The sequence below is a fragment of the Pseudomonas sp. CFBP 13710 genome (assembly GCF_014842235.1).
Lineage (GTDB): Bacteria > Pseudomonadota > Gammaproteobacteria > Pseudomonadales > Pseudomonadaceae > Aquipseudomonas > Aquipseudomonas baltica.
This window is the reverse complement of the sequence record NZ_JACYVJ010000010.1, coordinates 1-115,343: the sequence shown is the minus strand read 5'-3', so window position 1 is coordinate 115,343 and position 115,343 is coordinate 1. Positions and strand designations below refer to the sequence as shown.

The 115,343-nt window shown below is 63.5% G+C and carries 81 protein-coding genes and 2 pseudogenes (1 of these 83 running past the window's edge); 42 read left to right on the top strand and 41 right to left on the bottom strand.

Translation table 11 applies throughout. The features are described from left to right. The 3 genes from IFT44_RS18175 to IFT44_RS18165 form a co-directional block, all read left to right on the top strand. Positions 1 to 2,680, top strand: partial view of an aminotransferase gene (locus tag IFT44_RS18175; protein WP_192176352.1) — the 3' portion only. Its footprint begins 230 nt before the window's first position; 2,680 of the gene's 2,910 nt are visible here — the last part of the coding sequence; the start codon falls outside the window, past its left edge; its stop codon occupies positions 2,678 to 2,680. A gap of 88 nt (positions 2,681 to 2,768) precedes the next feature. Next, entirely contained in the window at positions 2,769 to 3,875 is a 1,107-nt protein-coding gene (gene aguA, locus IFT44_RS18170) for an agmatine deiminase (RefSeq protein WP_192103185.1), read from the top strand. A gap of 270 nt (positions 3,876 to 4,145) precedes the next feature. Continuing rightward, positions 4,146 to 5,435 carry an OprD family porin gene (locus IFT44_RS18165; RefSeq protein ID WP_192055013.1) on the top strand — a complete coding sequence of 430 codons (1,290 nt, stop codon included), beginning with the start codon at positions 4,146 to 4,148 and terminating at the stop codon, positions 5,433 to 5,435. Between the two features lie 73 nt (positions 5,436 to 5,508). On the opposite strand, the gene IFT44_RS18160 is transcribed toward IFT44_RS18165, so the two are convergent. Together IFT44_RS18160 and IFT44_RS18155 are read right to left on the bottom strand one after the other, a co-directional pair. Then, positions 5,509 to 6,768, bottom strand: coding sequence for a cation:proton antiporter (locus tag IFT44_RS18160; protein ID WP_122479824.1), 1,260 nt, complete (start codon positions 6,766 to 6,768; stop codon positions 5,509 to 5,511). Positions 6,769 to 6,870: 102 nt separating this feature from the next. Then, positions 6,871 to 8,040 carry an MFS transporter gene (locus IFT44_RS18155; RefSeq protein ID WP_192176351.1) on the bottom strand — a complete coding sequence of 390 codons (1,170 nt, stop codon included), beginning with the start codon at positions 8,038 to 8,040 and terminating at the stop codon, positions 6,871 to 6,873. A 270-nt stretch (positions 8,041 to 8,310) separates the two neighbouring features. Here IFT44_RS18155 and IFT44_RS18150 point away from each other — a divergent pair, with 270 nt between their 5' ends. Next, positions 8,311 to 8,697 (top strand): MAPEG family protein, encoded by a 387-nt coding sequence (locus IFT44_RS18150; protein ID WP_192176350.1) that lies wholly within the window; start codon positions 8,311 to 8,313, stop codon positions 8,695 to 8,697. 55 nt (positions 8,698 to 8,752) lie between these two features. On the opposite strand, the gene IFT44_RS18145 is transcribed toward IFT44_RS18150, so the two are convergent. The 3 genes from IFT44_RS18145 to IFT44_RS18135 form a co-directional block, all read right to left on the bottom strand. Continuing rightward, the gene (locus tag IFT44_RS18145; protein WP_185794743.1) at positions 8,753 to 9,160 is read right to left on the bottom strand and encodes a DUF1090 domain-containing protein; all 408 of its coding nucleotides are present in this window, start codon (positions 9,158 to 9,160) and stop codon (positions 8,753 to 8,755) included. Between the two features lie 256 nt (positions 9,161 to 9,416). Further along, positions 9,417 to 10,610: a methionine adenosyltransferase gene (gene metK, locus IFT44_RS18140; protein ID WP_122479820.1), complete on the bottom strand. Its 1,194-nt coding sequence runs from the start codon at positions 10,608 to 10,610 to the stop codon at positions 9,417 to 9,419. A gap of 12 nt (positions 10,611 to 10,622) precedes the next feature. Next, the gene (locus IFT44_RS18135) at positions 10,623 to 11,624 is read right to left on the bottom strand and encodes a metalloregulator ArsR/SmtB family transcription factor (RefSeq protein WP_122479819.1); all 1,002 of its coding nucleotides are present in this window, start codon (positions 11,622 to 11,624) and stop codon (positions 10,623 to 10,625) included. A gap of 192 nt (positions 11,625 to 11,816) precedes the next feature. Between IFT44_RS18135 and tkt the strand changes: the two genes are divergently transcribed. The 10 genes from tkt to IFT44_RS18085 all read left to right on the top strand — a co-directional run bounded on the left by tkt (position 11,817) and on the right by IFT44_RS18085 (position 21,602). After that, positions 11,817 to 13,814 (top strand): transketolase, encoded by a 1,998-nt coding sequence (gene tkt, locus IFT44_RS18130; RefSeq protein ID WP_122479818.1) that lies wholly within the window; start codon positions 11,817 to 11,819, stop codon positions 13,812 to 13,814. 247 nt (positions 13,815 to 14,061) lie between these two features. Further along, positions 14,062 to 15,117, top strand: a complete 1,056-nt coding sequence (epd, locus tag IFT44_RS18125) for an erythrose-4-phosphate dehydrogenase (protein WP_122479817.1) — start codon at positions 14,062 to 14,064, stop codon at positions 15,115 to 15,117. A 14-nt stretch (positions 15,118 to 15,131) separates the two neighbouring features. After that, positions 15,132 to 16,295, top strand: coding sequence for a phosphoglycerate kinase (locus IFT44_RS18120; protein WP_122479816.1), 1,164 nt, complete (start codon positions 15,132 to 15,134; stop codon positions 16,293 to 16,295). A 27-nt stretch (positions 16,296 to 16,322) separates the two neighbouring features. Continuing rightward, positions 16,323 to 16,544 (top strand): hypothetical protein, encoded by a 222-nt coding sequence (locus tag IFT44_RS18115; RefSeq protein ID WP_122479815.1) that lies wholly within the window; start codon positions 16,323 to 16,325, stop codon positions 16,542 to 16,544. Positions 16,545 to 16,647: 103 nt separating this feature from the next. Further along, positions 16,648 to 16,860, top strand: coding sequence for a hypothetical protein (locus IFT44_RS18110; RefSeq protein ID WP_122479814.1), 213 nt, complete (start codon positions 16,648 to 16,650; stop codon positions 16,858 to 16,860). 22 nt (positions 16,861 to 16,882) lie between these two features. After that, positions 16,883 to 17,209 carry an MliC family protein gene (locus IFT44_RS18105; protein ID WP_192176349.1) on the top strand — a complete coding sequence of 109 codons (327 nt, stop codon included), beginning with the start codon at positions 16,883 to 16,885 and terminating at the stop codon, positions 17,207 to 17,209. Between the two features lie 107 nt (positions 17,210 to 17,316). Then, the gene (gene fba / locus IFT44_RS18100) at positions 17,317 to 18,381 is read left to right on the top strand and encodes a class II fructose-bisphosphate aldolase (RefSeq protein ID WP_043192347.1); all 1,065 of its coding nucleotides are present in this window, start codon (positions 17,317 to 17,319) and stop codon (positions 18,379 to 18,381) included. A 226-nt stretch (positions 18,382 to 18,607) separates the two neighbouring features. Further along, on the top strand, positions 18,608 to 20,737 hold the full coding sequence (locus IFT44_RS18095) for a putative bifunctional diguanylate cyclase/phosphodiesterase (RefSeq protein ID WP_192176348.1): 2,130 nt from the start codon (positions 18,608 to 18,610) through the stop codon (positions 20,735 to 20,737). Between the two features lie 56 nt (positions 20,738 to 20,793). Further along, a complete protein-coding gene (locus IFT44_RS18090) occupies positions 20,794 to 21,294 on the top strand; it encodes a M48 metallopeptidase family protein (protein ID WP_185794749.1) in 501 nt (166 codons plus the stop codon). 11 nt (positions 21,295 to 21,305) lie between these two features. Then, complete coding sequence (locus IFT44_RS18085; RefSeq protein ID WP_049861413.1) at positions 21,306 to 21,602, top strand: winged helix-turn-helix domain-containing protein; 297 nt, start codon at positions 21,306 to 21,308, stop codon at positions 21,600 to 21,602. On the opposite strand, the gene IFT44_RS18080 is transcribed toward IFT44_RS18085, so the two are convergent. The 13 genes from IFT44_RS18080 to IFT44_RS18020 all read right to left on the bottom strand — a co-directional run bounded on the left by IFT44_RS18080 (position 21,593) and on the right by IFT44_RS18020 (position 39,218). Further along, positions 21,593 to 22,060, bottom strand: a complete 468-nt coding sequence (locus IFT44_RS18080; protein ID WP_192176347.1) for a GNAT family N-acetyltransferase — start codon at positions 22,058 to 22,060, stop codon at positions 21,593 to 21,595. The genes IFT44_RS18085 and IFT44_RS18080 overlap by 10 nt on opposite strands. 31 nt (positions 22,061 to 22,091) lie before the next feature. Beyond that, positions 22,092 to 24,284: a YccS family putative transporter gene (gene yccS / locus IFT44_RS18075; protein WP_192176346.1), complete on the bottom strand. Its 2,193-nt coding sequence runs from the start codon at positions 24,282 to 24,284 to the stop codon at positions 22,092 to 22,094. Between the two features lie 198 nt (positions 24,285 to 24,482). Continuing rightward, complete coding sequence (locus IFT44_RS18070; protein WP_192103195.1) at positions 24,483 to 25,661, bottom strand: aminoacetone oxidase family FAD-binding enzyme; 1,179 nt, start codon at positions 25,659 to 25,661, stop codon at positions 24,483 to 24,485. A gap of 189 nt (positions 25,662 to 25,850) precedes the next feature. After that, positions 25,851 to 27,188, bottom strand: coding sequence for an ATP-dependent RNA helicase DbpA (gene dbpA / locus IFT44_RS18065; RefSeq protein WP_240998843.1), 1,338 nt, complete (start codon positions 27,186 to 27,188; stop codon positions 25,851 to 25,853). Positions 27,189 to 27,303: 115 nt separating this feature from the next. Then, positions 27,304 to 28,731 (bottom strand): multidrug transporter subunit MdtD, encoded by a 1,428-nt coding sequence (gene mdtD, locus IFT44_RS18060; protein WP_122479806.1) that lies wholly within the window; start codon positions 28,729 to 28,731, stop codon positions 27,304 to 27,306. A 225-nt stretch (positions 28,732 to 28,956) separates the two neighbouring features. Then, the gene (locus IFT44_RS18055; protein ID WP_192176345.1) at positions 28,957 to 30,285 is read right to left on the bottom strand and encodes a TldD/PmbA family protein; all 1,329 of its coding nucleotides are present in this window, start codon (positions 30,283 to 30,285) and stop codon (positions 28,957 to 28,959) included. Further along, positions 30,282 to 31,724: a TldD/PmbA family protein gene (locus tag IFT44_RS18050; protein ID WP_192176344.1), complete on the bottom strand. Its 1,443-nt coding sequence runs from the start codon at positions 31,722 to 31,724 to the stop codon at positions 30,282 to 30,284. The genes IFT44_RS18055 and IFT44_RS18050 overlap by 4 nt, the downstream gene beginning before the upstream one ends. Positions 31,725 to 31,898: 174 nt before the next feature. Continuing rightward, complete coding sequence (gene betA, locus IFT44_RS18045) at positions 31,899 to 33,605, bottom strand: choline dehydrogenase (protein WP_192176343.1); 1,707 nt, start codon at positions 33,603 to 33,605, stop codon at positions 31,899 to 31,901. A gap of 92 nt (positions 33,606 to 33,697) precedes the next feature. After that, positions 33,698 to 35,170: a betaine-aldehyde dehydrogenase gene (betB, locus tag IFT44_RS18040; RefSeq protein WP_185794756.1), complete on the bottom strand. Its 1,473-nt coding sequence runs from the start codon at positions 35,168 to 35,170 to the stop codon at positions 33,698 to 33,700. Positions 35,171 to 35,218: 48 nt separating this feature from the next. Continuing rightward, a complete protein-coding gene (gene betI, locus IFT44_RS18035) occupies positions 35,219 to 35,812 on the bottom strand; it encodes a transcriptional regulator BetI (protein WP_122479801.1) in 594 nt (197 codons plus the stop codon). Positions 35,813 to 36,171: 359 nt separating this feature from the next. Further along, on the bottom strand, positions 36,172 to 37,353 hold the full coding sequence (gene choV / locus IFT44_RS18030) for a choline ABC transporter ATP-binding protein (protein WP_192059496.1): 1,182 nt from the start codon (positions 37,351 to 37,353) through the stop codon (positions 36,172 to 36,174). Beyond that, on the bottom strand, positions 37,350 to 38,195 hold the full coding sequence (gene choW, locus IFT44_RS18025) for a choline ABC transporter permease subunit (RefSeq protein WP_043192362.1): 846 nt from the start codon (positions 38,193 to 38,195) through the stop codon (positions 37,350 to 37,352). Before choW ends, choV begins: the two co-directional genes overlap by 4 nt. Before the next feature lie 75 nt (positions 38,196 to 38,270). Continuing rightward, positions 38,271 to 39,218 carry a choline ABC transporter substrate-binding protein gene (locus tag IFT44_RS18020; protein ID WP_122479799.1) on the bottom strand — a complete coding sequence of 316 codons (948 nt, stop codon included), beginning with the start codon at positions 39,216 to 39,218 and terminating at the stop codon, positions 38,271 to 38,273. 650 nt (positions 39,219 to 39,868) lie between these two features. On the opposite strand from IFT44_RS18020, the gene gbdR reads away from it, so the two are divergent. Continuing rightward, complete coding sequence (gbdR, locus tag IFT44_RS18015) at positions 39,869 to 40,963, top strand: choline metabolism transcriptional regulator GbdR (RefSeq protein WP_122479798.1); 1,095 nt, start codon at positions 39,869 to 39,871, stop codon at positions 40,961 to 40,963. A gap of 105 nt (positions 40,964 to 41,068) precedes the next feature. On the opposite strand, the gene IFT44_RS18010 is transcribed toward gbdR, so the two are convergent. After that, positions 41,069 to 41,326, bottom strand: coding sequence for a hypothetical protein (locus tag IFT44_RS18010; RefSeq protein WP_185794758.1), 258 nt, complete (start codon positions 41,324 to 41,326; stop codon positions 41,069 to 41,071). Between the two features lie 212 nt (positions 41,327 to 41,538). On the opposite strand from IFT44_RS18010, the gene IFT44_RS18005 reads away from it, so the two are divergent. After that, a complete protein-coding gene (locus IFT44_RS18005) occupies positions 41,539 to 42,771 on the top strand; it encodes an AAA family ATPase (RefSeq protein ID WP_192059499.1) in 1,233 nt (410 codons plus the stop codon). Further along, positions 42,768 to 43,394: a hypothetical protein gene (locus IFT44_RS18000; RefSeq protein WP_192176342.1), complete on the top strand. Its 627-nt coding sequence runs from the start codon at positions 42,768 to 42,770 to the stop codon at positions 43,392 to 43,394. Before IFT44_RS18005 ends, IFT44_RS18000 begins: the two co-directional genes overlap by 4 nt. Before the next feature lie 245 nt (positions 43,395 to 43,639). Here the strand turns inward: IFT44_RS18000 and IFT44_RS17995 are convergent, their stop codons facing one another. The 4 genes from IFT44_RS17995 to choX all read right to left on the bottom strand — a co-directional run bounded on the left by IFT44_RS17995 (position 43,640) and on the right by choX (position 47,321). Continuing rightward, on the bottom strand, positions 43,640 to 44,092 hold the full coding sequence (locus tag IFT44_RS17995; protein ID WP_185794761.1) for a thioesterase family protein: 453 nt from the start codon (positions 44,090 to 44,092) through the stop codon (positions 43,640 to 43,642). Further along, positions 44,089 to 45,054, bottom strand: a complete 966-nt coding sequence (locus IFT44_RS17990; protein WP_122479794.1) for an L-carnitine dehydrogenase — start codon at positions 45,052 to 45,054, stop codon at positions 44,089 to 44,091. Before IFT44_RS17990 ends, IFT44_RS17995 begins: the two co-directional genes overlap by 4 nt. A 172-nt stretch (positions 45,055 to 45,226) precedes the next feature. Continuing rightward, a complete protein-coding gene (locus IFT44_RS17985) occupies positions 45,227 to 46,111 on the bottom strand; it encodes a 3-keto-5-aminohexanoate cleavage protein (RefSeq protein WP_122479793.1) in 885 nt (294 codons plus the stop codon). Between the two features lie 289 nt (positions 46,112 to 46,400). Then, positions 46,401 to 47,321, bottom strand: a complete 921-nt coding sequence (gene choX, locus IFT44_RS17980; RefSeq protein WP_185794763.1) for a choline ABC transporter substrate-binding protein — start codon at positions 47,319 to 47,321, stop codon at positions 46,401 to 46,403. A gap of 245 nt (positions 47,322 to 47,566) precedes the next feature. Here choX and IFT44_RS17975 point away from each other — a divergent pair, with 245 nt between their 5' ends. After that, positions 47,567 to 48,514 (top strand): GlxA family transcriptional regulator, encoded by a 948-nt coding sequence (locus IFT44_RS17975; protein ID WP_192176341.1) that lies wholly within the window; start codon positions 47,567 to 47,569, stop codon positions 48,512 to 48,514. A gap of 379 nt (positions 48,515 to 48,893) precedes the next feature. Continuing rightward, positions 48,894 to 49,151 carry a hypothetical protein gene (locus IFT44_RS17970; RefSeq protein WP_122479790.1) on the top strand — a complete coding sequence of 86 codons (258 nt, stop codon included), beginning with the start codon at positions 48,894 to 48,896 and terminating at the stop codon, positions 49,149 to 49,151. A 19-nt stretch (positions 49,152 to 49,170) separates the two neighbouring features. On the opposite strand, the gene IFT44_RS17965 is transcribed toward IFT44_RS17970, so the two are convergent. After that, positions 49,171 to 49,587: a DUF3010 family protein gene (locus IFT44_RS17965; RefSeq protein ID WP_192176340.1), complete on the bottom strand. Its 417-nt coding sequence runs from the start codon at positions 49,585 to 49,587 to the stop codon at positions 49,171 to 49,173. A gap of 2 nt (positions 49,588 to 49,589) precedes the next feature. Next, positions 49,590 to 49,991 (bottom strand): lysozyme inhibitor LprI family protein, encoded by a 402-nt coding sequence (locus IFT44_RS17960; protein ID WP_122479788.1) that lies wholly within the window; start codon positions 49,989 to 49,991, stop codon positions 49,590 to 49,592. A 286-nt stretch (positions 49,992 to 50,277) separates the two neighbouring features. Here IFT44_RS17960 and IFT44_RS17955 point away from each other — a divergent pair, with 286 nt between their 5' ends. The 6 genes from IFT44_RS17955 (at position 50,278) to etfB (ending at position 58,171) form a co-directional block, all read left to right on the top strand. Then, positions 50,278 to 51,255 (top strand): dipeptidase, encoded by a 978-nt coding sequence (locus tag IFT44_RS17955; protein WP_122479787.1) that lies wholly within the window; start codon positions 50,278 to 50,280, stop codon positions 51,253 to 51,255. A gap of 212 nt (positions 51,256 to 51,467) precedes the next feature. Further along, positions 51,468 to 51,998, top strand: coding sequence for a DUF5943 domain-containing protein (locus IFT44_RS17950; RefSeq protein ID WP_122479786.1), 531 nt, complete (start codon positions 51,468 to 51,470; stop codon positions 51,996 to 51,998). An 18-nt stretch (positions 51,999 to 52,016) separates the two neighbouring features. Continuing rightward, positions 52,017 to 54,077 carry a dimethylglycine demethylation protein DgcA gene (dgcA, locus tag IFT44_RS17945; protein ID WP_185794768.1) on the top strand — a complete coding sequence of 687 codons (2,061 nt, stop codon included), beginning with the start codon at positions 52,017 to 52,019 and terminating at the stop codon, positions 54,075 to 54,077. A gap of 119 nt (positions 54,078 to 54,196) precedes the next feature. Beyond that, positions 54,197 to 56,149 (top strand): dimethylglycine demethylation protein DgcB, encoded by a 1,953-nt coding sequence (gene dgcB, locus IFT44_RS17940; protein ID WP_192176339.1) that lies wholly within the window; start codon positions 54,197 to 54,199, stop codon positions 56,147 to 56,149. After that, positions 56,149 to 57,369 (top strand): electron transfer flavoprotein subunit alpha, encoded by a 1,221-nt coding sequence (etfA, locus tag IFT44_RS17935; protein WP_192176338.1) that lies wholly within the window; start codon positions 56,149 to 56,151, stop codon positions 57,367 to 57,369. The genes dgcB and etfA overlap by 1 nt, the downstream gene beginning before the upstream one ends. A gap of 28 nt (positions 57,370 to 57,397) precedes the next feature. Beyond that, positions 57,398 to 58,171 (top strand): electron transfer flavoprotein subunit beta, encoded by a 774-nt coding sequence (etfB, locus tag IFT44_RS17930; RefSeq protein WP_192054985.1) that lies wholly within the window; start codon positions 57,398 to 57,400, stop codon positions 58,169 to 58,171. A gap of 11 nt (positions 58,172 to 58,182) precedes the next feature. Here etfB and IFT44_RS17925 read toward each other — a convergent pair whose 3' ends face one another. From IFT44_RS17925 to gbcA, 3 genes are all read right to left on the bottom strand, one after another. Continuing rightward, positions 58,183 to 61,203 carry an RHS repeat domain-containing protein gene (locus IFT44_RS17925; protein WP_192176337.1) on the bottom strand — a complete coding sequence of 1,007 codons (3,021 nt, stop codon included), beginning with the start codon at positions 61,201 to 61,203 and terminating at the stop codon, positions 58,183 to 58,185. A gap of 138 nt (positions 61,204 to 61,341) precedes the next feature. Then, entirely contained in the window at positions 61,342 to 63,342 is a 2,001-nt protein-coding gene (locus IFT44_RS17920) for an acyltransferase family protein (RefSeq protein ID WP_192103210.1), read from the bottom strand. A gap of 95 nt (positions 63,343 to 63,437) precedes the next feature. Next, entirely contained in the window at positions 63,438 to 64,733 is a 1,296-nt protein-coding gene (gene gbcA / locus IFT44_RS17915; protein ID WP_122480123.1) for a glycine-betaine demethylase subunit GbcA, read from the bottom strand. A 286-nt stretch (positions 64,734 to 65,019) separates the two neighbouring features. Here gbcA and gbcB point away from each other — a divergent pair, with 286 nt between their 5' ends. After that, entirely contained in the window at positions 65,020 to 66,120 is a 1,101-nt protein-coding gene (gene gbcB / locus IFT44_RS17910) for a glycine-betaine demethylase subunit GbcB (protein WP_122480122.1), read from the top strand. A 393-nt stretch (positions 66,121 to 66,513) separates the two neighbouring features. Here gbcB and IFT44_RS21430 read toward each other — a convergent pair whose 3' ends face one another. Beyond that, positions 66,514 to 67,377: a methyl-accepting chemotaxis protein gene (locus IFT44_RS21430; RefSeq protein ID WP_446730963.1), complete on the bottom strand. Its 864-nt coding sequence runs from the start codon at positions 67,375 to 67,377 to the stop codon at positions 66,514 to 66,516. Continuing rightward, positions 67,369 to 68,124: pseudogene (locus IFT44_RS21425) on the bottom strand (MCP four helix bundle domain-containing protein); the annotation flags it as partial. The gene IFT44_RS21430 and the pseudogene IFT44_RS21425, both read right to left, overlap by 9 nt. 272 nt (positions 68,125 to 68,396) lie before the next feature. On the opposite strand from IFT44_RS21425, the gene IFT44_RS17900 reads away from it, so the two are divergent. The 3 genes from IFT44_RS17900 to hemE all read left to right on the top strand — a co-directional run bounded on the left by IFT44_RS17900 (position 68,397) and on the right by hemE (position 70,088). Further along, a complete protein-coding gene (locus IFT44_RS17900) occupies positions 68,397 to 68,621 on the top strand; it encodes a hypothetical protein (RefSeq protein WP_192103211.1) in 225 nt (74 codons plus the stop codon). Next, a complete protein-coding gene (locus IFT44_RS17895; RefSeq protein WP_122479777.1) occupies positions 68,618 to 68,911 on the top strand; it encodes a cell division protein ZapA in 294 nt (97 codons plus the stop codon). Before IFT44_RS17900 ends, IFT44_RS17895 begins: the two co-directional genes overlap by 4 nt. A gap of 112 nt (positions 68,912 to 69,023) precedes the next feature. Continuing rightward, complete coding sequence (hemE, locus tag IFT44_RS17890) at positions 69,024 to 70,088, top strand: uroporphyrinogen decarboxylase (RefSeq protein ID WP_185794776.1); 1,065 nt, start codon at positions 69,024 to 69,026, stop codon at positions 70,086 to 70,088. A 98-nt stretch (positions 70,089 to 70,186) separates the two neighbouring features. Here the strand turns inward: hemE and IFT44_RS17885 are convergent, their stop codons facing one another. Further along, a complete protein-coding gene (locus IFT44_RS17885) occupies positions 70,187 to 71,452 on the bottom strand; it encodes an MFS transporter (RefSeq protein WP_192176336.1) in 1,266 nt (421 codons plus the stop codon). Between the two features lie 186 nt (positions 71,453 to 71,638). On the opposite strand from IFT44_RS17885, the gene IFT44_RS17880 reads away from it, so the two are divergent. Beyond that, positions 71,639 to 72,409, top strand: a complete 771-nt coding sequence (locus IFT44_RS17880; protein ID WP_192103212.1) for a ParA family protein — start codon at positions 71,639 to 71,641, stop codon at positions 72,407 to 72,409. A 258-nt stretch (positions 72,410 to 72,667) separates the two neighbouring features. Here the strand turns inward: IFT44_RS17880 and trxC are convergent, their stop codons facing one another. The 5 genes from trxC to IFT44_RS17855 form a co-directional block, all read right to left on the bottom strand. Beyond that, positions 72,668 to 73,111: a thioredoxin TrxC gene (gene trxC, locus IFT44_RS17875; protein WP_192176335.1), complete on the bottom strand. Its 444-nt coding sequence runs from the start codon at positions 73,109 to 73,111 to the stop codon at positions 72,668 to 72,670. A gap of 163 nt (positions 73,112 to 73,274) precedes the next feature. Further along, positions 73,275 to 74,720 (bottom strand): protein adenylyltransferase SelO, encoded by a 1,446-nt coding sequence (gene selO, locus IFT44_RS17870; RefSeq protein ID WP_192176334.1) that lies wholly within the window; start codon positions 74,718 to 74,720, stop codon positions 73,275 to 73,277. A 26-nt stretch (positions 74,721 to 74,746) separates the two neighbouring features. After that, on the bottom strand, positions 74,747 to 78,127 hold the full coding sequence (gene mscK, locus IFT44_RS17865; RefSeq protein ID WP_192176333.1) for a mechanosensitive channel MscK: 3,381 nt from the start codon (positions 78,125 to 78,127) through the stop codon (positions 74,747 to 74,749). A 254-nt stretch (positions 78,128 to 78,381) separates the two neighbouring features. Further along, positions 78,382 to 80,055 (bottom strand): M60 family metallopeptidase, encoded by a 1,674-nt coding sequence (locus tag IFT44_RS17860; protein WP_192176332.1) that lies wholly within the window; start codon positions 80,053 to 80,055, stop codon positions 78,382 to 78,384. Between the two features lie 276 nt (positions 80,056 to 80,331). Then, positions 80,332 to 82,074: a potassium/proton antiporter gene (locus IFT44_RS17855; protein WP_192176359.1), complete on the bottom strand. Its 1,743-nt coding sequence runs from the start codon at positions 82,072 to 82,074 to the stop codon at positions 80,332 to 80,334. A gap of 515 nt (positions 82,075 to 82,589) precedes the next feature. Between IFT44_RS17855 and IFT44_RS17850 the strand changes: the two genes are divergently transcribed. Then, positions 82,590 to 87,314: a membrane-targeted effector domain-containing toxin gene (locus IFT44_RS17850; protein ID WP_192176331.1), complete on the top strand. Its 4,725-nt coding sequence runs from the start codon at positions 82,590 to 82,592 to the stop codon at positions 87,312 to 87,314. 83 nt (positions 87,315 to 87,397) lie between these two features. Here the strand turns inward: IFT44_RS17850 and putA are convergent, their stop codons facing one another. Then, positions 87,398 to 91,351 carry a trifunctional transcriptional regulator/proline dehydrogenase/L-glutamate gamma-semialdehyde dehydrogenase gene (gene putA / locus IFT44_RS17845; protein ID WP_192103222.1) on the bottom strand — a complete coding sequence of 1,318 codons (3,954 nt, stop codon included), beginning with the start codon at positions 91,349 to 91,351 and terminating at the stop codon, positions 87,398 to 87,400. 393 nt (positions 91,352 to 91,744) lie between these two features. On the opposite strand from putA, the gene putP reads away from it, so the two are divergent. Beyond that, on the top strand, positions 91,745 to 93,232 hold the full coding sequence (putP, locus tag IFT44_RS17840) for a sodium/proline symporter PutP (protein ID WP_192176330.1): 1,488 nt from the start codon (positions 91,745 to 91,747) through the stop codon (positions 93,230 to 93,232). A 75-nt stretch (positions 93,233 to 93,307) separates the two neighbouring features. After that, positions 93,308 to 94,147: a 23S rRNA (adenine(2030)-N(6))-methyltransferase RlmJ gene (locus tag IFT44_RS17835; RefSeq protein WP_122479765.1), complete on the top strand. Its 840-nt coding sequence runs from the start codon at positions 93,308 to 93,310 to the stop codon at positions 94,145 to 94,147. A 101-nt stretch (positions 94,148 to 94,248) separates the two neighbouring features. Here IFT44_RS17835 and IFT44_RS17830 read toward each other — a convergent pair whose 3' ends face one another. The 3 genes from IFT44_RS17830 to aceE all read right to left on the bottom strand — a co-directional run bounded on the left by IFT44_RS17830 (position 94,249) and on the right by aceE (position 101,855). Further along, positions 94,249 to 96,939 (bottom strand): sensor domain-containing phosphodiesterase, encoded by a 2,691-nt coding sequence (locus tag IFT44_RS17830; RefSeq protein ID WP_192059527.1) that lies wholly within the window; start codon positions 96,937 to 96,939, stop codon positions 94,249 to 94,251. A gap of 297 nt (positions 96,940 to 97,236) precedes the next feature. Further along, the gene (aceF, locus tag IFT44_RS17825; RefSeq protein ID WP_185794785.1) at positions 97,237 to 99,198 is read right to left on the bottom strand and encodes a dihydrolipoyllysine-residue acetyltransferase; all 1,962 of its coding nucleotides are present in this window, start codon (positions 99,196 to 99,198) and stop codon (positions 97,237 to 97,239) included. An 11-nt stretch (positions 99,199 to 99,209) separates the two neighbouring features. Beyond that, entirely contained in the window at positions 99,210 to 101,855 is a 2,646-nt protein-coding gene (gene aceE, locus IFT44_RS17820; protein WP_122479762.1) for a pyruvate dehydrogenase (acetyl-transferring), homodimeric type, read from the bottom strand. 382 nt (positions 101,856 to 102,237) lie between these two features. On the opposite strand from aceE, the gene glnE reads away from it, so the two are divergent. The 9 genes from glnE to IFT44_RS17775 all read left to right on the top strand — a co-directional run bounded on the left by glnE (position 102,238) and on the right by IFT44_RS17775 (position 113,415). Further along, positions 102,238 to 105,246 carry a bifunctional [glutamate--ammonia ligase]-adenylyl-L-tyrosine phosphorylase/[glutamate--ammonia-ligase] adenylyltransferase gene (gene glnE, locus IFT44_RS17815; RefSeq protein ID WP_192176329.1) on the top strand — a complete coding sequence of 1,003 codons (3,009 nt, stop codon included), beginning with the start codon at positions 102,238 to 102,240 and terminating at the stop codon, positions 105,244 to 105,246. Positions 105,247 to 105,458: 212 nt separating this feature from the next. Next, positions 105,459 to 106,508 (top strand): lipopolysaccharide heptosyltransferase II, encoded by a 1,050-nt coding sequence (gene waaF / locus IFT44_RS17810; protein WP_122479760.1) that lies wholly within the window; start codon positions 105,459 to 105,461, stop codon positions 106,506 to 106,508. A gap of 1 nt (position 106,509) precedes the next feature. Then, positions 106,510 to 107,574: a lipopolysaccharide heptosyltransferase I gene (gene waaC, locus IFT44_RS17805; RefSeq protein ID WP_192176328.1), complete on the top strand. Its 1,065-nt coding sequence runs from the start codon at positions 106,510 to 106,512 to the stop codon at positions 107,572 to 107,574. Further along, on the top strand, positions 107,574 to 108,695 hold the full coding sequence (locus IFT44_RS17800) for a glycosyltransferase family 4 protein (protein ID WP_122479758.1): 1,122 nt from the start codon (positions 107,574 to 107,576) through the stop codon (positions 108,693 to 108,695). Before waaC ends, IFT44_RS17800 begins: the two co-directional genes overlap by 1 nt. Then, on the top strand, positions 108,692 to 109,498 hold the full coding sequence (gene rfaP, locus IFT44_RS17795; RefSeq protein ID WP_192103230.1) for a lipopolysaccharide core heptose(I) kinase RfaP: 807 nt from the start codon (positions 108,692 to 108,694) through the stop codon (positions 109,496 to 109,498). The genes IFT44_RS17800 and rfaP overlap by 4 nt, the downstream gene beginning before the upstream one ends. Beyond that, entirely contained in the window at positions 109,498 to 110,232 is a 735-nt protein-coding gene (locus IFT44_RS17790) for a lipopolysaccharide kinase InaA family protein (protein ID WP_192059539.1), read from the top strand. The genes rfaP and IFT44_RS17790 overlap by 1 nt, the downstream gene beginning before the upstream one ends. Beyond that, positions 110,229 to 110,981: a lipopolysaccharide kinase InaA family protein gene (locus tag IFT44_RS17785; protein WP_192176327.1), complete on the top strand. Its 753-nt coding sequence runs from the start codon at positions 110,229 to 110,231 to the stop codon at positions 110,979 to 110,981. Before IFT44_RS17790 ends, IFT44_RS17785 begins: the two co-directional genes overlap by 4 nt. After that, positions 110,981 to 112,420 (top strand): lipopolysaccharide kinase InaA family protein, encoded by a 1,440-nt coding sequence (locus IFT44_RS17780; RefSeq protein WP_192103232.1) that lies wholly within the window; start codon positions 110,981 to 110,983, stop codon positions 112,418 to 112,420. Before IFT44_RS17785 ends, IFT44_RS17780 begins: the two co-directional genes overlap by 1 nt. Positions 112,421 to 112,563: 143 nt before the next feature. After that, positions 112,564 to 113,415: a PAAR domain-containing protein gene (locus tag IFT44_RS17775; RefSeq protein WP_192176326.1), complete on the top strand. Its 852-nt coding sequence runs from the start codon at positions 112,564 to 112,566 to the stop codon at positions 113,413 to 113,415. 409 nt (positions 113,416 to 113,824) lie between these two features. On the opposite strand, the pseudogene IFT44_RS17770 reads toward IFT44_RS17775, so the two are convergent. Further along, a pseudogene (locus tag IFT44_RS17770) lies at positions 113,825 to 115,343 on the bottom strand (Ig-like domain-containing protein); the annotation flags it as partial.

Here is a 115,343-nt window from a genome sequence, read left to right as displayed (position 1 = left end):
CCATCTGGCTGGCCACGGCCTTGCAGTACCACAGGCACTGGCTGCCCTCGACGGTCGCGACACCCTCGGCGTACACCTGGGCCAGCAGCGCCTGCAGATGCGCGTGTTGAGCTATCTGGACGGTCAGCCGTTGACACGCCTCAAGCATCTGGGGCCGGCTGCGATCGCGCGCATCGGTCAGTTGTGCGGCGAAGTAGGCCGCGCCTTGCTCGACTTTCAACACCCTGGCCTTGCGCGCACGCTGCAATGGGACCCGCGACATGCGCATAAGTTGCTTGATCATCTGTTGCCGGCGCTCGACGATCCCAGGCAGCGCGGCCGTGTGGTCGAAATGGCGTTCCAGGCGCAGCGTCGACTGGGTGCGGTCAGTGCCGATCTGCCGCTGCAGGCGGTGCATCTGGACATCACCGATGACAACAGTGTCTGGCAGCGCGATGCCGACCTGCGCTGGCAGCTCACGGGCCTGATCGACTTCGGTGATCTGGTGCACACCTGGCGGGTGGCGGACCTGGCGGCGACCTGCGCTGCGCTGCTGCATCATGGCCATGGCGATCCGTTCGCGGTGTTGCCGGCAGTGGCAGCCTATCATCGGGTCAATCCGCTCGATGCAGCGGAGTTGCGTGCGTTGTGGCCATTGGTGGTGCTGCGGGCCGCGGTGCTGGTGTCGAGCAGCGCCCGGCAGTTGAGCGTGGCACCGGACAACGACTACATCCGGGCGAATGTCGAACATGAGTGGGAAATCTTCGACATAGCTACCGCAGAACCATTCGAATTGATGGAAGCGGCAATTTTCAGCAGTGTGGGCCAGAGCATACCTGAATCAGGCGGAGATGGCATATTGCCTTTGTTTGCCCACGTGACGCATTCGACAGTTTGTCGAGTGGACTTGGGCGTACTCAGCGAGCATTTCGCGGACGGCAATTGGGAGCAAGCTAATATCGACGAACGGCTGCTGAGCGATGCCGCAGCGGGCAGCGGCTGGGCCTGTACGGGGTATGGTGAGTATCGCCTCTCGCGTACCCGCATCGATACCTGCGCGGCCTCGGCGACCTGCGCGCTGCATGTGCAGGTTCAGGCGCCGCCGGGCACCAACCTGCAGGCGCCCTGGGCTGGCACGCTGAAGCGGTTGGCAGATGCCAGCGTGGTGCTCGAAGGTCCTTCCGTGAGCCTGCACCTGTGGGGGCTCGACTGCCCAAGCCCGGCGGGGACCGTGCTGGCTGCGGGCGCACCGTTGGGCAAGGTCGACGGTTCGCTGCTGGTGCAGTTGTGCCGCAGCCCTGATGTGAGCCCGCCACTGTTCTGCACGCCGGCGCGGGCGGCGGCCTGGCAGTCCCTGTGCCCGTCGCCGGCATGGGTGCTCGGCATGGATTGCGACGCGCCGCTACCGCCCGACGCAGGTCTGCTGCTGCAGCGGCGCGACGCCAGTTTCGCTCGCTCGCAGAAGCATTATTACCAGGCGCCGCCGCAGATCGAGCGCGGCTGGCGCAACCATCTGATCGACATGCACGGCCAGTCGTACCTGGACATGCTCAACAACGTCGCGGTGCTCGGCCATGGACACCCGCGCATGGCCCAGGTGGCGGCGCGGCAATGGTCACTGCTCAATACCAACTCACGCTTTCACTATGCAGCGATCGCCGAGTTTTCCGAGCGCCTGCTGGCACTCGCGCCGCCAGGTTTCGATCGGGTGTTTCTGGTCAACAGCGGCACCGAGGCCAACGATCTGGCGATCCGCCTGGCCTGGGCAGCCAGCGGCGGGCGCGACATGCTCAGCATGCTCGAGGCCTACCATGGCTGGTCGGTGGCCACCGATGCCATTTCCACCTCCATCGCCGACAACCCGCAGGCGTTGAGCACGCGACCGGACTGGGTCCATCCGGTCATGGCGGCCAACAGCTACCGTGGCACTTTCCGTGGTCCCGACTGCACCGCAGGCTACGTCCGCAGTGTCGACGACACCTTGCATCAGCTGGATGAGCAGGGCCGCCAACTGGCCGGTTTCATCTGCGAGCCGGTGTACGGCAACGCCGGTGGCATAGCCTTGCCCGAGGGCTATCTGCAGCAGGTCTATGAGCGCGTTCGCGCGCGGGGCGGGCTGTGCATCGCCGACGAAGTGCAAGTTGGCTATGGGCGCCTGGGCGAGTATTTCTGGGGGTTCGAACAGCAAAGCGTGGTGCCGGACATCATCACCATGGCCAAGGGCATGGGCAATGGTCACCCGCTGGGCGCGGTGATTACCCGCCGCGAGGTAGCCGAGGCACTGGAAGCCGAGGGGTATTTCTTCTCATCGTCCGGTGGCAGCCCGGTCAGTTGCCGCATTGGCCTGGCGGTGCTCGATGTGATGGCCGAAGAGGGGCTGTGGGAGAACGCGAGGGTGGTCGGCGGGCATTTCAAGGCACGCTTGCAAGGGTTGCTCGACCAGCATCCGCTGGTGGGCGCCGTGCACGGGTCCGGGTTCTATCTGGGCCTGGAACTGGTGCGCGATCGCCATAGCCTGGCGCCGGCGACGCAGGAGACGGCGTTGCTGTGCGAGCGGCTGCGCGAGCTGGGCATCTTCATGCAGCCCACCGGTGACCACCTGAACATCCTCAAGATCAAGCCGCCGATGGTGACCACCCGACAGAGCGTGGATTTCTTCGTCGATTGCGTGGCGCAGGTGCTTGACGAAATCCAGGGCTGAAAGACAGGCCTGGGCGCGTTTCACGATCCGCTCGACAACCTGTAGAGTGCGCCCATACCTTTTTCATGGACCACCGGAGCCCTGACCCATGACCACGCTCGACAGTACCCCTCGCGCCGACGGTTTCCACATGCCGGCCGAATGGGCGCCCCATACCCAGACCTGGATGCTGTGGCCCGAGCGCCCGGACAACTGGCGCCTGGGCGGCAAGCCGGTGCAGGCGGCGCATGTCGCCCTGGCCAAGGCCATCGCGCGTTTCGAGCCGGTCACGGTCGGGGTGTCTGCCGGGCAGTACGACAACGCGCGCGCGCGCCTGGACGTGCCGAACATTCGCGTGGTCGAAATGAGCAGCGACGATGCCTGGATGCGTGATACCGGGCCGACCTTCGTGATCGACGAAAGCGGCCAGGTGCGCGGTGTGGACTGGGCGTTCAATGCGTGGGGCGGCTTTGAAGGTGGCCTCTATGCGCCCTGGAACCGCGACGAGCAGGTGGCAAGCAAGGTGCTGGGCATGGAGCGCTGCCAGGGTTACTACACGCAAGGTTTCGTGCTCGAAGGCGGCTCGATTCACGTGGACGGCGAAGGCACGCTGATCACCACCGAGGAATGCCTGCTCAACCGCAATCGCAACCCGCACCTGAACCGCGAGCAGATCGAGCGAATCCTGTCCGATCATCTGGCAGTGGACAAGGTCATCTGGCTGCCCGACGGCCTGTTCAACGACGAGACCGACGGACACGTCGACAACTTCTGCTGCTACGTGCGTCCCGGTGAAGTGCTGCTGGCCTGGACCGACGACGCCAGTGACCCGAACTATGCCCGTTGCCAGGCTGCCCTGCAGGTGCTGGAAAGCAGTGTCGATGCCAAGGGCCGGGCGCTGGTGGTGCACAAGATGCCGATCCCAGGGCCCCTGTATGCCACCCAGCAGGAGTGCGATGGCGTCGATCTGGTTGCCGGCAGCCAGGAGCGTCACCCGTCCGTGCGCCTGGCCGGATCCTACGTTAACTTCCTGATCGTCAACGGCGGCATCATCGCGCCCAGCTTCGACGACCCGCTCGACAGCCAGGCGCAGGCCCTGTTGCAGCAGCTGTTTCCGGAGCACGAAGTGGTGATGGTGCCGGGCCGTGAATTGCTGCTCGGTGGCGGCAACATCCATTGCCTGACCCAGCAGCAGCCGGCGCCCGTGCGCGGCTGAGGCGGGCTGACCAGCCTTTGAAGCCCGACCTGATGTCGGGCTTTTTTGTGGGCGTTATGCCGCAAAGCGACCTGCTTATAGCGATAAAGTTTCACGAAATTTTGACTTTCGCGTCCTCCCATCGCTAGGATCCGACCCCGCGCACTGGCCCGCATAGACCCTGCCCCGCCCCTCCGAATGCCTGTTGCAGAGCGTTGCGCTGGCAATGCGGACGGCGGGAAACGAGCGGGTGGCCGTGTCGCGTCCTCACTGGTGATTAGGGAAAACAAGATGTTGAACAAGAAACTGGCTGTCCTCGCGCTGGGCGTGATGGCGGCGACCCAGGCCATGGCCAGCGAACAGGCCGATAGCAAGGGCTTCGTCGAAGACAGCCACCTCGACGTACTGCTGCGCAATGCCTACATCAGTCGTGACTACAAGCATGGCGGGCAGGACAAGGCCGAGTGGGGCCAGGGTGTGATCGCCAAGTTCAATTCCGGTTTCACCCAGGGCACGGTCGGCGTCGGCGTCGATGCATTCGGCCTGTATGCGCTGCGCCTGGACGGCGGCACCGGTCGCGCCGGTGCCGGCGGCATCGACTTTTTCAAGCGTGGCGGTACTTCGGACGATCCGAGCAGTGCGCCCCACGATCTGGCCCGCGCCGGCGCAGCGGTGAAAGTGCGCATCTCCAATACCGTGATCAAGTACGGCGACCAGATGCCGGCGCTGCCGGTGCTCAATTTCGACGATTCGCGCCTGTTGCCGGAAAGCTTCACCGGCACCCTGATCACCTCCAAGGAAATCGATGGCCTGGTGCTCAACGCCGGCCGCTTCACCCAGGAAGCGCGCAAGAGCGCCGAAGCCCGCGACAGCGGTGGCCTGAAGAAAATCGACGTGTACGGCGGCAGCTATCAGTTCAGCGACAGCCTGACCGGCGCCTTGTATGCCTCGGATGTCGAAGACCGGCTGAAGAAGCAGTACGTCAACCTCAACTACGTGCTGGCCCTGCCGAGCGAACAGTCGCTGACGTTTGATTTCAACGGCTACCGCTCGCACCTGGACAAGGACTACGCCAGCACGCTGGGCACTGGCCAGGACAACAAGATCTGGAGCCTGGCCGCGACCTGGGCCTTCGGTCCGCACTCGCTGACCCTGGCACACCAGCGCAGCACGGGCGATACCGGCTACAACTACGGTTTCTATCAGAACGCCGGTGGCGTGGGCGACGGTGGCTCGACCATTTTCCTGGCCAACTCGTACTGGTCGGACTTCAACGCCGAAGACGAAGTCTCCTGGCAGTTGGGCTACGGCATCGACTTCCGCACGTTCGGCGTGCCCGGCCTGACCTACAAGGTGGCCTACGTGCGTGGCGACAACATCCGCACCCCGACGGGCGATGGCCAGGAACGCGAGATCTTCAACCAGGTCCAGTACGTGGTGCAGAACGGCCCGGCCAAGGACCTGACCCTGCGTCTGCGCGGCTCGTGGTTGCGCACCTCGGACAACGTCCGTGCTTCGGGCTATAACGACGACGGCAACGAAGTACGCGCTTTCGTCGAGTACCCGATCAACATCTTCTGATGGCGACCTGGTTGTGATGGTGTAAATGAAAAACCCCGCGAGAGCGGGGTTTTTCGTATGCGAACGATGCCGATCAATGCTCGCGCACGGCCTGCGTATCCGGCTCGCGGGTGACGGCCTTGACCAGTTTGCCGATGCTCAGGCCCTGCAGCAGGATCGAGGACAGCACGACGATGTAGGTGATGCTCAACAGCAGGTCGCGTTCCGGTCCGATCGGCAGGGCCAGGGCCAGGGCGACCGAGACGCCGCCGCGCAGGCCACCCCAGGTAAGCACGCGAATGGTGCCACGCGGGACGCTGCGAAAGCGTCGCAGCAGCAGAATCGCCGGGGCCACCGTGAGCAACCGCGAGAGCAGGATCGCCACGGCCAGCAGGGAGGCTGCGAACAGGTGCAGCCAGGAGAACGGCAGCAGCAACAGTTCCAGGCCGATCAGGGCGAACAGCAGGGCGTTGAGGATGTCGTCGAGCAACTCCCAGAAGCCGTCCATATAGCGCCGGGTCATGTCGTTCATTGCCAGGTTGCGCCCCAGGTTGCCGATGATCAGCCCGGCCACCACCATTGCGATCGGCGCCGACACATGCAGCTCGTAGGCCATGGCCGAGCCACCGATCACCAGCGCCAGGGTCAGCATGACCTCGACCTGGTACTGCTCGATGCTCTTGATCATGCGGTAGACGATGTAGCCGATCAGGCCGCCGAACAGCGCGCCCCCCACGGCTTCATGCAGGAACAGCATGGCCGTTGCGCCCGCCGTCGGTGTTTCGCCCAGTTGAGCGATACCCAGCAGCACGGTGAACACCACCACCGCCGTGCCATCGTTGAACAGCGATTCGCCGACAATGGTGGTTTTCAACGGCTTGGAGGCGTTGGCCGTGCGCAGCACGCCCAGCACCGCGATCGGATCGGTAGGTGAAATCAGGGCGCCGAACAGCAAGCAGTACAGGAAGCTGACGTGCCAGCCGAACAGGCCGAATATCCAGAAGGCCAGGGCGCCGATGACGAAGGTGGCGATCAGCACGCCGAAAGTGGCCAGCAGACCGATCGGCCAGCGGTAGTTGCGCAAGTCGGCGAGGTTCACGTGCAGGGCGCCGGCGAACAGCAGGAAGGACAGCATCCAGTTCATCAGCAGATCGCCGAAGTCGATCTGGTTCATCAATGCTTCGACGCGTTCTTCCAGGCCCGGGTAGCCGATGAAACTCAAGCCTTGCAGGATCAGCGAGAACAGCAGAGCGGTCACCATCACACCGATGGTAGGGGGCAGGCCGATGAAGCGGAAATTCACATAGGTCAGCAGTGTGGTGAGGCAGATGAATGTGGCAACTAGCTCGAGCATCCGGGCTCCTTTGGTCAAATGATGAAGATTTATCGATAGATGAGGTCTATCAAACGCTGCAGTGTTGTTGGATGTTGCCGTGCGCCCGAACGGCACACCCGTTCATCCCGCCGCGTTGAGTGCCGCCGTCGGCCTGCGCTGCCAATAGATGAACACCACGGCGAGCATCAGGGTGCCGATGCCGGTTATGGCGCCGGTCCATGGCAAATCCACCAGTGGTGCACCACTGGCGACAACCAGGCCGCCGACCCAGGCGCCGGCGGCGTTGCCCAGGTTGAAGGCGCTCTGGTTGAGGGTCGAGCCCAGGTTCGGCGCCTCGTGTGCCTGGTCGATGATCAGCAATTGAAGGATCGGGCACAGCGCGAAGGCGAACACGCCCCACGCCAGCAATGTCAGCGCGGCCGGGATCAATGAGCCGCTGGTCTGGGTGAACAGGGCCAGGATCAACACCACCGCAATGGCCATGCCCACCAGCGAGGGCAGCAGGCGCGAGTCGGCCAGACGGCCACCGAGCATGCTGCCGATGGTCAGGCCGACGCCGAACAGCAGCAGCATCACGGTGATGCCGTGGGCGCTGACGCCGGTAACGTCCTGCAGGATCGGTGCAATGTAGGTGAACACACTGAACAGGCTGCAGGAGGCCATCGCGCTCATGGCCAGGGGCAGCAACACGTTGGGCTTGCGCAGCACGCGGAACTCGCGGGCCAGGTTGCCGCGTTCCATGGGAATGGCCTTGGGCAGCCAGACGATCTGCGCCAGCAAGGCAATGATGCCGATCACCGAGACGGCCCAGAACGTGGAGCGCCAGCCGGCGAACTGGCCCAACGCCGTGCCCAGCGGTACCCCCAGCACGTTGGCCAGGGTCAGTCCGGTGAACATCAGGGCGATGGCCTGGGCGCGCTTGTTCGGCGCCACCAGGCCTGCGGCCACTACCGAGCCGATTCCGAAGAAAGCTCCATGGCACAGGGCCGTGATGATTCGGGCGCCCATCAGCGTGGCGTAATTGGGCGCCAGCGCGCACAGCACGTTGCCGAGGATGAACATCAAGGTCATGCCCAGCAAGGTAGCCTTGCGCGGCAGGTTGGCGGTGAGCACCGCCAGCACCGGCGCGCCGAAGACCACGCCCAGGGCGTAGCCGGTGATCAGCAAGCCCGCATCCGGGATGCTGACGGACAGGTCCTGCGCCACATCGGTGAGCAGGCCCATGATGACGAATTCGGTGGTGCCGATGCCGAATGCGGCGACGGCCAATGCAAACAATGCAAGTGGCATGCGGATGTTCTCGAGTAGGAGGGTGAGTTGCCCGACAAAGGCATGCGCCAGCCTCCGCATGAACTGCAGAGAACACGATTTATTGGAATAGGAGCGCAAAAGGATGCAGCAATACAGCGGCGCGTATTATAGGGAGTGCCGCAAAGGCGGCCAAATTGATAATTGCAATGGAACTCTGCGCGGGCGAACCTTTCGCGGCGTGTGTCCTCTTAATGTCTATCGAGCGTGCATGGGCACATCGGTATGGAAGACTCGAACAAGGAACTCTGTATGACCGTCGCCTTCTGGTGTGTCTTGATCGCTTTGGTATTGCCCTACGCATGCGCCTATATCGCCAAGTTCACGGGCGGCCACTTCGGCTTGCGCCACAACCATGATCCGCGAGCCTACCTCGACGCGCTGGAGGGCTTGCCCAAGCGGGCCCACGCCGCGCAGTTGAACAGTTTCGAAATTCTTCCCGGCTTCATCGCCGCAGTGGTCATTTCCGATATCGTCGGCAATGCGCAACAGGTGACGCTCGACGTGCTGGCAGTGGTGTTCATCACTACACGCCTGCTGTACATCATCTGTTACCTGGCCGACTGGGCTGCCTTGCGGTCGTTGGTATGGTTCACCGGGTTCGCGATCATCGTCAGTTACTTCTTCGTCTCGATGTAGCGGCACTTTGCGTACAGGCGGCGGATCATCGAGATGACTCGCCGCGCAATGCTCGTTACTTGTCCAGCTCATCCATTGCTTCTTGCAATTCCTTGCGCGACTCGGCGAGTTTGTCCTTGCGCTTGTTGATCTTCTCCGAATCGCCCTTCTTCATGGCTTTGTCCAGGTCGCTTTGACGCTTGCTGACTTCGCGCTTGGCATCGAGCACTTTGCCTTCACGTTCCTTGCGCAGCGAATTGTCGGTGCAGTTGGTCTGGATCTCGCGCAGTGCGGTGTTCAGGCCATCGACCTGATTCTGGTTGCCGTTGGCCTTGGCAACGGCGATCTGTGCCTGCACGTTCTGCTGCTTGGCGGCGCAACCGGTGGCCACTGCCGCCACGGCGGGGGCAGGAGGGGCAGCCATCGCCGGGGCGACGAGCACACCGGTGACCAGCAAAGCGCACAGGGAGGAAAGCTTGTTCATGGTGACTCCGTGAATATGATTCTGAATAGTTGACGATGAATTGAAGTAAATTTCTGTAGGACGCGTCCTATTCGTGGCACCACGTATCGAGTTGCTGCAGTGGCCCACGACATGATCCTTCCATTGAAGGACCTTTTGCCGGCCAGGTCAAAGCCGTCTCGCCTCGAAGCAGGCCTGCGCCGTTTGCGACGACACAAAAAAGCCCCGGCCAGTCACCCGGCCGGGGCTTTTCGTGTACTGCTGTCAGGCGCCTGGCTTACTTGAGGCCGGCGGCGTCGCGCAGGGCCGCGGCACGGTCGGTGCGCTCCCAGGTGAACGCGGTGAAGGTGTCGTCGCCTACGGTCATTTCCACCGGCGCCCGGCCGAAGTGGCCGTAGGCCGCGGTGGCCTGGTACATCGGGTGCAGCAGGTCGAGCATGGTGGTGATGGCATACGGACGCAGGTCGAAGTGCGCACGCACCAGCTTGACGATCTGGTCGTCGCTGATCTTGCCGGTGCCGAAGGTGTTGATCGAGATCGACGTGGGCTGGGCCACGCCGATGGCGTAGGACACCTGAATCTCGCAGCGCTCGGCCAGGCCGGCGGCGACGATATTCTTGGCCACGTAGCGACCGGCGTAGGCCGCAGAGCGGTCGACCTTGGACGGATCCTTGCCGGAGAACGCACCGCCACCGTGGCGGGCCATGCCGCCGTAGCTGTCGACGATGATCTTGCGTCCGGTCAGGCCACAGTCACCCACCGGGCCACCGATGATGAAGTTGCCGGTCGGGTTGATGTGAAACTGGGTGTCCTTGTGCAGCAGTTCGGCCGGCAACACGTGCTTGACGATCAACTCCATCACGCCTTCGCGCAGGTCCTTGTAGGACACGTCCGGGTTGTGCTGGGTCGACAGCACCACTGCATCGATGCCCACGACCTTGCCGCCTTCGTACTGGCAGGTGACCTGCGACTTGGCATCGGGGCGCAGCCACGGCAGCAGGCCGGACTTGCGCGCTTCGGCCTGGCGCTCGACCAGGCGATGCGAGAAGCAGATCGGCGCGGGCATCAACACGTCGGTTTCGTTGCTGGCGTAGCCGAACATCAGGCCCTGGTCGCCTGCGCCCTGATCTTCCGGCCTGCTGCGGTCCACGCCCTGGGCGATGTCCACCGACTGCTTGCCGATGATGTTCATGACCGCACAGGTGGCGCCGTCGAAGCCGACATCGGAGCTGTTGTAGCCGATGTCGACGATGACCTTGCGCACGATGTCTTCCAGGTCGACCCAGGCCGACGTGCTGACTTCGCCGGCGATGATCGCCACGCCGGTCTTGACCAGGGTTTCGCAAGCCACGCGGGCGAACTTGTCCTGGGTGATGATGGCGTCCAGCACCGCGTCGGAAATCTGGTCGGCGATCTTGTCCGGGTGTCCTTCAGAGACGGACTCGGAGGTGAAAAGGGAGTATTCGCTCATCTCGACGGTTTCCTAAATTGACCGATGGTGAGTGTCGCCAGCCGGCCGCGAGAAATGTCGGACCTGAATCTGGAAACCATTACGTAAGCCCACGTAGAGGCTCTCTCCGGGTACAAGCCCCGCAGCGGTGGCCCAACGGGCCAGATCTTCCTGTTCGAAACCCAACCAGAGATCACCGCAGGCCTCCTTGGCCCAACTCTGGTTGTGGCTGCACAATTCTGTGACCAAAAGACTGCCACCCGGTTGCACGCGCTGGGCCAGATGACCGAGGGCCTGCTGCGGGTCGCTGAAGTGGTGCAGGACCATGTTCAGCACCACGCAGTCGGCGCGCAGGCTGGTGGGTGCCAAGGCATCGACCAGCTCCAGGCGCACGTTGCCCAACCGCTCGCGCAGGCAGACCTGACGCGCCAGTTCGAGCATGGCCGGGCTGTTGTCCTGCGCCGTGACCTGAGCAAAGCGCCGCGCCAGCTCGGGCAAGAAGCCGCCGTCGCCAGGGCCCACTTCCAAGGCGCTGGCCTGGCTGGTGAAGCTGAGTTTGTCGAGCAGGGCCAGCAGGCTTTCGCGGTACTGCGGCAAGCCGGCGATGAGGTCCTGCTGGGCGCGGAATTTTTCTTCCATGCGCGAGAAGAAATCTTCGCTGGCCGCCGCGCGCTGGCGCTGCACCACGGCCATGCGCACCTGGGCCTCGGCCGGCAGGCTTAACGCGTCGACCTCTTCGAGCAAGGCGCTGTGCAGGCGCCCGCCCAGCGCGCGAGCGTTGGGCAGGGCGCGGCGGTAGAAAATCGCGTTGCCCTCGCGGCGGGTAGCCACCAGGTCGGCCTGGGCGAGCACTTTGAGGTGATGGCTCATGCCCGACTGACCCACTGCGAAGATCTGCGCCAGCTCCAGCACGCCGAACGAATCGCTGGCCAGCGCGCGCAGCACGTTGAGGCGCAGTGGATCGCCGCCGGCCTTGCACAGGGCCGCCAGATCGTCACTTGCCTGATGGTCGAAAGCAGGGGCGCGCAGGTTCATAGGTTCGGCAGTCTAGTGAGCGATGCGCAGCCTCGCAAGACCAATATCAAAAAGTTTTGATATTGGTTCGGAAGTGGTGCGGCCGGGCATTTGCCCGCTGGGGCAAATGTCCGATTGCCCAACCCCCTGCCGGTGGGGGAAAATGTCGTTCTTTGTTGTATCCCTGCCTACACAGACCCCAGGAGACATGCGATGCCTAGCCGTCGTGAGCGCGCCAATGCCATTCGTGCACTGAGCATGGATGCCGTGCAAAAAGCCAACAGCGGCCACCCGGGTGCCCCCATGGGCATGGCGGATATCGCCGAAGTCCTGTGGCGTGACTTCCTCAAGCACAACCCGGCCAACCCGGCGTTCGCCAACCGCGACCGTTTCGTCATGTCCAACGGCCACGGCTCGATGCTGGTCTATTCGCTGCTGCACCTCACCGGCTACGACCTGGGCATCGAGGACCTGAAGAATTTCCGCCAGCTGCACAGCCGCACTCCGGGCCACCCCGAGTACGGCTACACCCCAGGCGTTGAAACCACCACCGGCCCACTGGGCCAGGGCCTGGCCAACGCCGTCGGTTTCGCCATTGCAGAAAAAGTGCTGGCGGCGCAGTTCAACCGCGACAGCCACAAGATCGTCGATCACAACACCTATGTGTTCCTCGGCGACGGCTGCATGATGGAAGGCATCTCCCACGAAGTGAGCGCGCTGGCCGGCACCCTGGGCCTGGGCAAGCTGATCGCTTTCTACGATGACAACGGCATCTCCATCGACGGCGAAGTCGAGGGCTGGTTCACCGACGACACGCCGAAACGCTTCGAAGCCTACGGCTGGCAAGTGATTCGCAACGTCGACGGCCACGATGCGGATGAAATCAAGACCGCCATCGAGACCGCGCGCAAGAGCGAGCAGCCGACCCTGATCTGCTGCAAGACGACCATCGGCTTTGGCTCGCCGAACAAGCAGGGCAAGGAAGACTGCCACGGCGCGCCACTGGGTGCCGAAGAGATCGCTTTGACCCGCGCCGCGCTGAAGTGGAACCACGGCCCGTTCGAAATCCCGGCCGACATCTACAAGGAGTGGGACGCCAAGGAAGCCGGCGTTGCCGTGGAAGCCGAGTGGAACCAGCGCTTCGCTGCCTATTCCGCCGCCTACCCCGAACTGGCCAATGAATTCGTGCGGCGCATGAGCGGTGAGCTGCCAGCCGATTTCTCCGAAAAGGCCAGTGCCTACATCGCCGAAGTGGCCGCCAAGGGCGAGACCATCGCCAGCCGCAAGGCCAGCCAGAACGCCTTGAACGCCTTTGGCCCATTGCTGCCGGAAATTCTCGGTGGCTCGGCCGACCTGGCAGGTTCCAACCTGACCCTGTGGAAAGGCTGCAAGGGTGTCGAAGCAGATGACGCCGCCGGCAACTACATCTATTATGGCGTACGCGAATTCGGCATGAGCGCGATCATGAACGGCATCGCCCTGCATGGCGGCTTCGTGCCGTACGGCGCGACCTTCCTGATCTTCATGGAATACGCACGCAACGCGGTACGCATGTCGGCGCTGATGAAGAAGCGCGTGATCTACGTATTCACCCACGACTCCATCGGTCTGGGCGAAGATGGCCCGACCCACCAGCCGATCGAACAGCTGGCCAGCCTGCGCTGCACCCCGAACCTCGACACCTGGCGTCCTGCCGATGCGGTCGAGTCGGCGGTAGCATGGAAATTCGCCCTGGAGCGCAACGATGGTCCATCGGCGCTGATCTTCTCGCGTCAGAACCTCGATCACCAGACCCGTGACCAGGCCCAACTGGCCGATATCACCCGTGGCGGCTATGTGCTCAAGGATTGTGCTGGCGAGCCTGAGTTGATCCTGATTGCCACCGGTTCCGAAGTCGGTCTGGCGGTGAAGGCATTCGACAAACTGACCGAGCAGGGCCGCAACGTGCGCGTCGTGTCGATGCCGTGCACCAGCGTGTTCGACGCGCAGGACGCAGGCTACAAGCAGTCGGTGTTGCCGCTGCAGGTCAGCGCGCGCATCGCCATCGAGGCGGCGCATGCCGACTACTGGTACAAGTACGTGGGCCTGGAAGGCCGCGTGATCGGCATGACCAGCTTTGGCGAGTCGGCACCGGCGCCGGCCTTGTTCGAAGAGTTCGGTTTCACCCTGGAGAATATCCTGGCCACCGCCGAAGAATTGCTCGAAGACTGATCCACACCCGCGTAGGAGCGGTCATCGGCCGCGAAGGGCGTGCTGCGGTGTGTCAGGTGTACCGCGGCGAGGCTTTCGCGGCCACGGACCGCTCCTACGGGGATTGCGGACCTCCTGTAGGAGCGGTCATGGGCCGCGAAGGGCGTGCTGCGGTGTGTCAGGTGTACCGCGGCGAGGCTTTCGCGGCCACGGGCCGCTCCTACGGGTGGTCCTCGGATGCTCATAATAATTCCAGGCGTACTTGCTCATGTCTTCTCCACGCCCCTACAGAGTCGCTCTCAACGGTTACGGCCGCATCGGTCGCTGCGTGCTGCGTGCGTTGTGCGAGCGCGGTGCGCAGGCCGAGTTCGAGGTGGTGGCGATCAACGACCTGGCCGACATGGCCAGCATCGAGTACCTCACGCGCTTCGATTCGACCCACGGCCGCTTTCCCGGTGAAGTCACGGTGGATGCCGACCACCTGTTGATCAACGGGCAACGCATACGCGTCACCCGCAGTGCCACGCCCGAAGCGATCGACTGGGCCGCGCTCGACATCGACCTGGTGCTCGAATGCTCCGGGGCCTACAACACCCGCGGCGACGGCCAGCGTTTCCTGGCCGCCGGCGCACCGGCCGTGCTGTTTTCCCAGCCCATGGCCAGCGAAGCCGACGTCGATGCCACCATCGTGTTCGGTATCAATCAGGATTGCCTCAGCGGACGCGAACGGCTGGTTTCCAACGCGTCCTGCACCACCAATTGCGGCGTGCCACTGTTGCGCCTGCTGGATCAGGCCATCGGCCTGGAATACGTGTCCATCACCACCATTCACTCGGCCATGAACGACCAGCCGGTGATCGACGCCTACCACCACGAAGACCTGCGCCGTACGCGCTCGGCATTCCAGTCGGTCATTCCGGTTTCCACCGGCCTTGCCCGTGGCATCGAACGGCTGCTGCCGGAACTTGCCGGTCGAATCCAGGCCAAAGCAGTGCGCGTGCCGACCGTCAACGTGTCATGCCTGGACATTACCCTGCAGATGGCGCGCGACACCTGTGCCGTGGAGGTCAACCGGATTCTCTACGAAGCAGCGTGCAGTGGCCCGTTGCAGGGGCTGCTGGCCTACACTGAGTTGCCGCACGCCAGTTGTGATTTCAACCACGACCCTCATTCGGCCATCGTCGATGCCAGCCAGACCCGCGTTTCCGGCCCGCGCCTGGTGAACCTGCTGGCCTGGTTCGACAACGAATGGGGTTTTGCCAATCGAATGCTCGACGTTGCGGGGCATTACCTGCGCGTCATGAACAATTCCAAACGAGCTTGAAAGGACTGAACGCAATGACCGTGTTGAAGATGACCGACCTCGACCTGCAAGGTAAGCGCGTACTGATTCGCGAAGACCTCAACGTACCCGTCAAGGATGGCAAGGTAACCAGCGACGCGCGCATCCTCGCCTCGTTGCCCACCATCAAGCTGGCCCTGGAGAAGGGCGCGGCGGTGATGGTCTGCTCGCACCTGGGCCGGCCCACCGAAGGCGAATTCTCTGCCGAGAACAGCCTCAAGCCGGTGGCCGAGTACCTGAGCAAGGCCTTGGGCCGCGACGTGCCGCTGGTCGCCGACTACCTGGACGGCGTCCAGGTCGAGGCGGGTGATGTGGTGCTGTTCGAGAACGTGCGCTTCAACAAGGGCGAAAAAAAGAACGCCGACGAGCTGGCTCAACGCTACGCGGCGCTGTGCGACGTGTTCGTGATGGACGCATTCGGCACTGCGCACCGCGCCGAAGGCTCCACCCACGGCGTGGCCAAGTTCGCCAAGGTGGCCGCTGCGGGCCCGCTGCTGTCCGCGGAGCTTGAAGCGCTGGGCAAGGCGCTGGGCGCCCCGGCCAAGCCGATGGCCGCCATCGTTGCCGGCTCCAAGGTCTCGACCAAGCTGGACGTGCTCAATAGCCTCAGCGGCATCTGCGACCAGCTGATCGTGGGCGGTGGCATTGCCAACACCTTCCTGGCCGCAGCCGGGCACAAGGTTGGCAAGTCGCTGTACGAGCCTGACCTGCTCGACACGGCGCGCGCCATCGCGGCCAAAGTCAGCGTGCCGTTGCCGGTCGACGTGGTGGTGGCCAAGGAGTTCGCCGAAAGCGCCGAAGCCACGGTCAAGCTCATTGCCGACGTAGCCGATGACGACATGATCCTCGACATCGGTCCACAGACCGCCGAGCACTTCGCCGAGCTGCTCAAGTCGTCCAAGACCATTCTGTGGAACGGCCCGGTAGGGGTGTTCGAGTTCGATCAGTTCAGCAACGGCACCCAGGTATTGGCCAAGGCGATCGCGCAGAGCCCGGCCTTTTCCATTGCCGGTGGCGGCGATACCCTGGCGGCCATCGACAAGTACGGCGTCGCTGGCGACATCTCCTACATCTCGACTGGCGGCGGTGCGTTCCTCGAGTTCGTCGAGGGCAAGGTGCTGCCGGCCGTGGAAATGCTGGAACAGCGGGCCAAGGCCTGACGTCCTTTGAGGCTCGAGGAGAAACGGATGCTCAAGGCACCCACCCTGGCGTTGCTGATCGGCCTGCTGGCCGGCTGTTCCGGTGCGCCGGCAACATCGGTCGACGACGGTCCGGCGGCGATCCGTGGCGGCTGTTCGCAGTCGCAGTGGCAGGCCGAAAGCATCCCGGTGGTCGGCAAGCGCATGGGGCCTGAGGCTCTGGAGCGCTACGAGCCGGAACAGCAGGCGCAGGCACCGGGTTGTCCGTGAGGGCAACCAATGGCGCTTGCCAGGGGTCTTCTGTGGTGAGTCTCACGATTATCACTGCCTTTGGCACCAAGATTATCTGTGCCTCCGGCACAAGGAGTTCACCATGAAGATCGGTTCCGCGACATTCGGTTTGGCCACCCTGCTGGCAGCGGCGCTGTCCAGCGGTTGCATGAGTTCAGGCGCCGGCAGCGCCTGTGAAGTGTTCAGCCCGGTGTCTGTGGTGACGCCCACGACTCAGGACGATCAACGGGTGCAGACCAACGCCACTGGTGCGCCGGCCGGTGCCCGGAACACGGCACAGGATTGCGGCGCGTGAGCCAGTGCCCAGAGGTATATGAATGAAAGGCGGTTTGGCGATAATGGCAATGGCGCTGCTTTCTGGCTGCGCCTACCTGGATAAGCCGATGCCGGTGTCCCCCGACTGGACACGTTGGCAGTGCGACAGCCAGGTCGAGGTGCAATGGCGGTACAGTGTCGCCGACAAGAGCGCGATGCAGGTGCGCCTGGCCGGCAGCAACAAGCAGTACGCCTTGACGCCCCAGGCCGGGGCCGAGGGCGAGCTGTTCAGCGATGGTGTGCTGGCGTTTCACAAGAAAGGTGACGAAGGCCTGGTGTACTGGGTCGCCACCGACGATTTGATTGGCCGGGGCTGCAAGGCTCCGTGACGGCTGGGCCCATTGCGCCAGCCCGATGATAGGCATTACTTCAAGAGCGGCCGCCGATGCGGTGAGCTGCAACGATCAACGACCCTGAACCGGGAGACACAACTACAATGGCACTTATCAGCATGCGCCAGATGCTGGACCACGCCGCCGAATTCGGCTACGGCGTTCCAGCTTTCAACGTCAACAACCTCGAGCAGATGCGCGCCATCATGGAAGCGGCCGACAAGACCGACTCCCCGGTCATCGTCCAGGCTTCGGCCGGCGCCCGCAAATACGCCGGTGCCCCGTTCCTGCGTCACTTGATCCTGGCGGCGATCGAAGAGTTCCCGCATATCCCGGTGTGCATGCACCAGGACCACGGCACCAGCCCCGACATCTGCCAGCGTTCGATCCAGCTGGGCTTCAGCTCGGTGATGATGGACGGCTCGTTGGGCGTCGACGGCAAGACCCCCACCGACTACGACTACAACGTGCGCGTGACTTCGCAGACCGTGTCCTTCGCCCACGCCTGCGGTGTGTCGGTAGAGGGCGAGCTGGGCTGCCTGGGTTCGCTGGAAACCGGTCAGGCCGGTGAAGAAGACGGCGTGGGCGCCGAAGGCATCCTGGATCACAGCCAGATGCTCACCGACCCGGAAGAGGCGGCCGATTTCGTCGCCAAGACCCAGGTCGACGCCCTGGCCATCGCCATCGGCACCAGCCACGGCGCCTACAAGTTCACCAAGCCGCCTACCGGCGACATCCTGGCGATCGACCGCATCAAGGCGATCCATGCGCGCATTCCCAACACTCACCTGGTGATGCACGGCTCCTCGTCGGTGCCGCAGGAATGGCTGGCGATCATCAACGAGTACGGCGGCGCCATCAAGGAAACCTACGGCGTGCCGGTCGAGGAAATCGTCGAAGGTATCAAGTACGGCGTGCGCAAGGTCAACATCGACACTGACCTGCGCCTGGCCTCCACCGGTGCGATCCGCCGTTTCATGGCGCAGAACCCGGCCGAGTTCGACCCGCGCAAATATTTCGCCGAAACCGTGAAAGCCATGCGTGACGTCTGCATCGCCCGCTACGAAGCATTCGGCACCGCCGGCAACGCCTCGAAGATCAAGCCGATCTCCCTGGAAGGCATGTTCCAGCGCTATGCCAGCGGCGAGTTGAACGCCAAGGTCAACTAAGCCTTACCGCTGTCGAAAAACCCGCCTGTTGGCGGGTTTTTTCGTTCTGGCGCGGTGTTCTGGGCAGGGTACTGCCTTTTGAGCAGGGCGCGCCGTCCATCGGCGAGTGCTCATTCGTGACGCAAACCGTGGGAAATTGTCCTACAGCTTTGTGCCGAGCCCGTCTAAAGTAACGCAAGAAGTTTCCGGGCGAATCCGGATTCAGCACGTCTGAACGAGTATTAGCATGGAATGCGCCCCTGATCCGTCCGTTGACGGTGGTTCCACGTTGTTGGTGGTCGACGATTATCCGGAAAACCTGCTGAGCATGAGAGCCCTGCTCGAGCGCCAGGACTGGCAGGTGGTGACCGCAGCTTCCGGTGTCGAAGCGCTGGGCAAACTGCTCGAGCATGAGGTCGATCTGGTGCTGCTCGACGTGCAGATGCCGGGCATGGACGGTTTCGAAGTGGCTCGTCTGATGCGCGGCAGCCAGCGCACGCGCTTTACCCCGATCATCTTCCTGACTGCCAACGAGCAGTCGCAGGCTTCCGTGCTCAAGGGCTACGCCACAGGGGCGGTGGACTATCTGTTCAAACCGTTCGACCCGCAGATCCTGCGGCCCAAGGTCCAGGCGCTGCTCGAACAGCAGCGCAACCGGCGTGACCTGCAGCGTTTGAGCCGTGACCTGGAAGCGGCCCGCGCCTTCAATGCCTCGGTGCTGGAAAATGCCGGTGAGGGCATTCTGGTGGTCAACGAGCACGGTCTGATCACCTTCGCCAATCCGGCCATCTCGCGCCTGCTGGGCGCCACGGTCGAGCAACTGCAGCGCGGCGTGCTGGCGGATTACCTGCACAAGCCGCAGATTCCCGAATGGTCCGAGTCCGACTTCTACCGCGCCTACAGCACGCGCAATACCTACCGGGTGCATGATGCGCTGCTGCGCACGGCCAACGGCCAGCAGTTGCCGGTGGCTCTGTCGTGCGCGCCGTTGCCCGGCGAGCAGCGCGCCATGGTGGTGACGATCCTCGACATGTCGGTGGTGCGCAGCCTGCACCAGCAGTTGGAATACCAGGCGGTGACCGACCCGCTGACCGGGCTGCTCAACCGCCGCGGTTTCTATCAGGCCGTGGAGAGCGCGCTGGTGCGCAACGAGCGTGCGGAAAAGGCTCAGGCGCTGCTGTATCTGGATCTGGACGGCTTCAAGCGTATCAACGACAGCCATGGTCACGACGCTGGGGACAGGGCCCTGCGCTGGGTGGCCGAACAGCTCAAAGCGGTGCTGCGGCCCTTCGACGTGGTGGCGCGCATGGGTGGCGACGAATTCACTGCGCTGCTGGACAACCTCGACTACCCCGAGCAGGCCGCCAAGGTGGCCGAAAAGCTCATGGAACGCATCGCCATCGAGCAGACCGTGGATGGAGTGGACATCAGCCTGGGCGTCAGCATCGGCATTGCCACCTACCCCGAATGTGGCACCAATCTGGACAGCCTGCTGCGCGCTGCCGATATCGCCATGTATGCCGCCAAGCAGGCCGGTCGCCAGCAATACCGCTATTACGATCAGGATTTGAACGGTCGCGCGCGCTCGCGTCTGCTGCTGGAAACCAGTGTCGGTGAAGCCATCGAGAACCGTGATTTCAGTTTGGTCTACCAGCCGCAGGTGTCCCTGCTCGATGGGCGTCTGCGCGGTTTCGAGGCGCTGTTGCGCTGGTGTCATCCCAGCGTCGGCGACGTACAGCCGGGGCTGTTCATTCCCTTGCTCGAACAGGCGCGACTGATCAGTCGCCTGGCGAGCTGGATCTACACCGAAGGCGCTGCCCAGCGCCGCGCCTGGTCCAGCCGTTTTCCCGCCGAACTGGTGCTCAGCATCAGCCTGAGCAATGCCCAGTTCGCCATGCCCAACCTGGTGGCCGAACTGCAACGCGCGATTGCCTTGCATGGGTTGCGCCCGCGTCAGCTCGAGGTGGAGGTAGTGGAGTGCTCGCTGATGCACAACCTGCCCCAGGCCACCGCGCAGTTGCAGCAGTTGCGCAACCTGGGGGTGCGCATCGCCCTGGATGATTTCGGTACCGGCCCGTGCTCGCTGAAACTGCTGCGCGACTTGCCCATCGACACGCTCAAGCTGGACCGTCACTTGATCGCTCGACTGCCCGACTCCAAGCCCGATGGCGTGTTCGCGCGCAGTGTGATCCAGGCCTGCAACGCGTTCGACATCACGGTGATCGCCGAGGGGGTGGAAACCGCCGAGCAATGTCAGTGGCTGCGCGCCGCCGGTTGCGAGTGGATCCAGGGCTTCGTGATCGCCCGGCCATTGACGGCGCAGGCCGCCAGCGACTTTCCGCTGGTCAGCGCGGGCGTGCAGCCGGCAGCGGTGTGACGCCAGCGCCGCGCAGGCGTTACACTGGACACCTTTCTCAAGTCGAAACAGGCACCATGACCGCGCTGAAGTACCTGCAAGCCTACCCACCCGCACTGCAGGAGCAGGTCCGGCAACTGATCGCGCGCGGACAGCTGGCGGACTACCTGAGCCAGCGCTATCCGGATCGCCACGCCGTGCAGAGCGACAAGGCGCTGTACAACTATGCCATGGCCCTGAAGCAGGAGTACCTGCGCAACGCGCCGGCCATCGACAAGGTCCTGTTCGACAACCGCCTGGACCTGACGCATCGCGCACTGGGCCTGCACACCGCGGTTTCGCGGGTTCAGGGCGGCAAGCTCAAGGCCAAGAAGGAAATCCGCATCGCTTCGCTGTTCAAGGACGCGGCGCCGCAGTTTCTGCAGATGATCGTGGTGCATGAGCTGGCGCATTTCCGCGAGAGCGACCACAACAAGGCGTTCTACCAGCTGTGCGAACACATGCTGCCCGGTTATCAACAGTTGGAATTCGACCTGCGTGTCTACCTGACCTACCGTGATCTGCCCCCGCCGCCGTGAAGGATATCCCCATGCAAGTCAGCAAGACCCGCAGCAGTTTCTATCGCCGGCTCTACGTGGCCTGGCTGATCGACAGTGGCCAGGCGGCCACCGTGCCGGCCCTCATCGAGGCCACCGGGATGCCCCGGCGCACGGCCCAGGACACCATTGCGGCGCTGGCCGACCTGGACATCGCCTGCGAATTCGAGCAGCAGGATGGCGAGCGCAACCACATCGGCCGCTACGTGATCAGGCAGTGGGGCGCGATCGACCGTGAATGGATCGGCCAGAACCTGGGGCAGATCCGTCAGGTACTCGGTTACCCCTGAGCCTCGACACGTCGGTACATGGCGATGTGCGCAATGTTGTCCTCCAGGTATTCCTGGCCGTGGGCAATGAAGCCGTAGCGGCCGTAATAGCCTTGCAGATGAGCCTGGGCCGATAGCTTTATCGGCATTTGCGGCCAGCGCCGCGCGGCGTGCTCCAGAGCGTTGGCCAGCAGCGCGTGGCCCAGGCCGGTACCGCGCGCAGATGGGGCAGTGATCACTCGGCCGATCACCACGTCACCGCCCTGTGTGGAAGGGTCGAGCAGGCGCAGGTAGGCCACCAGGCGGCCCTCGCTCCAAGCCAGCAGGTGACAGGTGTCGGCGTGCAGGTCCTGCCCATCGACGTCCTGATAGGGGCATTGCTGCTCGACCACGAAGACTTCGCTGCGCAGGCGCAGGATTTCGTACAGCTGCTGCACATCCAGCTCGCTGTGGTGCATGCACATCCATTCGATGGCCATGGTTACCTCGTTCAAGGTTTCGGTTGCGCCTCTAGCTGGCGGCAGCTGAGGTCGGGCCTTTGATCAAGTGCGCGGCCAGGGTGCGCAGTGGCCCCAGCTGCCGACAGATCAGCGCCAGCTGGGTCTGCATCAGACGCTGGCCTTCGTCGACCTCCTCGGGCATCTGTTCCAGTTCGTCGGCCAGCACTTCCTCGCTGTCGCTCTGCACCTGCACCGGCACACGTGTGGCGAGGCCCGTGGCGATTTCGTCGATGCTGCGCGCCAGGCTTTCGCCGGCCCCGCCGATCAATTGTTCGCGCGCCTCGGCCGGCAGCTCGGTGCCACGGTGGGCACCCAGCCCGGACAGGTAGCTGAGCAGGGTGTGCGACAGCACCAGGAAGCGGAAGCCGACGTCGGCTTCCTTGCGGAAGTGGCCGGGCTCCATGAGCATGTTGGCCAGGGTGGTGGAGAGCGCAGCGTCGGCATTGTGGGCGTTGCGTCGTGCCAGGCGATAGGCGAGGTCGTCGCTCTTGCCGTTGGCGTATTGCTGCATGATCTGGCGCAGGTAGATGCTGTTGCAGGTCAAGGTGTTGGCCAGCACCTTGTTCAGCTTGCGACCTTGCCAGTCGGGCAGGAACAGGAACACCGCCAGGCCGGCGATCAGGCTGCCGAGCAGGGTGTCGAACAGCCGCGGCAGGAACAGCCCATAGCCGTCGCCCGTCTGGTTGAAGCAGAACAGCACCATCAAGGTGATGGCGGCGGTTGCCAGGGTGTAGCGCGTGGTGCGGTTGACGAAGAACACCAGGCCGGCGCCGATGGCGAACAGCGACTGCACGATGGGGCTGGGGAACAGGTCGAACAGCGCCCAGCCCACGGTCAGGCCGATGGCGGTGCCGATGATCCGCTGGCCCAGCTTGCGCCGGGTGGCGCCGTAGCTGGGCTGGCACACGAACAAGGTCGTCAGCATGATCCAGTAGCCCTGGCTGGGGTGGATCAGGTGCACCATGGCGTAGCAGATCACCAGTGCCAGGGGCAGGCGCAGGGCATGGCGGAAAAGCAGCGAGGTAGGCGTTAGGTTTTGCCGGATGCGGCCCCAGAAGTCCTTCAGGGTGTGCGGCGAGCGGTCCAGCAGGCTGCTGTCGCGGGCGTCGGCCAGACGGTCGGGATTGCCGGCGTCGCTGAGCAGGCGGTCGAGGGTGCCGAGGTTGGCCGCCAGCGCGCGCAGCGACCGCAACAGGCCGCGCCAGGCCGGGTTGCTCTGGATCCGCAGGTGTTCGAGCGAAGCGTGCAGGTCGCTCAAGGCCTCGGCGAAGCTGTCGTCGTAGATGAACGGCTGGCGCAACTGGATCGACTCGCCCAGCCGCTGGCAGGCCACGCCCTGCTGGCGCAGCAGACGCTGACAGCGAAACAGCACATCACTGTGGAAGAAGGCGTCGGCCAATGCGTTGTAGGGGTAGTGCGAGGAACTGGCGCGCTCGTGGATGTCCTGGGCCAGGAAGTAGAGTTTCAGGTAGCGGCTGACCTTGGAGCCGGGACGACCGTTGCCGACCCGGTGCAGGATGATTTCCTTGGCCGCGTTGAGCGCGGCCACGACCCGACCGTTCTGCTTGGCGAGCTCCAGGCGGCGGGCTTCCACGTCTAGCTGGCGGATCGGTTCGAACAGGCTCGACTTGAGCTTGAGGTACTGCCCCAGTTCGCTGAACAGTCGCGCCAGGGCCTGTTGCACCGGCTGGTTGGAAAACAGCACCTGCCACAGCACCGACAGCAGGCCATACCAGGCGGCGCCGGCCACCAGCAGCACCGGCTCGCGCCACAGGTTGCTGACTTCGCCGCCGCGCTGGTCGACGCCGATCATGGTGTAGACCGAGAGGATCAGGGTGGCGTAGGCGATGGCACCGTAGCGCTCGCCGAGCGCGCCGAGCATGGTCAGGGCGAAGCTGGCCACGGCCAGGGCCGTGACGAAGATGTAGGGGTAGGGGAACAGCAGTTCAACGGCGAAAGCGGCGACGGTGAAGCACGACAGGGTGGCTGCCAGGGCGCGGATGCGGCCTTGCCAGTTGTCGTCGGTTTCGGCCAGGGCGCAGGCGATGATGCCCAGGAACAGTGGCACCAGCAGGCGCATCTCGTTTTCGTACCAGCACAGCGCCATGCTGCCGGACAGCGCGATGAACACCCGTACGCTGTAGCTGAACTTGTCCAGCGCCCACAAGCGGCGCATTGATTGGCGGAACGACCTGGATGCCATGAAGAAGGAGTCGACCTGTAGGCGAGAGAACTGATGAACGGCGTCAATCTACCATTGTCGGCGCACGCCCGATACTGCGCGGCGGCCCCTGACGCGGCTTGCGCCGCTGCTACAGGGGCGGTGGCGGATCGAGAGAGTGTGGGGACTCTGTAGCAGCGGCGCGAGCCGCGTCCGGCAGCGCCGCAGATCCCCGGCGTGCTACACGTACTGCGCGGCGGCGTATCCGGAGGCCCACGCCCACTGGAAATTGAAGCCGCCCAGATGCCCGCTGACATCGAGCACTTCGCCGATGAAATACAACCCAGGGCTCTTCAGCGATTCCAGGGTCTTGGACGACACCTCGCGGGTATCGACGCCGCCCAAGGTCACCTCGGCGGTGCGATAGCCTTCGGTGCCGGCCGGCACCAACTGCCAGGCGCCCAGCGTATTTGCAACCGTTTGCAGCTCGGCCGGGGTGTACTGCTTCATCGGCTTGGACACGAACCAGTGTTCGGCCAGCAGGTTGGCCATTTTCTTGGTGAAGACTTCACCCAGCAGGGTCTTGAGCTCCGAATTGGGCCGCTCGGCCTGCTGTTGCTGCAGCCACGCCAACGCATCGTGATCGGGCAGCAGGTTGATCTCGACGGTGTCGCCGGGCTGCCAGAACGAGGAAATCTGCAGGATCGCCGGCCCGCTCAGGCCGCGATGGGTGAACAGCAGGTTCTCGCGAAACGCCTGGTCGTTGCAGCTGGCCACACAATCCACCGAGGTGCCGGACAACTCGGTGCAGATGTCCTTGAGCTGGTCGGTGATGGTGAACGGCACCAGCCCTGCGCGGGTGGGCAGCACACTGTGACCGAACTGGCGGGCGATCTGGTAGCCGAAGCCGGTCGCGCCCAGGGTCGGAATCGACAGCCCGCCAGTGGCCACCACCAACGACTGGCACGCCAGCAGGCCCAGTGAAGTCTGCAAACGATAGCCGTCGGCGGTTTTCTCGATGGACTGCACCGAGGTGTCCATGCGCAACTCGACGCCGGCGCTTTCGCACTCGTCCAGCAGCAGGCCGAGGATGTCACTGGACTTGTTGTCGCAGAACAGCTGGCCGAGTTTCTTCTCGTGGTAGAGCACGCCGTGCTTGGCCACCATGGCGATGAAATCCCACTGGGTATAGCGCGCCAGGGCAGACTTGCAGAAGTGCGGGTTCTGCGAGAGGAAGTTGGCCGGTTCGGTGTACATGTTGGTGAAGTTGCAGCGACCGCCGCCGGACATGAGGATCTTCTTGCCCGGCTTGTTGGCGTGGTCGATCAGCAGCACCTCGCGACCTCGCTGTGCAGCGCTCAAGGCGCACATGAGGCCGGCGGCACCGGCGCCGATGATGATGACGGGGGTAGAGCGCACTGCGTGGTCCTCTCGAATCGGGGGTGTCAGGGGAGGCCTCTTCGCGGGCAGAGCCCCGCTCCCACAAGGTTAGGCGTTCGGACCTCGCCCTGTGGGAGCCCGCTCCCACAAGGTTAAGCGTTCGGACATCACCCTGTGGGAGCGGGGCGGGCGGCGAGCCCTCTGCCCGCGAAGAGGCCTGGCCTGCGGTCAGAGAATCCGTACGCGCAGCGAACGGCCCTTGATCTTGCCGCTGTTCAGACGCTGCAGCGCCTGCTTGGCGATTCCGCGCTCCACGGCCACGAACGCCTGGAAATCGAAAATGGCGATCTTGCCGACCTGGGTGCCGGGAATGCCCGCATCGCCAGTCAGCGCGCCGAGGATATCGCCCGGCCGTACCTTGTCCTTGCGCCCGGCGCCGATGCACAGGGTGCTCATTGGCGGCAGCAGCGGCTCGCCGCCCTTGGAAGTCAGGCTGTCGAGTTCGGCCCAGGCCAGCGGCGACTTCTGCAGTTGCTCGATGGCCTGGGCGCGGTGCGCCTCGGCGGGGGCGACGAAGCTGATCGCCAGGCCTTTCTCGCCAGCGCGACCGGTACGGCCCACGCGGTGGATGTGGATTTCCGAGTCACGCGCCAGCTCGACGTTGATCACCATGTCCAGGGCATCGATGTCCAGGCCACGGGCGGCCACGTCGGTGGCCACCAGCACCGACGTACTGCGGTTGGCGAACATTGCCAGAACCTGGTCGCGGTCGCGCTGTTCCAGGTCGCCATGCAGCGCCACGGCGCTGATCCCCTTGCTGGTCAGGTGATCGACCACTTCCTGGCATTGCTGCTTGGTGTAGCAGAAGGCAACGCAGGACTGTGGGCGGAAGTGGCCCAGGGCGCGCACCACGGCGGCCATGCGGTCATCCGGCGAGATTTCGTAGAAGCGCTGCTCGATCTGGCTGTCGGCATGCAGTGCCTCGGCCTTGACCTGCTGTGGATCGCGCATGAACTTGGACGACAGCTGCTTGATGCCGACCGGGTAGGTGGCCGAGAACAGCAAGGTCTGCCGGCGTTCCGGGGTCTGCTCGATGATGTCGGCGATAGAGTCGTAGAAGCCCATGTCGAGCATGCGGTCGGCTTCGTCGAGCACCAGCGTGTTGAGCCCGTCGAGCACCAGCGAACCTTTGCGCAGGTGTTGCTGGATGCGTCCCGGCGTGCCGACGATGATGTGCGCGCCGTGTTCCAGCGAGGCGATCTGCGGGCCGAACGACACGCCGCCGCACAGGGTCAGCACCTTGATGTTGTCTTCGGCGCGGGCCAGGCGACGGATTTCCTTGGCCACCTGGTCGGCCAGCTCGCGCGTGGGGCACATGATCAGCGCCTGGCAGCCGAAATAGCGCGGGTTGATCGGGTTCAGCAGGCCGATGCCGAACGCGGCCGTCTTGCCGCTGCCGGTCTTGGCCTGGGCGATCAGGTCCATGCCCTTGAGAATCACCGGCAGGCTCTGCGCCTGGATCGGCGTCATCTGGGCATACCCGAGGGATTCCAGGTTGGCCAGCATGGCGGCGGACAGAGGCAGCGTGTTGAAAGCAGTGGCAATGGTGGTCACGGGACGGGCCTGCAAAACAAAATGTCGCGCAGTGTATCAGCCCCGTGGCCTTTCGCCCTAAGCCTGCTTAGTGCTCCACCGGAGGTTCCTGACGAGGTGCGCGCCGTCCATCGCTGTCGGACAGTTGCACGAAGATCCCGGCAGCCAGCATCGCCATCAACCCGATGGTCAGGAACGTGGCCTGGAACGCACCCAGCACCGTGTCCACCCCCTCGTTGCCCAGGGACGCAGTGAATCCGCCCAGCAGAGCACCGGCGCAGGCCACGCCCAGGCCGAGGGAGAGCTGCGCCACCACCGAGAGCAGACCGTTGCCACTGCTGGCGCTTTCGTCGTCCAGATCGATCAGGGTCACGGTGTTCATCGCCGCGAACTGCAGCGAGTTGACTGCGCCGAGCAAGCCCAGTTGGGTCAACAGCAGCCAGTAGGGGGTGGTTTCCGAGACCAGGCCGAGGCTGGCCAGCAACACGCCCAGCAGCAAGGTGTTGCCGGTGAGCACGATGCGATAGCCGAAGCGTTCGATGATCGGCCGGGAAAACGACTTGGAAACCATGGCGGCTGCCGCCAGCGGAATCATGCTCATGCCGGCTTCCGAAGGCGAATGCCCCAGGGCGACTTGCAGCAGCAACGGCACCATGAACGGCAGGGCGCCACTGCCCAGGCGAGCGAACAGATTGCCGAGAATGCCGATGGCGAAAGTGCGCGTGCGAAACAGGTTCGGCGAGAACAGCGGGTTGTCGATCTGCCCCGCCCGCAGCCAGTAGGCGGCCAGGCAGGCCATGCCGACGAACAGCAGCAGCATCACCCGCAGGTGCGGCAAGTGCAGCTCGCCCAGGCCCTCCATGGCGATGGTGATGAGTACCATCGCCGCCCCGAACAGCACGAAGCCGATGCCATCGAAGCGCGTGCGTTCGGCGCCGCGCAGGTCGGGTACGAAGTGCCACACCGCCCAGCAGCCCAGTGCGCCCACCGGCAGGTTGATGAGGAAGATCCAGTGCCAGCTCAGCCATTCGACCATCCAGCCACCCAGGGTCGGCCCCAGCAGCGGGCCGAGCAAGGCAGGCACGGTGATGAAGCTGAGGATGCGCACCAGCTCCGAGCGCGGGTAGGCGCGCAGCACCACCAGCCGGCCCACCGGGAGCATCAGGGCACCGCCCAGGCCCTGAATCACCCGAGCCGCGACCAGCATCGCCAGGCTCTGGGAAAGCGCGCACAGCAGCGAGCCGATGCTGAACAGCATGATGGCGCTGAAGAACACCTTGCGCGTGCCGAAGCGGTCGGAAATCCAGCCTGAGGCGGGGATCAGCAGCGCGACCGTCAGCATGTAGGCGATGATCACCGATTGCATGCGCAACGGGTTTTCCGCCAGGTCGCTGGCCATGGCCGGCAGCGCGGTGTTGAGGATGGTGCCGTCCAGGGCCTGCATGAAGAAGGCAATGGCGATGACCCAGGGCAGCCAGCGAGTGGTAGCGGGATCCAGTGTTGGGCGCGTGGACATGGGGCCTCTTGTTGTTTGAGGTGAATGACGAATGTTCGTGGCAAACCCCGTAGGAGCGGTCACCGCGGTATGCCTGACGCTCTGCGGTGCGCCTTTCGCGGCCACGGGCCGCTCCTACAGTGACCGCAGTGCCGCGACCTGTCGTAGGAGCGGTCACCGGCCGCGAAGGGTTGCCGCGGTGTACCTGACGCTCTGCGGTGCCCTTTTCGCGGCCACGGGCCGCTCCTACAGCGTCAACAGCAACCGCTTCACCAACGCGCCGGGCAGCAAACTGGAGCTGGTCTGGCGCTCACCGTAGGTGCTGGTCGAGAGGATCAGCTCGCGCTCGGTCGTCAGCGCTTCCAGCTGGTCCCCCAGGACACTGTAGACGCTGTCGTCGAAACGCATGGTCTGGACCGGTGCAACGATCTGACCGTCCTCCACCCAGAAAGTGGCGAACCGAGTCAGCCCGGTCATGCGCGCCGCTGGCATGTCGGAGTAGTTCAGGTACCACAGGTTACTGATGTACAGCCCGGTGCCGAGGCGTTGCAGCACCTGGGCCAAAGGCAGGTCACCGGCGGCCATCTGCAGCGCGCCGGGCATTTCCGAGTTGTCCGCGCCGTTGCCTTGCAGGCCGTATTCGGCCGCGCTGCGCGAGTCCACCAGGCGTTCGACGGCCAAGCCGTGGCTGACCAGCGAGAGGTCCTTGCGCGGATAGCCTTCCAGGGAAAACGCCGGGGTCAACGAACCGCTGATGCGCTCCTCGAAGCTCACCTGCGCACTCAAGCGTGCCTCGCCGGCGTACAGCCGTTGCAGGGGGCTGTTCTTGCTGGCGATGGCTTGTGCAGAGAAACCGCCCCAGCCCAGCATGCCGATGATTTCATCCAGGGCCGCCGGCGCCAGGTAGGCGCGATACGCGCCCGGCAACAGCACCTTGGGCGGTCGGCTCAGGTACTCCAGCTGTTCGCGGGCCTGGGCCAGGCGATCGGCGAAGGCGCGTGCCTGCCACTGCTGGCCGGCATAGTTCGCCTTGACTGCCTCGCCGTTGGCATGGAAGAGGCTGAAATCGAAATTGAAACTGTTGGCCTGATGCCAACCGCAGGCCCCGTCGCTGTTGGCGAAACCGCGGCAGATCGTGCCCGCGGCATAGATGCCGACCAGGTCCAGGCCGCTGGCCGCCGAACCTATCTGTTCGACCACCTGACCTGCATCGGGCAAGGGCGTGTCGTCGACATGACGGGTCTGCCACGGCGAGGTGTCGAGTTGCAGGTAGGGGTCCGGTTGCAGCAGCGGCAGCGTCTGGCTCAACTGGTGCAGGGCCTGGGTCAGACGCTGCCGGTCCACCTCCAGGTCCTCGGCCAAGGTCAGTTGCAGCTCGGCCTGACGACCGTCTTCGATCAGCTTCAGCGACACCGTGGCCTGGGCAACCTGCCCCGCCTGGCGTACCCGGGCGTGGTTGAATCGGATGAAATCCGAGGCCTCGGCGTTGTAGCTCAGGGTGAAGCGCTGGGTCGGGGCCGCAGCCTGGCGCAGCCACTGCACCAGTGCCTGGAAATGCTCGGCGTGATGGCTCATGCGTCACCTCCGAAAACGTCGATCTGGCTGAACACGCAACTGGGCGAAGCGTGCCCCACACGGATGACCTGATTGGGCTCGCCCTTGCCGCAGTTGGGCGTGCCCAGCACCTGCAGCGTGCTGGCGTCGCCCACGGCGCTGAGTTTTTTCCAGAAGCTGGCGGAAATACCGCGATAGTTGGGGTTCTTGACCACGCCCTTGAGTTCGCCGTTCTCGATCAACCGACCCCATTCGCAGCCGAACTGGAATTTGTTGCGCGCATCGTCGATCGACCAGGAACGGTTGGTGGACATCAGGATGCCGTGCTCGATGCCGGCGATCAATTGTGCCTGGCTGTGCTCGCCCGGTTCGATGTTGAGGTTGGCCATGCGGTCGATCGGTGCCCGGTTCCAGCTGCTGGCGCGGCTGTTGGCCACTCCGGCCATACCGCTGCGGTATTGCGATAGCGCGCCGCCCAGTGGCCGGACCAGTACGCCATCGCGAATCAGCCACTGCTTGCTCGCTGCAGTGCCGTCGTCGTCATGGGCATAACTGGCCAGCTCGTGGGGAATGTCCGGGTCGAAGGTCACATTGAGCAGCGGCGAGCCATACTGCAGGTGACCGAAGTCTTCGACCTTGACGAAGCTGGTGCCCGCGTAGTTGCGCTCATCACCCAGGATGCGGTCCAGCTCCAACGGGTGGCCGATGGATTCGTGGATCTGCAGCATCATCTGGTCGGGCGTCAGCAGCAGGTCGCGCGGGCCGTGTGGGGCGTTGGGCGCCAGCAGCAACTGCAGGGCCTGGTCGGCGACCTGGCGAGCCGCGCCGACGATGCCGCAGCGCTCTATCACGTCGACACCGCCTTGCTGGCCGAAATTGTCGCGGCCCAGGCTGCGGGTCTGGCTGTCGTTGCCATCGAAAGCGGTGACGCTCAAGCCAGGAAAGACGAAGCGCTGCGCCTGGCGGATCTGCGCGCCGGCACTGTTCAGGTAGATCTGTTCGACATCGGTGACGCCCAGGCCGGCATACCAGCTGACCAGGCGGGAGTCGTCGGGCACGCTGGCCGACTCTTCGTTGAGCAATTGGTAGCACTGGGCCAGAGTCGGGAAGGCTGCCTGCACGTCGGGGGAGAGGTAGTCGCTGCGGGCACTGCTGACCGGTTGTTGCTGCAGGTCGAGCAGGGCATGCGCGGCGATCGCGCCTGCTTGCTGTTCGGCACGCGCCAGGGCCTGCTGCAACCCTTGCAGGGAAAGGTCGCCGGTGGCGGCATAGGCTTCCACGCCATGCACTCGAACGGTGATCATCACGCCTTCGTCGAGGCTCAGGCTCGGCGGTTCGGCAATGTTCTTGCGCACGGCCAGGTGCTGGCTGGATTGGCGCACGTGGCGCAGGGAGAAGAATTCGGCGCGGGTGCGCAGGGCAGCGAAGCGTTGTTGCAAGGTGGCGGTGAAATCGAACATGGACGGGCCTCTGGGGGGCGTCGGTGCTCGGCCTGTTCGCGGCCGCTGACCGTTCCTACAGGGGATTACTGTGTCCTGTAGGCGCGGACAGCGGCCGTGAAAAAGTCCGCAAACCGAACCGGAATCTGGCAGGCCCACAGCTTAGGCCTGCCACCGGCACGGAGCAAATCTGGATCAGCCGCGGGTGGTCGCGCCCACTTCGCGCATCGGCTTGCCGCGTACTGGCGCATCGCCGGCGACATAGTAGGCCGCGGTCGAACGCGCTTCGGGCTTGCGGCCACGAATGCGGTCGGCGATCTTCTCGGCGATCATGATGGTCGGCGCGTTCAGGTTGCCGGTGGTGATGATCGGCATGATCGAAGCGTCGACCACACGCAAGCCTTGCAGGCCATGCACGCGACCCTGACCATCGACCACAGCCATGTCGTCGGTGCCCATCTTGCACGAGCACGACGGGTGATAAGCCGTTTCGGCATGCTCGCGGATGAACTGGTCCAGCTGCTCGTCCGTCTGCACTTCGATGCCTGGGCTGATTTCACGCCCGCGGTACTGGTCCAGCGCCGGCTGCTGCATGATCTCGCGGGTCAGGCGGATGCCGTCGCGGAACTCCTGCCAGTCCTGCTCGCTGGCCATGTAGTTGAACAGGATGCTCGGGTAGTCGCGCGGGTTCTTCGACTTGACGTTGACCCGGCCGCGACTCGGCGAGCGCATCGAGCCCACGTGAGCCTGGAAGCCGTGTTCCTGAACGCCCTTGGTGCCGTTGTAATTGATCGCCACCGGGAGGAAGTGGTACTGGATGTTCGGCCATTCGAACTCAGGGCGCGAGCGGATGAAACCACCGGCCTCGAACTGGTTGCTGGCACCGATACCAGTGCCCAGGAACATCCATTCGGCGCCGATCTGCGGCTGGTTCCACCACTTCAGCGACGGGTACAGCGAGACTGGCTGGGTGCAGCTGTATTGCAGGTACATTTCCAGGTGGTCCTGCAGGTTCTGACCCACGCCTGGCAAGTCATGCACAACGTCGATGCCCAGGGGCTGGAGCACCTCGGCCGGGCCGACGCCGGAGCGCTGCAGAATCTGTGGCGAGGCGATGGCGCCGCCGCACAGCAGCACTTCCTTGCGGGCGCGCGCTTGAATACGCTCGTCGCTGTCACCGACCAGATAGCTGACGCCAACCGCGCGCTTGCCGTCGAAGACGATCTTGTCGGTCAGGGCGTGAGTGACGATGGTCAGGGTGTCGCGTTGCTTGGCCTGGTCCAGATAGCCGCGCGCGGTGCTGGCGCGTCGGCCCTTGGGCGTCACCGTACGGTCCATGGGACCGAAGCCTTCCTGCTGGTAGCCATTGAGGTCGTCGGTGGGCGGGAAACCTGCCTGCACGCCGGCTTCGACCATGGCGGCGAACAGTGGATTGTTGCCGGCCTTGGGCGTGGTGACGCTGACCGGGCCTTCGCCGCCATGGTAGTCGTTGGGGCCGATGTCACGGGTTTCGGCCTTGCGGAAATACGGCAGGCAATCCAGATAGCTCCAGTCTTCCAGGCCCGGCAGCTTGGCCCAGCCGTCGTAGTCCATGGCGTTGCCGCGGATGTAGCACATGCCATTGATCAGAGAAGAGCCGCCCAGGCCCTTGCCGCGGCCACATTCCATGCGGCGGTTGTCCATGTGCGGCTCGGGCTCGGTCTCGTAGGCCCAGTTGTAGCGACGGCCCTGCAGCGGAAAGGCGAGGGCGGCGGGCATCTGGGTACGGAAGTCCAGGCGGTAGTCCGGCCCGCCGGCTTCGAGCAGCAGAACCGTCACGCCCGGGTCTTCGGTCAGGCGCGTGGCCAGGGTGTTACCGGCCGAACCGGCGCCGATGATGATGTAGTCGAATTCCTGGGACATGGAGGTTCCCTCTTTGAAAAAATGGCAAGGTAGGCAGGGTGTCAGGTCTGGCCTATTCGCGGGCAGAGCCCGCTCCCACAAGGGATTCGGGGTCAGAACACCGAAACGTAATCGCCCAGTTCTACCTGTACCGATTTGATCCGGGTGTACTGCGCCAGCGAACTGATACCGTTCTCGCGGCCCACACCGGATTGCTTGTAGCCACCCACCGGCATCTTCGCGTCGGACTCGCCCCAGGCGTTGATCCAGCAAATGCCTGCTTCGAGCTGATGGATCACACGGTGCGCACGGTTCAGATCGCGAGTGACCACACCGGCAGCCAGGCCCATCTCGGTCGCGTTGGCGCGGCGGATCACTTCCTCTTCGCTGTCGTAGCCGAGGATGCTCATCACCGGGCCGAAGATTTCTTCACGCACGATGGTCATCTCGTCGCTGCAGTCGGTGAACACGGTCGGGGCGACGAACGCACCCTTGCCCAGTTCACCGTCGCTCAGCCGCTCGCCGCCGCACAGCAGGCGCGCGCCCTCGGCCTTGCCCTTGGCGATGTGGCCCAGCACGTTTTCCATGTGGGCAAAGCTCACCAGCGGACCGAAATTGGTGTTCTCGTCTTCAGGGTTACCGATGCGGATACGCTGCACACGTTCCAGGATCTTCGCTTCCAGCTGGGCCTTCAGCGCGTTGGGCACGAACACTCGGGTGCCGTTGGTGCACACCTGGCCGGAGCTGTAGAAGTTGGCCATCATGGCGATATCGGCGGCCTTGTCGAGGTCGGCATCGTCGAAAATGATCAGCGGCGACTTGCCGCCCAGTTCCATGGTCACTTCCTTGAGCGAAGAACTCGAGGCGCTGGCCATGACCTTCTTGCCGGTGCTGACGCCGCCGGTGAACGAGATCTTCTCGATACGCGGATGCTCGGTGAGCCACGCACCGACTTCGCTGCCGCTGCCGGTGAGCACGTTGAACACGCCATCGGGCAGACCGGCTTCGGTGTAGATCTCGGCCAGCTTGAGCGTGGTCAGCGAGGTGACTTCGCTGGGCTTGAAGATCATCGCGTTACCGGCGGCCAGCGCCGGTGCGGACTTCCACAAGGCGATCTGGATCGGATAGTTCCAGGCGCCGATACCGGCGGTCACGCCCAAGGGCTCGCGGCGGGTGTAGACGAAGGAAGTGTCGCGCAGCGGGATCTGTTCGCCTTCGATGGCGGGCACCAGGCCGGCGTAGTATTCCAGCACGTCGGCACCGGTCACGATGTCGACGTAGCGGGTTTCCGAATAGGACTTGCCGGTGTCCAGGGTTTCCAGCAGGGCCAGTTCGTCGTTGCGTTCGCGCAGCAGGTCGACGGCTTTGCGCAGCACTCGCGAGCGCTCCATGGCGGTCATCGCGGCCCAGACTTTCTGGCCTTTCTCGGCGCTGGCGACGGCTTTCTCGACGTCCTGGGCAGTGGCGCGCTGGACCTGCGCCAGCACCTCACCGGTGGCCGGGTTGACGGCATCGAAGGTGCCGCTGCCGCTGGCGTCCACGTAGCCGCCATCGATGTAGAGTTTTTGCGTTGGGAAACGGGCCATAAGATCCTCGCGGTGCAGTTAAGGTGGCAGCAGGCGAGGCGCGAAGCTTCAGCGCTGCTGTTTTGCCAGTTGCATGTCCATGTATTCGCAGGCGATACGGTGAGCCTGGGCGGTGTCGAAGGCATCGCCCGACAGCGCGCCGCGCAACCACAGACCGTCGATCAGGGCGGCCAGGCCGCGTGCGGCGTTGCGTGCCTGTTCCACCGGCAATTCACGGCGAAACTGGCAGCACAGGTTGGAATACAGGCGGTGATCGTTGATCCGCTGCAACCTGTGCAGAGACGGCTGATGCATGCTGGTGGCCCAGAAGGCCAGCCAAGTCTTCATGGCCGGAGCGTTGACCTGGCTGGCGTCGAAGTTGCCTTCGATGATCACCTGCAGGTGCGCCCTGGCGCTGTCGTCGTTCAAGGCTTGTCGCCGTGTGGCGACGTTGTCGATCAGAACGTTCATCAAGTGGCGCATGGTCGCCGCGATCAGGCCGTTCTTGTCCTGAAAGTAGTGACTGATGATGCCGTTCGACACACCGGCCAGACGGGCAATCAAAGCGATGCTGGCGTCACTCATGCCGACCTGATCGACCGCCTGGAGCGTGGCTTCGATCAACTGTTGGCGGCGGATGGGTTGCATACCGACCTTGGGCATTGGGCAAATCTCCTTGGGCCTGCAGTACGGGCAGTGAGTGACAGCCGACTGAAGCCAGTCTAGTTTATTTTTATTGAACGATCAATCAATAAAAAAGGACGGGTGAATGTGCGCGTGGTTTTAGAGGATTGGGAAGGGGAAGGCAATGGGCTTCGAGAGGGGGGGTGTCAGGTAGGTTGCGGTGATGCATTCGCGGCCGCTGACCGCTCCTACAGGGAATCGCGCAGTCGTGTAGGAGCGGTCCGTGGCCGCGAAAAGGACGGCGCGGTGGATCAGGGGGAATGCGGCGAGGCCTTCGCGGCCGCTGACCGCTCCTACAGGGGATGGCGCCCACAGGGTGTGGCCAGCAGAGGGAAGGCTCAGCCCAGGTTCTTGCCCAGCAGGGCATGGTACAGCTCGGTGTCCCCGAGGATGCCTACCACCTGCTTGTCGCTGTCCTGCAGCACCAGTTTGTGCCCGGTCTGGTAGCGGATCTGCAGGGCGTCGCGCATGCCGATGTCGGCATGGACCAACGTCGGGCGCCGCCCCAGGCCTTCCATGGCTTGCCCCGGTGCCCAGCCTTGCAGGTCGAGCACGGCATCGCCCTGACGTGCGCTGGTCAGCGAGTTGCCGGCGCCCAGGTTCAGCCATGAATCCACGCCTGGGTCCAGGCACACCGAACCATTGACGCGCGTGCACTTGTCCAGCGTGCGCATCAGGCTGCGCCCGCACAGCACATTGAGTGGATTGGTGTGAGCCACGAAGGTCCGCACGTAGTCGTCGGCCGGGTTGAGCACGATGTCCTCGGGCACGCTGTACTGAATGATCCGCCCGTCTTTCATGATGGCGATGCGGCTGCCCAGTTTGAGCGCTTCGTCCAGGTCATGGCTGACGAACACGATGGTCTTGTTCAGCTTGCGTTGCAGCTCCAGCAGCTCGTCCTGCAGGCCTTGGCGGATCAATGGGTCGAGCGCCGAGAAGGGCTCGTCCATCAGCAGGATGTCGGCATCCATGGCCAGCGCCCGGGCCAGGCCCACACGCTGCTGCATGCCGCCGGACAGCTCGTCGGGTTTCTTGTTGCGCCACTGGGTCAGGCCCACCAGCTCCAGCTTCTCGTCGACCAGCTTGCGCCGTTCCTTTTCCGGACGGCCCTGCATCTCCAGGCCAAAGCTGATGTTCTCGCGCACCGTCAGCCAGGGCATCAGGGCAAACTTCTGGAACACCATGGCGATGCGCTGGGTGCGCATCATCTTCAGTTCCGCAGGTGTGCAGGAGGCGATGTCGATCTGGCGATCTTCATGCTCGACGAACAGCTTGCCGCGGCTCACGGTGTTCAACCCGTTGATGCAGCGCAGCAGGCTCGACTTGCCCGAACCGGATAGCCCCATCAGCACGCAGATCTCGCCCTTGTTGACGTCCAGGCTGGCTTTTTCCACGCCCACGATCTGCCCGGTCTTTTTCAGGATCTCGTTGCGGGTCAGGCCCTGGTCGAGCAGCTTCAATGCTTCGCGTGGATCCTTGGCGAAGATCACATCGACGTTGTCGAATCGAATAATGCTCATGCATCACCCCCTATCTTCACGTCAGGTTGTTTGCAGATTCGGTCCAGCATGATCGCCAGCAACACGATAGCCAGACCGGCTTCGAAGCCCAGGGCGATGTCGGCGGTGTTCAGCGCGTTGACCACCGGCTTGCCCAGGCCATCGGCGCCCACCAGAGCGGCGATCACCACCATCGACAGCGACAGCATGATGCACTGGGTGATACCGGCGGCGATGCTCGGCATGGCGTGCGGCAGTTCGATGCGCGACAGCAGTTGGCGTCGCGAGCAGCCGAAGGCCTTGCCGGCGTCCATCAGCTCTTGCGGCACGTCGCGGATGCCCAGGTAGGTGAGGCGAATCGGCGCGGCGATGGCGAACACCACCGTGGAAATCAGGCCTGGCACGACGCCCAGCCCGAACAGGGTGAGCGTGGGAATCAGGTAGACGAAGGTCGGTACCGTCTGCATCAGGTCGAGGACCGGGCGCATCATGGTGTAGAACATGGGTTTGTGCGCGGCCACGATGCCCAGCGGTACGCCGATGATCACGCAGACCAGAGTGGCGAACAGCACCTGCGCCAGGGTCTCCATGGTTTCCTGCCAGTACCCCAGGTTGAGGATCAGCAGGAACGACAGCGCCACGAACAGCGTGAGTCCCCATTTGCGCTGGATGAAGTGCGCCAGCGCGGCGATCAGTGCGGTGAGTACGTAGGGGTTGAACCAGGTGAGGCCGGCGGTGAAACCATGAATGATCGCTTCGAGCGTGGATGCGATGGCATCGAACGTCGAGGCCCCGTGTTGAGTGAGCCAATCGACGAACGCCGCGATGTACTCGCCCAGGGGGATCTTGTGGTCTGTCAGCATGGTAGTGAGTGTCCGCATGCGAGGGAACAAAGTGCCGGCCGGTGAGGCCGGCAACCGCCGGCCCGCTTGCCTGCGTTATTGCGCGAGCTTGGCCTTGACGGCTTCAAGACCCGGCTTGCCATCAATGGTGGTGACGCCAGCCAGCCAGGTGTCGAGCACCTGTGGGTTGTTTTTCAGCCAGGCCCGTGCGGCCGCGTCGGGTTTCTGCTTGTCGTCCAGGACATTGCCCATCAGCGTGCTCTCCATGGCCAGGCTGAACTGCAGGTTTTTCAGCAACTGGCCAACGTTGCTGCATTCTTGGGTGTAGCCCTTGCGGGTGTTGGTGTAGATGGTGGCCTGGCCGAAGTTGGGGCCGAAGAAGTCATCGCCGCCGGTCAGGTACTGCACCTTGAAGCGGGTGTTCATCGGGTGCGGTTCCCAGCCCAGGAACACCACGTCGGTGTTGCGCCGCTGAGCACGGTCGACCTGCGACAGCATGCCGGCCTCGCTGGATTCGACCACCTTGAAGCCGGCGTCCTTGAGGCCGAACGCGTTCTTGTCGATCATGCTCTGGATCAGGCGATTGCCGTCGTTGCCCGGCTCGATGCCGTAGATCTTGCCGTCCAGCTCCTTCTTGAACTTGACGATGTCGGCGAAATCCTTGAGGCCCTTGTCGTACAGTCCTTGAGGCACGGCCAGGGTGTACTTGGCGTTTTCCAGGTTGGCCCGTACCGTTTCCACGGTGCCGGCGTCGCGGTAGGGCTTGATGTCGTTTTCCATGGTCGGCATCCAGTTGCCGAGGAAGACGTCCATGTTCTTGCCATCGGCCAGGGACTTGTAGGTCACCGGTACGGAAATCATGGTGGTCTTGGTCTTGTAGCCCAGTGACTGCAGCACCGCGCTGGTAACCGCGGTGGTGACGGTGATGTCGGTCCAGCCGACATCGGAGAAATTCACAGTGGCGCATCGCGCCGGTTCCGCTGCTTGAGCCAGTGCAGGCAGGCCCAGCAGAGTAGCCAGCAGAATCGATGATGGACCTTTCATGGTGTGCTCCCGGTTTTTCTCGGCGTGGGCCTGACGGCGCGCCACGCTTGTCTGGATGCTCGATCGCCGCGCATGCGGCGGGTGCGCCGACACGGTGCCAGCGATGAGCCGTGAGTGATCATGTACCAGCGCAAATCAACCGCCTACAGGGTGCGTCGTATCCAGTGCGGACAGAGTCGTATCCAGTGTCGGTGACGTCGCTTACAGCTCATGAGGCTTGCAGCAGCGACCTTACCCGCGACATCGACGCACATCCACCTCTATGAGGTTGCCACACGAGCGTGCAGGCGTGAGCGCCACGCCTCTTTTTCGCGCGCTGTTCCCGAGATCCTTCGATCCACGCGCGCAGGGCCTGGCGACGGTGGGCAACGTGCTTGCGGTGACACTTGGCGGCGCAATGCCCCAACGGCTGCTACCGAAGTGCTCAGACCCCACGGCGGCTATGCTTTTGGCAAGAATCCAACGCCGCCGACGAAGACCCTGCGCACGGCTCTGCATAGCCCTGCGCGACGTCGTTTTCAGGCGCCGTGGAGTTTCCGACCAATTGTCGGCATGGCGTTTGCGTAGCAAAGTAAAGCCCCTGTCAAACAGAGGGTAATAACAAGAGCCTGCCTGAGGCCACCATCCGCTTCGCGTAAGGAGATACCGCAATGACGTCCTTCACCCCCGGCGCTCAACCGCAGACTCGCAGCCCTCAGTCCATCGGCTTCCTGCTGCTCGACAACTTCACGCTCATCTCCCTGGCCTCGGCGGTCGAACCGCTGCGCATGGCCAACCAGTTGTCCGGGCGCGAGCTGTATCGGTGGACCACCCTCAGCGCCGACGGTGGCCAGGTATGGGCCAGTGACGGACTGCAGATCACCCCGGATGCGGCCATGCACAAGGCTGCGCCGCTGGACGCGGTCATCGTCTGTGGCGGTGTCGGTATCCAGCGTGCCGTGGGCCGTGACCACGTCAGCTGGTTGCAGAGCCAGGCGCGGCAGTCCAAGCGCCTGGGTGCGGTCTGTACCGGTAGCTGGGCACTGGCCTGCGCCGGTCTGCTGGATGGCTTCGAATGCAGCGTGCACTGGGAATGCCTGGCCTCGATGCAGGAGGCCTTTCCTCGGGTGGCCATGAGCACGCGGCTGTTCACCCTCGACCGCAATCGCTTTACCAGTTCGGGCGGTACCGCGCCGCTGGACATGATGCTGCACCTGATCAGCCGCGATCATGGCCGCGAGCTGTCGGCGGCGATCTCCGAGATGTTCGTCTACGAGCGCATTCGCAACGAGCAGGATCATCAGCGCGTGCCGCTCAAGCACATGCTGGGCACCAACCAGCCGAAGTTGCAGGAAATCGTCGCGCTGATGGAAGCCAACCTGGAAGAGCCGATCGATCTGGACGAACTGGCGGTGTATGTAGCGGTGTCACGGCGCCAGCTGGAGAGGTTGTTCCAGAAATACCTGCACTGTTCGCCGTCGCGCTATTACCTCAAGTTGCGTCTGATTCGGGCGCGGCAGCTGCTCAAGCAGACGCCCATGTCGATCATCGAAGTGGCGTCGGTGTGCGGCTTCGTTTCCACGCCGCATTTCTCCAAGTGCTACCGCGAGTATTTCGGAATTCCGCCGCGCGACGAGCGGGTTGGTTCCAATACCACCCAGCAGGTGGCGATGTTGCCGATTCCGCAGGCCATGGTGCTGGCAGGTCCGTTGTCGGCATTGAGCCAGGCGCGCAACGAATCGACCTTTGCCAGTGTAAGGATCTGATACCCCAGCGCACCCTTCGCGGCCACTGACCGCTCCTACGGTAGTTCAGGCATCGCGACCTTCCGTAGGAGCGGTCAGCGGCCGCGAAAGGGCCGCCGCTGAAATTCAGGCCCGTTTCGAATGCTGGGCCAACGCTGGCAGCAAGGTCCGGTCGATCGCCTGGCGCACCGCTGGCAGGATGGTCGCGCTGCCCATCAGCATCTGTTCCACCATCTTGCGCAGGGCCTGGGCCCGTCCGCTGTCCAGGCCGCGCACTGCGCATTCACAGGCCTGCTCGGCCGTGGCGCCGGCTGGCATGTCGAAACCCAGCGCGCGTAGCTGGCCCAGCAGGTCATCCTGATCAATCAAGTCTGCATGCATCATGATGCTGATCCTTCTTCAAATGGCGTGACGGTGTGCCGATTCTGGTAGCCCTGCACGCGCTCGGCAAGCGTCGACGGTCGCCATGGCCGGATTGCACACAGGCAGGTCGTTTTTCGCATGCCTGCGTTCGGCCCTTGTAGCACCGGGGTATGGCACCGTGCGACGCAACCCTGAATACCCTTGCCGTTCACTTCCAATGGACGGCAATGGACATGCTCGACTTTCTCTCCTTCAAGGGCGTCGGCCCTTCTCCCGCGCTGGGGCCCATCGGGCTGGCGCCACGGCTGAACTTCATTACCGGTGACAACGGCCTGGGCAAGAGCTTCGTGCTCGATGCCGCCTGGTGGGTGCTGACCCGTACCTGGGCTGCGGGCAAACCCATCAAGGCGCGCGACAAGACGGCATTGCCGGTGATCGACTATCGGTTCACGGGTGCGGACCGCAGCGCCGGGCAGTGGGCCTGGCAGCAAGGCCGCTGGGCGGCGCTGGGCGACAGCACGCCGAGCCGTTCGCTGGTGGTGTATGCCCACGCCAACGGCACCTTCAGCGTCTGGGATCCGCTGCGCAATGCAGGCGAGCTGGCAGCCTATCACTTCGATGAAACCCAGTTGTGGCAGGGCGCTTCGATGGCTGGCCAGGGTCGCTTGTGCAACGGTTTGATCAGCGACTGGGTGCGTTGGCAGCGCAATCATGGCTGCAAGGCGTTCGCCGCCTTGAAGCAAGTACTGCATGCCCTGTCGCCCTCGCGCGAGGAGCTGTTGCTGCCCGGTCGCCCGTGTCACATCGGCCTGCTGGATGAAACCCAGTACCCGACCTTGCAGCGGCCCCAGGGGCAGGTGCCCCTGCCCGAAACCTCCAGTGCCATCCGCCGCGTGGTGGCCCTGGCCTACATGCTGGTCTGGACCTGGGAAGGGCACCGCCGCGCCTGCCGCCTGGCCGGTGTGCGGCCGAGCGATGAACTGGTGTTCCTGGTGGATGAGGTCGAATGCCATCTGCACGCTCAGTGGCAGCGCCGTATCGTCCCGGCGCTGATGGCCGTGGTCGGGGCGCTGACCCGTCAACGCCTGGCGGTGCAGATGATCGTGGCCACGCACTCGCCGCTGGTGCTGGCCTCCATGGAGACGCAGTTCGTCGAAGCGCGCGATGCACTCTTCACCTTGGGTGTGCAGGCCGGTGAAGTACAGCTGCACCGACACGTCTGGGCGCCCCAGGGCGATGCCGTGAACTGGCTGGTGTCCGAGAGCTTTGGCCTGCGCCAGGCGCGCTCGGTGGAAGCGGAAGCGGCGATCGATGCTGCCCAGGTCTGGATGCGCGGCGAGCGATCGGGGTTGCCCGAGGGGCTGGCCAGTGAAGCGGCGATCGAGTCGCAGCTGCTGCGCACCCTGCCCCCAGGGGACCATTTCTGGCCCGCCTGGGTGGTGACCAAGGCTGGAGCAGGGGCATGATCGAGCTCGTCAATCCGCTGCCCGAACCTCACGGCTTCGACGAGCGCTGCCGCCAACGCGGCAATGCCTGGTTGCAGGACAATCCCGACGCTGCCAGGCCACGCGACTACTGGTCGCCGTTTCGCCCGGAACTGGGCGAGGGCTTCGCCAACCGCTGCGCGTTCGGCGCCATGTACATTCCCAGCGGCACCGTGGAACATTTCATCAGCTGTGACCAGGACCGTGGCATGGCCTATGAGTGGAGCAACTACCGTTATGTCGACGCCTGGATGAACAGCGCCAAGGGCAGCAAGAAAGCCGAGGATTTTCTCGATCCGTTCGAGGTGCGCGAGGGCTGGTTCGAGGTGTTGCTGCCGTCGCTGCAACTGGTGTTGACCGACCAGGTGCCCGAAGCGGTGCGGGCGCGGGCCGAGTACACCCTCAAGCACCTGCCGCTGCGCGATGACGAGCGGGTGATGCGCGTGCGGCGGCAATGGTTGCGCTTGTTCGAAGAGGGCAAAGTCGGGCTGGAAGGGCTACGCGAGATGGCGCCGCTGATTGCGGCGGCGGTGGAGCGCCAGGCGGAGCGCAGTGCGGCTTTCGCGGCCGATGACCGCTCCTACGAGGCACCTCAAACCCCGTAGGAGCGGTCTGTGGCCGCGAAGGGCGCGATGCGATGTATCAGGCAGACCGCAGTGCGGCTTTCGCGGCCGATGACCGCTCCTACGAGGCGCCTCAAACCCCGTAGGAGCGGTCTGTGGCCGCGAAGGGGCGCGATGCGATGTATCAGGCAGAGCGCAGTGCGGCTTTCGCGGCCGATGACCGCTCCTACGAGGCACCAGAAACCCCGTAGGAGCGGTCCGTGGCCGCGAAGGGCGCGGCGTGGTATTCAGCCAGGCAACGCAATCCGTCGCCCTGCGTACTCCGCCTCGGGCTGTTGTCGCTGCGCTTCGAAAGCCTCGGCCAGCACGGCCAATGAAGGCACCCCGAACAGCGCCGACTTCGGCCCCTTCAGATCCACATGCAAGAGCATCTGCTCGCTGGCGGCCAGCACCTCGTCCGCGCCTTGCAGGTGCAGCGTGTGGTACACCTGCACCCGTTTGTGGTCATGGGCCAGCACCCGCGTACGCACCTGAACCTGCGCCCCTTGTTTCACTTCATGCAGATAGTTGAGGTGACATTCCAGCGTGAACAGCGAGCGCCCGTCACGCTGCGGATCCACTCCGATCCGCAGCATGAACGCATCGGTGGCGTAGCTGAAGATCAGCAGATAGAACGCATCGCGCAGATGCCCGTTGTAGTCCACCCACTCCGCGAGCACCGGCGTCTGGTAGGTGATCATTCGGCGAAGCTCATGCCGTGCCGGGCCTTGGTCACCCGTACTGCGTCCAGCACCGCCAGCAGGCAATCATCGCGATAGCGCTCCAGGGCGCCGATGCTGTGTTCGCCCAGCTGCGCCGAGGTGCCCGCGACCACCTCGTCGATCAGCGAATCGGTCAGCTCCGGCGCCGGCAGGTAGGTCCAGGGCAACTTCAGCGCCGGGCCGAACTGGTTCATGAAGTGCCGCATGCCGGCGTCGCCGCCCGCCAGGGTGTAGGTCAGAAACGTGCCCATGAACGACCAGCGCAAACCGGCGCCAAAGCGAATGGCGTCGTCGATCTCGCCCGTGGTGGCCACGCCGTCGTTGACCAGGTGCAAGGCTTCGCGCCACAAGGCCTCGAGCAGGCGATCGGCAATGAAACCGGGCACCTCCTTGCGCACGTGCAACGGGCGCATGCCCAGGCTCTCGTACACGGCGATGGCCGCCTGGATCGCCTCGGGAGCGGTGTGCCGGCCGCCGACCACTTCCACCAGCGGCAGCAGGTAGACCGGATTGAACGGATGGCCGACCACGCAGCGTTCCGGGTGTGTGGCGCCTTCATAGAATTCGCTGGGCAGCAGCCCTGACGTGCTGGAACCAATCAAGGCGTCGGGCTTGGCGGCGGCGCTGATTCGGGCGTGCAGGTCCAGTTTCAGTTCCAGCCGTTCTGGCGCGCTTTCCTGGATGAAGTCGGCGTCGCGCACACAGTCCTCGACGGTGGTGACAAAGCGCAGCCGCGACTGCGCTGCACCCGCCGCCAGGCCTTGCTTGACCAGGGCCGGCCAGGCGTTGGCGACGCGTTGGCGCAAGGCGGCTTCGGCGCCGGGCGCAGGGTCCCAGGCCACCACGTCCAGGCCATGGGCCAGGGCGCGGGCGACCCAGCCGCTGCCGATGACACCGCTGCCCAGGGCGGCGAAGGTTTTTATGTGGGTGATGTAGGTCATGGGTGTTCCTTTCTTTGGATTTCCAGGGTCTGTGCCGGCCTTTTCGCGGGCAGAACCCGCTCCCACAGGGAGTAGCGGCGCAGACTGGATCTGTGGCACATGGAGAACCTTGTGGAGCGGGGCGGGCGGCGAAGCTGCTACCCGCGAAGAGGCCTGGAGAGCACCAGAAAAATCAGCGGCTGACGAGGTTCATCTTTTTCCGCCCTTCGGCCGGTGTCAGCACCCGGGCGCCCAGCCGGGTAAGGATCTCGCCGGCGCGTTCGACCAATTGACCGTTGGTGGCCAACACGCCTTTCTCCAGCCAGATGTTGTCTTCCAGCCCGACCCGCACGTTGCCGCCCAGCAGCACCGCCTGCGCGGCCATGGGCATCTGCATGCGACCGATGCCGAAGCCGGCCCACACCGCGTCTGCCGGCAAGTTGTCGACCATGGCCTTCATGGTGGTGGTATCGGCCGGCGCACCCCATGGAATGCCCAGGCACAACTGGAACAGCGGATCGTGCAGCAAGCCTTCCTTGATCATCTGCTTGGCGAACCACAGGTGGCCGGTGTCGAAGATTTCCAGCTCGGCCTTCACGCCCAGCTCGGTGATGCGTTTGGCACCGGCACGCAATTGCGCGGGGGTGGACACGTAGATGCTGTTGCCGTCGCCGAAATTGAGGGTGCCGCAATCCAGGGTGCAGATCTCCGGCAGCAACGCTTCGACGTGAGCCAGGCGTGCCAGCGGGCCGATCAGGTCGGTGCCGGGGCCGAACGCCATCGGCGTTTCCCCAGGGCCGATCTCGAGGTCGCCACCCATGCCGGCGGTGAGGTTGACGATGATGTCGATGTCGGCCTCGCGAATGCGCTCCATGACTTCCCGGTACAGCGCCACGTCGCGGCTGAAGCGGCCGGTATGTGGGTCGCGGACATGGCAGTGCACGACCGTGGCGCCCGCCTTGGCTGCCTCTACGGCGGCGGCGGCGATCTGTTTCGGCGTGACCGGAACATGCGGGCTTTTCGCGGTGGTGTCGCCAGCACCGGTCAAAGCGCAGGTGATGATGACGTCGTGGTTCATTGCAGGGTTCCTTGAGGTGTGTGTCTGATGTAACGCGGTTGTTGNCGGCGCGAGCCGCGTCGGCGGTATTGCGGTGTAACTGATGCAGCGCGGTTGTTCCCGGACGTACAAGGGAAACGCGCTGTTCTGTAGCAGCGGCGCGAGCCGCGTTGGCGGTATCTGCGGTGTGGCTGATGCAGCGCGGTCTTGTTCATCTACCGTGGTGAACCATTCGCGGGTAGAACCCGCTCCCACAGAACCTGCTCCCACAGAACCCGCTGCCACAGGCGGCGCTGCTACAGGGGTGCGTTCAAGCGGCGGGTTTGCCGTCGAAGGTGGTGACGCCTTGCAGCCAGCGCTGGCGGTCCTGAGGGTGGTCCTTGAGCCATTGCCGTGCCGAGTCGAAGGCGTCCTTGTGCTCCAGCAGCGGCTGCATCATTCGGCTCTCGTCGGCGGCCGTGAAGGTCAGGTTGCCCAGCAGTTTGTCCACGTTCGGGCAGCGGCTGGCGTAGTCCGGCGCGGTCACTGTCCACACCGTGGCCATGCCTTCGTTCGGGCCCAGGGCATCTTCACTGCCGCTCAGGTAGGTCATGTCCTGATTGACGTTCATCGGGTGCGGCGCCCACCCGAAGAACACGATGGCCTCGTTGCGCTTCACCGCGCGCGTCACCGCCGAGAGCATGCCGGCTTCACTGGACTCGACAAGTTGAAAGTCGCCCAGGCCGAAGCGGTTCTTGGCAATCATGTCCTTGATCTGCGTGTTGGCGCCCGACCCCGGTTCGATACCGTAGATCTTGCCGCCCAGTTCCTTCTTGAATTTGGCAATGTCGGCGAAGCTTTTCAGGCCTTTGTCGGCCAGGTAGGTCGGCACGGCCAACGTGGCGCGGGCGTCCTTCAAGCTGGGCTCGGCCAGCACGCGGACCTGCTTCTGTTCCACGAAGGGAGTGATGGTCTGGGTCATCAACGGGTTCCAGTAACCCAGAAACATATCCAGGCGCTGGTCGCGGATACCGGCGAAGATGATCTGCTGGGACGCGCTGGTCTGTTTGACGCTGTAGCCCAGGTCGTCGAGCAGCACCTGGGTCATGGCGCTGGTGGCGATCACGTCGGTCCAGTTGACCACGCCCAGGCGCACGTTCTTGCAACTGGCCGGTTCCGCGGCGCTGGCCGTGCCGGTCAGCAGCGCGGTACCGGTAAGCATCAGCAGGCAGCAGCTGATCAATCTGTTCATGATGGCTCCCTCAGGCGGCAGTTCGAATTGTTATGGGGGCGGCGTCTGCGCGCCGTTTGCATAAGGTACGCAGGCCGTTGGCGGAAAAAACGCACTGCGGCGACCGGCTCTTGCACAGTGGCGACGTGGTGGGTATTAGTGGTGTTTCACAGAGGCCCTCTTCGTGGGCAGAGGGCTCGCCGCCCGCCCCGCTTCCACAGGATCGCGCTGTGGGATCGCTGACCGCAGAATTCACAGAGCACACCATGGCCCAAGACTTCAATTTCCTGTTGCTGCCCGGATTTTCCGCAATCGGCTTCATCTCGGCGATCGAGCCTCTGCGCGTGGCCAACCGCTTTCGCGGCGAGCTGTACCGGTGGCAGGTGCTGAGCCTGGACGGCGGCGCGGTACTGGCCAGCAACGGCATGTCGGTGAATGCCGATGGGGGACTCGGGCCGCTGGCCAAGGGCGTGACGTTGTTGGTGGTGGCTGGCTTCGAGCCGCTGGCAGCCTTTGATGCAACGCTGCGCGATTGGCTGCGGCGTCTGGATCGTGAGGGCGTGACCCTGGGTGGTATCGACACCGGCAGTTTCGTCCTGGCCGAGGCGGGCTTGCTCGAGCGCCACCGCGTGGCGCTGCACTGGGAGGCCTTGGATGCTTTTCGCGAATCCTACCCCGCGCTCAGCGCCAGCCAGGAGCTGTTCGAGACCGACAGCCTGCGCATCACCTGCGCCGGCGGTACTGCCTGCATCGATCTGATGCTCGATCTGATCGGCCAGGCCCATGGCAGCCCGCTGGCCATCCAGGTGTCCGAGCAGTTCGTGGTGGGGCGCATTCGCCCGCGCAAGGACCACCAGCGCATGGAAATCGCTTCACGCTACGGCCTCAGCAACAAAAAGCTGGTGCAGGTGATCGGCGAGATGGAACAGCACACCGAACCGCCGCTGAGCACCTTGCAGCTGGCCGACCTGGCCAAGGTCACTCGCCGCCAGCTGGAGCGCTTGTTCCGTCTGCATCTGAACGACACCCCGAGCAACTTCTACTTGCGCCTGCGCCTGGAAAAAGCCCGGCAGCTGCTGCGCCAGACCCAGATGAGCGTGCTGGAGGTGAGCATTGCCTGCGGTTTCGACTCGCCGTCGTATTTCACCCGCAGCTATCGGGCGCGCTTTGCCCGCTGCCCGCGGGAAGATCGGCGCGGGCGCGAGTCGGGGTAGGTCGTTCACCATGCAGCGGCCGTGCCGACGCCTTCGCGGCCACTGGCCGCTCCTACGGAAGGACTGTGATCCCTCTGCCTTCGCGGCCACTGGCCGCTCCTACGGAAGGACTGTGATCCCTCTGCCGCCTGAGCCACTGGCCGCTCCTGCGGAAGGACTGTGATTCCTCTGCCGCCTGAGCCACTGGCCGCTTCTGCGGAAGGACTGTGATTCCTCTGCCGCCTGGGCCACTGGCCGCTCCTGCGAATGGAATGTGTGCGTGTCGTAGGAGCGGTCTGTGGCCGCGAAGGCGCCGGTAGGGCCAATGCATATGTACCGTTCTGGCACGGCAGGCGGCCGCTAACCTGCGCGCTCATTCAGCGATAGAGGAATCATAGAGATGAGCAAGCAAGTCATGGGTGCGCCAATTCTGGCAGTGGCTCTTCTGGCATTGGCCGGGCCGGCAGCGGCGGCGTGGTACGACTGCCGGGTCATCGACAACCAGGCCGACGACGCCTGGAACAACACCCTGGTTGATCTGCCCGTGGAGGCCGACAGCCTGGCGGATGCCGAGCACAAGACGCGTGCGTTCGTGGCGCAGGACCCCAGCAATCCGACCGACATCGGCTTGGACTGCCGGGTAAACGAGGAGGAATGAAAGACGACTGTTGACCGTTTCAGCGCGCCTTGAGCAATACCGCGCAGGCAGCCTTGTAGGCTTCGTGCTGGTATTTGTTCAAGCTGCCTGGCAGCTCGGCCAGCTTCTTGGCCTGGGCGCTGATGGTCTGCGGCGACACCAGCACTGCCTCGCAGCCTTCGAGCAGCTGCAGCACGCCTTCGATCTTGAAAGTGGTCGGCCCGCCGGCGAATTCGCCTTTCTTGCCACGCTTCTTGATGGCAAGCATCTTCAACCCGTTGTCGCCGACGAAAGCGGCCACCTGTTCGCGAAACTGCCGCACGTTCGCCGCGATATCATCGTCTTCCAGCGCGATCTTCTTGAGGGAAGTGGGAAGATGCGCCAAGTCGGCACCGTCGAATTCCACCACTGCAAAGATCGCTTCGCTGCCCTTGATCTCGACCCCGACTATTTTCACGCTCACTCCAGGCCCACCGATTGCAGAAATTCGGAACGCTCGTCGCTTTTCTGCGCGCGACAATCGTTCTGGGCAATGTCATAGGCCTTGGTGCCTTTGCCGGCATTGACCGTGTACACGTCGCAATCGGCATCGCGCGACTTGGCCCACAGGTCCTGGGCGGTCTTGAGCCTGTCGGTGAACGCCTTGAGTTCGGGCGAGCCTTTGGGGAACTGGGAGTTGATGCGGTCGAGCAGGTCGGTGTACGACTCGCTCATCTCGGTTTCCGATGTCTTGCGGTTGTAGGCCGAGCAATCGTAGCTCTGCTGATCGGTTTCGACGTTATCGCACGGGGTGGGGCCGTCGGACTCTTCTGCCTGGGCGGCGAAGGACAGCAGGGCAAGCATCAGCAGCGTGAATCTCATGAGGATCTACCTAACCCGTTGAGCAGGACAATTGCCGCTGATTCTGTCTCAGGGGCGCTGGAAAGCATAGGGGCGCAGCGATGCCAGGCGGTTTATTTCATGCAGTGGCACGACCAAGCAGGTCTCCCCTGCAAGGTGGGTGGTCATCTTTTGCATCGTGCGTTGACGCTTTCGGCAATTCCCCTGTCGTTTTTGCATCCGGTCGCCCTGTCGCGCAGGCATATGCTGGCTCCATGAAGCGCCGACATACGATTCGGCGCCTGACTTGCCTGATGGGGACTGCCCGATGAGCCCAGCCGAACTGCACGCCGACAGCATCGTCATCGACGGGCTGATCATTGCCAAATGGAACCGCGAACTGTTCGAGGACATGCGCAAGGGCGGTCTGACCATGGCCAACTGCACGGTGTCGGTGTGGGAAGGTTTCCAGGCCACCATCGACAGCATCTGCAAGAGCCAGAAGCTGATGCGCGAGAACAGCGACCTGGTGATGCCCGTGCGCAGCACCGCCGACATCCGCAAAGCCAAGGAAACCGGCAAGACCGGCATCCTCTTCGGCTTCCAGAATGCCCACGCCTACGAAGACCAGATCGGCTACGTGGAAGTGTTCAAGCAGCTGGGCGTGGGCATCGTGCAGATGTGCTACAACACCCAGAACCTGGTCGGTACCGGCTGCTACGAGCGCGACGGCGGCCTGTCCGGATTCGGCCGCGAGATCGTTGCCGAGATGAACCGCGTCGGCGTGATGTGCGACCTGTCCCACGTCGGCTCCAAGACCAGCGAAGAAGTCATCCTCGAGTCGAAAAAGCCGGTGTGCTACTCCCATTGCCTGCCGTCGGGCCTCAAGGAGCACCCGCGCAACAAGTCCGATGAAGAGCTGAAATTCATCGCCGACCATGGTGGCTTCGTCGGCGTGACCATGTTCGCGCCTTTCCTGGCCAAGGGTATCGATTCGACCATCGACGACTACGCCGAAGCCATCGAATACACCATGAACATCGTCGGTGAAGACGCCATCGGCATCGGCACCGACTTCACCCAGGGCCACGGCCAGGACTTCTTCGAATACCTGACCCACGACAAGGGCTACGCCCGCCGCCTGACCAGCTTCGGCAAGATCATCAATCCGCTGGGCATCCGCACCGTGGGCGAGTTCCCCAACCTGACCGAAACCCTGCTCAAGCGCGGCCACAGCGAACGCGTGGTGCGCAAGATCATGGGCGAGAACTGGGTCAATGTCCTCAAGGACGTCTGGGGCGAGTGAATACCTCTGGAGCCTACTGCGCTCGCCGATAGCTGCGTCAGGTCCTCGCGAAAAGCTCGCCGTACCTCGGTACTGTCTCGCCTTTCGCTCCGGTCCTTCCTTGCTCTCGACGTGCTCGCTACGGCTCCAAAGGCATTCACACAACTGTCTATCTACGAGCAAAGCGATTGTGCGTTGCTTGCTCGAATCATGTTTATCGGAGATCACTCACCATGGCCAAGATCGCCCCGCAACTGCCCATCGAAGTCGACAGCGAAACCGGTATCTGGACCTCCGACGCCCTGCCGATGCTGTACGTGCCGCGTCACTTCTTCGTCAACAACCACATGGGCATCGAAGAGGTGCTGGGCGCCGATGCCTACGCCGAGATTCTCTACAAGGCGGGCTACAAATCCGCCTGGCACTGGTGCGAGAAGGAAGCCGAGTGCCATGGCCTGGAAGGCGTCGCGGTGTTCGAGCACTACATGAAGCGTCTGTCGCAGCGCGGCTGGGGCCTGTTCAAGATCCAGGACATCGACCTGGACCAGGGCACCTGTAGCGTCAAGCTGGAGCATTCCGCCTTCGTCTACGTGTACGGCAAGGTCGGACGCAAGGTCGACTACATGTTCACCGGCTGGTTCGCCGGCGCCATGGACCAGATTCTCGCCGCTCGCGGCAGCAGCATTCGTACCGTCGCCGAGCAAGTGTACGGCGGCTCCGAAGAAGGCCACGAAGATGGCCTCTTCACCGTGAAACCGTTGTAAGTCGAGGAATCAACCGTCATGGCTTTCGAAGCGATGTTCCAGCCGATCCAGATCGGCAAGCTGACGATCCGCAACCGCGTGCTCAGTACCGCGCACGCCGAGGTCTACGCCACCGACGGCGGCATGACCACCGATCGTTACGTGAAATACTACGAAGAGAAAGCCAAGGGTGGAATAGGCCTGGCCATCTGCGGCGGTTCCTCCAGCGTGGCCATCGACAGCCCCCAGGGCTGGTGGAAATCGGTCAACCTGGCCACCGACAAGATCATTCCGCATTTCCAGAACCTGGCCGACGCCATGCACAAGCATGGGGCCAAGATCATGATCCAGATCACCCACATGGGCCGTCGCTCGCGGTGGGACGGCGAGCACTGGCCGACCCTGATGTCGCCCTCGGGCATCCGCGAGCCGGTGCACCGCGCGACCTGCAAGACCATCGAGCCCGAAGAGATCTGGCGCGTGATCGGCAACTACGCCAGCGCTGCGGCCCGCGCCAAGGCCGGCGGCCTGGACGGCGTCGAGCTGTCGGCGGTGCACCAGCACATGATCGACCAGTTCTGGAGCCCGCGGGTCAACAAGCGCACCGACGAGTGGGGCGGCAGCTTCGAGAACCGCATGCGCTTCGGCATGGAGGTGATCAAGGCCGTGCGCAAGGAAGTCGGCGACGACTTCTGCGTAGGGCTGCGCATCTGCGGCGACGAATTCCATCCCGATGGCCTCAGCCACGAGGACATGAAGGAAATCGCCAAGTACTACTGCGACACCGGCATGCTCGATTTCCTCGGCGTGGTGGGCTCGGGTTGCGACACCCACAACACCCTGGCCAACGTCATTCCCAACATGAGCTACCCGCCCGAGCCGTTCCTGCACCTGGCGGCAGGGATCAAGGAGGTGGTGAACATCCCGGTGCTGCACGCGCAGAACATCAAGGATCCGAACCAGGCGACGCGTATTCTGGAAGGCGGCTACGTCGACATGGTCGGCATGACCCGGGCGCACATCGCCGACCCGCACCTGATCGCCAAGATCAAGATGGGCCAGATCGACCAGATCAAGCAATGCGTGGGCGCCAACTACTGCATCGATCGGCAGTACCAGGGGCTGGACGTGCTGTGCATTCAGAACGCGGCCACGTCGCGTGAATACATGGGCGTGCCGCACATCATCGAAAAGTCCACCGGCGTGAAGCGCAAGGTGGTGGTGGTCGGCGCAGGGCCTGCCGGCATGGAGGCCGCGCGCGTGGCGGCCGAGCGTGGCCACGACGTGACGTTGTTCGAGAAGAAGGACTTCATCGGTGGGCAGATCACCACTGCGTCCAAGGCGCCGCAGCGTGACCAGATCGCTGGCATTACCCGCTGGTTCCAGCTGGAACTGGCGCGCCTGAAGGTCGACCTGCGCCTGGGCACGGCTGCCGATGCCGATACCATCATGGACCTGCGCCCGGACATCGTCGTGCTGGCGGTGGGTGGCCACCCGTTTCTGGAACAGAACGAGCACTGGGGCGCCGAAGAGGGCCTGGTGGTCAGCAGCTGGGACGTGCTCGACGGCAAGGTCGCACCGGGCAAGAACGTGCTGGTGTACGACACCATCTGCGAGTTCACCGGCATGTCGGTGGCCGACTTCCTCGCCGACAAGGGCAGCCAGGTGGAGATCGTCACCGACGACATCAAGCCGGGCGTGGCCATCGGCGGTACGTCGTTCCCCACCTACTACCGCAGCATGTACCCCAAGGAAGTGATCATGACCGGCGACATGATGCTGGACAAGGTCTACCGCGAAGGCGACAAGCTGGTGGCCGTGCTGGAGAACGAATACACCGGCGCCAAGGAAGAACGCGTGGTCGACCAGGTGGTGGTGGAGAACGGCGTGCGTCCCGACGAACAGCTCTACTACGCGCTCAAGCAGGGGTCGCGCAACAAGGGCCAGATGGACATCGACGCCTTGTTCGCGATCCAGCCGCAGCCGTCGTTGAGTACCTCGGGCGACGACTATCTGCTGTTTCGTATCGGCGACTGCGTGGCCCAGCGCAACACACACGCGGCGATCTACGACGCGCTGCGCCTGTGCAAGGATTTTTGACCCTGCTCCCGTAGGAGCGGTCATCGGCCGCGAAGGGATCACTGCGGTGTACCTGATACAGCGCAGTGACCGTTTCGCGGCCGATGACCGCTCCTACGAGGGTCCACAGAGGCTTCACCATGCTCAATACACTGCTTCCCATCCTGCTGTTCGCCGCCCTCGCCTTGGCTGTTCTGGGCGCCGTGCGGCGAATCAATATGTGGCGCCGCGGTCGGCCATCTCAGGTCGACCTGCTGGGCGGCCTGCTGGCCATGCCCAAGCGCTACATGGTCGACCTGCACCATGTGGTCGCGCGCGACAAGTACATCGCCAACACCCATGTTGCCACGGCCGGTGGCGCGGTGCTGGCGGCGGTGCTGGCGGTGCTGGTCCATGGCTTCGGCCTGCACAATCGCATGCTTGGCTATGCGCTGCTGTTCGCCACCGCGCTGATGTTCGTCGGTGCCTGCTTCGTCTACGCCCGCCGCCGCAACCCGCCCGCGCGCTTGTCCAAGGGCCCGTGGATGCGCCTGCCGAAAAGCCTGCTGATGTTCTCGGCCACCTTCTTTATCGCCACCTTGCCGGTGGCCGGTATCTTGCCGATGAATTTCGGCGGTTGGGTACTGGCTGCGGTGCTGGGCATCGGCGTGCTGTGGGGCGTGTCGGAACTGTTTCTCGGACTGACCTGGGGCGGGCCGATGAAGCACGCTTTCGCTGGCGCCTTGCACCTGGCCTGGCACCGCCGCGCCGAACGCTTTGGCGGTGGTCGCTCCACCGGCCTGAAGCCGTTGGACCTGAACGACCCCACTGCGCCGCTGGGCGTGGAAAAACCCAAGGACTTCACCTGGAACCAGCTGCTGGGCTTCGATGCCTGCGTGCAGTGCGGCAAATGTGAAGCCGCGTGCCCGGCGTTCGCCGCCGGTCAACCGCTGAACCCGAAGAAGCTCATTCAGGACATGGTCGTAGGCCTGGCCGGTGGCACCGATGCGAACTTCGCCGGCAGCCCCTATCCCGGCAAGGCGATTGGCGAACACGCGGGTAACCCGCACCAGCCCATCGTCAATGGCCTGGTCGATGCCGACACCCTGTGGTCGTGCACCACCTGCCGCGCCTGCGTGGAAGAGTGTCCGATGATGATCGAGCACGTCGACGCCATCGTCGACATGCGCCGCCACCTGACCCTGGAAAAAGGTGCCACGCCCAACAAGGGCGCCGAAGTGCTGGACAACCTGATCGCCACCGACAACCCCGGCGGTTTCAATCCCGGTGGCCGGATGAACTGGGCCGCCGACCTGAACCTGCCATTGTTGAGCGAGCGCAAAACCATCGACGTGCTGTTCTGGGTTGGGGACGGCGCCTTCGACATGCGCAACCAACGCACCTTGCGCGCCTTCGTCAAAGTGCTGAAAGCGGCCAAGGTCGATTTCGCCGTGCTCGGCCTGGAAGAGCGCGATAGCGGAGACGTGGCGCGGCGACTGGGCGACGAGGCCACCTTCCAGCTGCTGGCCAAGCGCAATATCGGCACCCTCGCCAAGTACGGCTTCAAGCGCATCGTCACCTGCGACCCCCACAGCTTCCATGTGTTGAAGAACGAGTACGGTGCGCTGGGCGGCAACTATCAGGTGCTGCACCACAGCACCTTCATGGCCGAACTGGTCACCGCCGGCCAGCTCCATCTGGGACAGCACAAGGGCGGCAGCGTGACCTACCACGACCCGTGCTACCTGGGCCGCTACAACGGCGAGTACCAGGCCCCGCGCGATGTGCTCAAGGCGCTGGGTATCGAGGTCAAGGAAATGCAGCGCTCGGGTTTCCGTTCCCGCTGTTGCGGTGGCGGTGGCGGCGCGCCGATCACCGACATACCCGGCAAGCAGCGCATTCCCGACATGCGCATGGAAGACATCCGCGAAACCCAGGCCGAAGTCGTGGCCGTGGGCTGCCCGCAGTGCACCGCCATGCTAGAAGGCGTGGTGGAACCGCGGCCGTTGGTCAAGGACATCGCCGAACTGGTCGCCGAGGCGCTGGTCGAGGACAGTGTTGCCCCCGCCAGGCCCGCACCGGCCAAACGTGAAGTTGTCGAGGAGGTGCATTGATGAGTGACCTCATCCGTCGTGATCCGCGGGCCGAATGGATCGCCCGCAACCGCCTTCATCCCTTGCACAGTGCCCTGCAGCCTCAGGCGAGTGCGTGGATGGGGCCCAATGGCGTCATGCGCAAGAACCCCCACGGCATCGGTTTCATCGGCGCCAACGGGATCAAGCGCATCGACCGCAGCGGCGCCCAGCAGGGCGGCGCGAGCAAGCGTTCGGCAGCCGTGGAAGTCAAGCTGCCCTTGCACCAGGTGGAGGTGCCCCAATTCTACATCGCCGTGGTGCCGGACATGGTCGGCGGCCGCCTGAGCAGCCACGACCGCGACGTGCTGGGCCTGGCTCATCGCCTGGCAGCAGGGGGTGGCGCGGTATTGGCCATCGTCTTCGGCGAACACAAGGAACACGCTTTCGATAGCGCAGGCGTCGACCGGCTGTTGATTCTGCAGGGCGGCGAATTCGAAGGTTATGCGCCGGAACAGCGAATCCACGGCCTGCGCGCGGTGGATAATCAGTTCAGCCCACGCCATTGGCTGCTGCCCGACAGCCGTACCGGCGGTGGCGAGCTGGGTCGGCGTTTTGCCGCTTGCCAGGGTGAACGTCCCGCCACACGTGTGTGGCAGGTCAAGGACGGCCAGTGCATCAGCCGTGCCGGTGCCGGCCAGCAGGACATTGCCCGACCGCTGCCGCGCTTGATCCTGGCGGCCGCCGAGTGCGCCGAACCGGTGGACGAGACTCGTCACGAAGCGCTGCCGGTGGCGTTGTCCGCAGCCACGGCGCGCAGCCTGCCGCGCATCGAAGACCTCGGGGCGGTAGCAGTCGACCCGGCGGCCGTGCCCATGGCCGAATCGGAATTCATATTCTCGGGGGGCAATGGGGTCAAGGACTGGGAACTGTTCCACCGGACGGCCCAGGCCTTGGGTGCGACCGAAGGTGCCTCGCGGGTGGCGGTGGACGATGGTTTCATGCTGCGCGACCGTCAGGTCGGCGCCAGTGGTACCTGGGTGACCGCGCGGGTCTACGTGGCGGTGGGCATTTCCGGTGCCATCCAGCACTTGCAGGGCATCGGTGGTTGCGACAAGGTCATTGCCATCAACCTCGACGCCAACTGCGACATGGTCAAGCGTGCCGACCTGTCGGTGATCGGCGACGGGCAGGCGATCATGCACGCCTTGATCGACGCCATCCAGGCCTATCGCAACCAAGCCAAGCGCGATGCCGCCTGATGGGCGCCACGATGAGAGAGACACAGCCATGAACACCAAGGTCATCACCCTCGTTTCCATCGGCGCCCACCCGACGTCCGGCCGCCCCCGGCGCGCAGACCAGGATTCACGCGCCGTGGAGCTGGGCCTGCAACTGGCCGGAGATGACCTGCAGGTACTGCACGCCGGCGATGTCGCCGAGCCCGCCTTGCGCGCGTATCTGGGCATGGGCCTGCAGCAGTTGCACGTGCTTGAACAGCCACAAGGCGCCGATGCCTTGCCGGCCCTGTGCGACTACCTGCAAGCGGCCGGTGCGCACGTGGTGCTCACCGGTACCCAGGCCGAAACCGGCGAAGGCTCGGGCATGTTGCCCTTTCTGCTGGCGGAAAAACTCGGCTGGCCGTTGATCGTTGGCCTGGCCGAGGTCGAGTCCATCGACAACGGCGTGGCTCAGGTGCTGCAGGCCTTGCCCCGAGGCCAAAGACGGCGCCTCAAGGTGCGACTGCCGTTGCTGGCCACCGTCGACAATGCCGCACCCAAGCCTCGGCAGAGCGCCTACGGCCCGGCGCAGCGCGGACGGCTGCCGGTGGATGAGGTGGAGGTGATCAACGACGAACTGTTCGACAGCGCCGAGCTGCAACCGGCCAAGCCCCGGCCCAAACGCCTGAAGGTGATCAAGGCCAAGAGCGGCGCGGATCGCATGAAGGCCGCCACGGCCAAGGCCAGTGGCGGAGGAGGGCAGGTGCTCAAGGGCCTGAGCGCCGAAGAGGGCGCTCAGGCGGTGCTCAAGGCGTTGATCGAGGAGGGGGTGGTGCGGCTTTGATGCGCGCGTCGCTACAAGCCAAGCACGTCGACTTGATGCCGCTGGCGGAATGCGCTGGTGGCACCGGCAGCCGCTTGCAGATGGTCAACAGCCGTACTGAATTGCGCGACCAGGCCACCCAACGTCATGCTTTTTCCAGTGAACGTGCTATTGGTCAGCCCAGTGAGTTTATCGTCAGCCTCGGTCGCGTTGTACATCTTTGCTATCTGTAGCGTCCGCCTATAGAGCTCGGCGAACGCACCGTCCGCGCTGGTTTCCAAAAGTTCGAGCTTCGCCGGGTCTTTGTCTTGTTGGGTTTTATACAGTTCATAGCCAGCCTTGATTGCATCGACGCCGATCTTGACGGCGACGCCCGCTGGCCCTGCGGCTTTGGAACCTGCGGTTTTGGCGACTTCAGTGCCGAGGTTCAGGGCATTCTTGGGATTGTCGGGTACGTAAGTGCGAGATTTATAGTAGAACTTACCCACCAGACCGTTCTTGCGAATCTTCGCGTCATGAATGATCGATGAAGCACTCAGAGTTCCAGTACGCAGATGCAGAGTGGCGGTATTGCCGGCTTTTTCCATTGCCTTTTCCGAGGCGACACTGGCCAGCTTACCGAGCACCATGCCTATGCCAGCACCGGCCAGAGCCCCCGCCGGGCCCAATGCCATCGCCCCGACGGCTGTGCCAATGGCTGTTCCTGTGGCTGTAGAGCTCAAGTTGGAAACAACGATAGTCGCCCCTCGAAGTCCGACCGACTTCGCCAGCTCAGTAGTGCTTTCCATATTTTTCAGTGCCTGGATCACACCCTTGCTATTGGTTTCAGAGATTTCGTAGGCCGAAAGCAGTACCTGCGCGCGGCTCTGCCTGGTGCGATTGAACCAGGTCTTGCAATGGCCTTTCCAGTTCTCATATTTACGGCGTCGCTCGCTCTCGGAACCGGTTCCCCAATACGGCTGCCCCGCCAGGTATTCGTCTGTAGGGCCCGCTTCAATCATGCTTTCAAGGGTGTCATGCTTTGTTTTGGCGCGCCCATCACCGTCCACCATGGTGATAGGATTGTTGCCTACCATCGCATAAAGGTTCAGACCGTCGATATCGCCCGCCGGATCCGGATTGATCCATCGGATCTGCCAGGGTGCGTAGTAGCGCAAGCCGTAATAGTAAAGACCGGTGGCGTCACGTTCCTTGCCGGAGTAGCGGATGGTTTTGTACTTGGCTTGCAGTGCACTGCGACCGGCCCAGCAGGCGGTGCCCCCGAACGGATAGTATTCTTCCCGGCTCAATAACTGGCCGTCGCTGCCCAACTCCAACGTGGCTGAGCGCAAATGGTTGCTCAGGGTGAAACGCAGTTGATCATTAGGCAAACCCTCGGGTTTGCCATGTGCCCAATGCAGCAGACGGACGCCGTTCTTACCCGCTTGCGCAACGATGACATGCAAGCGCTCACCGCTGCGGCTGTCCGTCCGAATTTCCAGCCCCGGTAGGTAGCGGACCTCACATCGACGTGCGCCGCTGCGCTGTTGGGCATGGGATATCTTGCGCAAACGACTTCCCGCAGCGTCGTAGATGTAGCGCTCATAGTCGTCTTCTTCATCGTCGCGCTGCACCGGTGCCACGCGCTGCAGCTGGTTGTATTCATCCCATGTCATTACCTGCCCGGGCAGCAGTTCGCGGGAGTTTCCATTGGCATCGAAGCCATCGGTCAACTGGCCTTCATCGGGGAGTTGCCCATTGCGCTCGGGCAGCGATCTGTTGCTGGCACTTGCCACCGCCATTCTGAGTGTTCGGTTCCGTTGCCCATTGACGTGGCGAAGCTCTGTCAGGTTGCCCGCCCGGTCATACTCCATGTTCTGCCGGTAGTTGAGCAGCAAGGAAGGATCCTGAGGCATTGCCAGCAACGGCGGCAGTGATGGGCCTTCGCCGCCCGCATTTGCAGCTTCGCGACCGGTAGCTTCGATCAGTTGGCAAAACGAGTCATAGCGATATTCGTTGACCGCTTCGATGCGACGATTGGCGTGGTATTTGGTGGGTTGAGATTGATCGCTGACCTTGATGATGTTGCCGGCTGGATCATACAGGTAGTGCAAATCCTGAAGCACGACCGCGTCGGCGCTTACGGACGTTGCCCTGAGTAGCTGTTGGTCGATGGGGTCGAACTCGGCGCGGCTTGTCACGCCATTGCCTATCGTTTGCGAAACGATCCGCCCGCCTGCATCATGACTCAACGCCGACAGCAGTTCACAGTTCAGCCCTTCGGCGGTCACCAGCCGGCTGGTAGCCTCCAGACCACTGATGTCATGGCCAAAATGTTGCACATTACCCAAGGCGTCTCTGTGGGTGACAAGCATGCCGGTGGCATCGTGGGTATAGGAGGTGCGATAACCCGGCCCAGGCTCTAGCAAGGCATCGCGTTCCGCCAGGGACACGGGCCAGTCGGGTAGCACCTCTGCGTCCAGAAAACGCTGCGTATAGCTGATCGCTTCGCCGTTGATGTCAAACCCATGGGCGATTCTGCTGCCCGCGTCATCGTCATGCCGATAGCTCGTGCCGCACAGATTGCGAGCAGCGTGCTCGCTGTCGACCGCTGCGTAATCGACGCGTTGCGTGACGCGTTGCCGGCCCTCGGCATCGCGTTTGGCAACCGATATCAACCTGGCGTGTCGGTCATAATTCAGCGTGGTGTGGATGCCTTTGCTGTCCCAGCTTTCCCGGTTGGAGCCTTGGGCGTCGAGCAACATCGCTTTCCAGCCAGAATCCGCATTGCGCTGCAACAACGGTGTACCCGAGAAGCTGAACACCGTTGCTTGATTCGGCGTCTCGCTCACACCGCTCTGGAAATGCTCGAACTGACGCGGATCCCACTGGCTGACAGGACGGCCTGCGTGGTCATGCCATTGGGCACTGACCCGGGGCTCGGCAGGGACGTCGGCTTCGCGTCGGTAATAACCGATGGTACGTACGGCCAGGCCACGGGGGTCGGACACCACCAGTGCCGGGGTGCGGGCATGGATGGCGAGTTGATCGGAGATGCTTCGAAGGGGCGACATGCTGTCCTGCCTTGCTCGGATAGATTTCCCTCTTTATCTCTGATCGCCCGGCAGCCAGCCATGAACACCCACGGTATCAACGCTGCGCACAACTGTAGCGGCGATGCAGGCCGCGTTCGGCTTGCCGTGCCGGGTGCGTCATCGCGTTCGCAGGGGTGCGTAGAGGTGTATCAAAAGCGCTGTGAAAGAGGGTTCGAGCACACGGTTGCCGTGGCCGCTCAGGTGGTCGGCATCGGCGAAGAGTGGTGTTTCGTTCGAGTCGTAGGCCGAGCAGGTGTTGCCCGGGCAAAGGATCGGCAACGGATCCCAGACGTTCAGCGCCGGGTATTCGCGGGTCAGTATCGTCAGCAGATGCATCTGCGGCGCACGTAGCTGCACTATCCGGTCGTGTTCCACGCTCAGTCCGGGCGTGCAGATCGGATTCATTCGGTTGAATGGATCCGAGCAACGGTTCGCCGGGGCCTTGAAGACCGGCGACGGTGCGTCGATCAGTACGGTCAAGCCCGCCGCCTGCAGCGGTTCGAGCACGGCGTCGGCGGCCTGGCGGGCCGCTTGGGCGTGTTGCACAGTGCGCTCGCCGCGTGCTTGTTCGAAGATTGCGTCCTCGCCCTGCTGCCAATCGCGGCCCGCCAGCTCCGGCATGCGCAGGGACGCTAGGAACACCACATCGCCTGGCTTGGCGCGTGCCTGAATATCGGCCAACGCACTGCTCTGCCAAGTCGCGCAGGCGGGCGGATCGGCATCCAGCAGGCTGACCACCGCGCAGCCGCCGCGTTCGTATTCCACCACGTCGATGCCCAATCGCAGCGAGACGATGTTGAGCATCGTGCGGTAGGCGGCGGTGTGTGAGTCGCCCAGCACGAAAAGCTGGCGCCCGTGCAGGCCCGGCTGGTCGATCTTTTCGATCGGCTCCCGAGGGTAGTGTCTGTAGGCATGCCAGGTGTAGCTATCGGCCACGGTACTCAGCGATAAACGCTCGGTGGAGTGGATTGTCCACGCCGCAATCCCGGCGCACAGCCCCATGGCACTCAGCCCACCGCACATCGACAGCCCCGCACGGCGATGCCACCGCGTGCCGCCACGGCGCACTGGCATTTCGACCCAGTGGTAGGACGCCGCTGCCAGGCCGAACACCAGCAACGGGTAGGCCAGCTGGATCCACAATGCTTCCAGGCCAATGGTCCAGCGCAGGAATACCGCTACGGGCCAGTGCCACAGGTACAGCGAATATGACAGGCGCCCCACGTACGTCAGGGCTGGCCATTGCAAGACCGTCAGCAACGGGCCAGCGGGTCGATCGCTGCCGAGCACCACGGCGGCGATCAGCAACACCGTGCCCAGCACCGGGACTAGCGCCCATGGGTACGGGAAGCGTGCAGCCGGCGTCAGGATGAAGCCTGCCGCCAGCAACGCCAGCCCGGCCACCAGCATCGCCTGTCGATGCCACGGTTGCAGGCGAGTCAGGCGGCCTTGGCCAATGGCCTGGAACAGCAATGCACCAGCGGCCAGTTCCCAGAAACGGCTGGGCAGCAGATAGAACGCCGACAAGGGTGCGGCGTGGGTCTGCACCGCGCACCAGGCCAGCGAGGCTAGGGTCAAGGCAGGCAGCAGGCAGCGCGCGATCACGCTGTTTTCGCGGTAGCGCAGCCAGAGCAGGAAGACCGTGGGCAATAGCAGATAGAACTGTTCTTCCACGCCCAGCGACCAGGTGTGCAGGTACGGGTTGAACTCGGCTTTCGGTGAGAAATAGGTGTCGGTCTGCCAGGCCAGAACCAGGTTGCTCAGCCCCACGAATGCGGCCAGGCCGGTGTCTTCGTTCTGGCTGCTGAGCCATACCGGGGGAACGATCAGCGCCGACATCAGTACACTGGCGGTGAGCACAAGCAATAACGCCGGAAGAATGCGCAGCAGGCGTCGTTGGTAGAACCCCAGCAGGAAGGTGCGCAGCGGCAGGCCGCTCGTTTGCGCCAGGGAGCGGCTGATCACGTAGCCGGAAATGACGAAGAACATGTCTACGCCGGTGAAGCCTCCTGGCAGAAAGCGCAGGAAATCGACATGGAAAACGATGACTGCAAGTACCGCGATCGCGCGCAGGCCATCGATGCCCGCAACGTATGGCAAGCCGGGAGTGGAGGACATGGTGCCGCCCTTTTATTGTTGGGCAGCGACCATAGAATGCCTGGGCAGGCAAACGCCAGATTGCATCTTTTCAGGATGTATCCCGAGCTCGCCTGTTACTCGTGCACTGCCACGCCCTTGAGATACGCCGCAGGCTCCGCCCCCAGGTTGCTCAGCAGCCGCTCGCTGTACCAGTCGATGAAGTTCACGACGCCGAACTCGTAGGTCTTGGAGTACGGCCCCGGCTGGTAGGCGGTGGAGTTGATGCCCCGCTGGTTTTCCTCGGCCAGGCGGCGATCCTGGTCGTTGGTCGCGTCCCACACCTGGCGCATCCGCGCGACGTCGTAGTCCACGCCTTCCACGGCGTCCTTGTGCACCAGCCACTTGGTGGTGACCACCGTTTCCTGCGCGCTGATCGGCCACACCGTGAACACGATGATGTGGTCACCCATGCAGTGGTTCCAGGAATGCGGCAGGTGCAGGATGCGCATCGAACCCAGGTCCGGATTCTTGATGCGCCCCATCAGTTTCTTGCAGCCGACCTGGCCGTCCAGCGTCATCGACAGCGTGCCCTTGAGCAGCGGCATGCGCACGATGCGGTTGCGCAGGCCGTGGCTGGCGTGGGCGTAGGGGATCTTTTCGGCATCCCAGGCGGCAGCCGAGGCGGCCACATGGTCCTTGAAGGCCTGGTCGGCGCGGGGGTCGGTGACGTCGTCCCATTCCAGCAGGGTCTTGAGCAATTCGGGGTGGGCGCCGCCGCAGTGGTAGCACTCGCGGTTGTTCTCCAGCACCAGTTTCCAGTTGGCCTTTTCCAGCAGATCGGTCTGCACCGCGACCTTGGTGTTTTCCATGTCGTACGGTTCCATGTAATGGTTCAGCGTACTGAGGAAATTGTCGATCGCAGGCGGGTTCTCCGCCAGGCTGATGAAAATGTAGCCGCCTGACGTTTTCACATGCACGGGCTTGAGGCCGTACTGCTTCATGTCGAAGTCGGCGCCCATCTCGGTGCCGGCGAACAGCAGGCGGCCATCCAGCTCGTAGGTCCACTGGTGGTAATGGCAGACCAGCTTGGCCACCTTGCCTTTTTCCTTGGTGCACAGTCGCGAACCGCGATGGCGGCAGACGTTGTGAAAGGCATGCACCACCCCTTCGGCCCCGCGCACCACGAGGATCGGATTGCTGCCGATCTGCAGGGTGAGGTAGTTGCCCTTGGCCGGGATCTCGCATGTCATGCCGGCGATCAGCCATTCCTTGTTGAAGATCTCCTGCATGTCGATCTGGAACAGGCGTTCGTCGTTGTAGAACGGCTGCGGCAGCGAGAAGGTACGCTCGCGTTCCTGCAGCATCTGGGCGGTTGCCTTGCGTGCGGGTTCCAGCGGATCGCCCAGACTCAGGGTAGTGGTGGCATCCATCGTGTTCATCCTCATGGCCAGGCAGTGTGGCCGCGAAAAAAGTGGCTGTTACGGTTGTCGACGCAAGGCGGCTGAAACTGCGTTCAGATGCGGTGGAGTGTGCGACTCGGCGCGCCATGAACCTTATCCATGGGCGACATGGCCAAATCCATTCCCGACGCTGCAGGCTAGGCGGCATGGGGCTGGTCGCCATGAGCATGTGGATGTCGCGGATGGGAATGTGGCGGTGGCGGTGCACCCGCAGAATCGCTGCACGCACAGTCGGCAGTCGACCTTGGAGACCAGCATGTCCAACCCCTTCCTGATGCCCGTCAATACCCAGACCTGGGCCAATGGGCGCCACATCGTTCGTTGCGTCAAGGTGATCCAGGAAACCTGGGACGTGCGCACCTTCTGCTTCATGGCCGACCAGCCCATTCTGTTCTTTTTCAAGCCAGGCCAGTTCGTGACCCTGGAACTGGAAATCGAAGGCCAGCCGGTGATGCGCTCGTACACCATCTCCAGCGCGCCGTCGGTGCCGTACAGCTTTTCCATCACCATCAAGCGAGTGCCGGGCGGGCGCGTTTCGAACTGGTTGCACGATACCCTGCACGAGGGCCAGGAGCTGGCGGTACATGGCCCGGTCGGGCTATTCAATGCCATCGACTTTCCGGCACCGAAGATTCTCTATCTCAGCGGTGGGGTCGGTATCACGCCGGTGATGTCGATGGCGCGCTGGTTCTACGACACCAACGCCAACGTCGACATGGTTTTCGTGCACAGTGCGCGTTCGCCCAAGGACATCATCTACCACCGCGAACTGGAGCACATGGCCTCGCGGGTCGACAACTTCAGCCTGCACATCATCTGCGAGAAGCATGGGCTGGGTGAGCCGTGGTCGGGCTACCGTGGCTACCTGAACCACAAGCTGCTGGAATTGATCGCGCCCGACTTCATGGAGCGCGAGGTGTATTGCTGCGGGCCGACCCCGTACATGACTGCGGTCAAGCGCCTGCTGGAAGCCGCCGGCTTCGACATGACCCGTTACCACGAGGAATCGTTCGGCGCCACGCCGCCCGAGGCGCGCGCCGACGCCGTGGAACAGGCCGAGCAGGCCGCCGATGCGCCGGAAGTGGACGTCTCGGAACTGCACCTGGTGGAGTTCACCGCCAGCGGCAAGAGCATCCGCGTGGCGCCGGGCGAAACCGTGCACGCAGCGGCTTCCAAGCTCGGGATGATGATTCCCAAGGCCTGCGGCATGGGCATCTGTGGCACCTGCAAGGTGCTCAAGCTGGGAGGCGAGGTGGAGATGGAGCACAACGGCGGCATCACCGAGGATGACGAAGCCGAGGGCTACATCCTGTCCTGCTGCAGCGTGCCGAAGGGAGATGTGCGCATCGAGTTCTGATGTGCGATTGCGATGTCAGTCGTGGTTTCGGACGACTGCATCGAGGCCAGACGCGGCTTGCGCCGCTGCTACAGGGGGTCGCGGTGTTTCTGAACGACTGCGTCGAGGCGGGACGCGGCTTGCGCCGCTGCTACAAGGTATTGCGGTGCATCTGAACGCCTGCGTCGCGGCCGGACGCGGCTTGCGCCGCTGCTACAGGGGGTCGCGGTGTTTCTGAACGACTGCGTCGAGGCGGGACGCGGCTTGCGCCGCTGCTACGAGGTATTGCGGTGCATTTGAACGACTGCGTCGAGGCGGGACGACGAGGCATTGCGGTATTTCTGTAGCAGCGGCGCGAGCCGCGTCGGCGGTGCGCGCGGTGTCTATGAGTGAACGCGTGAAGGCGCCTGGTGCTTACACCTTGAAGCGCGCCACCAGCCCATTCAGATCCACTGCCAGGCGCGCCAGTTCGCCGCTGGCCGCCGTGGTCTGCGCCGAACCTGCAGCGGTCTGCACCGACAGGTCGCGAATGTTCACCAGGTTGCGGTCCACTTCGCGCGCCACCTGGGCCTGCTCTTCGGCAGCGCTGGCAATCACCAGGTTGCGTTCGTTGATCTGCACGATGGCGCCATTGATCGTCTCCAGCGCCATGCCGGCACCCTTGGCGATGTTGAGGGTCGACTCGGCGCGCTCGGTGCTGTTGCGCATCGAGTCCACGGCTTGCTCGGTGCCACCCTGGATGCTGCCGATCATGCGCTCGATCTCGCTGGTCGACTGCTGGGTGCGGTGCGCCAGCGCGCGGACCTCGTCGGCCACCACGGCAAACCCGCGGCCTGCCTCCCCAGCACGTGCCGCCTCGATGGCTGCGTTGAGCGCCAGCAGGTTGGTCTGGTCGGCCAGGCCACGAATCACGTCCAGCACCTTGCCGATGTCGCGCGACTCGGTTGCCAGGTTGCCAATCAGCTCGGCGGTGCTCTGCACGTCGCCGCTCATGCGTTCGATGGCGCTGACGGTTTCCATGACCAGGTCACGGCCATCGCTGGCCGACGTGGTCGCGTCCTTGGACGCCTCGGAGGTGCTCACGGCGTTGCGTGCCACTTCTTCGACCGCACTGGTCATCTCGTTGACTGCAGTGGCGGCCTGTTCGATCTCGTTGTTCTGTTGAGTCAGGCCGCGAGCACCTTCGTCGGTGACGCTGTTGAGTTCCTCGGCAGCCGATGCCAATTGGGTCGCCGAACCGGAAATGCGCTGCAGGGTATCGCGCAGCTTGCCCTGCATCTTCTGCATGGCCAGCAGCAACCGCGCGGCTTCGTCGCGCCCCTCGGCATGGATCGGCCGGGTCAGGTTGCCTTCGGCAATTGCCTCGGCCGCCACCAGTGCCTGGTCGATCGGCCTGACGATGCTGCGGGTCAACAGCCAGGCAAACAGGAACGTCAGCAGGGTCGCCACGATCAGCATGCCCACCACCCAGGTGAACGCCGAGCGGTATTCATCCTCGGCTTGCTGATTGATCTCGCGGGTTTGCACATTGTTGATCTTGACCAGTTTCTCGAGCACGGCATTGACCTGCTCGGAATTGCTCAGCATGTCGCTGTTGAGCATGGTCCGCAGCTCTTCCACCTGACCGTTGGCCGAAAAGCTCTTCATGCGAGCTTCGAGCTGGCGATACTGGCCCAGCAAACGCTTGTAGTCATCGTAGGCCGCCTGCTCTTCGTCATTGGAGATCATTTTCTCGTAACGGGCCTGGGCCTGGTTGATCTGCTCGTTGCGCTGGTCGAACAGCTGCACGGTTTTCTGCTGGATGTCGGCTTCGCGATTGAGCAACAAGCGGTACGACAGCACACGCAGGCGCAGCGTCAGCTGGGTCAGCTCGTCCAGGCTGGTGATGCTGGGTACGGTGTTGTTCTCGATGTTCTGGCCGGCGGCGCGGATGTGGCTCATCTGGACCAGGGAAAACACCCCGAGCACGATCATCAGCACGCCGATGAGGGAGAAACCGAGCAGCGCGCGCGGGGCGATGTTCATGTTGCGTAAAGACATGTGAGGTTACCGAAAGGTAGGGCGCGTCCGTGCGACACAAGAAAGGGCTGCACGGCTTATCGGTCGAATGTAAAAAGTCTGAAGGGGACAAATTGCCGCAGGTGATGCGCGTCATCGCGAACGCTCAAGCGATGAAGACCGATGAACGGGACGAACCGAACAGCGATTTGGGGGTCCATCGGGGTCCTATCAAAGCTGGCCCGGGCGAGGTTTTTTCTTTATCGTTCGCGCCCCTGACAAAGTGTTGGAAATAGCAAATGTTGGAAGCATCCCTGAATCAATTGGAAAGCCTGGTAAACGACCTGGTCAAGCACAACCGGGAACTGGCCGAACGCAATGCCCAGCTGGCCGGCGAGCTGGCCCAGGCCAAGGATGACAACGACACGCTGCAGCTCAGTCTGCTGGAACAGGAAGAAAAGCAGGGCGCAACCACGGCGCGTATTCAAGCACTGGTCGAGCGTGCTACCGCGGCGGCGGTATGAACCTTGACGACGGGGTTGAGGTCTTCTCGATCCTGGGCAACGAATATTCAGTGAAAGCACCGCCCGGCGAACAGCAGGCGCTGCGTCAGGCGTTCGGCATGCTCGAGCGCACGCTGGCGCAGACCAAGCGCAGCCATCCGACATTGATCGGCGACCGCCTGCTGGTGCTGGCCGCGCTGAATCTATGCCAGCGCCAGGTCGAGCTGAGCCAGGGCCACGCCCATGCCATGGACCAGTGCAAAAGCAGGATCGACGCCCTGGTGAGTCGCTGCAGCGATACGCAGGACTGATTCAGCCAAGCGGCCGGGTGGTGCTGCTGCGCAGATCACCGCCCAGCCCTCGCCGGTGGCTTGTTGTTCTTTGCTCTGCGAAAATCCTCATACTTTTCTGCCGGATGTTGACATGACTCCCCTCAAGAACGACCGCTTCCTGCGTGCCCTGCTCAAGCAGCCCGTTGACGTCACCCCGGTGTGGATGATGCGCCAGGCCGGACGCTACCTGCCCGAGTACCGCGCCAGCCGCGCCAAGGCCGGTGACTTCATGAGCCTGTGCAAGAACCCGTCGTTCGCCTGCGAAGTCACCATGCAGCCGTTGGAACGCTACCCGCTGGATGCGGCCATCCTGTTCTCCGACATCCTCACCATCCCCGATGCCATGGGCCAGGGCCTGTACTTCGAAACCGGCGAAGGCCCGCGCTTCAAGAAGGTCGTCAGTACCTTGGCCGACATCGAAGCGCTGCCGATCCCCGATGCGCATCAGGATCTGGGCTACGTCATGGACGCGGTCAGCACAATCCGCCGCGAACTCAACGGCCGGGTGCCGCTGATCGGCTTTTCCGGGAGCCCCTGGACGCTGGCCACCTACATGGTCGAAGGCGGTTCGTCGAAGGATTTTCGCAAGACCAAAGCCATGCTCTACGACCAGCCCCAGGCCATGCACCTGCTGCTGGACAAGCTGGCGCAGTCGGTCACCAGCTACCTTAATGGCCAGATCATGGCCGGGGCCCAGGCGGTGCAGATCTTCGATACCTGGGGCGGCAACCTGTCGGCCGCGGCGTATCAGGAATTCTCCCTGGCCTACATGCGCAAGATCGTCAGCGGCCTGATCCGCGAACACGAAGGGCGCAAGGTGCCGGTGATCCTGTTCACCAAGAACGGCGGCCTGTGGCTGGAAAGCATCGCCGACGCCGGCGCCGACGCGCTGGGCCTGGACTGGACCTGCGACATCGGCGAAGCCCGTCGCCGCGTTGGCCACAAGGTCGCCCTGCAGGGCAACATGGACCCTACCGTGCTGTACGCCAAGCCCGAAGCGATTCGCACCGAAGTGGCGCGGATCCTCGCCAGCTACGGGCAGGGCACAGGCCATGTGTTCAACCTCGGCCACGGCATCACCCCGGAAGTCGATCCCGAGCATGCCGGCGCGTTCATCAACGCCGTGCATGAGTTTTCAGGGCAATATCACGGCTGACATCCTTCCGTGTTGAATCTTGACGCGGCTTGCACCGCTGCTACAGAAACACCCGCCCCTGTAGCAGCGGCGCAAGCCGCGTCGGCGGTGCATGCGGTTCATTTGGACGCCCCCACCGGCTGCAACTTCGCCAGCCTCGCCGCCACCACCAACGCCACCGTCAACAACCCCGCGATAAACCCGCCCACACCCGTCCAGCCACCGTAGTGCCAGGCCATCCCTCCCGCCGTCCCGGCCACGCTTGACCCCGCGTAATAACTGAACAGGTACAACGAAGACGCCTGCCCCTTGGCCGTCAACGCACGCCGTCCGATCCAGCTGCTGGCTACCGAGTGCGCACCGAAAAAGCCAAAGGTGAACATCAGCATCCCCAGCAGGATCACTGGTACCGGATTGAACAGGGTCACCAGCAGGCCTGCGAACATCAGCACGATGCTCATCCAGAACACCTTGCGTCGGCCATGCTTGTCGGCCAGCGAGCCCACCTGCGCCGAGCTGTAGATGCCGGCCAGGTACACCACCGACAGCAGCCCCACCAGCGCCTGGCTCATGTGGTAGGGCTCGGCCAACAGGCGGTAGCCAATGTAGTTGAACAGCGTCACGAAGCTGCCCATCAGCAGGAACGCTTCGAGAAACAGCCACGGCAGGCCGGCATCCTTGAAGTGCATGGTGAAGCCTTCCAGCAAGCCACGTGGGTTCATCTTGCGGGGGCGGAAGTTACGCGATTCCGGGAGGATCCTGACGAAAACCGCCGCTGCGACCAGGGCCAGGCCGCCGACCACCAACAGTGCAGTGTGCCAACTGACGAAGTCGATCAGCACGCCGGTGATCAGGCGTCCGCTCATGCCGCCGATGGCGTTGCCGCCAATGTACAAACCCATTGCCAGACCGATGTGTTGCGGATGAATTTCCTCGCTCAGGTAGGTCATGGCTACCGCAGCCAGGCCGCTCAGGCTCAATCCGGTCAAGGCGCGCAGCAACAGCACGCCGTCCCAGGTGGGCATCAAGGCACTGCCGAGGGTGCACAGCGCTGCGCTGAACAAGGCTGCCACCATCACCGGCTTGCGTCCTACACTGTCGGAAATCGGCCCGGTGATCAGCAATCCGATGGCCAGCATCCCGGTAGCCACCGACAGCACCAGGCTGCTCTGGGCGGCGTTGATGCCGAACTCGTGGGACAGGATCGGCATCATGGGTTGCACGCAATACAGCAGGGCAAAGGTGGCGAAGCCGCCGCTGAACAGGGCGAGTACCGTGCGCAGGAACTGCGGGGTGCCTTTCTCGATGTACTGCTCGTTGAACTGAGCGGCGTTTTGATGGGAGGTATCAACAGCTTGCGCAGCAGGCGCGACAGCAGTTTTCACGGTGACCTCGGGATGGGGGCGGCAGGAGTTGAAAAACTATATAGCTGGCTAATGATTTCTGCCAACACTAGCACCGAGACTGCAGGAAATTGTAGGAAAAATCCGAGAATGAACGTCCCGGCGTGCTAGCAACTGTAATATTCTGGCCGCTACACTCGAGGCTTTGCCTGTCATGGAGGGATATAGATGCGGCGCGTGGTGTTCAATCAGAAGGGCGGCGTAGGCAAATCCAGCATTGCCTGCAACCTGGCGGCCGTCAGTGCCAACGAGGGCTTTCGCACGTTATTGATCGACCTCGATGCCCAGGCCAACTCTACCCAGTACCTCACCGGGCTGACCGGTAACGATATTCCGATGGGCATCGCGGACTTCTTCAAGCAGATCCTGTCGTCGGGTCCGGCCAGCAAGAAAGGCAAGGTGGATATCCATCAAACGCCCTATGACAACCTGCATGTAGTCACGGCTTCGGCGGAGTTGGCTGATCTGCAGCCCAAGCTGGAAGCCAAGCACAAGATCAACAAGCTGCGCAAACTGCTCGACGAGCTCAGTGAAGATTATGATCGGATCTATATCGACACCCCGCCGGCGCTGAATTTCTATGCGGTGTCGGCGCTGATCGCTGCGGATCGGGTGTTGATTCCCTTCGATTGCGACAGCTTTTCCCGGCATGCGCTCTATGGTCTGCTGAGTGAAATCGCTGAGTTGAAAGAGGACCACAACGAGGGTCTTGAAGTCGAAGGTATCGTCGTCAACCAGTTCCAGCCTCGGGCCAGCCTGCCTCGGCAGATGCTCGACGAACTGATCGCCGAGGGCCTGCCCGTGCTGCCGGTGTATTTGAACAGCTCGGTCAAGATGCGCGAGTCCCATGAGCTGAATATCCCATTGATCTACCTGGACCCGCGACACAAGCTGACCCAGCAGTTCGTCGAGCTGCATGACCTGCTCGAACAAGCCTGACCTCCCACCCCTGTGATCGACTGTGGGAGCGTTCTGCGGCCGCGAATCAGGCACCGCGATCTGCCTGATCCACCGCGGCGTTCGCTGACGCGGCTTGCGCCGCTGCTACATCGCGATCTGCCTGATCCACCGCGGCGTTTGCTGACGCGGCTTGCGCCGCTGCTACACGCACCGCGATCAACCCAAGGGCGGGCCTTGCTCAATCCCCTGTAGCAGCGGCGCAAGCCGCGTCCGGCCTCGATGCGGTGCATCAGGTTGCTACAGGTTGGCGATACCCTGGGCACCGAGCCAGGCCAGCAACTGTGGCAACGGCATCGCGCCGCTCTGCCGCGCCACTTCTCGACCATTCTTGAACAGGATCAAACTCGGTATCGAGCGGATGCCAAGCTGCGTGGACAGCTGCGGGTTGGCCTGGCTGTCCAGCTTGGCCAGTCGGCATTGGCCCTGCAGTTGCTTTGCCGTCTGCTCGAACACCGGTGCGAAGGATTTGCATGGCCCGCACCAGTCGGCCCAGACGTCCACCAGCAGCGGCAGATCGCCCTTGATCTGGCTGGCATAGTCGCCTTGAGTCAGCTCGAAGGGTGTATCGAGCAACACCGCCGCCTTGCACCGCCCGCATTTGGGCTGGTCGGTCAGGCGCAAAGCAGGAATGCGATTGAGCCCGTTGCACTGCGGGCAGGGGATTACCAGTGAGTCGCTCATGTCCGGCTCCGATTTGAAAGATGGCCCCTGCGTATCTGGAGGCAGAAAGATCGGTTATCAACCCAAGCGCCACAGCCTACTCCGAAGGAGCGGTCATCGGCCGCGAAGGGCAGGATGCGGTCTGCCTGATGCACTGCGGTGCAGCGTTCGCGGCCAGTGTTGCTCACGACGAACAACTGATCTCCAGATGCTTGCCCCACTCTGGTGGCCGTTCGGCGTAACTTTCCATGCCCGGCTGCGCTTCGAATGGATTGCAAAGCACCTGGTGCAGGCGGCGCACCTCCGAATAGTCACCGTCTTCGGCCGCATCGATGGCTTTTTGCGCCAGGTAATTGCGCAGGATGTACAACGGGTTGACCTGGTTCATGCGTTCCGTGCGGCCTTCCACCACATCGCGCTCCATGCGCGCCTGGTAATCGCCTGCCCAGGCATCGAAGCCCTGGATATCGACGAAATCATCGCGCAGCACGGCCAGCGAGCCATCCTCACCCAGGCGGCGGAAAAACAGGTTGTAGTCCACACCGCTGTTCTGCATCAGCCCCAGCAGACGTTCTAGCAACGCCTTGTCGCCCTCTTCGGCCAGGGTGAAACCCAGTCGCCGCCGCATGATGTCCAGCCAGGCCGCCTCGTACAGCGGCAGGAACAACCCCAGTGCTTCCTGCAGCGCCTCCACGCTGATCAGCGGCGTCAACGATTGAGCCAGGGCACTGAGGTTCCAGTGCGCCACGGGCACCTGGTTGCTGAAGCTGTAGCGGCCTTGATGGTCGGAGTGGTTGCAGATGAAATTCGCATCGAAATCGTCGAGGAAGGCGTACGGCCCGAAGTCGAAGGTAATGCCCAGGATCGACATGTTGTCGGTGTTCATCACCCCATGACAGAACCCGTAGGCCTGCCACTGGGCGATCAGTTCGGCGTTGCGCTCGACGACTTCGCGGAACATGTCGAGGTAGGGTTCGGGTTGGGTTGCACAGCCGGGGAAGTGCGCTGCCAGCACATGGTCGACCAGCTGTTTCTGCAGTTCGGGTTGGCGCGTGTAGTAGAAGTACTCGAAGTGCCCAAAACGCACATGGCTGGGGGAAAGGCGCAGGAGCATGGCAGCGCGTTCCTGTTTCTCGCGCCACACCGGGGTGTCCGATGCAATCACGCACAGTGCGCGACTGCTGGGAATGCCCAAGGCATGCAAGGCTTCGGAAGCGAGGAACTCGCGGATCGAGGAACGCAGCACCGCCCGGCCATCGCCCATGCGCGAGTAGGGCGTCTGCCCGGCACCCTTGAGGTGCAGGTCCCAGTGCTCGCCGGCCTCGTTGTACACCTCGCCCAGCAGCACCCCGCGGCCATCGCCCAGCTGTGGCGTGTAACCGCCGAACTGATGGCCCGAGTAGATCATCGCCCGTGGTTCGGTCTCGCTCCACAGTTTGTGCCCGCTGAACAGCTCAGCGAACAGTGGCGTCCGGGCGCATGCCGGGTCCAGGTCCAGCAGGCTCATCGCCGCATCGCTGGCCACTACCAGCCGTGGGTTGTCGATCGGCTCGGGCAGCACGTGGGTGGAGAAAACGTCGCCCAGGCGGGCGAAGCGGTTGTCGAAGATCAGTTCGTCGAGGCCTTTCATGTGCGTTCTCCGTTGGCGCGGTGCGCTCAATCAAGTTTCGAGGGCGGTGGCTTGGGTGCTTCCACGGCCTGGGGTGCGCTCGGTGGCTCGGCCGGCGCAGGCGTCGCCGCCGGCTGCAGGGTGCCTGCACTTTCTCCAGGCTCGGCGGGCACCAGCTTGTACTCGCGGCCGGTGGTGTTCTTCAGGTAGATCTCCATTTGCCGGAACGAAATGTTGATGTTCTGGCGCTTGAATTCCTTGTTGATGAAGCGGTTGATCTCGTCCAGGACCGGGTTGCGGTCACCCAGGTCACGCACGTGCATGCGCAACTCGTGGTCCAGGGTGCTTTCGCCGAAGTTGAGGAAATACACCAGTGGCTCCGGGTCCTTGAGCACCCGCGGGTTGTCCCGCGCAGCCTTGAGCAGCAGGGTGCGCACCAGGTCCAGGTCCGAGCCGTAGTCCACGCCCAGCTTCAACGTCACCCGGGTGATGGTGTCGGTCAGCGACCAGTTGATCAGTTGCCCGGTGATGAAGGTCTTGTTGGGGACGATGATGTCCTTGCGATCGAAGTCGGTGATGGTGGTGGCGCGAATGCGGATCTTGCTCACCGTTCCCGACAGGTTGCCGATGGTGATGGTGTCGCCGATGCGCACCGGGCGCTCGAACAGAATCATGATGCCGGAAATGAAATTGGCGAAGATCTCCTGCATGCCGAAACCCAGCCCTACCGAGAGCGCCGCGACCAGCCACTGCAGCTTGTCCCAGCTCACCCCCAGGGTCGACAGCGTGGACACGAAACCCACCCCGGCGATCACGTACGACAACAACGTCGTGGTGGCGTAGGCGCTGCCCTGGGCCAGGTTGAGCTTGGACAGCACCAGCACCTCCAGCAGCCCCGGCAGGTTGCCGGCCAGCACGAAGGTGATACCGATGATCACCGCCGCACCGATGAAGTCGCTGAGGCTGATCGGCACCATGCTCATGGCTGCGCCGGTGCCGCTGGTGTACTCGTACAAGGTGATGTTGTCCAGATAGGCGAACACGCTGATCAAATCGCTCCAGACCCAGTACAGCGCGCCGATGAAGCCGGCCAGCAAGGCCAGGCGCACCAGGCGCAAGGACTGCTGGTTGACCTGCTCGATGTCCAGGGTCGGCTCTTCGGCGACTGCTTCGCCTTCGCCGCTGTCCTTCGCCGTCTGCCGCTTGGCCAGTGCCCGTTGGTAGGCCAGGCGCCGGGCGGCGACGCTCAGGCCACGCACGAATGCGGCTTCGATGACCAGCCAGATCATCAGCAGATACAGGGTGTCAATCAGCCGGTCGGTGAGCTTGAGCGCCGTGTAGTAGTAGCCAAAACACACAGCCACGAACAGCGCGATCGGCAGCGCGGTGAACAACAGGCCGATGGTACGGCGGAACAGTGAAGCGCTCTTGTGGGTCGGGCTGCTGACCAACAAGCGTCCCAGCAGCCAGGCCATCAATGCGTAGCAGGTCAGCACCACGGCAATGCCGAGCACGTCATCCGCCAGCGCCGAGGGTTGCAGTTCGGCCACCGCCACCACCGACACCAGCGCCAGCACGACGAAGCCCAGCCGGCGCACCCAGCCCTGGAGGAAGGCCACCTGCGCACGCTCCCAGCGAAAATGCAGCTCGGCCACGCCGCCGGGGGCAAGGATGCGATAGGCGGTGTAGAACACCAGCCAGGCCTGGGCGATCTGCAACATGGCCGCGCCAAGACCGGCATTCTGCCCGCGAGCATCGATCAGCAAGGCGTAGCCGCACAGGGCCAGGCCCAGGGCCATGGGCATGGCCAGCAGAATGTTGATCAGAATCGCCGCCGGTGTGTGCCATTGCCGGTCGCGCTTGAAGTGACCGATGTCCTGATGCACCGCATTGAGCTTCTGGTAGAGAAACTTGCGCTTCCACTGCAGCAGGCCGATCACCAGCAGCAGGGGCAGGAACAGCAACGGCCGCTGCACCAGGCCATCGGTCAGTTCGCTTACGCTCGATGCCCAGGGCAGGGTGGCGACCTGGTTTTCCAGGCGTCGCGGCACGGCTTTGAACCACTCGTCATCCAGCGGCTTGTTACTGGGGATCCAGAACATCTGCTCGTCCAGCGTGGCACGCAGGCCTTGCGCGGTGCTGAGCAGTTGCTTCTGATTGAGCTGCAGAGTGATCGACTCGTTGAGCAGTGCGCTCAGCTCCCGGTTCAGGCGTTCGAGCAGGTCGCTGCGGGTGACCGCCAACTCCAGCAGGCTTTTGCGCAATTGCGGCGCGTTCTGGTCCTGTGGCTGATTGACCATCAGGTTGTCCACGTACGCCGCCGGGTTGCCGATGGCTTCGCGCTGCTGGTTGACTTCGAACTGATACAGGCGGATGTCGGCGATCTCGTCGGCCAGGTCGCGATCGACCTTCAAGTGCGGCAACGCCTGCTTCTGTTTGTAGAGAATCTTGGACAGCAACAGGCTGCCCTTGAGCACGCTGATCTGCTCGTCCAGGGCCTGGTCGCTCTGCGTCACACTGTCCAGCTGCTGGCGGGTCTTGAGGTTCTGCTGGGTCAGCTCGTTGAGCCGGTCGGTGCTGCGCAGCAGGTAGTCGGACAGCTTGACGTTGGTCGCACTCTCCGTGGCCAGCACGCTGCTGCCGCCGGCTTTCTGTGCTTCCAGCGACTGCTTGGTGACGGTTTCCTGGGACTGCGCCAGGCGCTTCTGGTTGATCAGCGTCTGCAGGTCCTGGATTTCCTGCTCCAAACGGGTGGTCTTCTCCAGCACCAGGTCGTGACGGGCATTGCCCAGGTCCTGCAGGGTACTGTTGCCGGCCAGCTCCTGGCGGCGCAGGTAGATCAAGGCATTGATCGACGCCTGTTCGGCCGCCAACTGGTTGCGCGTGTCGGGGGTCAGCGCCTTGCCGTCGTTCTTGCCCAGCTTGAGAATGCCGCTGATCTGCTGGATACGGTTCTGGCTGGCGCTGATTTCGGTCTGCGCGCGTTCCGGGCGGGTCTGCGCGGTGATGATCAGGCTGTTGGCATCGGACAAGGCCTTTTGCAATTCGCCCTGCTCGGTGGTGCGCTCGCTGAAGATCTGCTCCAGCTGCGGCACGCTCAAGGTGGCATAGCGCTGGCTCACAGGGATGATCGGCATGCCCTTGAGACGGCTCAGCTCGCGCTGCGCCTCCAGGGTCTGCTTGGGTGCATCGGCCAGTTGCTGCTTGAGGTCGGCCAGTTTGCGCTCGTTGTCGGTCTGGTTGCCAAGCAGCCCCAGGGTCTGCTCGAACACCTGCTGCAGCGCCTTCTGGTCGGCTTCTGGCAGCTTGCGCTCGGCGATCTTGTCGAGGTTGTGTTGCACCGATTCACGGTTCAGCGGGTCGGCAGCCTGAACGCTGGCGACAGCCATGCACAGCCCCAGCAGGGCTGCGGAAAGAAAATTGCGCATAGGTTAAAAGTCGTACAGCTCGAAGAGAGATGGGCAGTTTAGAGGAAGAGCCCAGGCCCTGGACGACTTCCTTCGCGGAATTTGACGCCCACTTTCATGATCCGGTTCCCGTGCATGACCGCATTGCCTGACGCAGGCCAGGCTATGTCATGTGAACAGTCCGGTTTATGCGCCTTCGGTCCGTCACACAGTCTCGGGCGGGGCCGGACTGCGGCCCCGACCAAATCGCTGGGGCCAGCGCCCTTCGAGCCAGTCTAGGCATCTTTCAGCAGAGACGTGTCGCCGGGCGGCTCGGTGCCACATTCCGGCTCTTTCTCAGGGCTGGAGCTCGCACTCGCTCCAGCCCGAGGCTCCCTGAGCGTCAGCAGATCTGCAGGCGGCGCAGGCAGGCGCATCTCGGTAATTTGTTGATCGGCTGCCGTTGAAAGAGGCATCCCCCAGGCGCGCACGAAGGCTCGCAGATCAGCCCAAGCGGCCATGCTCCCAAACAGTGCTAGGTTATCGAACGATTGGGCTCGTGAGGGCGTTGTGCTCCAAGGGCCATGCTCACGGGCAATCCGGTTCAACCGTGGCCAAAAAGCGTCGCCGAACCCGAGGCGTAGTTGCTCCAGGGCCGCCAGACGCTCAAACGCAGATAGCTGGGTTATGTCCAGATCAGCCGCGGCCTGCTTTTCCAGCGCATTGTCCCAGGTGTCCTTGCCGTTCGCGCCGGGGTGAGTCAAATTCGACCGCACACCGAATACCCGCTGGGTCGCCATGGCGAAGAGGTTGTTGGTCACTTCGCTGAAATCATTGGGCAAGTAGGCGCGCATCTGGTTCTGATGACCTATTTCGTGAGGCACTGCCCACTCCGCCTTGAGGCGCTCGGGTTCAAGCAGCCCTTGTGCATACGCCATGTTGTATGCCGTGTACCCGGTGGTGGCATGTGCCGATCCAGCGCCACCGTGGTTACCCAGTACAAGATGATATTTCAGCGGAGCCGGTGCATGAAGTTCTTCTGCCTTGTCCAGACCCAGTAACGTCTCTTGCACGTCAATGATGCGCTCGTAAGTTGCCATCAGCAGCGGTATGCCACTGTTCTTGTAAGCCTGCGCCGATGCCCGATCGACGGTCAGAACGACCCGGGCGCTGTACAACTCCACGTACGGGGTTGGCCGCGCATCGAGCATAGCGTGATAGACGGCTGTCGAGGTATTCCCGTGTTCGAAGTAGGGAAGTTCCTGTGCACCCAGAATGATGACATTGGCGGTGTTTATTTCATTGGCCAGTTGGAAATAGATGACGCCTCCACCAGGATCGGTAATGGTATTGGTGCCAAGTTGAAGGGGATAAGTTCGTTGCTGGGAGTATTGCGTGTCCGTGTCGGCGTAAGGGGCGCCAATGAACAGGTTCATCGCGATGGGCGGGGTGTCCGTGTGTACGACGATCACTTTGAAAGCGCTATTCTTGGGGGCGTAGAAACCTGTTGGTTGCCGGTTCATCAGGGGAAAGCGCGTACCCAGTCGATACACGGCCGCGAAACGGTCCACGGTGGCCTCGAACGTCGCCCAGCGGTGCCTGCGGATGCCTATGGAGCCATCGCCCTGGGTGACCAGCCGGAAGCGCTGGTTCAAGTTGCCGGCCGCCAGGATCTCCATGGTCGGTGTCTGATGATTGAAGGTCAGCACGTACCCTGTCAGTACTGACTGGATCGATACGGTGTCATCCGAGTAGCGCCTGATTCGGAAACGTTGTGTGCGAACGTCTTCTTCCGGCTGCGCCCACAATCGAACGCCGTCGGAACTCAAGTGGTAACGTGTATAGCGGTTTTGCACGAATTGATCTTCACCAGCGTTCCCGGTCAACAGGAAACTTTGTGACTGGGAGCCGTTGTACAGTCGCGCATTTACCGCTGCGTCTTGAAAAGAAAGTACGGTATCCGGGAGCATGGGCTTGGCCTGATGGAAGTTGAGACATAATCAGGCTAGCAGGGTCAATGTAATGGTCGCGCCAGCGGAAACAGCAGAAACCAAAGGGGGAGGGGCGTCGCAATGTTGCACACTGTTCGCAACTTGCTGAGTAGAAAAGGTATTCCGCTTCAGTAGTTAAAGTCTGTACAAAGTTGGGGGGCTGAATGTTTTTTTACAGGATGAACGGTCGTATTGGTGTTGTTGAGTACGCAGACCGTTCATTCATCAGCAGGCTTGAATTCATTCGCCAGGAATTCAAAGGAAGAGCCCAGGCCCTGGACGACTTCCTTCGGGGAATCTGACGCCCACTTTCATGATCCGGTTTCCGTCCATGACCGCGACCGTCCAGACGGTGCCGTTCCATTCTACGTGGTCGCCAACGATCGGCGCGCCGCCAACCCGCTGAATGATGAAGCGGCTGAGCGGCATCTGCGGGTCGAGCCCATCGAGCTTGAGGCCGTAGAGCGCCGACACTGCGCCCAATTGCGCGTCGCCTTCGAGGACGAAGTCGCCGAAGAAACGCAGGTCCAGCCCGCGCTGCGGTGCCTGGCTGAACAGTTTGCCCAAGGCCGGCAGGTTGTGCTCGTGACCGATCACGCACAGCAGGTCGTCCACTTCCAGCACCGTACTGCCGGATGGGTGGAGCAATTGCTGGCCGCGGAACAGTGCGGCAATACGTGTGCCTTCGGGCATTTTCAGCTCGCGCAGGGCTGCTCCGATGCACCACTTTTTCGCACCCAGGCGATACACGAACAGCTCCCACTCGCTGGTGATGTGCACCTCGAGGGCCGAACGCGAGATCGGCGCGGGATCAGGCGGCACGGTGACCTTGAGCAGCTTGGCTACCCACGGCAGGCTGGTGCCTTGTACCAGTAGCGACACCAGCACGATGAAGAACGCCAGGTTGAAGAATAGCTGCGCATCCGGCAGCCCGGCCATCAGCGGGAACACCGCGAGGATGATCGGTACCGCGCCGCGCAGGCCGACCCACGAAATGAAGGCTTTTTCGCGGCCATGGAACGCTTTGAACGGCAACAGGCCGACCATCACCGACAGCGGCCGAGCGACCAGGATCATCCACAGGGCCAGGGCGAGCGCGGGCAGGGCGATGGGCAGCAGGTCGTGGGGCGTGACCAGCAGCCCCAGCACCAGGAACATGCCGATCTGCGCCAGCCAGGCCATGCCATCGAGCATATGCAAAATGCCATGGCGGCTGCGGATCGGCTTGTTGCCCATCACCAGGCCGCACAGGTAGACAGCCAGGAAGCCGCTGCCGTGCAGCGCGTTGGTCAGGGCAAACACCAGCAGGCCACCGGCTACCACCAGGATCGGGTACAGGCCGGCGGCCAGGTTGATGCGGTTGACCAGTTGCAGCATGACCCAGCCGCCGCCCAGACCAATCACGCCGCCAATGCCGAACTCGCGCAGCAGGTGCCCCAGCAGGCCCCAATGCAGTCCGGTCTGGCCGCTGGCGATCATGTCGATCAGGGTCACGGTGAGGAACACCGCCATGGGGTCGTTGCTGCCCGATTCGATCTCGAGCGTGGCGGTCACCCGTTCGTTCAGGCCCTTGCCGCCCAGCAGCGAGAACACCGCCGCCGCATCGGTGGAACCGACGATGGCGCCGATCAACAGCCCCTGGATCATGCTCAAGTCGAACAGCCAGGCGGCGACAGCGCCAGTCAGCGCGGTGGTGATCAGCACCCCCACCGTGGCCAGCGACAGGGCGGGCCACAACGCCACGCGAAAGCTCGATACCCGCGTGCGCAGGCCACCATCGAGCAGGATTACCGCCAGCGCCAGGTTACCGACCAGATAGGCCGTGGGGTAGTTGTTGAAGATGATGCCGCCGCCGTCCACCCCGGCGGCCATGCCTACGGCCAGGATGATCACCAGAATGGGGATGCCCAGGCGGGAGGAAAGCGAGCTGACCAGAATGCTCGCACCTACCAGCAACGCGCCGATCAAGAACAGGCTGTTGATGAAGGTGGCATCCAAGGGCGGTACTCCGGTTTCTGAAAACGAGGTGAAAAGGCAGTCGCTCATGCAGGCTGCGTGCCAAGGGATGATAACCTGTGTAAATGCATAACTGTCAAAGCCTTGCGTGGAATCATCACACGTCGGCGGTGTTGCAGACGGGCACCAGCAGCCATGCTGTGGTGTTACGGGCAGGAAAAGTCCTACAGGACTTACGGATGCGCCTTGCATATGTGGAGGAGGGCGTTTGTAAGAATCAGCACCCTTTCTCCTTTCCAAGGGGAGTGCGTAGGTTTTTGTTTCGGCGTAGGAAGTATCGCGTGGATGTTTGGGAAGCCTCTTTCGGACCGGCCTGTTTGCGCTGTAGGAGGATTCATCGGCAAGAGAAGGAAGCCTCCTGCTAGTTGGGCCAATCATGCAAGCAGTGCCGGGCTTCGTATCCACCAACCGAGCGTCGTCTGGTGGTAGCGCTTATGTAGCGCGCTGTTGTGAGCCGTGCTGTCCAGAGTGGTCGCCCAATGTGCAAGAGCGAACCCATGGACACCTCACTCGATGAACAACTGAACAGCCTGCTCAATACCCATATCGGGCAAGACCACCTGCGCACCCCTTTGCTCAATCGCCTGCAGAGCCTGGTCGATGCCGTTGCCCAGACAACGCTCGCGCAGCAGAGCCTGGCGGCAGGGGCACCGCTGCTCCAGTCTCTCGATCACCAAGCCCGGGCGCAGCTGCAAACGGACACCGACCTTTATTGGAGTGACCTGGCCCCTGGCACCGTGTTATCGCGGTTACAGCACGCAGAGGCGCTGCGCGCCGAAGACCTGATGCATCGCGCCCAGTTGCTGGCAGCGTTGGGCGAAGTGACCGAGGCCGGGCGCAGGCTGTTGCTGGACGCTCTGCAGCCAGGCGAGGACGCCGTACTGCTGGTGTGCAGCACGATAACGCTGCTGGCCAGCGACGGCACACACGCCATGCTGCCCGGCGCCGAGTTGATCGAGCGCCGGGGTGGAGGACGCTGTTTGCTGGTGTGCCCTGGGCTGGAACAGCAGTTGTTCGAGTTCGGCTGCGCCACCGAGGCTGGACGTGGTCTGATCGAGTATCTGTTTTCCGCCCAGGGCCACGTGCTGCGGCAGCGCCTGGCCTTGCAGTTCTCGGCAAACGGCCTATCGGGCCTTTCCACAAGCCTGGGCGCCAGGGTGCGTTTCGTTCCACACACAGCGCGCGTACTCGAACATGGTTTGCGGACCAGTATCGCCAGCCAAGTGGTGGCCCAGGCCGAAGCTGGATCACCGCCTGAATACAGTGAGTCAGGGCAGCGATCGGCACACTTCTGGCTTCCTCTGCCCAAGGCCATCAGTGCCGTGGTGGCTGCTGCCATCAGGGCGGATGGCGAGCGCCAACGGGCGCTGCTGACCTTTGGCGGCATCACGCCGAATATCGCCACGGCGCTGCTCAAAGAGAAGCTGGATGCCTGCGAAGGAGGTGTCCAAGGGTATGCAGGTGATGCCCTGGACAGCCCTGAACACAAGCATTACCGCCAGCTCCACGGTGCCTGGCAAGCGGCGCAAGGCAAGACTCGACAGCTGCTCGAGGCACTGACCACAGAGGCGTCCTGGCCTACCCGTGCATTCTGGGCCCACGACAGGGGGCAGGGCCTGTCGCGCCAGCATTCGCTGGCGCTGGAACTGAGCAACGCCCTGCGCCATGACGCCGGGCTGCAAGTCTGCGAGGGCACGCTTGCGGAGGCCGACCTTGAGCGGATACTGGAGGTCGTGAATCAGCCGGACGCTCACCTGCGGGGCGCGGAGGGTACGGTGGTCGCCGAATTGGCGGTGGGCGAGGCGACCTATGCCTACACGCTGCCTGGAGCCTACATCATCGCTGCGGCCAGCGTGTGGGTGAACACCGAACAGGTCGTGCCTGCGCTGCTGTTCCAGACAGGAGAAAGCGGTGGCGTGCGTCGCTTCGCTTCGCTCGAGCAACTGTTGCAGTGCGTCACGGCCAGTCTGCGTGACCCCACCTTCACCGCGCTCTGGGCGCGCTTCCCTGCTGATACGCAGAAACGCCTGGCACCGCTGCTGGCGCTGGAAAAACTGCCACTGGTGACCACGCCGGTCGAAGGAGACTGGATCGACAGCCACCTTCGCGCGACGATCGATCGGTACGATCAGGCAGCAGCGCGGATGCCCGATGAACAAGGCCGGCAGCGTCTGCGAGAGGCGCTGGCGAGCGCATTGCGGCAACCGGCGCACGGCATACGAGAAACAGCCATCGGCCATATCGCTGAGCAGCGCCGTCTGCAGGCCGTGTTGCAGGCGTTGCCTCGCTGGCTGGCGACAGCGGGGCAGACCCAGCGAAACCACTATGCCGGCCTGCTCGATGACTACAACCGGCTGGCGGCGGGCCAGGAGGCGTATCTGCAAGGTCGGCCGACCACGATCCGGGCCTTCGCGGCCGATCTGCTCGAAACACGGCTCAGGGCCGACCTGAAGCAGAGCATCGACCCCGAGCGACTGCTGCTGAGGCTGCCCGACAGTGTCGAGGTCAAGGCGGTGCCCAATGTGCCCTCGCAGATTCAGGTGCCCAGCGCTGCGCATTCCACGATCAGCATCGTCGAATTGGCCTTGCTCAATATCGACCGGCAGATGACCTTGCGCCTGAGGTATGCGCAATGGGTGCATCGAGACACCGGTGCCGAGGTGAGCATGGCCGGCCTGGACATCCCCTACTTGCGCAGGTTGGTGCTTGAACTCGATGTGGCCCGGCGTTATCGGGAAAGCGTCCAGGCGCTGTTCACCATCGCTGCGGGTGCGTCGGCCAGGCCCGCGCTGCACGGGCAGATCATGGCGCTGCCCTACAGCGCGGCATTCAGGCTGCAGGCGTTTGGTGCCTGGTGTCAGGGTTGGCTGACCGAGCAGGCCTGGCAGATGCTGGAAAGGGCGGCGCAGTGCAGGTCCGCCGCCGCGCAAGCGGCGCTGGGGGTGTCACTCGGCGCGGTCACCCTGAGCCTTGGGCCCGGCCAGGCGGACTTGTCCAGCGGCCTGCTGCTGATCCAGGCACCCGCCCAAGGCCTTCACTGCCTGTACCTGCCCGATGTGCCGCACGGCGCTCACTTCATCCAGGCAACCAGTATTCAAGGCCTGCGCGACAGCCTGTTGTTGCGCCTGCGCAGCGCATCGGTGCGCCGGTGGTTGGCGGGGCAAGCGGGCGTCGGCCAACCCACGGCCGCGCGCGAAAGCTACATCGAGCAGGCTTATCAACGCAGCTATGGCCGCTTCATCAAGTTTTCCCCGTTGGCCGATCCTGTCTGGCCGTTGGCGACCAAACTGCTGCGCGATCACCGATCGAAGCTGCTCGATGATGCCAGCCTCATCTCTCGCAGCCGCGAGGATGTGCGTGCGGCTTTCGCGCGGCAACTGCGCGAGGGTGGTCAACAGTTATTGATGTCCGGGCTTGCCTACCTGCCGGGTATCGGTACGCTGATGCAGCTCAGCGACGGCTGGCATGACGCCAGGCAGGCGGTGCAGGCCTTTGCGGGCAGTGACCCCGCGCTGGGCTTGCGCCGCCTGGCATCGGCCGAACTCAACTTCGGTTTCGCCCTGCTGTCATTTCTGCCGGGGATGGCGGCTGCCAAAGTCGCGCGCAGCAGTTTGAAGCCGCGCCAGGGCCTGCGCCCGGCTGCGCTGCAGGTAAGCCCGCAGCGAACGCGGCTCGACGGTTTCGCAGGCCACGAGACGTCGGTCAGCCTGGTCGGCGCCAGGCTCCAGCGCGGACCCGACGCCGGTACCTGGAAACAGGGCGGCAAGCTCTATCTCTGGCAGGATGGCCAGGCCTACGAAGTGTTTCGTCGCCGCGGCGAACTCACTTTGCGCCTGCGTCGAACCGCAGCCAACAACCACGAACATCCGGTTCGCCCAGGCCCCGATGGACGCTTCGTCACTCATCTGGATACCGGTTTACGCGGCGGCGGCCGCTCGCGTGCAGGAAGCAGCACCGGGGCCACTGCCGACCCCAGCGCCATGGGCGACTACCTGATCGTACCGGATGATCGTCCGGTCATGAGCCAGGTACTGGCCCGAGGGGGGCGCTACAACCTCGATGAAATGGCTGCGTCGCTGCAGGCCACGCCGGGGGATGCAGCCCGCAGTCGGTTCTTCGCCCAGCGCCGGCAGTTGTTGCAGGACGCCGATGCCTACCTCGAGCACACACCGCGCGAACCGCGCGTGCCGCTGCCGGTGCTGGCCAGCGACGTTCAACCTGCTGCCTTGATTGCCGCCGTGTATGAAAACGCCAATGGCCTGGTGGTGGGGGAAGCCCATTCCTCGGCAGCCTCCAAGCGGTTTCTGATCGACAACTTCGCGACGCTTGCAGCCACTGGCGTGAAGACCTTGTACTTCGAGCATCTGCCGATGGATTTCCTGGCCGACGACCTCGAAGCCTTCAATGGCAGCGGCGTCATGACACCGGCGTTGAAAGCCCGGTTGCAGTCGCTCGACACCGGCCACAAAGTGGACGCGGGGCAGCCTTTCACCTTCGAGCAGGTGGTGGTCAAGGCCCACGACGCCGGTCTGCAGGTGGTCAGCCTCGATTGCGCTGCCAGCTGGTATGCCAAGGGCGTGATGGACGCGCGCAGCACGGCGCGTCAGCGCATGTTCAGCTACCTGGCGACCCGGGTCATTGCCGACCATCAGCACGCCACGGGCGAGCACAAGTGGGTGGCGCTGGTGGGCAACAGTCACGCCAACATCTTCAAGGGCACGCCAGGCCTGGCCGAACTCAACAAGGCCATCGGGGTACGGGTCAGTGCGCCGGATGCCGGCGGCAGACCTGGCCTGCGTTCGGATCCGGGCTTCGAGACCCATTTCAATCAGGGCATGGTCAAAGCCGACTTTCTGCTGGAGCTGGAAGTACCCACCCAGCATCTGCGTCCGTCGGCTGGCACTGGCGAGCTCACTGCGTCGCAGCTAGCTTTGGCCACCGAGATGGAAGCCTTGCTGACCCACACGCCCGTCGGTCTGCAACCGGCGCCGCCGCGGTTGATTCATCCCGGCTCCTTCTACCTGCAGAAGGTAGAAGGCAAGCGCCAGGTGGTGCACCTGAGTCGCGACGGCAACATCTACCACACGCCCGTCGAGAAGACGCTGGGCCGCTACTGGTTGTCGCGGCCCAGTTGGGACAAGGTCCATGGACGCAGATTCTGGACACTGCAGGGCCTGCTGGCGGCCATGGCCGAGCAGAACCTGAGCCTCGTGCAGCCCTGAATACCGACCGATGCGCCTGATGGAGAGGCAAAAAAAACGCCACCGCGGCGCAGGCCGGGGTGGCGTTTTCCTTCGTGACGGCGTTAGCCGATGCTCATCAAGCTCGCGTTACCACCCGCGGCGGCGGTGTTCACGCTCAGCGCGCGCTCGATCACCAGGCGCTCCAGGCAGATGCCGGTTTCACCCTGCGACAGGCCATGCACACCAACGATGGCGCCGCTGCGCTTGGCGATCTGCTCGCACACCGCGCGCAGCTGGTCGGAGTCGCCGTGATGCAGTACGGCATCGAAGTGCACCTCGTCCTTGTTCCACTCCGGCACCAACTGGATGCGCGCCTGCACTTCCTTGGGCAAACGCCCGCGCACGGCCTTGCCCAGCTCGTTGTCGGGCACTACTGCTCTGGAACCCACGGCCATCACCGCTGCCAGCTGCGCCAGCAGGTCGGCTTCGGTGTCGGCCAGGCACAGCACGTGCTCGCGCGGCAGAATGGTGTAGCTGTTGCGCTCGCCGGTGGGGCCATCGAGCAGCCGGCTCACGCCGCTCTGCGACTGGGCGGCGAAGTCGCTGCACAGTTGCGCCAGTTCGGCCTGCTGGTTGCTCGAAGCCCAGGCTTGCAGGGCCTGCAACGGTTTGCCCAGGGCGTCACGCAGACGCACGTCCGGCGCCGTACCGGCATCGGTGCGGGCGAAGGACTGGGCGATGGCGTCGTTTGGCCGGGTCGACAGCAGGCGGTACAGGTACAGCGGACCACCGGCTTTCGGGCCGGTGCCCGACAGGCCTTCGCCGCCGAACGGCTGCACGCCCACCACAGCGCCAACGATGTTGCGGTTGACGTAGACGTTACCGGCATGAACGTTGTCGATCACCTTGGCGATGGTTTCGTCGATGCGTGTGTGCACGCCCAGGGTCAGGCCATAGCCGGAAGCATTGATCTGGCCGATCAACTGGTCCAGGTCGCGACGCTTGTAGCGCACTACGTGCAGCACCGGCCCGAAGATTTCGCGCTGCAACTCGTCGAAGCTTTCCAGCTCGATCAGGGTCGGCATGACGAAAGTGCCGCGCTTGATTTCGGCACTGTCGGCTATGGCCATCTGGTACACGTCGCGGCCTTTGTCGCGCATGCCCTGGATGTGTTTCTCGATACCGGTTTTGGCCTCGGCGTCGATCACCGGGCCAATGTCCACGTTCAGGCGCTCGGGATTGCCCAGGCGCGCTTCGGCCATGGCGCCCTTGAGCATTTCGATCACACGGTCGGCCGAGTCTTCCTGCAGGCACAGCACGCGCAGGGCCGAGCAGCGCTGGCCGGCGGAGTCGAAGGCCGAAGACACGACATCGATCACTACCTGTTCGGTCAGCGCCGAGGAATCGACGATCATTGCGTTCTGGCCACCGGTTTCGGCGATCAGCGGAATCGGACGACCTTGCGAGTCCAGGCGCCCGGCGATGTTGCGTTGCAGCAACCGCGCCACTTCGGTGGAACCGGTGAACATCACGCCCTTGACGCGCTCGTCGCCCACCAGCCGTGCGCCCACGGTTTCACCGCGGCCCGGCAGCAGTTGCAGCACGCCTTCGGGGATACCGGCTTCGAGCAGCAGGCGCACGGCCTGAGCGGCCACCAGCGGGGTCTGCTCCGCCGGCTTGGCCAGCACCGGGTTACCAGCGGCAAGGGCCGCAGCGACCTGGCCACTGAAGATCGCCAGCGGGAAGTTCCACGGGCTGATACACACCACCGGACCCAGCGGCCGATGGGCATCGTTGCTGAAGTCGTTGCGCGCCTGCACCGCGTAGTAGCGCAGGAAATCCACGGCCTCGCGAACTTCGGCGATGGCGTTGGCGAAGGTCTTGCCGGCTTCGCGGGCGAGCAGCCCCATCAGCGGCTGGATCTCGGCTTCCATCAGGTCTGCGGCACGCTCCAGCACGGCGGCGCGTTCGGCCGGCGGCGTGGCCTGCCAGATCGGGCCGTTGATCAGTGCGCACTGGATCGCGTTGTCGACGTCGGTGACCGTGGCTTCCTGAACATGGCCGACCACGTCGCGCAGGTCGGACGGGTTCAGCACAGGCTGGGCCGGTTCGTTGCTGGCCTCGCAGCCCAGCATCGGCAGGGCTTTCCAGTCGGTGTGGGCAGTGGCCAGCAGGGCCGACGACAGCGACGCGAGGCGATGCTCGTTGGCCATGTCGATACCGGCCGAGTTGGCCCGGTCGCTGCCGTACAGGTCACGCGGCAGCGGAATGCGCGGATGAGGCAGGCCGAACTGGCCCTCCTGGGTCGCCATCCGCTCGATGGTGGCCACCGGGTCGGCGACCAGCTCCTGGATGGAAATGGACTGGTCGGCGATCCGGTTGACGAACGAAGTGTTGGCGCCGTTTTCCAGCAGGCGGCGGACCAGGTAGGCGAGCAGTGTTTCGTGGGTGCCGACCGGTGCATACACGCGGCACGGACGGTTCAGCTTGCCATCGGCGACCTTGCCCACGACCTGTTCGTACAGCGGTTCGCCCATGCCGTGCAGGCACTGGAATTCGTACTGGCCGGGGTAATAGTTCTGACCGGCAATGTGGTAGATGGCCGCCAGCGTATGGGCGTTGTGGGTCGCGAACTGCGGGTAGATGACTTCCGGCACCGACAGCAGTTTGCGCGCGCACGCCACGTAGGACACGTCGGTGTACACCTTGCGCGTGTACACCGGATAGCCTTCCAGCCCCTCGACCTGGGCACGCTTGATTTCGCTGTCCCAGTAGGCGCCCTTCACCAGGCGGATCATCAGGCGATGACGGCTGCGCCGAGCCAGGTCGATGACGTAGTCGATCACGTACGGGCAGCGCTTCTGGTAGGCCTGGATGACGAAACCGATACCGTTCCAGCCGGTCAGTTGCGGCTCGAAGCACAGACGCTCGAGCAGGTCCAGCGACAGCTCCAGGCGGTCGGCTTCCTCGGCGTCGATGTTCAGGCCGATGTCGTAGTGCTTGGCCAGCAGAGTCAGCGACAGCAGGCGCGGGTACAGCTCTTCCATGACGCGCTCGTACTGCGCGCGGCTGTAACGCGGGTGCAGCGCCGACAGCTTGATGGAGATGCCCGGACCTTCATAGATGCCGCGACCATGGGAGGCCTTGCCGATCGAATGGATCGCCTGCTCGTAGGAGGCCAGGTATTTCTGCGCGTCGTGCTCGGTTAGCGCCGCCTCGCCGAGCATGTCGTAGGAGTAGCGGAAACCCTTGTTCTCGAACTTGCTGGCATTGGCCAGCGCTTCGCCAATGGTTTCGCCAGTGACGAACTGTTCGCCCATCAAGCGCATGGCCATATCGACGCCCTTGCGGATCATCGGCTCGCCGCTCTTGCCGATGATGCGGCTGAGCGACGACGACAGGCCCGATTCGTTGTGCGTCGACACCAGCTTGCCGGTCAGCAGCAAGCCCCAGGTTGCCGCGTTGACGAACAGCGAGGGGCTGTTGCCCAGATGCGGGTGCCAGTTGCCGGTGCTGATCTTGTCGCGGATCAGGGCGTCACGCGTGCCCTTGTCGGGGATGCGCAGCAGCGCCTCGGCCAGGCACATCAAGGCCACGCCTTCCTGGGAGCTGAGCGAGAACTCCTGCAGCAGACCCTGAACGATGCCGGCACGGCCACCGGCGCTTTTCTGGTTGCGCAGCTTCTCGGCGATACGCGCGGCCAGCTTGTTGGTGGCTTCGGCCATGTCGGCCGGCAGGCGCGCCTGCTCCAGCAGCATCGGCACCACTTCAGGCTCGGGGCGGCGATAGGCGCCGGTGATCGCGGCGCGCAGTACCGACTGCGGCAGAATGCTTTCGGCGAATTCGAGGAAACACTGATGGGCATGGTCGGGCTGGATGTCGCCCGCATCGTCATTGCCACTCACCCCGGCGCCGGTCAGTTCGGTCAGCGTCGCGCCGCCTTCCAGCTTCTCCAGGTAGTTGAAGATCGCCTGCTTGATCAACCAGTGTGGAGTGCGGTCGATGGACTGCGCGCAAGCCTTGAGGCGTTCGCGGGTCGGGTCGTCCAATTTGACGCCCAGGGTGGTGGTTGCCATTTCTTGTCCTCATCAGGGCCACGGTGCGTGGCAATAAAGCCGGCGGCAAGATTAGCCGTGCGCTTTGCGGGGTGCAACCAGGTGCAACCTGTATATCGACGAAAGTTGCACCGCTCGACGGAAAATCTTTTTGCATGGGTTGAATCTGCACAACGCAGGTGCGGCTGTGTAGCGAATGACAGGCGAATGCTCCGAAAGGAAGCAGATACACCGTGTTTATCCAGATGTTTCCAGAGGTGCAACTTGCTTGCCAAAAGGGGTTGCGCCCGTCTCCAATGCCGGCCTAAAGTTCGGCGCCGTTGGGTCAACCCGGACATCCTGCAATCTGCCGACCTGTACATGAAGCGCCGAAGCGCGCTCGCAGGCTCATAAAAACAACACAAGGAGACACCCATGAGTGTCAGCAACCCCACTCTGATCACCTTCGTGATCTACATCGCTGCCATGGTCCTGATCGGCCTGTTCGCCTACCGTTCCACCAACAATCTTTCCGACTACATTCTCGGCGGTCGCAGCCTTGGCAGCGTGGTCACGGCCCTGTCCGCCGGCGCCTCGGACATGAGCGGCTGGTTGCTCATGGGCCTGCCGGGCGCGATCTACATGTCCGGTCTTTCGGAGGGTTGGATCGCCGTCGGACTGATCATCGGCGCCTACCTGAACTGGCTGTTCGTCGCAGGCCGGCTGCGCGTGCAGACCGAACACAACGGTGACGCCCTGACCCTGCCGGACTATTTCGCCGGGCGCTTCGAAGACACCAGCGGCCTGTTGCGGATCATCTCGGCGGTAGTGATCCTGGTGTTCTTCACCATTTACTGCGCCTCAGGCATCGTCGCCGGCGCGCGGCTGTTCGAAAGCACCTTCGGCATGTCCTACGAGTCCGCCTTGTGGGCCGGCGCTGCAGCGACCATCGCCTACACCTTCGTTGGCGGGTTCCTGGCGGTAAGCTGGACGGACACGGTGCAAGCCACCCTGATGATCTTCGCGTTGATCCTCACGCCCATCGTCGTGGTGCTGGCCACTGGCGGCGTCGACACGGCCTTTCTGGCCATCGAGGCGCAGAACCCGGCCAACTTCGACATGCTGCGCGGTACTACCTTCATCGGCATCATCTCGCTGCTGGGCTGGGGGCTGGGCTATTTCGGCCAACCGCATATTCTTGCCCGCTTCATGGCCGCCGATTCGGTGCGCTCCATTGCCAAGGCGCGGAGCATTTCCATGACCTGGATGATCCTTTGCCTGGGTGGCACGGTGGCCGTGGGTTTCTTCGGTATCGCCTACTTCTCGGCGCACCCCGAGCTGGCCGGTCCGGTCACCGAGAACCACGAGCGGGTGTTCATCGAGCTGGCCAAGATCCTCTTCAATCCGTGGATTGCCGGGGTGCTGCTGTCGGCCATTCTGGCTGCGGTGATGAGCACCCTCAGCTGCCAGTTGCTGGTGTGCTCCAGCGCCCTGACCGAAGACTTCTACAAGGCGTTCCTGCGCAAGGGCGCCTCGCAGCGCGAACTGGTCTGGGTGGGCCGCATGATGGTGCTGCTGGTGGCGTTGGTTGCCATCTGGCTGGCGTCCAATCCCGACAACCGCGTACTGGGCCTGGTCAGCTACGCCTGGGCAGGTTTCGGCGCGGCGTTCGGACCGGTGGTGCTGATCTCGGTGGTCTGGAAAGGCATGACCCGCAACGGTGCGCTGGCGGGCATTCTGGTAGGTGCAGCGACGGTGATCGTGTGGAAACACTTCGAGCTGCTGGGGCTGTACGAGATCATCCCAGGCTTCGTGTTCGCCAGCCTGGCTATCCTGATCGTCAGCAAGCTGGGCCGCGGGCCGTCACCGGCCATGGTCAGCCGCTTCGAACGCGCCGAGGCGGCGTTCCACCAAGGCAAGTGATGCAGTGGGGGCTGCCAGCTCCCCTGAAAAACCCCATCTGAAATGCTAGACTCCTGCGCATCTGCAGGAGTCCCCATGAACTATCGTCATGCCTTCCACGCCGGCAATCACGCCGACGTGTTCAAACATATCGTCCTCACCCGGCTGGTTGCGCTGATGTCGCGCAAGGAACAACCCTTCGCCTACCTCGACACCCATGCCGGGCTGGGGCTCTACGACCTGCGCGGCGACCAGGCCACGCGCACCGGTGAATGGCTCGAAGGCATCGCCCGCCTGTGGCAGGCCACCGACCGCCCGGCGCTGACCGACGACTACGTCAAGGTCATCAACCGTCTCAATACCGAAGGCGAGCTGCGTTACTACCCCGGCTCGCCCGAGCTGGCACGCCGGTTGATGCGCCAGCAGGACCGCGTGCTGCTCAACGAGAAACACCCCGAAGACGGCCAGCTGCTCAAAGAAAACATGAAGAAGGACCCGCGTGTGGCCGTGCACCTGGGCGAGGGCTGGCACGTGCCGCGGGCCCTGCTGCCGGTGGCCGAGAAACGCGCGGTGATGCTGATCGATCCGCCGTTCGAGCAACTCGACGAGCTCAAGCGCTGCGCCACTGCCCTGAAGGAAACCATTGGCCGCATGCGCCAGACCGTGGCGGCCATCTGGTACCCGATCAAGGACGACGAGCGTGCGCTCAAGCGTTTCTACCAGGACCTCACCAGCACCGGCGCGCCGAAGCTGCTGCGCGTGGAGTTGCTGGTGCACCCGCTGGACACACCGCAGAGCCTGAACGGTTCGGGACTGGTCATTGCCAACCCGCCGTGGGGCCTGGAAGAAGAATTGCGCGAGCTGATGCCCTGGTTGGCCAATCTGCTCGGCCAGAGCCAGGGCGGCTGGAAGATGGACTGGCTGATCGCCGAATGACCCTCAAGGCGTGAGGCGCGGCCCTGTGCCGCCCGGCCCGCGATCCCCTGGCGGGTCGTTGGCCACGTACTGCCGGTGCTACGCCTCGGCACAGCGCAACGTCAGGCCTTCGGCCCGCGTGGATAGCGTTTGAGCCGTTCGATCAGTTCGGCGCCGGGAATCGGCTTGTCGAACAGATAACCCTGGCCCACGTCGCAGCGTTGACGCCGCAGGAAGGCCAGTTGTGCAGCGGTTTCGATACCCTCGGCCACGACCTTGAGCTTGAGGTTGTGCGCCATGGCGATCACTGCCGAGGTAATTTCCATGTCGTCCTGGTTGTCAGGGATCTCGTGGATGAAGCTGCGATCGATCTTGATCACGTCGATGGGGAATTTCTTCAGGTAACTGAGCGAAGAATACCCCGTGCCGAAGTCATCCATGGCCAGGGTCATGCCCAACTGCTTGAGCTGTTCGAGTTGCTGATGGGTGTCCACGGTGGCTTCCAGCAACAGACCCTCGGTCAGCTCCAGCTCCAGCAACGAGGCGTCCAGGGCCTCTTCCTGCAGAATGCTGGCGATGGACGCAACTAGGTCGGGGTCGGAAAACTGCTTGGGCGACAGGTTGATCGCCACCTGCAGGCGGCCCAGCCCGGCCGCTGTGAGGGCTTTGCTCATGCGGCAGGCCTGACGCGCGATCCACTTGCCAATGGGGATGATCAACCCCGTCTCTTCGGCCACGCTGATGAACTGATCGGGGCGAATCATGCCTTTTTCCGGATGGTTCCAGCGCAGCAGCGCCTCCATACCCAGCAGGCGGCCGGTGCGCAGGCACAGCTTTGGCTGGTAGAACACATCCAGTTCGTTCTGGGTCAGTGCGCGCCGCAGGTTGTTTTCCACGAACAGCTTGTAGCTGGCCTCGGCGTTCAGCGCCTCGGTGAACACCTGCACCTGATGCTTGCCATTGGCCTTGGCCTTGTGCAGCGCAAGGCCTGCGTTCTTCATCAAGGTCTGCGGGTCGCGCCCGTGCAGCGGTGCACAGGCCAGGCCTACGGAACCGGTGACGTTGATCAACTGGTTATCCACGAACATCGGCTTGTCCAGCGTCAGCAGCACCTCCTGGGCAATGCGCTGGCCGGCTTCCAGATCAGTGTCGTGCAGCAGCACGGCGAATTCGTTGCTGGCAAAACGTGCCAGGCTGCCGGCCGGACTCAGGCTGTTGCGCAGCCGGCGCGACAGGCTCACCAGCAGCTTGTCGCCGGTCTGGTGGCCAAGGCTGTCGTTGATCCGTTTGAAGTTGTCGATGTCCACCAGCATCATGCTGATCGGCCGGTCGCTGTCGTGGGCGAAGCTTTCATCCAGGCAGCGGATGAACGCCGGGCGGTTGCCCAGGTTGGTCAGATTGTCGGTGTAGGCCAGGCGCTCGATGCGCTGCTGGGCCAACTTGCTCTGGGTGATGTCTTCGTAGATGCCGATGTAATGGGTCAGCTCACGGTCGTCGCCGTACACCTTGGAGATCGACAGCTGGCCCCAGTAGGGTTCCAGGTTCTTGCGGCGGCTCTTGAATTCGCCTTGCCAGCTGTTGCCGTTGGCCAGGCTCGAAGGCGCGTCGAACAACAGCTCGCTGAGGTTTTCCAGGGCTGGCAGATCCGCCAGGCGCTTGCCGTGGACTTCCTCGGTGCTGTACTGGGTGATCGCGGTGAAGCTGGGGTTGACGTACTCGACCACGCCATCGCAGTTGACCAGCAAAAAGGCATTGGCGCTTTGTTCGACCGCGCGCTGGAACAGATTCAAGGCGCTGGTGGCCGCACGACGGTCGTGGTTGTTGATCACCTGGGCGAACTGGTCGGCGAGCTCGCCGGCGAAGGCGATCTCGTCCGCACGCCAGACCCGCCCACCGCCACTCTGCTCCAGGCACAGCACGCCGACCACCTGGCCGTCGATACGGATGCTGGCATCGAGCACCGAGCTGACATCGCGCATTGCCAGTTGCCGGGCAAGCTGGCGCGTGCGCGGATCGCTGGCCACGTCGCTGGCGTCGATGGCGCGGCTGGCGTGCAGGGCTGCCAGGTAATCGGGGAATTCCCCCAGGTCTACAGGCTGCAGACAGCCATGCACCTGCCGATCACCGTAATAGGCGGTAATGGGCAGCAGCTGCTGGCCTTGCAGCGTCCACAGGCTGGCACAGTCCACGGCATAGATATCGCAGGCATTGCGCGTGATCAGTTCGGCCGCCTCGAGCAACGGCTTGTGAGGCCCGTAGCGTTGTTGTGCCAGGCTCAGGATCAATGCCTGCTGGGCGCTGGCGCGCTCCATGTGCTGCAGTTGTTCCTGTTGCGCGCGCTGGTTCAGTTCCAGCGCCATCTGCAGCGGGCTGCTCGCGCTGGCGGGTTTCAGCGTGTCGTCGACTACGTCGCCGACGGCCGCGTCGACCACCATCAGGTAGCCCCGCAACAGCTGCCGATTGCGTTGGCGAAAGGCTTCGCCCAGCTCCATCAGGTGCAGGCTGCCGTGGTTGCTGTGCAGAGTGTACCGCACGGTGTAATGGGCGCTGTCGACCAACTGCGCCTGGATGGCATCGTGCAGACGGTGCCGCGCCTCCGGCTCCATCAGGCTGGCGTAGGGCGAGCCGGTCAGCGAGCACAGCTGCGCAGCGGGAAGACCGAAGGTTCGTTCGCAGGCCGGATCCAGATAAAGCAGTGCCCAGCTGGCCTCGTTCAGCCGTTCGAAACGCAGCATTCCCAGGCGCGAGGGCACCGGCAGCTGCGTCACTACCTCGGCCACCATGCGGTTGGCGGCATCGGGCTGGCTTTTCATTGAAAACTCGCTTCAAGGGTACTGGTCGCGCAGGGACAACCATCCTTACAGGCTAGGGTCCCTACAGGCGGGCGCGTCAGGCAAGGTTGCATCATGGCGCTCGGGCTTACAAGCGGTACAGTGGCTCGGTGCTTCCATGTTGTCGGCAGGCGCACAAAATTCTGCAATTGGATCCGAAAATACTGGTTACATGAGGGCATTTACGCTCTGCGCTGCACACCGTTCCCGTACTTCGCGGTCGAATCCAGGGCAAAAAAAACCCACCGGTAATGGTGGGTTTTTTTCATTCGGCCAGCGTTACAGCAGCATGGTGCGGATATCGGTCAGCAACTCGCCCAGACGTTTGGTGAAGCGCGCAGCGGCCGCGCCGTTGATCACACGGTGATCGTAGGACAGCGACAGCGGCAGCATCAGCTTGGGTTGGAACGCCTTGCCATCCCAGACCGGCTGGATGGTGGCCTTGGAGACACCCAGGATCGCCACTTCCGGCGCGTTGACGATCGGCGTGAAGCCGGTGCCGCCAATGTGCCCGAGGCTGGAGATGGTGAAGCAGGCACCCTGCATGTCGTCTGCCGAGAGCTTCTTGGTCCGGGCTTTTTCGGCCAGAGCGGCGGCTTCGGCAGCCAGTTGCAGCAGGCTCTTCTGGTCGACGTTCTTGATCACCGGCACCAACAGGCCGTCCGGCGTATCGACCGCGAAGCCGACGTTGACGTATTTCTTGCGGATGATCGCCTTGCCACTGGGCGCCAGCGAAGCGTTGAAGTCCGGCAGCTCCTTGAGCAGGTGCGCACAGGCCTTGAGCAGCAGCGGCAGCACGGTCAGCTTGACGCCGGCCTTTTCCGCCACGGCTTTCTGCGCCACACGGAACGCTTCCAGCTCGGTGATATCGGCCTGGTCGAACTGGGTCACGTGGGGCACGTTCAGCCAGCTGCGATGCAGGTTGGTGGCACCGGCCTGCATCAGGCGGGTCATCGGTACTTCTTCGGTTTCGCCGAAGCGGCTGAAGTCGACCACCGGGATCGGCGGAATGCCAGCACCGCCGGTGGCGCCGGCAGCAGCGGCCGGTGCCTCCTTGGCCTTTTGCATCATCGCCTTGACGTAGACCTGCACGTCTTCCTTGAGGATGCGACCGTGCGGGCCGGTCGGGCTCACCGCGTTCAGCTCGACACCGAACTCGCGCGCCAGTTGGCGAACGGCCGGGCCGGCATGCACCTTGGCACCGGCCGCTGCGGCAGGTGCTGCGGGTGCGGCAGCAGGCTTCTCGGCAGCCGCCGGGGCAGCTGCAGGCTTGGACTCAGCCGCAGCGGCAGCCGGTGCAGCCGCCTGGGCCGGCGCTGCAGGGGCAGCACCGGCCACTTTCAGCTTGAGAATCAGGTCGCCGGTACCCACTTCGTCTTCCAGCTTGACGCTGACGCTTTCAACCACGCCGGCAGCCGGAGAAGGAATCTCCATGCTGGCCTTGTCCGATTCCAGGGTGATCAGCGACTGGTCGGCTTCGACCGTGTCGCCGGCCTTGACCAGTACTTCGATGATCTTGGCCTTGCCGGCCGAACCGATGTCCGGCACGTGGATGTCCTGCACGCTGTCGCCAGCAGGCGCTGCGGCCGGCTTTTCAGCCGCTGCAGGCGCTGCTGCGGCAGGCGCGGGAGCGGCGGCCGCTGGGGCAGCAGCAGGGGCTGCGCCTTCGACCGCAAGCTTCAGGATCAGGTCACCGGTACCGACTTCGTCGTTCAGCTTGACGCTGATGCTTTCCACCACGCCAGCAGCCGGCGATGGAATTTCCATGCTGGCCTTGTCCGACTCCAGGGTGATCAGCGACTGATCGGCGGTGACGGTGTCACCCACCTTCACCGAAATCTCGATGATCTGCGCCTTGCCCGACGAGCCGATGTCCGGCACGTGGATGTCCTGGCTCGAAGCCGCGGCAGCGGGAGCAGCGGCTGGGGCAGCGGCAGGCGCGGCCTCGGCTTTCTCTTCCAGCTTTGGTGCAGCCGCAGGCTCGGAAGCCTGGGGTGCTTCTTCAGCACCCTCGACTTCCAGCTCCAGCAGTTCGTCGCCTTCTTTCAGGCGGTCGCCCAGCTTGACCTTGATGCTTTTCACGACGCCCGCCTTGGGCGCCGGTACTTCCATGCTGGCCTTGTCCGATTCGAGGGTCAGCAGGCTCTGCTCCGCCTCGATGCGGTCGCCGACCTTGACCAGCAATTCAATGACTTCACCTTCACCGCTGCCGATGTCAGGTACGCGAATGAGTTCGCTCACAAAAAATCTCCTCAGCAGTCCAGTGGGTTGCGTTTGTCAGGGTCGATACCGAACTTGACGATGGCCTCGGCCACCACCTTCGCTTCGATATCGCCGCGATCTGCCAAGGCTTCCAGAGCAGCCAGCACGACGAAGTTGCGGTCCACTTCGAAGAAGTGACGCAGCTTCTTGCGGCTGTCGCTGCGACCGAAGCCATCGGTACCCAGGACTTTGAATTCCTTGGAAGGAACCCACTGACGAATCTGCTCGGCGAACAGCTTCATGTAGTCGGTAGAGGCAATGACCGGACCCTTGCGACCGCTCAGGCACTCTTCGACGTAGGTGGTCTGCGGCTTCTGCCCGGGGTGCAGGCGGTTCGAACGCTCGACGGCCAGGCCGTCGCGGCGCAGTTCGTTGAAGCTGGTGACGCTCCACACGTCGGCGCCGACGTTGAACTCTTCGCGCAGGATCTTCGCCGCTTCGCGGACTTCACGCAGGATGGTGCCCGAGCCCAGCAACTGGACGTGGTGCGCCGCTTCCTTGGTGTCTTCCTCGAGCAGGTACATGCCCTTGATGATGCCTTCCTCGGCGCCGGCCGGGATGGCAGGCTGGGTGTAGGCTTCGTTCATCACGGTGATGTAGTAGAAGATGTCCTGTTGCTCTTCGGTCATCTTCTTCATGCCGTCCTGAATGATCACCGCCAGCTCGTAGCCGTAGGTGGGGTCATAGGTGCGGCAGTTCGGGATGGTCGCGGCAAGCAGATGGCTGTGGCCGTCTTCGTGCTGCAGGCCTTCGCCGTTCAAGGTGGTCCGGCCGGCGGTGCCGCCGATCAGGAAGCCACGGGTGCGGCTGTCGCCAGCGGCCCAGGCCAGGTCGCCGATACGCTGGAAACCGAACATCGAATAGAAGATGTAGAACGGCAGCATCGGCTGGTTGTGGTTGCTGTACGACGTACCGGCGGCGATGAACGACGACATGGCGCCGGCTTCGTTGATGCCTTCCTCGAGGATCTGGCCCTTCTTGTCCTCGCGGTAGAACATCACCTGGTCCTTGTCGACCGGATCGTAGAGCTGACCGACGGAGGAGTAGATGCCCAGCTGGCGGAACATGCCTTCCATACCGAAGGTACGGGCCTCGTCCGGGATGATCGGAACGATACGCTGACCGATTTCCTTGTCCTTGACCAGCTGCGACAGAATCCGCACGAACGCCATGGTGGTGGAAATTTCACGGTCGCCCGAACCGTCCAGGATCGCCTTGAGGGTTTCCAGGGGTGGCGTCGGAATGCTGAAGCTCTTGGCCCGGCGCTGCGGCACGAAACCGCCCAGTGCGGCGCGGCGCTCGCTCAGGTAGCGGGCTTCGGCGCTGCCTTCTTCAGGCTTGTAGAACGGCATGCTTTCCAGCTCGTCGTCCTTGATGGGGACGTCGAAGCGGTCGCGGAATTTGCGCAGGCTGTCGACGTCGACCTTCTTGGTGTTGTGCGCGGTGTTCTTGGCTTCGCCTGCACCGGTGCCGTAACCCTTGATGGTCTTGGCCAGGATGACGGTCGGCTGATCCTTGTGGTTCACCGCCTGATGGTAGGCCGCATAGACCTTGTACGGGTCGTGGCCACCACGGTTGAGCTTCCAGATCTCGTCGTCGGACAGGTCGGCGACCATGGCCTTGAGTTCCGGCGAGTTGAAGAAGTGCTCACGGACGAACGCACCGTCCTTGGCCTTGTAGTTCTGGTACTCGCCGTCGATGACTTCGTCCATGCGACGCTGGAGGATGCCGTCGACGTCTTTTGCCAGCAGTGGGTCCCAGAAACGGCCCCACACGACTTTGTTGACGTTCCAGCCACCGCCACGGAACACGCCTTCCAGTTCCTGGATGATCTTGGCGTTGCCGCGAACCGGGCCGTCGAGGCGCTGCAGGTTGCAGTTGATGACGAAGATCAGGTTGTCCAGCTTCTCGCGGCCTGCCAGGGAGATCGCGCCCAGGGATTCGGGCTCGTCGCACTCGCCGTCGCCCATGAAGCACCAGATCTTCTGCTTGCCGGCAGGGATGTAGCCGCGGGCTTCCATGTACTTCATGAAGCGCGCCTGGTAGATCGCCTGGATCGGGCCCAGACCCATGGAAACGGTCGGGAACTGCCAGAAATCAGGCATCAGCCAAGGGTGCGGATACGAAGACAGGCCCTTGCCGTCCACTTCCTGGCGGAAGTTGTTCATCTGGTCTTCGCTGATGCGGCCTTCCATGAAGGCGCGTGCGTAGACGCCAGGCGAAGCGTGGCCCTGGAAGTAGATGAGGTCGCCACCGTGTTCGTCGGTGGGGGCCTGGAAGAAGTAGTTGAAGCCGATGTCGTACAGGGTCGCGCTGGAGGCGAAGCTGGAAATGTGGCCGCCCAGATCCGGGTCGCGCAGGTTGGTGCGCACCACCATCGCCAATGCGTTCCAACGCACCAACGAGCGAATGCGGCGTTCCATGAACAGGTCGCCAGGCATGCGTGCTTCGTGGGTGACGGGGATGGTGTTGCGGTACGGCGTGGTGATGGCGTAGGGGAGTTGTGAACCACTGCGGGTGGCCAACTCGCCCATGCGGGTCATCAGGTAGTGAGCGCGGTCTTCGCCTTCTTTGTCGAGGACCGACTCCAGGGCATCCAGCCATTCCTGGGTTTCGACGGGATCGAGGTCTTGCATGGCTTGCTCCAGGGCGGAAAGGCTTCCAGAATCGAAGCCTGAGTTTGCGACTGGCCTTGTGGGCAGACGATATTGAATTCTTGGATTACCGGCAGCTTTTCCGGCGAGCTGTAGTTTTACTACAAATCCCTGCCCTTTTCATGCCCCTGCGGGCGGTGGGCAGCCGGGTAGACACAGGATACAGGCTTTTGGCCCCCCGTCCGGTTGTGGGTTGGATCGTTACCTGTGATCGAATGTATTCATCTTGAGGCCATGCGTGAGTGACTTGTGCCAACATATTGGAAAAGTCAGCTATTTATCACCTTTGTTCGACAGATCAGGGACAGATGAACCTGTCTATACAGACCTTTACCAGGCTCTTCACGCTGCACAAGGATAGACCATGAACCTGCCTTTGCTGGTCGAAATTCCGGCTGTTCTCACGCCTTTGGTGTCACGCAATCGCGAGTCGTTCCAGGCGGCGGTGGCGGGGGCTGAGGACCTGTTCGCCGATCTCAGCAGCACCACGCACACTGTGGGAGCGGGCTCTGCCCGCGAAGAGGCCCTCCCAGTCACCACCCCCCTCAACTGGCTCACCAAGCGCTGGCAACAATGGGACCGCGTCACCACCGCCAGCGACTTCGTCCTGCAGCAGGCCATCCAGAACCCCGCCATGCTGCTCGGCCTCATCGCCAGCGGCGACCTCGACCGTCCCTTCAGGCCCGGTGAACTGCGCGAGCAGATCGCCCTCGCCGTGGCCCAGGCCGAGAGCGAAGACGACCTTGCCCGCATCCTGCGCCGCCAGCGCGCGCGGCAGCAGGTGCGCATCATCTGGCGCGACCTCAACCGCCTCGCCGACCTGGTGCAGACCTGCCGCGACCTGTCGGACATGGCCGACGCCTGCATCGACCAGGCCTATCAATGGCTGTACCCGCGCCAATGCCAGCAGTTCGGTACGCCCATGGGCCGACGCAGCGGCGAGCAGCAGCACATGGTCGTGCTCGGCATGGGCAAGCTGGGGGCAGTGGAGCTGAACCTGTCGTCCGACATCGACCTGATCTTCGGTTACCCCGAAGGCGGCGAAACCCAAGGGGTGAAACGCCCCCTCGATAACCAGGAGTTTTTCATCCGCCTCGGCCAGCGCCTGATCAAGGCCCTGGATCCGATCACCGTCGACGGTTTCGTCTTCCGCGTCGACATGCGCCTGCGCCCCTACGGCTCGTCCGGTGCGCTGGTGCTCAGTTTCAACGCGCTGGAGCAGTACTATCAGGACCAGGGTCGCGACTGGGAACGCTACGCCATGATCAAGGCGCGGGTGGTGGCCGGCGACCAGCAGGCTGGTGTGCAACTGCTCGATATGCTGCGACCGTTCGTCTATCGCCGCTACCTGGATTTCTCCGCCATCGACGCGTTGCGCACCATGAAGCAACTGATCCAGCAGGAAGTGCGGCGCAAGGGCATGGCCGACAACATCAAGCTGGGCTCGGGCGGCATCCGTGAAGTCGAATTCATCGCCCAGGCGTTCCAGTTGATCCACGGCGGACGTGACCTGAGCCTGCAGCAGCGACCCTTGCTCAAGGTGCTGGCGACCCTGGAGGGGCAGGGCTATCTGCCTGCTGCGGTAGTGGACGAGTTGCGCGAGGGCTATGAATTCCTGCGCTACACCGAGCACGCCATCCAGGCCATCGCCGATCGGCAGACACAGATGCTGCCCGACGATGAGCGGGACCGTGCGCGCATCGCCTTCATGATGGGCTTCGCCGACTGGCCGGCTTTTCACGCGCGCCTGATGCACTGGCGCGGCCGCACCGCCTGGCACTTCGCGCAGGTGATCGCCGACCCGGACGAAGACGCCGAGAACAGCGAGGCAATGGTGATCGGCGGCGAGTGGCTGCCGCTGTGGGAGGAAACCCACGACGCCGATGCGGCCTGCCGGCAGTTGCAGGAAGCCGGTTTCAGCGACGCACGCCAGGCGCTCAAGCGTCTTGAAGACCTGCGCAGCAGCCCGCAACTTCGGGCGATGCAGCGCCTGAGCCGCGAGCGCCTGGACGCCTTCATTCCGCGCCTGCTGGCGCAGGCGGTGGAGCACGCCGACCCGGACCTGATTCTGGAACGGGTGCTGCCGCTGGTGGAAGCCGTGGCGCGGCGCTCGGCGTACCTGGTACTGCTGACGGAGAACCCCGATGCCTTGCGTCGCCTGCTGACCCTGTGCGCCGCCAGCCCATGGATCGCCGAACAGATTGCGCGTTTCCCGTTGCTGCTCGACGAACTGCTCAACGAGGCACGGCTGTTCAACCCGCCGTTGGCACCGGAGCTGGCCGCCGAGTTGCGCGAACGGCTCACGCGCATTCCCGAGGACGACCTGGAGCAGCAGATGGAAGCGCTGCGGCATTTCAAGCTGGCGCACAACCTGCGCGTGGCCGCTTCGGAAATCGCCGGCGCCTTGCCGCTGATGAAGGTCAGCGATTACCTGACCTGGCTGGCCGAAGCGATTCTTGCGCAGGTGCTGGCCCTGGCCTGGCACCAGACCGTGGCGCGCCATGGCGTACCCAAGCGGGCCGACGGCAGTGACTGTGATCCGGCCTTCGTCATCGTCGGTTATGGCAAGGTCGGCGGCATCGAGCTGGGCCATGGCTCGGACCTGGACCTAGTGTTCATCCACGATGGCGACCCGAGCCTGGAAACCGACGGCGCCAAGCCGATCGACAGCGCCCAGTTCTTCACCCGCCTGGGCCAGCGCATCATTCACCTGCTGACTGCACAGACCAACTCCGGCCAGCTGTACGACGTCGACATGCGCCTGCGTCCCTCCGGTGCGGCGGGGCTGCTGGTCAGCTCGGTGGCGGCGTTTTCGCGCTACCAGCAGACCGAGGCGTGGACCTGGGAGCACCAGGCGCTGGTGCGCGCCCGGGTGCTGGTAGGCTGCCGCCAGACGGGCGCCGAGTTCGAGCAAGTGCGTGGCGCCGTGCTGGCCAAACCGCGCGACCTGGATACGCTGCGTGCCGAGGTCAGCGAGATGCGCGCGAAGATGCGCGACAACCTGGGGACGCGGCAGACGGCAGCAGGGCGCGGCGCCAATGCCTTCGAAGCTGGCCAGCGCTTTGACGTCAAGCAAGACGCCGGTGGTATCGTCGATATCGAATTTATGGTGCAATACGCGGCTCTGGCGTGGTCGGGCAAGCACCCGGACCTGCTGCGATACACCGACAACATTCGCATTCTCGAAGGCCTGGAAGAGGCCGGATTGTTGCCCGCCGCCGATGCGGGGTTGCTGCGCGAAGCCTACAAGGCCTACCGCTCGGCCGCTCATCGTCAGGCCCTGCAGAAGCAGGCCGGGGTGATCCCGGGCAACCAGTTCATCGATGAACGGCGCGAGGTGATGCGGATCTGGGGTGAGTTGGGGTTGAGTTGAAGGCGGTACCCACCTATTTGCCCCGTAGGAGCGGTCAGTGGCCGCGAACAGGGCTCCGCGGTTTTTCAGGCACTGCGCGGCGTCTGGTTCGCGGCCGCTGACCGCTCCTACGGGTGACCCCGATCCCCGTAGGAGCGGCCAGTGGCCGCGAACAGGCTGGCACCGAAAACCCTGGCACCACCGCACCACCCGACTGACTGTTCTGGAAAACTATGAGAATTCTGATCATTGGGCCCAGCTGGGTCGGTGACATGGTAATGGCACAGACCCTGTTCCAGAGCCTCAAGCAACGGCACCCCGACTGCCTGATCGACGTGCTGGCGCCTGAATGGAGCCGCCCGATCCTGGAGCGCATGCCCGAAGTGCGTGCGGCCTTGAGCTTTCCGCTCGGCCACGGCGCGCTCGAACTGGCCACGCGCCGGCGCATCGGTAAAAGCCTCAAGGGTCATTACGACCAGGCCATCCTGCTGCCCAACTCGTTGAAGTCGGCGCTGGTGCCGTTCTTCGCCGGCATCCCCAAGCGCACCGGCTGGCGCGGCGAATTTCGCTACGGCCTGCTCAACGACGTGCGCACCCTGGACAAGCAACGCTACCCGTTGATGATCGAGCGCTTCATGGCCTTGGCCTTCGAGCCCGGCGCCCTGTTGCCGCAGCCGTATCCGCGCCCCGAACTGCGTATCGACCCGGCCAGCCGCGACGCTGCCCTGGCCAAGTTCGGCCTGGCCCTGGATCGCCCGGTGCTCGCCCTGTGCCCCGGCGCCGAGTTCGGCGAAGCCAAGCGCTGGCCGTCCGAGCACTATGCCGAAGTGGCCGAAATCAAGATCCGTGAAGGCTGGCAGGTCTGGCTGTTCGGCTCCAAGAAAGACTTCCCGGTGGGCGAGGCGATCCGCGAGCGGCTGATTCCCGGCCTGCGCGAGGAAGCCTACAACCTGTCCGGTGAAACCGCGCTGGCCGAGGCCATCGACCTGATGTCGTGCGCCGACGCCGTGGTGTCCAACGATTCGGGCCTGATGCACGTGGCCGCCGCGCTCAACCGGCCGCTGGTGGCCGTGTACGGCTCGACCTCGCCAGGTTTCACGCCCCCCCTGGCAGAAAAGGTCGAGGTGGTGCGCCTGGGCCTGGATTGCAGCCCGTGTTTCGACCGCACCTGCCGCTTCGGCCACTACAATTGCCTGCGCCTGCTGGAACCCCAGCGGGTTGCCGATGCGTTGCAGCAGGTAGAAGGGCCGGCCACGGTCGAACTGACAGTCAAGGCGGAATGAATTGCGGGTACTGCTGATCAAGACCTCGTCCATGGGCGACGTCATCCATACCCTCCCGGCGCTGACCGACGCGGCCCGTGCCGTGCCAGGCATCCGTTTCGACTGGGTGGTGGAGGAGGGTTTCGCCGAGATCCCGAAATGGCATCCGGCCGTGGATACGGTCATTCCGGTGGCCATACGCCGCTGGCGCAAGAACCTTTGGCAGGCCTACAAAAGCGGCGAATTCAAGCTACTGCGTCAGCGTCTGCGCGCCAACCGCTATGACTTGGTGATCGACGCCCAGGGGCTGCTCAAGAGCGCCTGGCTGACGCGTCTGGTCAAGGCCCCGGTGGCCGGCCTCGACAAGGGCTCGGCCCGCGAAGGCCTTGCCAGTCGTTTCTATCATCGGCGTTTGGCCGTCGCGCGCGGCCAGCACGCGGTCGAACGCGTGCGCCAGCTGTTCGCCCTGGCACTGGGCTATGACCTGCCCAAAGGCACCGGCGACTACGGCCTCAATCGCCTGCAGTGGCGCGACCTGATTCCCGGCCCGGCGTTCGTGGTGTTTTTGCACGGCACCACCTGGGACACCAAGCATTGGCCGGAAGCCTACTGGCGCGAGCTGGCCGAACGCTTGGGGCATGCCCACATCCAGGTGCGATTGCCATGGGGCAGCGACAGCGAACGCGAACGCGCGCAACGCATTGCCGCAGGCCTCAAGAACTGCGTGGTGTTGCCTCGGTTGAACCTGGCCGGGATGGCGCAGATCCTGGCCGAAGCCCGCGCCTGCGTTGCGGTCGACACTGGCCTTGGCCACCTGGCCGCCGCCCTCAATGTGCCGACCATCTCCCTGTTCGGCCCGACCAACGTTGGCCTGACCGGCGCCTACGGTCGTGGCCAGATCCACCTGGCCAGCGATTTCCCACCCTGCGCGCCGTGCATGCAGAAAACCTGTACCTACCAGCCGACGCCGGATGACCAGCGTCGGTTCGATCTCAAACGCGAGTGGCCGCTGTGTTTCACCCGGCTCGACCCCGAGCGCGTGGCAAGCCGACTGAGCACCGTGTTACTGGCCGAGGATCTTCGCTGATGCAACTGGCATTCGTGCTCTACAAGTATTTTCCCTTTGGTGGCCTGCAGCGCGATTTCATGCGCATTGCCCTGGAGTGCCAGCGCCGTGGCCACGGCATCCGCGTCTACACGCTGATCTGGGAAGGCGAGGTGCCCGAAGGTTTCGAGGTCCACGTCGCGCCGGTCAAGGCGTTCTTCAACCATCGGCGCAACGAGAAGCTGCTGAGCTGGATGCAGGCTGACCTGGCCAAACGCCCGGTCGATCGCCTGATCGGCTTCAACAAGATGCCCGGCCTGGACGTCTACTACGCGGCCGACGGCTGCTACGAAGACAAGGCACAGAACCTGCGTCATTCGCTGTACCGCTACTGGGGGCGCTACAAGCATTTCGCCGACTACGAGCGGGCCGTGTTCGGCCGCGATGCGAAAACCGAAATCCTGATGATTTCCGAGGTCCAGCAACCGCTGTTCATCAAGCATTACGACACCCCGCTGGCGCGCTTTCACCTGTTGCCGCCGGGCATCGCCCACGACCGTCGTGCGCCGCCGGACGCGGCGCTGATCCGCGCCGAATTCCGTGGCGAATTCATGCTCGAGGACGACGAGCTGCTGTTGGTGCAGATCGGCTCCGGCTTCAAGACCAAGGGCGTGGACCGCAGCCTCAAGGCCATGGCGGCCTTGCCAGCGGCGCTGCGCAAGCGCGTGCGGCTGATGGTCATCGGCCAGGACGACCCCAAGCTGTTCCAGATGCAGGGCGCAGCGCTCGGCCTGGGCGACCGGGTGCAGTTCCTCAAGGGCCGCAGTGACATTCCGCGCTTCCTGCTCGGCGCCGATGTACTGATTCACCCCGCCTACAACGAGAACACCGGCACCGTGCTGCTCGAAGCGGTGGTGGCTGGCTTGCCGGTGCTGGTTTCGGCGGTGTGCGGCTATGCCCATTACATCGCCCAGGCCGACGCCGGGCTGGTGCTCAGCGAGCCCTTCGAGCAGGAAGAGCTCAACCGCTACCTGCAGCGCATGCTCGAGGACGACAGCGCCCGCGCGGCCTGGTCGGCCAATGGCCTGGCCTTCGCCGACAGCGCCGACATCTACAGCATGCCCGAACACGCTGCCGACGTTATTCTGGAGGCGCGACCATGAAGCTGGTGCTCGACGAGCCGTTCAAGACGCTGTGGGCCGGGCGCGATCCATTCGTCGCCGTCGAAGCGCTGCAAGGCGAAGTGTTTCGCGAACTCGAAGCACGCCGCACGCTGCGCACCGAAGTCGACGGCAAGGGCTATTTCGTCAAGATCCACCGTGGCGTCGGCTGGGCGGAAATCACCAAGAACCTGCTCACCGCCAAGCTTCCGGTGCTTGGCGCCGGCCAGGAGTGGAAGGCCATCCAGCGCCTGCGCGAGGCCGGCGTGCCGAGCATGACGGCGGTGGCCTACGGCGAGCGCGGCAGCAACCCGGCCGATCAGCATTCGTTCATCATCACCGAAGAGCTGGCGCCTACCATCGACCTGGAAGTGCTGAGCCTGAACTGGGCCAAGCAGCCGCCGCAACCGGCGCTCAAGCGCGCACTGATCGCCGAAGTGGCGCGCATGGTCGGCATGATGCACCGCGCTGGGGTCAACCACCGCGACTGCTACATCTGCCACTTTCTGCTGCACACCAACAAGCCGGTCAAGGCCGACGATTTCAAGCTCTCGGTGATCGATCTGCACCGTGCCCAGGTCCGTCCGCGCATCACCCGCCGCTGGCGCAACAAGGACCTCGCCGCGCTGTATTTCTCGGCGCTGGACATTGGCCTGACGCGCCGCGACAAGCTGCGCTTCCTGCGCGACTATTTCCAGCAGCCCCTGCGCCGCGTGCTCAAGGAAGAAGCCGTACTGCTCGGCTGGCTCGACGGCAAGGCGAACAAATTGTACGACCGCAAATTGCGCTACGGGGATGCTCTCTGATGGCGGGCTGGAACCTGGAAGCGGGCTACGAGCACCTGCAGGCCGACTTCGGCAGCCTGGACAGCGTGTTCGCCCTCACCGGCGAGCGCCTGACCCGCGACCCGTTGTCCGAGGTGATTCGCGTGCAGCGCGGTGGGGTCAACTATTACGTCAAACGCTACGTGGGTGCCGGCAAGGGCCTGCGCGCACACCTGGGCAAGCCAAGGGTGAGGGCCGAATGGCAGAACCTCAAGCGCTTCGCCAAGTGGGGCATTCCCACTGCCGAAGTGGTGGCCTGGGGCTTGGAACGCAATGGCGCCAGCTATGACCGCGGGGCGCTGATCACCCGCGAACTGCCCAACACCCAAGACCTGCACCAACTGGCGCTGAGCGACGATCCGCGGTTGCGCAACCGGACCTGGGTCGACCACATCAGCCGGCAGCTGGCACAGCACACGCGCACGCTGCACGACAACCACTTCACCCACAACGATCTGAAGTGGCGCAACCTGCTGGTGGACGACAAGGACGTGTTGTACTTCATCGACTGTCCCAATGGTGCTTTCTGGCGCAGCTTCATGCTGCGCTATCGCATCATCAAGGACCTCGCCTGCCTGGACAAGCTGGGCAAGAGCGAACTGTCCAACACCCAGCGCCTGCGCTTCTACCTGCAGTACCGCCGCCGCGAAAAGCTCAATGCCTCGGACAAGCTGCGTGTGCGCAAAATCGTCAAATTCTTCGAGGGCCGCGAATGAGCGACTTCATCGCCAGCGAGGAGCGCGCCTTGCTGGAGCGCCACGGGCTGGCCACATTCGATGCACTGTGGAACCTGCAACTGGACGCCGTGGACGAACCCAACACCGGCCGTGGCGGCTGGAGCAGCGTGTATCGGCTGGACCTGGAAGGCCGTGGTTTCTATCTCAAGCGGCAAAGCAACTATTTGACCCGTACCCTGGCCCGGCCCTTTGGCGAGCCGACCTTTGCCCGCGAGTTTCGCAACATCAGCCGCTATCGCAAGCAGGGCATCCCGGCGTTGCAGGCGGTGTTCTACGGTCAGCGCCAGGTTCAGGGTGAAACCCGTGCCATGCTCATGACCCGCGCCCTGGACGGCTGGTCCGACCTTGAAGCGGTGCTGCAGCAGTGGCCGACCCTGGCCCCGCAAGAGCGCCGCGCGGTGCTGGTGGCGTGCGGCGAGCTGGGGCGCATCCTGCATTCGGCAGGGCAGGTGCACGGCTGCTTCTACCCCAAGCATATTTTTCTGCGCGCCACGGCCAGCGGCTACCAGGCGCAATTGATCGACCTGGAAAAGACTCGCCCGCTGCTGTTCGGCCAGCGCGACCGCGCCAAGGACCTCGAACCGTTGCTGCGCCGGGCACCGCGCTGGCAGGCCGCCGACATTCGCGTTTTGCTCGCCGCGTATCTGGCCCAGTCCGAAGCCAGCCCCCAGGTCGACGCCTGGCTTCAACGTTTGAGCCGCCGTCGCAACCACAAGGAAGGCCGCTGATGCGCCTGTCTGAACTGACCCAAGCCGGCCGCACTCCCGCGTTGCCCCTGAGCATCACCCTGGCTGACGCCGCCGGCCCCGCCGAGCTGCAACTGCTGACCCTGTTGCGCGTGCTGCCCGGCCAGCGTTACGTCGGTGCCGGTATCTGGCGCGGCCGCACCGTGCTCGCCAAACTGCTGGTCGGCAGCAAGGCCGCCCGGCATTTCCAGCGCGAACTGGAAGGCGTGCGCCTGCTGGCCGAACAACACCTCACCACCCCGCAACTGCTCGCCGACGGCCTGCAGGAAGGCGAGGGCGGCTGGCTGCTGTTCGAGTACCTGGAAAACGCCCACAGCCTGGCCGACGAATGGGCCCGCGTGGAAACCCTGCCACCTCTGGCCGACGAACAGACCGTGGTGCTCAGCGAAGCCCTCGGTGTCATCGGCCAGATGCACGGCAAGGGCCTGTGGCAGCAAGACCTCCACCTGGACAACCTGCTGCGCCACAACGGCCAGGTGTTTCTCATCGACGGCGCCGGCATTCAGGCCGAACAGGTCGGCAAGCCGCTGTCACGGCAGAAGGTCCTGGAAAACCTTGGCGTGTTCTTCGCCCAACTGCCCAAGCACCTTGAACCCTTCACCGAAGAGCTGCTGGTGTATTACCTGCTGGCCAACGGCGAACACGGCCTGCCCATGGAAGCGCTGCAGAAGCAGATCGACAAGGTCCGCGCCTGGCGCCTGAAGGACTATCTGAGCAAAGTGGGCCGCGAATGCAGCCTGTTCAGCGTGCAGGACAGCGCCTCCAGCCTGCGCGCCGTGCGCCGCGAAGAAGAGGCGGCCCTGCTGCCAGTGTTGCGCGATGCCGATGCCCTGCTCGAACAGGGTCATATCTACAAGACCGGTGGCGCCGCCACGGTCGGCCGCGTGCACAGCCAAGGCCGCGACCTGCTGATCAAACGCTACAACATCAAGAACCTGCTGCACTGGGGCAAGCGCTTCTGGCGCCCGAGCCGCGCCTGGCATTCGTGGGTCGAGGGCAATCGCCTGCTGTTCCTCGGCATCGCTACCCCCAAGCCGCTCGGTGTGCTGGAAAAGCGCGTGCTGTGGCTGCGTCGCGAAGCCTACCTGATGACCGAACACCTGGGCGGCCCGGACCTGATCGAAGCCTTCGCCGCCCATGTCGACACGGGTGACGTTCCCGAGGATCAGCTCCAGGCCCTGGACCAGCTGTTCGCCGACCTGATTCGCGAACGCATCAGCCACGGCGACCTCAAGGGCCACAACCTGTTCTGGCACGACGGCCGCTGGGCGCTGATCGACCTCGACGCCATGCAGCAACACGGCAGCGACAGCAGCTTCGCCCCTGCCCACCAGCGCGATCGTGAACGGTTGCTGCGCAACTGGCCGGACGGCAGTGCCCTGCGTGTGCTGCTGGATCAGCGTTTGCCCCGAGAAATGTAGCCGCAACGTACGTCGCGCACGGAATTCAGGACTTTTCCTGCATTTGCGTCGGATGGGTCCTACAGACGTGCTTCCACAACTCCCGGAAACTCCTGTCGCTTGGCGGCCCTGCGTGGGCCAGCGGCAGAGCAGGGGGGTTGGACATGAAACTGGGCTACTTCATCCGGTTGGGCGACAAGACATCGTGTGGCGGCACGGTCCTTGGTGGCGAGCGGGCCGTCACCCTGCTCGGCGTTCCGCGTTCGCGCGAGGGCGATCGCGTGTCCTGCGGAAAAAGCACCGGCGAGTTCCACATCGTCGGCGGCGTCGAGCAGCTCAAGAGCAACGGTCGGCGTGTCGCCGGCAGCCTCGACAGCACCAGCAGCTGTGCCTGCAACGCCCTGCTGATCCCGTCGTCGTTCAGTACCCAGTACGAGTCCCTGCGCCCGGTCAAACCGCGGCTTGCTGCCATGCCCCTCGTGGAGACGGCGCAGAGCTGCGGCCATCCGGACCAGTTGCTGTCGATCACCACCTACATGGCCGGCGAGATCAACCGCAACGTCCGTCACCCGACCATCGCCAGGATCAGGCAGCTCAATCGCTACGATGCCACCCAGGCCTCGTTCACTTACAACGCGCTGCCCTGGCACGCACGTTGGTGGGCACGCGACCCACAAGTGGTCGCCAACGCTTGCAAGAACGAAGCGGTTGCCCTGTGGGTTGGACAAATGGATGACAACCGTGAGTGGAACTACCAGGCCAAGGTCGCGCAGTTGCAGAACTCCACTTGGCACAAGCAAGGCCGATACCTGTATCACGTAGGGTTGTGGGCGGGTATCCATTACGGCTATCTGGGCATGGCTGCTGGGTTTTCCCAAGCTGTGCTGCTCGATGGCATCGATGCACAAACACCGCTGGAACAGCGCCGCACCCTGCGCCACTGCCATGCCACCGCCGAACGCCTGGCCATCAACTCGGCATGGACCTTTACAAGCGCCACCCCGAAGGCGTGGTAACCGCCAAGGCCATGATCAATGCGGTACTCGCAGCCGAGCGGGAAAACTGGAGCAAAGGCAGGCGTGAGCATCGGTGCAGTTCTGGTCTGCGGTCGGGTGCTGGAAGGGCTCGCGAGGGGGGGTTGCAAGCTACTTGAGTGGCGGGGGCGTGTTGGTGGTGGGTGTCAATCATACTCCCGGTTTGCCAGCAGGGTGGAAGTAGAAGTGGGCAACCGCCACTTCTGGACTTCCACTCGCTGGTTTCGCCGCTAATACTGTGAGTGGGACTGGTGGCCGAGCTTTTTACCTGTGAACACTTTCACGCTTTTACTGCTCGCCGCGAGGTGACATTCGTTCATGAGCTTGAAGCTGTGCAGGAAATGAAGATGCCCTTCCTGACTACTCAAGGTCATCTCTTAACCCCCTAAGGCTATCGGTAAGTCATCGTAATCTCGTCCATCATTATTGCGCTACCTCGGTGATGAAAGCGGATTGATGCGATTCGTCGCGGAACTTGTGGCGCATTTATGTACTGGCTACCAGCATAGGCGTAAGACATTGCCATAATGGTACCTGAACTGTCTTTGTATTGAACTTGGCATTCGTTCGTGCCGCTGTTAAGATGCAAGCTAAAGCGGATACCTTTGATTGGAGTAATAAATGTCCAGTCCACTGGATAGTAGCTGGAGTTCTCGGAGTGGCCCCTCGCGCCGAAGTACCTACCTGAAAACATAGGGTAGGGCAGTCCGCTAGCAGGCCCGGTGATTGAAGTTGTAGTGTTAGTGATCGAACTAAAGTAGCGGAATCTGACATTTGTATAAGGTTGGAATTCTCGAGGTTGCTCAAGCTCGAAGTCTTCCTTCACCCAGTCAGGCACATCTGCCCGGACAAATCCCCACGCAACCGAAGACTCGCCGCTGCCGTACAGCGCCTTGGCAGTGAGTGAATGGTTGCCTGCTGCAAGGGCACTCACGCTATGAGTCCAGTTTCCTGTGGCGTTCACCTGTGCAACGCCTTTTGAAATGACTCCGTTATCGAAGATTTCCACTTGCGTATTGGGCGTGGCGGTACCGCTGATCGAAACCGTCAGGTCGGGCGTGGTGCCGCCATTAGGTACTTCCTCAATTGAATCCCGCACGCTGGAAATGACCGGTGCCGTTTGAGCCGCCTTATTGAAGGCCCTTGCTGCCGAAACCAACCCATTGCCATAAAGTCCTTTCGCCGTGATCGAATGCGTCCCCAGTGCCAGGCCCGACAGGGGAGCGCTCCAGTTCCCCCCCGTATCAACGGAAGCGTTGCCCTTGGACGTCGCGCCGTCGAACAGCTCTACTTGCTGGCTGGCAGTGGCCGTACCGCTCACCGTAACGCTGTTGTCGTACGTGGTTCCGCCGGGGCTGATCTCGCTCCACGAATCCCGCACGCTGCTGATCGTTGGCGCGTTGTCGGCCACAGCGACCACCGCATATGCGCGAGAATCGAAGATCGTCGCTGTTGCTTCGTTGCTTCCCCCGTTCATGGCAACCTTGAAGGTCACAGTCAACCTACTCTGATGCCTCAAAGCCTTCAATTCAGCCACAGGGACTTTCACCGTCTTGCTTCCCGAGCTTACCCAGGCACTGTCGACAGCGTCAGGTGGTGCCAGCATCCGTATGTTGTATTCAGTTCCATTCGACCTGTAGCCCTCGAGGGTCAGCCATACCTGTTGTCCCGCAACGATCAGTGGCCAATGACCAACGCGCAGCGTAGCGTCATCTGTCAGGGCACTCACATCGAGGCTTCCACCGATGGCTTCTAGAATCTGCAGGTCGCTGAGCGTATTGGCTGGCAACGTCAGCACCTGCAAACTCAACACCTCCGACACCGGCCTCACCGCCCCACTCTGATTGGCCGCATAAAACACCTCCGCCGTCTTGCCCAGCGAAGCCGCCAGAATCGGCGCAGGAATAGCC

Bases quoted from the DNA above. Each gene is read 5' to 3' on its own strand.
- aguA (WP_192103185.1), top strand. From the start codon at position 2,769: ATGACCACGCTCGACAGTACCCCTCGCGCCGACGGTTTCCACATGCCG.
- IFT44_RS18165 (WP_192055013.1), top strand. From the start codon at position 4,146: ATGTTGAACAAGAAACTGGCTGTCCTCGCGCTGGGCGTGATGGCGGCG.
- IFT44_RS18160 (WP_122479824.1), bottom strand. From the start codon at position 6,768: ATGCTCGAGCTAGTTGCCACATTCATCTGCCTCACCACACTGCTGACC.
- IFT44_RS18155 (WP_192176351.1), bottom strand. From the start codon at position 8,040: ATGCCACTTGCATTGTTTGCATTGGCCGTCGCCGCATTCGGCATCGGC.
- IFT44_RS18150 (WP_192176350.1), top strand. From the start codon at position 8,311: ATGACCGTCGCCTTCTGGTGTGTCTTGATCGCTTTGGTATTGCCCTAC.
- IFT44_RS18145 (WP_185794743.1), bottom strand. From the start codon at position 9,160: ATGAACAAGCTTTCCTCCCTGTGCGCTTTGCTGGTCACCGGTGTGCTC.
- metK (WP_122479820.1), bottom strand. From the start codon at position 10,610: ATGAGCGAATACTCCCTTTTCACCTCCGAGTCCGTCTCTGAAGGACAC.
- IFT44_RS18135 (WP_122479819.1), bottom strand. From the start codon at position 11,624: ATGAACCTGCGCGCCCCTGCTTTCGACCATCAGGCAAGTGACGATCTG.
- tkt (WP_122479818.1), top strand. From the start codon at position 11,817: ATGCCTAGCCGTCGTGAGCGCGCCAATGCCATTCGTGCACTGAGCATG.
- epd (WP_122479817.1), top strand. From the start codon at position 14,062: ATGTCTTCTCCACGCCCCTACAGAGTCGCTCTCAACGGTTACGGCCGC.
- IFT44_RS18120 (WP_122479816.1), top strand. From the start codon at position 15,132: ATGACCGTGTTGAAGATGACCGACCTCGACCTGCAAGGTAAGCGCGTA.
- IFT44_RS18115 (WP_122479815.1), top strand. From the start codon at position 16,323: ATGCTCAAGGCACCCACCCTGGCGTTGCTGATCGGCCTGCTGGCCGGC.
- IFT44_RS18110 (WP_122479814.1), top strand. From the start codon at position 16,648: ATGAAGATCGGTTCCGCGACATTCGGTTTGGCCACCCTGCTGGCAGCG.
- IFT44_RS18105 (WP_192176349.1), top strand. From the start codon at position 16,883: ATGAAAGGCGGTTTGGCGATAATGGCAATGGCGCTGCTTTCTGGCTGC.
- fba (WP_043192347.1), top strand. From the start codon at position 17,317: ATGGCACTTATCAGCATGCGCCAGATGCTGGACCACGCCGCCGAATTC.
- IFT44_RS18095 (WP_192176348.1), top strand. From the start codon at position 18,608: ATGGAATGCGCCCCTGATCCGTCCGTTGACGGTGGTTCCACGTTGTTG.
- IFT44_RS18090 (WP_185794749.1), top strand. From the start codon at position 20,794: ATGACCGCGCTGAAGTACCTGCAAGCCTACCCACCCGCACTGCAGGAG.
- IFT44_RS18085 (WP_049861413.1), top strand. From the start codon at position 21,306: ATGCAAGTCAGCAAGACCCGCAGCAGTTTCTATCGCCGGCTCTACGTG.
- IFT44_RS18080 (WP_192176347.1), bottom strand. From the start codon at position 22,060: ATGGCCATCGAATGGATGTGCATGCACCACAGCGAGCTGGATGTGCAG.
- yccS (WP_192176346.1), bottom strand. From the start codon at position 24,284: ATGGCATCCAGGTCGTTCCGCCAATCAATGCGCCGCTTGTGGGCGCTG.
- dbpA (WP_240998843.1), bottom strand. From the start codon at position 27,188: ATGCTGGCCAACCTGGAATCCCTCGGGTATGCCCAGATGACGCCGATC.
- mdtD (WP_122479806.1), bottom strand. From the start codon at position 28,731: ATGTCCACGCGCCCAACACTGGATCCCGCTACCACTCGCTGGCTGCCC.
- IFT44_RS18055 (WP_192176345.1), bottom strand. From the start codon at position 30,285: ATGAGCCATCACGCCGAGCATTTCCAGGCACTGGTGCAGTGGCTGCGC.
- IFT44_RS18050 (WP_192176344.1), bottom strand. From the start codon at position 31,724: ATGTTCGATTTCACCGCCACCTTGCAACAACGCTTCGCTGCCCTGCGC.
- betA (WP_192176343.1), bottom strand. From the start codon at position 33,605: ATGTCCCAGGAATTCGACTACATCATCATCGGCGCCGGTTCGGCCGGT.
- betB (WP_185794756.1), bottom strand. From the start codon at position 35,170: ATGGCCCGTTTCCCAACGCAAAAACTCTACATCGATGGCGGCTACGTG.
- betI (WP_122479801.1), bottom strand. From the start codon at position 35,812: ATGCCCAAGGTCGGTATGCAACCCATCCGCCGCCAACAGTTGATCGAA.
- choV (WP_192059496.1), bottom strand. From the start codon at position 37,353: ATGAGCATTATTCGATTCGACAACGTCGATGTGATCTTCGCCAAGGAT.
- choW (WP_043192362.1), bottom strand. From the start codon at position 38,195: ATGCTGACAGACCACAAGATCCCCCTGGGCGAGTACATCGCGGCGTTC.
- IFT44_RS18020 (WP_122479799.1), bottom strand. From the start codon at position 39,218: ATGAAAGGTCCATCATCGATTCTGCTGGCTACTCTGCTGGGCCTGCCT.
- gbdR (WP_122479798.1), top strand. From the start codon at position 39,869: ATGACGTCCTTCACCCCCGGCGCTCAACCGCAGACTCGCAGCCCTCAG.
- IFT44_RS18010 (WP_185794758.1), bottom strand. From the start codon at position 41,326: ATGATGCATGCAGACTTGATTGATCAGGATGACCTGCTGGGCCAGCTA.
- IFT44_RS18005 (WP_192059499.1), top strand. From the start codon at position 41,539: ATGCTCGACTTTCTCTCCTTCAAGGGCGTCGGCCCTTCTCCCGCGCTG.
- IFT44_RS18000 (WP_192176342.1), top strand. From the start codon at position 42,768: ATGATCGAGCTCGTCAATCCGCTGCCCGAACCTCACGGCTTCGACGAG.
- IFT44_RS17995 (WP_185794761.1), bottom strand. From the start codon at position 44,092: ATGATCACCTACCAGACGCCGGTGCTCGCGGAGTGGGTGGACTACAAC.
- IFT44_RS17990 (WP_122479794.1), bottom strand. From the start codon at position 45,054: ATGACCTACATCACCCACATAAAAACCTTCGCCGCCCTGGGCAGCGGT.
- IFT44_RS17985 (WP_122479793.1), bottom strand. From the start codon at position 46,111: ATGAACCACGACGTCATCATCACCTGCGCTTTGACCGGTGCTGGCGAC.
- choX (WP_185794763.1), bottom strand. From the start codon at position 47,321: ATGAACAGATTGATCAGCTGCTGCCTGCTGATGCTTACCGGTACCGCG.
- IFT44_RS17975 (WP_192176341.1), top strand. From the start codon at position 47,567: ATGGCCCAAGACTTCAATTTCCTGTTGCTGCCCGGATTTTCCGCAATC.
- IFT44_RS17970 (WP_122479790.1), top strand. From the start codon at position 48,894: ATGAGCAAGCAAGTCATGGGTGCGCCAATTCTGGCAGTGGCTCTTCTG.
- IFT44_RS17960 (WP_122479788.1), bottom strand. From the start codon at position 49,991: ATGAGATTCACGCTGCTGATGCTTGCCCTGCTGTCCTTCGCCGCCCAG.
- IFT44_RS17955 (WP_122479787.1), top strand. From the start codon at position 50,278: ATGAGCCCAGCCGAACTGCACGCCGACAGCATCGTCATCGACGGGCTG.
- IFT44_RS17950 (WP_122479786.1), top strand. From the start codon at position 51,468: ATGGCCAAGATCGCCCCGCAACTGCCCATCGAAGTCGACAGCGAAACC.
- dgcA (WP_185794768.1), top strand. From the start codon at position 52,017: ATGGCTTTCGAAGCGATGTTCCAGCCGATCCAGATCGGCAAGCTGACG.
- dgcB (WP_192176339.1), top strand. From the start codon at position 54,197: ATGCTCAATACACTGCTTCCCATCCTGCTGTTCGCCGCCCTCGCCTTG.
- etfA (WP_192176338.1), top strand. From the start codon at position 56,149: ATGAGTGACCTCATCCGTCGTGATCCGCGGGCCGAATGGATCGCCCGC.
- etfB (WP_192054985.1), top strand. From the start codon at position 57,398: ATGAACACCAAGGTCATCACCCTCGTTTCCATCGGCGCCCACCCGACG.
- IFT44_RS17925 (WP_192176337.1), bottom strand. From the start codon at position 61,203: ATGTCGCCCCTTCGAAGCATCTCCGATCAACTCGCCATCCATGCCCGC.
- IFT44_RS17920 (WP_192103210.1), bottom strand. From the start codon at position 63,342: ATGTCCTCCACTCCCGGCTTGCCATACGTTGCGGGCATCGATGGCCTG.
- gbcA (WP_122480123.1), bottom strand. From the start codon at position 64,733: ATGGATGCCACCACTACCCTGAGTCTGGGCGATCCGCTGGAACCCGCA.
- gbcB (WP_122480122.1), top strand. From the start codon at position 65,020: ATGTCCAACCCCTTCCTGATGCCCGTCAATACCCAGACCTGGGCCAAT.
- IFT44_RS21430 (WP_446730963.1), bottom strand. From the start codon at position 67,377: ATGCAGGGCAAGCTGCGCGATACCCTGCAGCGCATTTCCGGTTCGGCG.
- IFT44_RS17900 (WP_192103211.1), top strand. From the start codon at position 68,397: ATGTTGGAAGCATCCCTGAATCAATTGGAAAGCCTGGTAAACGACCTG.
- IFT44_RS17895 (WP_122479777.1), top strand. From the start codon at position 68,618: ATGAACCTTGACGACGGGGTTGAGGTCTTCTCGATCCTGGGCAACGAA.
- hemE (WP_185794776.1), top strand. From the start codon at position 69,024: ATGACTCCCCTCAAGAACGACCGCTTCCTGCGTGCCCTGCTCAAGCAG.
- IFT44_RS17880 (WP_192103212.1), top strand. From the start codon at position 71,639: ATGCGGCGCGTGGTGTTCAATCAGAAGGGCGGCGTAGGCAAATCCAGC.
- trxC (WP_192176335.1), bottom strand. From the start codon at position 73,111: ATGAGCGACTCACTGGTAATCCCCTGCCCGCAGTGCAACGGGCTCAAT.
- selO (WP_192176334.1), bottom strand. From the start codon at position 74,720: ATGAAAGGCCTCGACGAACTGATCTTCGACAACCGCTTCGCCCGCCTG.
- mscK (WP_192176333.1), bottom strand. From the start codon at position 78,127: ATGCGCAATTTTCTTTCCGCAGCCCTGCTGGGGCTGTGCATGGCTGTC.
- IFT44_RS17860 (WP_192176332.1), bottom strand. From the start codon at position 80,055: ATGCTCCCGGATACCGTACTTTCTTTTCAAGACGCAGCGGTAAATGCG.
- IFT44_RS17850 (WP_192176331.1), top strand. From the start codon at position 82,590: ATGGACACCTCACTCGATGAACAACTGAACAGCCTGCTCAATACCCAT.
- putA (WP_192103222.1), bottom strand. From the start codon at position 91,351: ATGGCAACCACCACCCTGGGCGTCAAATTGGACGACCCGACCCGCGAA.
- putP (WP_192176330.1), top strand. From the start codon at position 91,745: ATGAGTGTCAGCAACCCCACTCTGATCACCTTCGTGATCTACATCGCT.
- IFT44_RS17835 (WP_122479765.1), top strand. From the start codon at position 93,308: ATGAACTATCGTCATGCCTTCCACGCCGGCAATCACGCCGACGTGTTC.
- IFT44_RS17830 (WP_192059527.1), bottom strand. From the start codon at position 96,939: ATGAAAAGCCAGCCCGATGCCGCCAACCGCATGGTGGCCGAGGTAGTG.
- aceE (WP_122479762.1), bottom strand. From the start codon at position 101,855: ATGCAAGACCTCGATCCCGTCGAAACCCAGGAATGGCTGGATGCCCTG.
- glnE (WP_192176329.1), top strand. From the start codon at position 102,238: ATGAACCTGCCTTTGCTGGTCGAAATTCCGGCTGTTCTCACGCCTTTG.
- waaF (WP_122479760.1), top strand. From the start codon at position 105,459: ATGAGAATTCTGATCATTGGGCCCAGCTGGGTCGGTGACATGGTAATG.
- IFT44_RS17800 (WP_122479758.1), top strand. From the start codon at position 107,574: ATGCAACTGGCATTCGTGCTCTACAAGTATTTTCCCTTTGGTGGCCTG.
- rfaP (WP_192103230.1), top strand. From the start codon at position 108,692: ATGAAGCTGGTGCTCGACGAGCCGTTCAAGACGCTGTGGGCCGGGCGC.
- IFT44_RS17790 (WP_192059539.1), top strand. From the start codon at position 109,498: ATGGCGGGCTGGAACCTGGAAGCGGGCTACGAGCACCTGCAGGCCGAC.
- IFT44_RS17785 (WP_192176327.1), top strand. From the start codon at position 110,229: ATGAGCGACTTCATCGCCAGCGAGGAGCGCGCCTTGCTGGAGCGCCAC.
- IFT44_RS17780 (WP_192103232.1), top strand. From the start codon at position 110,981: ATGCGCCTGTCTGAACTGACCCAAGCCGGCCGCACTCCCGCGTTGCCC.
- IFT44_RS17775 (WP_192176326.1), top strand. From the start codon at position 112,564: ATGAAACTGGGCTACTTCATCCGGTTGGGCGACAAGACATCGTGTGGC.